This is a genomic window from Roseivirga sp. AWQ4_251 (assembly GCF_056158225.1).
This window is the reverse complement of the sequence record NZ_JBSWSW010000001.1, coordinates 1,610,837-1,726,179: the sequence shown is the minus strand read 5'-3', so window position 1 is coordinate 1,726,179 and position 115,343 is coordinate 1,610,837. Positions and strand designations below refer to the sequence as shown.

Below are 115,343 nucleotides of genomic sequence, written 5' to 3'. Positions count from 1 at the left end.
GTGTATGAATCAGAGCTGTCACACTTGTCTTATAAAACGAAGTAATCATCCATATGAGCTAGAAGGTAGTTGAAAAATAATAGGATAAAAGATAGCCTGAAATCTATTTTGGTTATACTACTTCTGGTACTCTATTTTAAGAATTTTCCATACAAAATCACCCATTTTGGTTTTAACTATAGCTTCATCTCCAACAGTTTTATCAAGAAGCGCTTTAGCCATTGGGGAGTCCATGGAGATATAATTTTTGTTACCAATTAACTCTTCGTAGCCCACAATACGAAAACGATTTTGAAGACCTTTTGCTTCGTTTTTAATTTCTACCCAAGCACCAAAACTGACTTTTCCTTCTTGGTTGGGGTGGTACTCGATAATTTTAAAATCATCAATACACTTACGCAAATAACGAAGGCGATTATCAATTTCCCGAAGACGCTTTTTGTTGTAATGGTAATCGGCATTTTCTGAACGATCTCCCAAACTTGCAGCCCATGAAACCTTAGCAGTAACATCTGGACGTTCAATCCGCCATAAATGATCATGTTCTTCCCTTAATTTTTGAAAGCCTTCGGAAGTAATCATTTGCGAACGATTGAGTTTTGGTAGTGTTGATTCTGGAATTTTCCGCCTCATGCTAAATGACCTGTTTTGAAAACTTTCGCAAGATAATATAATGATGGATAGTTAGTTCATGCAGAAAAATTAATGGATGTTATACTGTATTTTGATTTGCCTTGCACTTACAATCGCAAGGACTTTGACCAGATGTGACCCGCAATAACAAAGCACAAGATATATTGGTGAGGTCAATCAAATTCTGATAATATTTTAATACCACTCCTTTTCATTAACTCACTCGCATTAAAATCTTTACAGATTCCATTGGTCAGCGCATAGTCAAAGGTCATTTCCCCATTCACAATACGGCTGTTGAAACTGTAATTGGACATATGGATATGGTCTCCTGAGAGCTTCGCTAGTTCCAGATCATGTGTGGAGATCAAGCCGAATGCATTAAGTTCATTAAGTTGTTTAACCAATGAAACACCCCCCTTATATCTGTCCTTCGAGTTTGTACCCTTGAACATTTCGTCTAGTAGAAAGAATATGGGTTCTCCACTCTGGATAAGTTTTAGTAATTGCTCAATGCGCTGCAGTTCTGCGTAGAATGATGAGACACCCTCTTCAAGGTTGTCTTCTGTACGCATACTGGTGAAAATCTTCATGTGTGATATGCTTCCAGACCTCGCACAGCAAGGTGCTCCGGTGAGAGCGAGCACAAGGTTAATACCCACAGCTCTGAGAAAAGTGCTCTTTCCTGCCATATTGGAACCAGTAATCATACCTATTTCACCTTGACCACAGAGTTGGAAATCGCTCGAAACGCGTTTTTCGCTGTTAATTAATGGGTGTCCCAGACTTTTAAAACTGATTTGATAGGGCTCGTCTTTAATTTCTGGAAAAACATAATCCGGATTTGCATAGGTATATCCTGCCAAGCTATTAAGCGCTTCAAACTCACTAGTAACATTAATCCAGTCACTTAAATAAGGCCGGTTTTTTTCTTTCCATTTTTCGGTTTGAAGTATCCAGTAAATGTCTATTAACCACATGAGGTTTATCGGAGGGTAGAATTTATTACCGCCCATCAGATCAAGTTTGGTACCTCTTAGCTGAAAAACCCCAAGAATCTGACTCAGCTTTCTGATTTCATATGCTGCATCCTGATTGTCTTTTTTTAGTTCCGATTGAAGTCTTTTAAGTAGCCCCGATTCGAAGATGCCTGATTGTATGCTTGTAATAAGTGAAGAGTATCCTTTCAGCGTTTTGACATTCCTATGCGTGCTGTCGATTATTTCTTCAGCAATGGGTTTAACGCTTTTGATAATGCGATAGTTGATCGCCAGAAATAGTCCGAAGGGAAGAAAATACACATACCAATCCGATGAAAAGGCATGAATGAAGTAATAGAACCCGGAGGAGGTTGTGAGCACCGCCATAACTATACTTAAGATTAAGTAATATCTTGTTTTTGGAAGTAATCTGACTGGTGTTTCAGCCCATGTCAACAATCGGTTATAGTCACTTTTGGCATTAGTATAATGCATACCCGAGGCTTGAAATTCTTGTCGCCAAGCAATTTTTGGAGAAAGTTCTTTAGCAGCTTGCTGCCTTTCTAATACAATGGGTTTCGAGGCAGGTTCTGAAAGCCATTCAGCAAGCAATTGGCAACCAGATTCAGTGGTTGTTCTATTGAGCAGACCATAGAGCGAATGAGCACCAAAGATGTCAAGGTCAGCCGCATAGAAATGTGTGCGATTCAATGGCAGAGATACCTGACCCGTGTCAGCAAGTTTATTGAATAGCCGCTCAATTTCCGATTCGTTGACCTCTATTAGATAGAGTAGATGTTTCTTTTGATACACGACCTGATTATACCGCTTGGTGAGCATACCAAAGACTAATACCAAAAGGGGTATGGCTAGAAAAAGAGAAGTCACTAAGCCTCTGTCAGCCAATACTATAATTATGATTATCGAGGAAATGAATGAGACTACTCTGGCAATTGAGATTGTATTAAGTTGTTTTTCTGTTGCCTGTATGCTACTCTTATAATCTTTGATATTCCTTTCGAATACTTCTCTCATATCATTTACAAATTGCAACTCGCTTATGAACAGCACTTTTTGCGTGTTGTCCAATAAGTCTCGGATTTAGATCATTACAAGCGCACGGGTTATAACGAATGTCATTTCAAACTAAAGATTTCTGCTCTCTTAAAATAGTTTAATCATTGATGATACCCCAAAAAATGGGACAGTAGTTTAAGTTACTTTTAAACGACTTAATTTGACTATAATGACTAGAAGAAATTGGGCGGGTAGAATAAAATAGCAGCTTTGGAACAGGGCGGCTATTTAAAATAAAACTAACCCCGAAGTCTCGGGGCAACAATGGCTCGATCGGATTGATCTCTCTTAAGGAGGTCCAAGAACTTCAATAAAAGACGAGAGCATTCGGTTACCGAGACATCGGGATTAATATAATGTTCACAGTTTTATAGCCTGCCCCGATGAAGATCGGGGTTACATAGCTTGGCCCCGAAGTCTCGGGGCAGCAGGGGTATTTTATTCTAAGCAGCGTCTGGCCAATTAGCCATAAAGGAGGGGAGGAATGACACACTTTTGTGAAGTGCTTGCACGAGAATGGGTGTGGAATTAGTTAAGATAAAGGTAGATTTCACATGGGTGAAGAAATATTCTATTGTTGTCTAGCGTCTAGTCAAAATCAAGATTCATCTTTTAACAATCCTTCTTAACACATTACTACTTTTTTGCAACCTGACAATATCACGTTTTGTCATGCCATTAAATGACAACCAAGAAGTTTTTGGATTAAAACGTGACATAATGACTGATATTGTATATCAAAAGCATATTATTTAGTGTGAAATGTTTTATGGCATTACCATTGTTGAACAAAAAGAGACTAGCTGCAACTAGTCTCTAAATTATTTTGGTATATCCTGAATGGATAAGTTTAAGAGCTGCAAATGTAGTACTATCTAGGTATTATACAAACACACATTTTACAACTCCCTCAGTTTACCTTCACTTTAAAAAGCTAAAATATGGCTACTAACAAACCTTATGGCGATAATGCCAGAAAAGGGGCTGTTAAAGGACGGTCTCAAATTCTTAATCCTAAAACAGATCAATGGGTTAAACGTGATTCTTCGACAGGAAAATTTATGGATGTTAAACAAGATGGTAAACCATTTAAAGGAGTGAGGAAAGAAAAATGAGCAGGAACCATGTAGACCATAAAGACATTCTAAAGTTTGCTGAGGAAAAAGTAAACCTACCAAAAGATAAAGCTTCAATATTTCGTGATCAAGCGCGAAGAGTGCGGGAAAAAGTTGATGGGTACTTATCAGAACATGATGATTTTGAATTGAGAAAAATACTTCTTTCAGGGAGTTTGGCGAAAGGAACCGCCTTAAAGACACTAAATGATATTGATATGGCTTGTTATATATCAGGGGCCAATGCACCAGATGATATTATCAAGCTACTTGATTATTTGGCTGCACGACTCAGAAAAATATATCCTAACATTAGTCCAGATCAGGTTAAACCGCAGACATATTCAGTTACTATTTCTTTTCGTGGAACCGGTTTGGATATTGATGTGGTACCTATTCTTTATGATGGCGATCCAGAATGGTACGGAAATTTAGTGAGTCAGGATGATGGTTCATTTCTTAAAACCTGCATTCCTAGACACCTAGAGTTCATAAGAAGGAGAAAATCAGAGAATCAAACTCATTTTGCACAAGTTGTGAGGCTCGCAAAATATTGGGCAAGGAACCTTAAGCAGGAAAGGAGTGATTTTAAATTCAAGTCTTTTATGATAGAATTAATACTATCGAAGTTGGCAGATGATGGGGTCAACTTTTCAGACTATCCTGAAGCTCTTCAAACGTTCTTTACATATATAGCCAAATCAGATATTAGAGAGCAAATTGCTTTCGCTGATTATTATCCACTCAATAAGATTGGAGCTTTCTCGGATCCGGTCAGAATGATAGACCCTGTCAATGAAAAAAATAATGCCTCAAAGCTTTATACATCATTACAAGCTGATGCAATTGTCGATGCAGCTCTTGATGCAGGAGATGCCATTGATGCAGCACTAGCAGCCCCTACAAAAGAGAAAACAATTTATTACTGGCAAAAAGTCTTTGGTCCAACATTTCAAGTTTAAAAACAAGCATTATGAGTAGTTATACATATAGTCATTCATTTACAGAAACCCATGCAAAGCAGCTTGCAGCGAAAGTGGCTACTGATTTGAAAAGAATGCAAAGGTTTTATGGAAGCCCTAGTGATCTTAAAATTGACCAATTCGAAAAAGAGATTATCAGTTTTTTGAAAAGCGGTTATTTGGAACACGTTACTTACGGTTTCAAAAGAAATAACAAATGGATTGAACCAACCTTGAAGTACACAGCGAAAGAGCTTGCTAATTCTGGTGTGGATGATGACCCGGGAAAAATTCGTCCAGGTGCTGATATATCAGGAGCTTCCTTTTACAGTTACTTAAGTCAGTCACAGGCCTACTTTAACGCTTCATCTGACGAGCAAGATAAGTTTAATTCAAACTTGCCATTTCAGCGGACTGGAGCTGATTACCCAAATACTGACGGATATTTTTCAAATGATAGATCATATTATTCTGGAGGAAAAGGTTTGGATAGGTCTAGCTTAAAGTCTTTTTAATATGGAAAATGTATTTGAACAAGCAATTAGTTATCCTGATCTTGACTATCGTGAAAGATTTAATGATTTAGTTGGGCTTGATGATTATAAGCAGAGATTAAGTAAGATCCTTACACTTCTAATAAATCCTGCGTCCCTTGAAAGTTGGAAAAATAAATATCACCCAGAGGCTTCTATGGTTTTGAGCTCGGTTCTCAAAAGACCACCTTTGATAGTTCTTGAGGGGGATGTTGGTTCGGGTAAAAGTGAATTAGCTTCAACGATTGGAGATTATGTTGCGAGAGAAGAGAAAATTGGTATAACACTTTTGCCTTTAAGTTTATCAAGTAGAGGAGAGGGAAGGGTCGGTCAAATGACACAGTTGATTTCTTCTGCTTTTGAAGAAACATATCAGAGAGCAAGTAAATTAAAATCGTCCGACTCCAAGGCAAGAGGTGCTGTAATATTGTTAGTTGATGAAGCGGATGCATTGGCTCAAAGTAGAGAAAACTCACAAATGCACCATGAAGATAAAGCAGGTGTTAATGCTTTCATAAGAGGAGTTGATCGATTAGGTAATGGCAAAGTACCCGCAGCTGTTATAATGTGTACAAATCGGCTGAACTCGCTTGATCCTGCAATAAAAAGACGTGCGGCCGAAATACTAAAGTTTCAAAGACCGAATGAAGATCAAAGAAGAGCAGTGTTGAATGCACCTCTTTCAGAGCTTGGTTTCAACAAAAGTCAAATTGAGAAGATAGTTGAATTGACTGGTAATTGTGATTCTAGGGATTATGGATTCACTTTTTCTGATTTGATACAGAGGCTTGTACCTTCAATCGTATTACAAGCCTTCCCTGATTCGAAAGTGAATCCGGAAGACTCAATTGAATTGATTAAAGAAATGAAACCTACCAAACCTTTCAATGAAGCATGAAATGAGTAACAAAAAAATCATTTTACCGGATCTATTTGAAGGATTGCAGAAGCAAATGCTGGCTCAATTGAATACCAACCGTGAGTTTATTGATCATCCTGGTTCAAAAGGTGACTCATTAGAAAATGTTTGGATTGAGTGGCTTAAAAAGTATTTACCCAATAGATATTGTGTTGATAAGGCAATTATAATTGATAGTAAAGGGCAACTCAGCGATCAAATTGATCTAGTAATATATGATCAGCAGTACACTCCTTTCGTTTTTACTCAAAATGGAATTCATTATGTGCCGGCTGAAGGCGTCTATGCCATATTTGAGGTTAAGCCTGACTTTAAAGGTTCAGTGAAGGTTAAGGATAAGTCGATTAATTATATAGAGTACGCTGGCAGAAAAATTGAAAGTGTTAGAAAGCTACACCGTACTTCAACCAATATTATTGATAGGGGTAGACCTTTTCCTCCAAGAGCTTTAACTAAAATAATAGGGGGTATACTGGCCAGTGAAAATACAATTGCAAAAAGTGAGACCTTAGAAAAACAATTTGAATCTCTAAGTGGAATTCAATCCATTGATATGGGTTGTGCTATTGGATTTGGTGCATTTTATATTGAATACGAGGGGGATGAGGATTTGAATATTAATAACCTGCAAGAGAGGATTACTAACTACTACGATACAAGGACGTATGATAAAATGACTTTTAGCAAAGCGGAAAACTCACTTGTGTCATTTTTCTTTCAGTTAATGAGATATCTTCAACAGACTATTGGGACAGTTGCTGCCATTGACTTAGGTGCCTATGCTGATGCAATAAATTTTGAACTAGATGAAGGAAAATAGACTATGAAAAAAACCTCGTATGCTAAAACTGGTGCAATAATCTGTGGATTAGGAAATGCTTTTTTGAATTTAATGAAACAATTGAATGAGATGGATCAAGATCCCGATCAAAAATTCAAGTGGGGTGAATTCTTAGCTTCAGCAGGAAAAGGTGCAGCATTAGGGGGGCTTGCTGGATTCGGAATTGGAGCAGTAAGGGACTATCAAAATTCCTTAGAACAACCAATTGATCTTAATGCTCACTTATTCGCCTTCTCAGGTTTGCTAATGTTAGACAAATCAGATCCCCAGTTTAAAAGCTTGGAAAAAGCTGCCAATAAAATATGTAGTGAATTTACTAAACAGTTTAAAGATAAAATCAGTGGTGAGCTAATTCCACATGGATCTACTGAAAAGGGGACAGCACTACATGATTCATATGACTTTGATATTGCTGTTCCGTTTCATCCTAAGAGCTTTCCGAATAATGAAGAAATGTATGATGAGGTGTACAGATTCTTCAAAAAAAGAATCGGAGTACTGAGTATCATTGATGTCAGGAAGCAAAAAAGATCAATCGGAGTTTGTGTTGAAGTTGGAGATTTAGAATCCTGGATAGACTTTGCACCCTACAAACTTTCAAAGGAGAATAGTAGTTCCGGCTATTTATTTGTCAATAAAAAGGGATTTCTAATTGACAATTCAACGATTCAGAAAACTGATTTGACCAAGCTCATGCAAAACAAGTTTTCAAATGTACAAAAGCAAATCATTGTGTTATTGAAAGATTGGAAGCTTAAAAATGATTTGCCATTACCATCTCATTTCTTAGAATATCTTGTAAAGGATGCTTATCGAGTCAATCGAGGAAGAATACCGAAATCTCTTGAAAACAAGGTGATAATGATCTTGAAACACATGGCTGATCGATTACACATTATATATATCAAAGGGAATGAAAATTCGAATAACGTCATTTCAAATAGTATAAATGAGTATGATAAGCAAATCGTAATTGATGCTTGCAATAAGGCCATTAAGGAATACGAATACCAACCGAATTCATTGGTGAAGAATTTTGGATAAATATTATATTAAGTAGAAATCAAGTTTAAAAAGTGCTTGGCCTGACAGAATCGCGGAGCAGCGTCCGCATCGTGCGGCTGGCCGATTATTCCTTCTTGAACTCTTTGTTTACTTTTTGTTTCAAGACAGAAAGTGAAAGCCCAGTGGCTTGAGCGTTCACTGAAAGCTACTGAACAGCAACAAATCGACCCACAGGCTATTGGCTGGAACAGACACAGCGGGTGGGTAGAATAAAATAGCCGAGTTCGGGACAGGGCTGGGTAGCGTTGGTTAGAGCGCTGGCCGAAGCGGCTATTTAATATAAAACTAACCCCGAAGTTTCGGGGTAACAATGGCTCGCATTGATCTCGCTTAACGAGAATCAAGAGCTTCAATGGAAAACGAGAGCGTTCGGTTCCCGAGACATCGGGATTAATATAATATAGAATTATATAACAAGTGGTTGGCGGTGCTGGCCGTGTTTTGCTTTTACATAAGATCATTACCGTTATCGCACTGGAGTGACGATAACTGATCTTATGTAAACCTCTGCGTGGCCGCAAAACACTATGATTGTTATATAATGTCCTCAGTTTTATGTTAACATAGCTTGGGGTTCAGCAGAGGTATTTTATTCTAAGCAGCGTCTGGCCAATTAGTCACGTAGGAGGGAAGGCAATGGCACACTTATGTGACACGCTTTGCTGGCGCATGTGTGTGGCATTTAGGGTTGCCTTAATTCTTTATAAAGAGCTCTTGACCAGTTAATCCCTTAAACCAAAACTGTAGTTCATGGACATATGAAAGAGAAAGTACTGGGTTTTCACCACCTGACTTCAACTCTCCAGTAATGTAGTATGTATAAGACGTTTTTCTTAAGTACCAATCCTTAAGACGGTCAGTCATTAATTTTGAATCCTTTTTAAGTCCTAGTTTCTTAACCCAGTCATCATTTAGAATTATTGGTTTCACACCCCCAAACGGAACCTCCAATAAATTACCTTCTAGGTCAACGACTTTAACCAAATCTGAGAAGGATATATCTAAATGAACAATCCGAAACTCTTTCTTTCCGTCAGTTGCATAATGTCCATCTTTAAACGAAGAAGCTTGGTACTTGACATCATTCAGCTTTTCTTGAAATCCCATACAAAGATGCTCCAAGCTCTCTAACTCTTCTTTTGTGAACTGTACTTGCTTGCTAAGTTTCGTTTGCAATCGCTTCCTCGCTGATTCTCTGGTCAATTTTTGAGCTGCTATTTCGCTTTCATAAATCGATGCAGCAATTTCGGCCTTATTAATAAAAGGCTCTGAAATGAGTGATATCAGTTTGTTTTCATTTAAAATCATAATCCCGTAGTCAAATATATTGGATATATTTAAAATAGCGAAATCGGAATTATATATATTCCGAAAAGAGAATTACAGCATTAATTGATTGATCTCTATATCAACTCCTTAATGATTCGATCTGGATATTCACAAGCCTCTGAAACACCATTATACCATATGGCGAGAGGGTACTGTGGGTTACTGGATTTCTCGAGTGTACGTTCATTCTTATAGTGAACGACAGGTTTGGGAATACGACTTATTCCATCACCCATCTCAAAACTATTGTATGGTATTGCTTGGAAAACACCATGTGTCCAACTGTCATGCCTGTGATTTAAGCCATCCTCTTTATCTGAAGCCCAATCGATTATTGCAACTTTCCTTTTTTTATGTGAATCATATCTAACAAATGGAAATGTTTTATTTAAATGAGCATCCGCAAAACCATAACCCATGAAAAGTAATGCATCGGATTCGTAAATAACTTGATCCAATCTCATAAAATAAGAACCAAATGGCTCCCTCATGAGCTGGTTTGCTTTGTCAAGTCCAGTTATAATACTCGAATTCAAATGACCAAGCCCCTCTGATGTATAGTTTGAGTTTCGACCAGATGAATTACCTCTGAAATTTGAAGTTAAGTCACTATTCCACAGAATCTTATGCATTTCAACTCCATCCCCTCCAACCATGTCAAAATGAACAGAACCATGGACATGATAGCAGAAATTCCAATCTGAGTTAAACAACCTTTGTCTTTCGAATAGACCTGATTCTGTATTGAAACCAGTCTCTAAGTCGGGTAATGTAGAGAGGATAACATTGTCATAATTTAAGTTTATGAATGATATCTTAAACTCTCCTCTTAAAGCTTCAAAAAACGACCGAAGCTTATTAAGCTCAACAAATCTATTTTTATTTAGCGCACTACATTTTTTTCTGAATAACGACAGTAAGTCATCTGTTAGACGTGATTGTAGATGATGTAAATCAAATCCATCTGCTGTTTTCGTACCTCTATGCCCATCAATAACAGGCAAGTTGTCAAGCTCTATGAAAGGCCTTAATCTATGGTTTGAGCCATTCCAATGATCTCCATCATAAATGGACGCTAAGTTCTGAAGAGTAAAAAGGACGCTTTCAAAGTTTATTAAAGAATCCATTCTGATTTTAGAGTTTCTTGAAGAATAGTTTACAAGTTTCTCCTTTACCCAATCATAAAAACTCTTATTATTATCTTCTACTAACGGAGCCACCTTTTTGGCCCAAGTTTGAAAACACTTATCAACTTCCTTCACAGAGGGCATTCCGAAATCCAAGGAAGCACCAGCACCAACAACGACCAAAAGTTTTTTCATAGACTAGCTGCTACAATTAAATATCATAAGTTCTAAGTGTAAAACCTTATCATTATCATCTGCATTTTTAAAACGAAAACTAAATGAGGATTCATTTCTTTTACCCAAATATGACTCACATAATGGATGAGCTTTTAGTGATTCGACTGAGGTTTGAAGAAGTTTGTCAAAGTCTTTCATGTCTTTATTAAACACGATGAGAGCCACTTTTTCATCTCGCCAAGTGACATATCTAGTAAGCAATTGGTCAACTGCTGCTTGAAGTTCTTTTGATCCCTTCCATATTTTGCATTCGGCTATAAAGACGTTAACTCCATTACTATTCTGTATCAGAATATCAGTTTTACCTTTTTTATTAAAAGTCTCCCCTGTAGCAGAATGATTTCTTGAAAGGGTATTTAGATAAGGAAGAAAGAAATCCCTAAAACCCTCTTCATCGAACTTGTCGTGTAGAGACTCGAGTTTCTCTAAGTTTAAACCAAATACATGGATATGATTGAGGATGTCTGCATATGCATCTTGGCTGATATCACTGATTTTATCATCAAAAACAGGGTCTAATTTACCTCCTGTAAAAAAAGCGTTCAATGCCTTTCTGACCTCTGTTTCTAGCTCATCCAAGGAATAAACCCTTGACGGGTAGACTGTTAAATTGGTTTTGTCATCATTGACATTGGCCTTCTTTACGGAATCCAGATTAGTTAAAAAATCAGCTACATCACCAAGTTTTGATTTGTCTTTCAAGAAGACTTTTAAATACTCCGTTTCGAATACTTTTCTCTGTTCTAGATCAAAATTTTTAGGCATAACTTTTACTTTAGAAACTATCTTATCAAGTTGGCTGAAGTAGTCTTTTTCATTTTTCAACCAGTTCTTTATTACTGTAACGTACTTTTGTTCTTTTCTTGAATAGCATAAAACCAACTGACTTTGTCTTGTTCTATTATACTCATTTAGAAGTTTTAATTGATGACCTTCTATATCCTGTATACTACCTGTTTCAATCAATTTTGGTGAATCAACTTGACTGAGTAGACCTTGGGTAAGGTCGAATAAGTAGTCAACCAATTGTCCTTTCGTGCGAATCTTGAATCGAGTCAAGCCTGAAAACCTGTTATAACTTGGTTCGAATAATAAGATACCAAAGGGGAGAGTGTCTTTTAATCTTGTCTTCAAATCAGAATAGAAGGGAAGGTCTGGAACCGCCTTTAACCATTTTTGAAATGTTGAAAACAGAATATTGAGATCCGTTTTTGACGTGCTATTCTGAGCAGAGTAATCATCCAAGAATTCAACTAGCCTCTTCCTTTTGTTTTTAGAAAAGTCAGCACTCTCGTTTTGAGTGTTTTGAATCCAATAACGTAGATAAGCTATATATCTATCTCCACCAATATTCGGAGTACCAAAGCTCTCAACAGTGTAAATTATATAATCGGTTATTTCATCGTACCAATTATCTGTTTTCACAAACTCAGATATGAAATTCTCTGAATACGAAAGTTGCCTAACAATCTTATCTGGCAAATGATCATAAAACTCTTTTTTAAACCAGGGCTGATTCACTAGGGTTCTATGGTGATTGCAACAATTTGGGAATTTGCGATACCAGGATAAGGTATAGTCTTTTATTCTCCTGTGAAAATCGCAACAATCCGGAAACTGTTCTGGTAACTCTAATTCAGCCCAAGGCTCTGTATTGTAACCAATATCCCAGACATATTTACCGTCAACCTCTGTGAAAGATTTCTCTTTCAAATCCTTTAAGAATTGTTCAGGGTCAGGAATTTGGACATGTATGTTTCTATCCATTTTCGTTGATTGAATCTTCCGATAAAAGTCTCTTTTCTGCTTTTTGGAGACGATATATTAACCAACTTTTCCACTCTCCTGAATTAGGAAAAATAGAGTTTACAGCCTTCTCTACAGTTTTGTATAAAACCTTGTTAGATAGGTGTTCATAATCCCTGATTAAGTCTTTTAAGTTAACCTTATAGGGCTTTGCTTTATTGGAAACAATTAGCAAACGCTCACCCCATCCTGACACAGAAGTTTGTGCCAAATGGGAGAAGTCTTGATTCTCCTTATTGGCCTTTTTAGAATTATCAACTAAGTAATTGACACCGTGTGCTGCTAATCGGTTCCTGAGCTTAAATACTTCAAGGTTCTTGAATTGTGATATGAGATTCTTTTTACCTGGGTAGCCAAACAATTCCACTAACTCAATGATGACTGATATTTGTTGATATACCGAATTCAGCGTACCGTAAAGCCTCAAGTACTTTTCACTAATTCTACCCGAATCCCCCAATCCATATTTCTTGTACTCTTGTATAGCAGAATCGGTGTCTTCCAATAAATCGGTACATGCTTTTAGTAATCTATAATCATCAATATGCTTGAACTTTAACCTCTCCTTTAGGATAGATTCATATTCGTTATGATCCTTGAAGTTTCTTACTGGTACATACCTGAGAATGCCCAATATAATAGAAGCGAGAAGCTCCTTATTTGATTGCATAGCTATGTACTCATCATCCGTGAGCGTCCTGGCAGGTTTTTGCTGATTTGAGGCATGTAAGGACTCGAAAAGCTTGTTTATCTCTGTACTCTCCATAATAAATAGCTCGGATTCTCCTTTACTTTTTCTTGATATTCGAGATAACTCTTATAGCCTTTACCAGCTGCCAATGCGGTTGCACAAAGACTCAAACCCGAAGTAGCGATTGTACTAACCAAACCGCCAATACCTAAAGCCAAGTTCACTGAAGACTGTTGTTTGATATTCTGAATCTTAGATTTGATCTTTGTTAGCTGTACCTGATTCAGCTCATGCCAAATGTTTTGAGTTTTCATTTCCAGAGTTTTAGGATCTGTTTCATTTCTAAGTTCTCTGAAATTACGCTCCAATTCTACTCTAAAATTTGTGAATACATCTTGTTCATGAAGTCTTATATCCATGAGTTTTTGGGTGTCAATTTTATCCAAAAATGGTAACTCTAGATTTAAAACTTGATTGGCCGTGAAGCTCGAAATACTTTCGTCTTCATGTTTTAAACTTTGGTCTAGTAATTTACTTGCAAACGGATTCTGACACAGGTAGTTAGAATCCAAACTTGCAGATATAGCTGTTTCAGCAAATATCCGATCATGATAGTTTTTAGCAGCTTTATTAACCGATTGAATCACCCAAGCTTCGAACTCTTCTTTTTCTGGTGGAGTATCTGGCATAAACTGTCGTACGGTGTATTTGCCCGGCTCATCTGGGTTGGGTAAGTATTCCGTTTGAAAGAGGTGGTATCCCATGCTGCCGTCAAATTCAGCTCCTTTAAAGTCAATAAATATTCCACGACATGGCTCAAGAGGCTTGTTAACTACCATATACCCTTTTTCTTCATTCTTTATGAGCGTGTTGATTACGGTGTTTTTCCAAAAAAAATCTCTCAAAGGCTTTGGTAGTAAATCTTCATTATTGTTTATTGGGTAATATAAAGGGATTTCGGGCCCTCTCTCGAAATAATAACTGAGTGGAAATGGTTTGACATAATCAGCTACTATCATGGGTGTTAATGACCGCATGAAGCTAGCTGCTTTAAATATTGACTCTTTATCTAGTCTACTTGGTTCATAACCCAAATACTTACTAAAAGCATGACTAGATTTATTCGGAGGGTCTGACAATTTAAAAAGCGGATCATCTATGATAAATTGATCTAGATAAAGTGCGGTTTGTTTGAGCAATTGAATGGATGTATAGGCCTTAGAAGAAGTAACTCTCAAAGGGTTATTGCTACCTTTTATTTGAGCTACCAGTTCACCATAATTAGATAAACAATATTCTCTATAGTCATCCAATTCTTTTGCCAACCTATCAATAGTCTCATTTTTGAACTTATTGTTGAGACTTTTTTCATCAAAGAATATACTGTCAATCAGAAACCCATACGACTTTGACCCCATTGCTTTTTCGGTTTATCAAACAAAATCATAATAGCCTTTAGAAAGGTCTATGATAAATTGTCCTATATCTGTGTTAAATTAAATTTTAAGACTTAAGATAAGAGTATACTTTATGATTAAGAAGGTTTTCATCAGTCATTCCAGTAAGGACTCAAGACTAGTACGAGAGTTTGTCGAAAAGCTCTTGATTCTTGGTCTCAACTTTAAAAGAGAACAGGTGTTTTGCACATCTTTAGAAGGCACAAACATTACAAGTGGTTCGGATTTTAAAGAATCTATCAAAGTGGCAATAGAAGAAGCTGATATTGGGTTTTTAATTATCACAGCCAATTATAAAGAGAGTGAGGTTTGCTTGAACGAAATGGGGGCATTGTGGATGGTTTGTCAAAATGTGATACCCCTGATTATGGAGCCAGTGAACTATTCAAATGTTGGGTTTATTCACAGCACTTCACAAATACTAAAAATAAATTCTAAGAAAGACCTTCTCAGGTTAGTAGATGATCACAGCCGTCTGTTAAAGGCAGGTGTTAATCTCGCGAACTACAATGCGCAAATCGACTCATTTATTGCAGAACTTAATGTGTCAAAAAAGAAACAAAAAGCACCATTAAAGAAAAGTTTACCGAAAGAAGAAGACTTTGAAGCTTATTTTAGTAGGTTCTTTGAACCAGATATTAATACGACCAACCTAATTTTGCGTGCGCAGCCAACTCTAGATGACTGCATCAAAGTCTTCACCGAAAAGTATGCTAGAACGTTATTTGGGTACTACAGTCAGGTTTTCACTCAAGCTTTGGACCACACAAGTCAGGACGAAATGGCAAGTTTGGTTAGTTATTCTTACAAACGAACAGACTATAATCAAGTAAAATCTGGTGACCATGATTTCCCGGGAGGAATGACCAGCTTATACGAGAAAGGTGCATTGAAACCAGGTAATAATTACTACATAATTAGCTTCAATAACCAAGATAATACCCATGGGTTTTCAATGAAGTTTTGGTGCTTCTTAAACGGTAGGTGGGTATGGTTTCCGGAAATACTAAGCATCACCGATCAAGTGGACGAGGTAATAGAAGACCAGGGTGTACAATCGATTATAAAGTATGCTTCAAAATTTGGTATTGGGAAAGAGTTCAGTGATAGTGGCTTTGCAGTTATGGCCACATCATATATCATAACAGAAGTGATCAGGAAGAATAAGACTATTTAATCGGAAATCCGCCCATGATAATAATTAAGGGAATTTTGAATTCCCTTAATTATTACACAATCATTCCTCAACGCTCCTTAATCCCCTTCAGGCTTTTCGACAATGAAATCACATCGTAAAGTGCATTCTTTTCAATATCATCAATCGGAAAATCCGAATGATACAGCGCAATATGATGAACCAGCTTTAATGACTTGGCCATCTCTTTTGCACCGTGAAAATAGATGAGTTTTAACAGCTCAATTTGTGGCTGTGTCCAGTCTCCGGTATCAATAGTTTCCTCAGAGATTTTAGACTGGTTTGCATTTGCCTTGCACTTACAATCGCAAGGACTTTGACCATTTGAAGTTCGCATAACAATGGGTTTTTAGAAATGAATAAAATAGGGGAGTCACTGCGAACTTCATCAAAGCGGTGCCTTGAATAGGTCTCGGGACTTTCACCCGTATGCTCCCCAATAACTTAGGTTTAAACCAATTGTGACTAATTGACACCATGTGAGTAATAATTGATAAAGTTCGCGCTGTAAAGATAGAACTTTTCCAGCAGAATAATCCAGTAGGGGAGTTTGCAGCTATAAATAGCGCACTATTAAGTGTATTACTTGTAGAATTGAATTCTAGCTAATAGTCATTTGATCGTGCCACTTGACAAAATCTTGATAATTATCGAAAGAGACTTCTCTTGGATTACCAGAACGGCCCTTGGGATAAATTACACTTAAGCGACCATCCTTGAGGTATAATCTGAATTTTCCATAAAAATCCGGGTGAATAAAGTCAGTGCCTCCAATTTTTGGAATTTGGTTCACTCTAACTTCATATCCTAACATTAGTAATTGCTCTTTTTTAATCATAATGGAAAATAAGTATTTGTATGAGACTAACCTTGATATTATGTTAAATAGAAAGCCTCAGTTGTAAAGGTGGGCGGGCAGAAGGAATCGCGGGGATGAGTCCGCCATGTGCGGTTGGCCGATTATTCCTTCTTGATTTCTTTGCATACTTTCGGCATCAAGGCAGAAAGTATGAGCCCAGCGGCTTGAGCGTTCACCAGAGCTACTGAACAACAGCAGATCGCCCCACAGGCTGCCAAAAGCAAATACACGAGCAATAGCAAAAAGAAAAGACTTAGACTAGCACACAGCTCAACTAAAGAGCTACGGTCCAGTACAGCACCAAATAGAGCTTTGGCTCACATGTGTTTTGACAGGCAAATTCCTAACGCCTGAGAATTGAATACTTGAAGACAATCTGTACTACAGGACGTACACGAGAAAATAGAGCATCAGCTTTGCCTGGCAAATCTTATGTGAAGGGCTGGCCAATGGCTGGAACAGCCACAGCGCGGTGGTTAGAATAAAATAGTCGAGTTCGGAACAGGGCTGGGTAGCGTTGGCTAGAGAGCTGGCCGAAGCGGCTTAATATAAAACTAACCCCGAATTTTCGGGGTAACAATGGATCGGATTGATCTAGCTTAACGAGAACCAAAAGCTTCAATCAAAGACGGGAGTATTCGGTTCCCGAGACATCGGGATTAATATAATATAGAATTATATAACAAGTGGTTGGCGGTGCTGGCCGTGTTTTGCTTTTACATAAGATCATTACCGTTATCGCACTGGAGTGACGATAACTGATCTTATGTAAACCTCTGCGTGGCCGCAAAACACTATGATTGTTATATAATTTATATTATGTTAAGTAAATAATCAAGTTATAAGGGAGACTTTCATCTCCCTATATTTTTGAGGATTACTCTCCTCCTTCTAATTTCTCAATTTTATCAAGGACTGCATCTCTCTTAGCATCCATTCCCAACTGATCGTAAATGGTACTCAATGGATTCAACATGAACACGTCCTCTGGCTTCAATTCTGAACCTTTCTCGAAGTATGGCATTGCAGTCTTGAACTTTTCAAAAGCTTCCTGTTTTTTAGCTTCGTATGCTGCGTTATCGTCTAGCTCGTTAGCAGCCTTCAAAATTTCAACACCTTGGTTGAAGTGAACACTACCAATAACATACATCGCATCTGCGTAGTCTGGCTTTAATTCAAGTGCTTTTTCAGCATCTTTTACAGCTTCGTCATATTTCTTATCATTCCACAACAAATACGCTTTAGTGTAATAAGTGGTCTCATTGGCATCACCTTTATCTATTGTAGCCTGAAGACCAGAAATAGCTTCTTCCAACTTATTTGTTCTAATCAAAATATCAATCTCGAAGTCTCTATACAGTTTCTCGTTTGGAAAATCTTCTTTAGCCAATCTTGTATATTTCAAAGCATTGTCATAATCTTCTTTCTGACTCATGTACATGTCAATAAGACCATTGTATGCGAACTGAAGATTTTCGAATTCCTTATCATCTGAGGTTACTACTTCACTGTAAAACTTAATTGCTTCATCATACAGTTCCGCATTGTATGCAGCATATCCAGCATAAAAATCTAAAACCACATTTTCAGGATCAATAGCTGATGACAATTTGAAATACTTAAAGGCCCCTTCATAATCATCACTATTGAAGAATTCGTTACCTTTGTCATTTAAAAGGTTCTGTAGATAAACATAGCCATCTGTTCCTCCCAACATTTGACCGTTGTTGTTCATAATTGGAGGAGTTCTTAAATCGTCTTCCACTTTTTCTCCACCTTTCTCTGAAGCCTTATCGAAATATTCAATTGCTTCTTCAGCCAAGGCAGTGTTTTCCATATCCGCTTTGAACTGGTACATCTTACTTTTACCTAACAGAATATATACATCTGGATCATCCTGAGTTTCAGGATCATTCGCTGCTTGCTGTGCTAAGGTAATTGCCTCATCGTATGATTCCTTTTTGAATGCTTTTTCTGCACTCTTAAGAACCTTCTTTTGTCCGTATACTCCCACTACTGCAAACAGTAATAGGGCGCTGAAAAATAGTTTTTTCATGTTCTAGTCTTAGTTTAATTCTGGTTATTCTTCGTTTTCAATTTCAATGTTTCCGCTTTCTCCTTCAGGTGAAATGGTTTCTTCATTTTCAGAAGTTTCATCATCCATCTTTTCGATTTTCTCTACAGATGAAATTTCATCACCTTCATTTAAGCGAATTAATTTTACACCTTGGGTTGCTCGTCCCATTACCCTTAGAGCCTCTACAGAGATTCTAATCGTAATGCCAGACTTATTAATTATCATGAGATCATCTGAATCAATAACCTCTTTGATGGCAACCAAGTTACCTGTTTTTTCAGTAATGTTAATGGTTTTTACCCCCTTACCACCTCTTTTGGTAATTCGGTAATCTTCTATTGGTGAGCGCTTTCCGTAACCCTTTTCGGAAACTACTAGTAGGTTTGCTTCTTCCCTACTTACACATACCATGCCAACCACTTTATCTTCATCGCTGGCTAGAGTTACAGCACGTACACCGGCAGCAGTTCTTCCCATTGGGCGAACATCACTTTCATGGAAGTGAATGGCTCTACCAGATTTTGCTCCAATAATAATATGGTTGTTGCCATTTGTGAATTTAACCTCTAAAAGTCGGTCACCTTCGTGAATGGTAATGGCATTAATTCCGTTGGTTCTTGGACGAGAATACGCTTCAAGTGTGGTTTTCTTGATGGTTCCTCTTTCAGTACACATCACCACGAAATTATTGTTGATATAATCTTCGTCTTTAAGGTCGTGTACATTGATAACGGCTCTTACTTTATCACCCGGTTCAATGTTGATAAGATTTTGAACTGGACGGCCCTTTGAAGTTTTACTTCCTTCAGGAAGTTCCCATACTTTCTTCCAGAATACTTTACCAAACTCAGTGAAAATCAACAAGTAATCATAAGTCATTCCAGTAAATAAGTACTCAGTAAAGTCATCTTGTTTTGTGGAAGCGCCTCGTGAGCCAACCCCACCTCTACCTTGAGTTTTATACTCAGAAAGTAATGTTCTTTTTACATATCCTAAATGAGAAACGGTGATTAACATCTCTTCATTAGGAATCATATCTTCAGCACTGAAATCTTCAGCAGAGTGAACTATATCGGTCCTTCTTTCATCGCCATATCGATCTCTAAGCTCTGTAAGCTCATCCTTGATGATGCCCATTCTCAGCTCTTCCTTCTCCAGAATTTCTTTCAACTTAGAAATCAACTCCATGATTTCTTTGTATTCCTTCTGAATTTTATCGCGTTCAAGACCTGTCAATCGCTGCAAACGCATTTCAAGAATAGCTTTAGCTTGAATTTCAGAAAGCTCAAATTTTTCCATCAAGCCATTCTTAGCTATTTCTGGATCTCTTGAGTTTCTGATCAAAGCAATTACCTCATCCAAATGATCGAGCGCAATCAAATAACCCTCTAAAATGTGGGCTCTTTTTTCGGCTTCGTTCAACTCATATTGAGTTCTTCTGATCACCACCTCATGCCTATGATCAACATAATATTTGATCAAATCTTTGAGGTTTAAGGTATAAGGTCTTCCTTTCACCAACGCAACGTTATTCACTCCAAATGAGGACTGTAGCTGCGTATATTTATAGAGATTGTTTAAGACAACATTCCCAATGGCATCCTTCTTCAATTCATAAACGATACGCATACCATTACGATCGGACTCATCTCGAATATCAGAAATGCCTTCGATTCTTTTTTCGTTAACTAAGCCAGCAGTTTTTTCAATCATGCTCGCTTTGTTCACCATATATGGAATCTCTGTTACGATAATCCTTTCTCGGCCATTAGGCATGGTTTCGATATTGGCTTTTGCCCGAAGAACTACTCTTCCTCTACCCGTTTCGAAAGCTGATTTTACGCCTGTATAGCCATAAATTGTTCCTCCTGTAGGGAAGTCAGGTGCGGTAACATATTGCATTAATTCCTCAATGCTGATGTCGTTATTGTCGATATAAGCAATGGTTCCATCCACAACCTCAGTCAGGTTATGAGGCGCCATATTTGTAGCCATACCAACCGCAATTCCTGAACTACCATTCAATAGCAAATTGGGAAGTTTGCCTGGTAAAACAGAAGGCTCTTTCAGCGAGTCGTCAAAGTTCAGTTGAAAATCGACAGTGTCCTTATTGATATCTACCAATAACTCTTCTGCAATTCTTCTTAACCTAGCCTCGGTATAACGCATGGCCGCTGGCGAATCTCCATCAATAGACCCGAAGTTTCCCTGACCATCTACCAAAGGATAGCGTAAGGACCATTCCTGAGCCATACGAACCATGGTATCGTATACAGAAAAGTCACCGTGAGGGTGATATTTACCCAGCACCTCTCCTACAATTCTAGCGGATTTTTTATATGGTTTGTTCCAATTTACCCCGAGGTCCAACATGCCGTATAGAACCCTTCTATGCACCGGCTTGAGGCCATCTCTTACATCTGGTAACGCCCTTGAAATGATCACCGACATGGAATAGTCGATGTAGGCTCCCCTCATCTCATCTTCGATATTAATGGGGATGATTGTCTCGTTTGTTCCTTCTGCCATCTACTCTAAAAATGCATCAAATGTTAAGTCGGCAAGATACTAATTTTTGTTGGAGATACAGTGCCATTAGGCCTACTAAAAAAGCGTTTTCAATCGTTTCCGTTGCCATATTGCACCCTTTTCTTACGGGATTGCCCGAACTGGCCTGTTCTTGGATTCTGAGGCCTGAAAATGGACCTTCCCCGATAGATTCTTCCTTTGAAAACATGCTCCATTTGAACACGGTTAGCACCGTGCCTATTTCGTGGATATGTAGGGTATTTGATCAATATGCCCAGGTCCACACTGAAAACATTGAAATTGTGAGAGGTTGAAATTACTTCATCGGCCAAAGTGTACTTTCTCATTTCAAAGGCTGGCCTCATATACACTTTGAAATATTTCGAAATCTTCTTTTCAAAAATCACCCCAATGTTGAAAAAAGGATCATAGGTAACGATATCTTGATTTACTGATGACTTGCTTGTTTTCCAAACGCCAATGGTTACATCGGGCATAATTGAAAAATCGAAATAAGAGTAAGCATTATAAGTAAGTGATCCGAAAATTTTGGTGGTGGATATCTTGGTTTCCTTCAAATTGTAGCCGCCTAAAAATTCGTCAACATCTTGAGAATGACTTGAATTCTTAAATTTCAAGGCTCCAGCGCTAATCCCAACGCCAAAACGAAGAAACTCATCTTCAGTAATCACTCTTTCTCCAGTGGTTTTCAGGTGCTCTTTATCTACTTTTTTGAGTGAGAAAGTAACTCTTAAAGTCCATGGATTGATTCGCCCTGAATTCTTATAAACAAAATCTGTGGTGTCTGTTCGTACAATACGTGCATCCGTTGGGAATTCCTGAAGGTTCCTTGGGCTTAAATCAGTAAACCAATTGGAGTAGGCATTATATTCTGTCAGGTTGCCCTGTTCTTGCCCTAATGGAACAATGAATAAATCTCCATTCTGCTGGTTTTTTACTACCGAAACATCAGTTAATGGATTTTCATAGGTAAAATACCCTAGCCCTTTTTCAAGTTGAAAATTGAACTGGTTGAAAAGTTTGCGGATAGGGCTCACCATTTGAGCCTTTTGTTGTTCAGGAGTTAAGGCTTGTCCGGGAGCAAATCCCTGAACTTTCTCCTTTTTATTTTTTTTAAAAATTTGAGCTTGGGCCTGTTGCTCATTGGCAACAAAACATAAAAGCAATATGAAAATGGCAAAGCAGTGCTTCAATGGACTTTAAACTTTAATCTAATAAAGGTAAACTATTCGAAATATTATCTTTAGGCAACAAAAAAGGCCGCAAAACTGCAACCTTTCTGATTTAGTATGTTAAGGTTGATTAAGGTTTCTCCGTTGCTAATTCAGCCATCATGGCATCAATTTTAGCTTTTGTATCGCCACCACGAGAATAAGCAGACTTTACTTGCTTATACTTAGAAGCACCTAAAGTGTATTTGGCTAAGTTGCTAACCACATCTCCAGCAGCATCAGTTCTAGCTTTAACTCTCTTCTGAATGGTAGCATAAAATTGCTTCTCAAAGTCGGTAGCATCAGCAGGCAATTTACTTACATCACCCTTTCCAGCTGCATCCAATTCCGCATAACGATTACCATCAATGCCTTCTTGCTTTTCAATGAGGTCATTTACATAAGGGCTAATTTTGTCTGTAATAGCTTTCTGAGCCAAAAGGATAATCGCATAATCTTTCATATCCTGATCTGTCAAATCCTGAGCTTTTACAGCAGTTGACCCCAACGTAATCATCAAGCAAACCAATAGAGCTTTTGTTAATCTTTTCATCTCGTTTTCTCGTCTTTGTAGTTTAGCGTTAAATTCAAGCATACAAATAATATGTTTCAGGCTAATTAAACAAGAGAAAAAATGTCAAAAACTGTTAATCGGGTATAAATTCTTGCCCAACCGCTTACATTTTTTGAATTTTGCCCCACGCTGACCCTTACAACAATCAGGTTTATCATAAAACACATACCTAAAGTTTTAGTGTATTTCAATTAGGTTGAAACAATTACTTCTAAAAATGCATTAAGCTTGAAATCAAATAATAAACAAAGCCAAAACCTAAATATGAAAAAAATTTACTACCTATCCACCTGCTCTACTTGTACCCGAATAATGAATGACCTGGATTTAGAAGGATTCGACAAACAAGACATTAAAACTTCACCCATGACCGAAGAACAAGTAGATCAAATGAAAACTTTGGCAGGTGATTATGAATCACTTTTTAGCAGAAAGGCAATGAAATACCGTTCTATGGGCTTGAATGAAATGGATTTATCGGAACAAGATTACCGCAAATACATTCTAGAAGAGTATACTTTTTTGAAACGCCCTGTTTTTATTATTGATGACCAGATTTTTATTGGGAATAGTAAAAAGAATGTAGAAGCCGTTAGAGAAGCGATTGGCTAGCCGCTAGTTTCAGTTCTTCAATGGTAGCCACTGGATCAAGAGATTTAAACACAAAGCTACCTGCCACCAATACATCAGCGCCCGCTTCAACCAATAAGGGGGCGTTGTTTGCATTTACTCCCCCATCAATTTCAATCAGGGTTTTAGCTTCATTTTCCACTATGATTTCCTTGAGCTGCCTTACTTTCTTATAGGTGTTCTCTATAAATTTCTGCCCGCCAAATCCAGGGTTCACCGACATCACAATAACAATATCGATATCCTTAATAGTATCTTCCAGAAGTTGGACACTGGTATGCGGATTAATAGCCACTCCAGTTTTACAATCCAGTGATTTGATCACCTGTAAAGTTCTGTGCAAATGATGACAAGCTTCGTAATGAACCGTAATATTAGCAGCTCCAGCATTACGAAAAGCCTCAAGGTAGCGATCAGGCTGTTCAATCATTAAATGAACGTCTAGAGGCTTTTTAGCATATTTGTTGATGGCCTCGCAAACGGGTAAACCAAATGAAATATTCGGAACAAACATGCCGTCCATGATATCCACGTGAATCCAATCAGCTTGGCTTTCATTCAACATTTCAACATCGCGTTGCAAATTGGCAAAATCCGCGGCCAAAACTGAAGGGGCTATCATAGGTGCATTCATGCTCAAATATATAATAATGTGAAAACTATAGCAGATTTCAGCTGATAAATCAGGAGAGCCTATTGACGGATGAGCTTTTTAACCCAACGTTTTCCTTCGCTATTAAAATTTAAGATATAAAGCCCTTTGGGGTAGCCACTCACATCAATTCTCCAACGGCTTTCAATAAAATTGGGGCTGTACTGATTCTCATAAATCTTTTCGCCTTTTGAACTTACTATCGACAAGCTAACCGACTTATCGAAATAAACATCTGCAAAACCTATAGTAAGGTTTTCTCCTAAATTTGGATTCGGATAAATTACAATCTCCTGATTTAAAGGATTTTCAATATCTTCTATTAAAGTTTCAATTCGCTCAAAAGATGGAATTCCATAACCTAATTCATCGTCAGGATTATGGAATTGGCTACCGCTGTGCCTGATAATGGTGAGCAATTCCAAATTGGTCAATGTTGGGTGAGCTTGCCAAACTCCCGCCACCAAACCCGCTACAACTGGAGTAGAAAACGAAGTTCCGTTTTGAAAAGCAATATTTCCGTTGGAAGTCACAACGGCCGTTCCTTGCCCCAAAGCACTCACATCTGGCTTTACTCTTCCGTCCGAAGCTGGCCCAAAACTGCTGAAAGAAGCACGTTCCAATTGAGAGTTTACAGCGCCCACGGCTAAAACATCTTTGCTATCGGCTGGGGCTGAAATGTAAAACCAGGCTGAATTCCCTTCATTTCCTGCGCTGTTCAATAGAAACATGCCTTTGCTGACAGCAATGTTAGCCGCTTTCGATATTGCAGTGGTTTCCCCATCCATATCGGCATAGGTATAATTCATGGAAGGGTCATCGAACTGGAAATAGCCTAAAGAAGTAGTGATGATATCAACGCCAGCACTATCGGCCATTTCCGCAGCAAAAATCCAGTTATATTCTTCAACTCGATATTCACCTTCAGCCTCACTCACAAAAAGCATGTAGTCAGCTTCAGGAGCAGATCCCATAATTTGATCAGGTAAGTCAGAAGCTAAAATTGATAGAACGCGTGTGCCATGAGTAGAATTGACTTCTACATTGGAAGAATGATCTACAAAATTCCGAGTGAGCTTTATTCGATTCTCTTGAAAGAGCCCAGAAAGCGCGTTTAAATGGCTAATATTTGTAAATCCACCATCAATGACACCGATTAACATGCCTTCTCCCTTATAACCTTTACGATGCATTACATCAATGCCTATCATTTGGTTTTGAAGATCACTGGCTATAGGTTCTTGAACTGAAGTTTCATAATAATCTCCACCATTAGTTTCGCCTGAGCTAGAAGATAAGCCTGGAGCTACATATTCTATTTTGGAAACAAAAGGTAGATCTGCGATTTGCTCCTTTTCAAATTCAGTCATTTCCACCAACACCGCATTCATCCATTTGGTAGAGTAGAAAGTTGGAATGCCTAGTTCCGAAATGGCTTGAACATAGTTTTCATTCACTGGTAAGTCATTTTCCACTACGGAAATCGCTTGACGTTGTCTACGTTCAATAGCTTTTGAAGAAAGGAAAGCCTCAGGTTGGTTCGTTGAATATTGAGAGTTGTTTTTATCGGTGAAGAAAACCATATATCTATCTTGAGCTTGTAGCCCAAAACAGCATAGCAAAAAAAATATAATGCTAGTTTTCTTCCTCATTGATAAAGCCATGGGCATAAATCGTTTCTCTGTAAAAACGACCCAACTCAATGATGCCTTGACCTAAACATTCAGGTCGGGAGCATATTTTGATAACGTTATATTGTTTGGAGATAAGTCCCACACTATCCGCGTAAATTTCTCTTCTGAAGTCTTTAAAGGTAATGCCGTCTTCATCATCTTCCATAATCACCGTCATGGTTTGGGTATTTTCCAAATCTTCATTCACGGTAAGGTTAGTTTGAACACCAATATTCAAAATTTCGAATTGATCGGCCGCTTTGGTATTGTACATATTTCCGTCCCAAAGCCTACCTGCCTTTGAAGGAAACACCATTTTAACAATGGGAATGTTGTTTTCAATCGATACAATTCTATCTCTTTCCAACCTAGCAGCCCAAACTGAATCAAGCTCCCAATTCTTAGTGCTGTTCTCCCTTGTGTAGCGATGGATCAAATGCGATTCTTGCCCCTGATCATTATAAAAGGCACCTCTCACTTCTTCCCTAAGCTGATATTCGAATGTATCGCTAATATCTACTGCTGAATATCGAATTTCGCGCACATTGTACTCCCTATATTTATTCTCTACAAGAAAGTAATAAGACTTTCCGGTATCAGGATCTAAAGCTGGCGTTGGGTCTTCATTAGGACCACAAGCCGCTAAAGCCATGATAGCAAGAAATGCAAAAACTGAAATTTTTCTCCACATAGGATAAGTAAACAGATTGGTTAACGAAACATTCTGTGTTTCATTTTAAACAAAAAATGGTAATGTGAAACTACACACTACCATTTTTATATCATCACTACAAAGATAAGCGATTAAGCCTCCTTCTTTCAAATTTTAAGGGATAATAGTAGTCTAATATTCTCCAGTTAAAATAGTTATATCCATTTTAAGAGGTATATTTATACATGAGAATTCATTTAAAAATTTTGATTTTACCATTATTATTAATGATTCCTTGTACAGGGTTCTCTCAAGAAATCCTCCCAGATTCCATTTTTGAAATAAATGAAAATAGGTTTTTGAGTCGTTTCGATTCAGAAAGTCAATTGATTTTGATCAGGAATGCTAATAACAAAGTACTTCAAAATCAGACCGGTTCTTTGAATGAGCAGCAAATGCTTTCAATAATTAAAGAATTAGAATCTCCTACCATTATCGAGCAAAAAATTAAAGAGATACTTCCTCCTAATAGACTTCAAGATTTAAAAAATGAAGTTATGTACATGCACTTTGAGATAAACCTCAGAGGGGAAATTATTCAAATGAGCTTTGCACTTCAGACGAAGACAGAAATATCGATAAAGGAAATATCTGAATTAGAAAAGGGTCTTCTTCCAATTAAATTCAAACCTCAGATTGAAAAAAACTCAGGCCTAAGCCATATTTTAGTTTCAAAACGAATCGCTTTTAAGAATTTGATTGCTAATTAGGTAAATGGGTTTATCGAGTTATTTCTAACAGGATAAACCCATTCCAATTTCATTATTGATAAGCGATTAATTTATAGATGTTCTCACTTTCTGAGTGTATTCTCTAAGAGCGGTTTTAAAGTCAACACCGTCTTTTTCGATTTTATCTAGAATGAAAATGGCGGCAAAAACATGGGTGAGTTGCTCTCCTTCATCATCACCAGGAATTTCAATTTCAGGCGTTTGCTCTTCTAACAAAGCATCCTCTGCCCTTCTTAAATCGTCAATGTTCTGGCTTTCCACCAGTTTTTTGATTGCAGGAATCTTCATCTCTTAGTTCAAACGGCCGATTAATTCTACAACTTGATCCTCTTTATTTGAAGCTAATGTTTCTACCAACTCACCATTTTTGAAAATAGCGAAGGTTGGCAAATTAGACACTTCACCTAATTTTCTCGCATTTGGGCTCTCTTCGGCATCCACATCTAAGAATCGAATGCCATCAAATTGTTCATCATTAGAAAGTCTTCTGAATTTAGGCGCAAACAATCTACAACTGCCACACCAGCCTGCATAGTATTTTACAACTACTTTCTCATTTTGGCTGATTTCAGTTTCAAAATTGGTGTCGTTTACTAATTCTACTGCCATTTATTTAGGTTTTATAAAGTTTGATTTCGATTTGACATTTATTGAATTCGCTTGCAAAATTAAAAGCATAGGCCAATTCTCATTCATTTCTTTTTGATTATTGACCAACACACTTTACTCTCAAAAGTTTGCTCGGCTAACCTCCCATTTATCCATATGGTTTTGAGAGATTCAATAAAATTTCTGCAAATCAGATTCAATTCCCTTAGTTTTGCCAGCAATCCAAATTCAATTATTCAATACATCATAGAGAATTTCAATTATGGCGCTTAAAACCTTTGTGAAAGTAAGTGGAATCAACAATCTGTCAGATGCCAGATATTGTGCGGGAATGGAAGTTAATCAACTTGGTTTTGAAGTTGAAGAAGGAAGCGATAATTATATTGATCCACAGACATTTAAAGAGATAAAAGGCTGGGTTTCTGGTGTTGAGTTTGTAGGAGAAATCAGTAATCCAAACGCATCATTTTCTGATATTCTTGAACAATATGAATTAGACGCTATTCAGGTAGAAAACTTAGCTCAAATTGAAGATGCTTTGGGCAACGACACTGAGGTGATTTTTAAATGTTCTGATTTAGAAACTGCTCAGAAGGCTGCTCAAACCTATGGAGCGCGATTAGCCTATATTTTGATTGAAGGGTTTGATGCAAGCGATGAATTGTTCGCACTAGCTGAAACAACTGCCATTGTACTGGCCTCAGATTTTAACGAAGAATCTGTTTTGGAATTGACAGAAACAAGCCTGAAAGGAATTGCCATCAAAGGCGGAAATGAGATTAGACCAGGCTTTAAAGATTTTGATGAAATGGCCGAAATCCTTGAAGCTTTAGAAATTGACGACTTAGCCTAAGTGTAAAATTTATTTTACACTTTAAAATAGCTTTCCACATTCATTTACCACCGTCTGGCAATTGAATTAGCATTTAGAACAGCTTCTTTATTATATTTCTACCCATCAAATGCGCTAGATTATGAAGAAGCTGTTTTTTATTGCCTTTCTATTTTTGGGTTTGTTGAGTATTCAGGCTCAGGGAACAAATGAAATTACCACGTTTATTTTAGTTCGCCATGCCGAAAAGGGAACTGATGACCCAAGAAACCCTTCATTGAACGAAACTGGTAAGCAGCGTTCTGAAAAACTCAACGAGATGTTAAAGGATAATGCAATCAGTGCATTGTTTTCTACACCGTACAAAAGAACAGAACAAACTCTAGCGCCTCTTGCTCAGGCCAAAAACCTGAAAATTGAATCTTACGATCCTCGATCTAATGAGTTCGTGAATGACCTTTTGAAAAAGTACACGGGAGGAACCATCGTAATCTCTGGGCATTCAAATACCACTCCTTTCCTAGTAAATTACCTTTTAGGAGAAGATACTTTTCAGCAGTTAGATGAATCGGAATACGGCAAAATATTCATGATTTCTCTAACGGAAATCGGTAAAGGCAAAGTAACAGTTGTTAATTACTGAGTTCAGATTCATTTACTTCTCCTACTTGATGCCTTTCTAATTTCAAAAAAGCTATTCCTGATAAGGAGCTAGTTAGGGTGATTAGAAAGAATAAGGTGGCAAGTGCTACCGCTGAGGTTTGTTCAATAAGAAAATAGCTGTATCCATAAGCGAAAATGGCCTCTCTAATTCCGATTCCCCCGGGGAGGGAAATTGGCAATGATGCTGCTACTGAAGTGACTAAAAACAACGTTAGATAATCGACATAACCCACTTGAACACCAAGTGATTTCAAAATCAAGAATGCACAAATTACTTGTAAGACCTGCACACCTAAAGCTTGTATGTTGGTGATGTTGGTAACCTTTTTAAAACTTTTAAAGAGTAAATTAACGAGAATATAATAAGCGGGATAAGCAGCCACAAGCCCAATCCACAACAGAAACGAATAATCTTCAAGAGCTTCCTGAGCCGAACTAAAAAGAGCCAGCAGAAAGGCTAAAAAACCCAGTGCCACTACCCCACTCACGCGATCGATAAGAGTTGCTGCAACCAGCATTTTCAAAGGAGTTTTATACCATTTATTCAACAAGTAAACTTTATAACCATCACCGCCAATTCCTCCTGGCAAAAACTGATTATAAAGCATTCCTAAATAATAAAGCTTAAGATTGAAGAGCTCCGAAAGCTCGAGTTCAATGGCTTTAAAGAAATAGTTTAAACGAAATGCGCTAAGAATTTTGGATGCATTGAATACAATTAAAGCGAGTATCAGCCAGCCAATATTTGCGGTTAAAAGCGTTTGCTTCAGTTCATCTAAATCAATTTTGCCGATCACAAACTTGATGGCAAAAACAGCGATTACCAACTGAAGCAGTAATTTGACTCGCTTCTTAAGCTTTGACTTGTCCAACAAACACCTCTTTTAAGCGATAAACCTTCTTGTTTTGCGATTCATAATAAGTTCGCATTACGAGTTCGGCAATAATCCCCACAGTGATAAATTGAATTCCTCCTAAAAGTAGAATCGCTCCTAAAAGCAAAAGTGGTCGACCCCAAATATCTTCTCCGAATCCAAATTTCACCACAAGCAGATAGATGTTAATTAAAAAGCCGATACCGAAAGTAATAATTCCCAGGCCACCAAAAAGATGCATTGGTTTTCTGAAGTACTTCTGGAAAAAGATCATCAGAATAAGATCAGCCATTACCTTGAAGGTTCGGTTGATGCCATATTTAGATTCTCCATGAATTCTTGCGTGGTGATTTACATCCACTTCCGTCATATTGGCACCTTGAAGTTTGGCCAATACAGGGATAAAACGGTGTAATTCACCATATAAGCCAAGGTTTTTGGCAATGTCCTTTTTGTAAATTCTTAGGGAACAACCATAATCTGAAAGGCGAACATCGGTTGTGTTTCTGATAATCCAGTTGGCGATTTTACTCGGAAACTTACGCAAAACAAAACCGTCTTGTCTGTTTGCTCTTACACCGGCAACTACATCAAACTCACCTTCTTCCAACTTGGCCATCATCACAGGAATATCTGCAGGATCGTTCTGCAAATCTCCATCCATGGTTACGATATACTCACCTTCTGCCATGTCAATTCCTGCAGACATTGCAGTACTCTGACCGTGGTTTTTGTTGAAAATCAGAAGTTTGGTGCGCTCATTCGCAACGGACTTGATGTTCTTAACCGTGTTGTCAGAAGATCCATCATCAACCAAGATTAACTCATAGTCAATTCCTTCCAACGCTTCATATTCTTTCTGACAAAGAGGAATTACATTATCTTCTTCGTTGTAAACTGTAACAACTACCGATAGCTTCATGGTGTCAATTTGAGCCTGCAAAATAAACGTTTTACTTTTTGAATACCTAACTAAGGAATATCAGAATGGCTAAACAAAAACGTTATACAAATAATTCATTTGAATAAATCTTCGGGGAAAAAGCGGTACAATTCCGTAAACGGTTAATTGTTTCAATAAAAATCGTGGAATTCAAGCTTTGCTTTATGTAGCTTGCGCCCCGAAATCTTTTACCTCCTAAAATTTGTAGATGAGAACTGTTGAACCGGAAAAAATAGTTTTAGGCAAAGAGAAAGTTCAAGCCCTAGTAAAGTACACCCAAGAACACAAGGCAAAGGCTACTATTCAAATTGTAAACTCATTTGTGCCTTTTATTGGCATTTGGGTTTTGATGTACCTTTCGCTAGACATTAGCTACTGGATTACCTTGGCCTTGGGTATAGTGAATGCTTTCTTTTTGGTTAGAATATTCATTATTCAACACGACTGTGGCCACCAGTCTTTTGTAAAGAATAGAAAAGCGCAGAAAATTATCGGCTATGCCTGCAGCTACTTCTCCACCATTCCATTTAATTACTGGGCTAAGTCCCACAATGTGCACCACAAGCACAATGGCCAGTTGGAAATCCGTGATATTGGAGACGTAACTACTTATACTGTTGCAGAATACTATTCATTTAGCAAATGGAAAAGATTTGTTTATCGCTTATACAGATCTCCTTTTGTGATGTTTATTTTGGGTCCAGTTTATTACGTTTTTATTCACAATAGATTAGCCAAAATTAAATTGCCAACTTTCGGAAAAGCAAAAAGCGGCTTACGTTGGAACAATGTTTTTCTGGCGGCCATTTTCACTGTTTTGGGCTTTACCCTAGGTTGGAAACAGTTTCTTCTTGTGCACCTAACTATTCTTGTATTCTTCTCAATTATAGCGATTTGGTTCTTCTATGTTCAACATCAACATGAACATGGTTACAAGCAATGGAGAAAGAATTGGGATTATGTTACTTCGGCTTTAAAAGGAAGTACTTATTATAAAATTCCTCGCATGTTCAACTGGTTAACCGGTAATATTGGAATTCACCATGTACACCATTTGAACCCTGCGATTCCGAATTATAATTTGAAAAAGTGTATCAAAGAAAATCCTTGGTTGAATCAATTCCCAACCATTATTGGTTTCAGAGATAGCTTGAAGTTGGCTTCCAATAAACTTTGGGACGAAACTCAACAGAGGATGATTACTTTCCGTGAATTTTATATGTTAGAAAAGAAGGGATTGATCACCGTTCCAGTTCAAAAGTCTTAAGCAATACGTTGTCTCAAAATCGAATAGGAAGAACTAATTGATTTTGAGACAATCTTATTTTTATATCCATTCCTGATTGTTGTGAGTTCTTTCATGAACTACACTTCCCGTATGCTGAGTTGCAGCAGGTTCAAATAACATCACCCAAACTTCTTCTCCGTTTTCTGTTCTTGGAAAATGCTCCACTCCTTTCGGAACCACAATCATATCTCCCTCTTTCAGAACTTCCGTTCTGTCCCTAAATTCCATGATCAAAGTACCTTTCCAAATCATGAAAAGCTCATCTTCATTTTCATGACTGTGCCAAACGAAGTCATCTTTCAACTTCGCCAATTTCACCAGCTGACCATTTAATTCGCCAATGATTCTAGGTTTCCAGTGATCCGAAAATGACTCGAACTTTTCTCTAATATCTACTTTTGAGTTTTTCATGTTTCAATTTACCCTCTAATTAATTCGGGTTAGAATTTTTAGACATAAAAAAAGCTCAGATAAACTGAGCCATTTTTCAGCATAATGATGCTGGTAAAAGTTTTTATGATAAGTGTAAAATTAGATTACTCTAACTCTTACAGCATTCATTCCTTTTTTACCTCTTTCTACTTCAAATTCTACTTTATCGTTCTCACGAATATCGTCAATAAGACCTGTAGTGTGAACGAATACATCTTCGCTTGAATCTGATGGAGTAATGAAACCGAAACCTTTGGTTTCATTGAAAAATTTTACTGTTCCTTGCATTGTAAATAATAATTATTCTTGATTGGTATTAAGCTGACAGCTGTCATAGTGGTTGCTAAACACCTAATTTTGTATAGGCCACTCGCCTATTTGTTCATTAGCAACACTGAAAGATTAAGGCATTCGTTTTAAGCATTTTTCTTCAGCATAAACTTTAATATCTCAATTGATGACTGAATTACAGAAGATTCAATTGAAGGAAGATAAAATCAAAACGGATTTGCCTTTGAAAGAAGGGCCTTATACGGAATGAAGATTACAATTTCCGAGTTAAAGGTAGGCTAAATATTCAGCATTTCTTCTAAAATGAAATAAATACTTCTGAAAGCGTAATCTGATGAGCCGCACACATGTGTAAAAACTAAAGTTTCAATCATTAGAGTTGAACATTTTTCGCTTTGGTTGGTCTAAACTTTGAAACAAAGGTCACAACCTTAAGTCGCTCCATACATGAAAAAAATCAATGACTTTATTTACAAGTCATATCGGCTGATTACAGGCAGCATTGCTTTTTACCCCACTCTGATTGCTCTTGGTTTTCTGTTCTTCTCCATTGTAGTGATACTGATTGAATACGATTCATTTATGATGGATCTGAAAGAAAGCATTTCACTCGTTTTGGTCAAGAGTAAGGAAGATGCTCGTTTGGTTTTAGGAACGCTTGTTGGCAGCATTATCTCCCTCATGGTATTTAGCTTTTCTATGGTAATGATTGTGCTCAATAGAGCCTCCGCAACCCTTTCGCCCCGCGTAATTCCTGGATTGATTACCGATAAATCCAATCAGATTGTATTGGGTTTTTATATGGGGACCATCATTTACTGCCTTATCTTGATCGTTAATATTCAAGCAGAAAAAACCAATCAAACGCCTGATTTTGGGATTTTCATGGCCATGCTATTCGGTATCAATTGCTTGGCTTTTTTCATGTATTTCATTCATACCATAAGTCAATCCATTCAAGTAGATAATATTCTAAAGCGGATTCAATTCAGTACTGAACGTGAAATGGATCGGCTTTCTATTTCTGGAAAAGACGAAGACATTGAGCTGCCAAACACCAGCGATTGGCATACTTTGCATACACCCAAATCTGGCTATTTGAAGGAAGTGAAAGTGAAAGAACTGGTGAAGTTTTGTCAAAAACATGACTTGAAAATTAAGATCAGGGAACGCATCGGTTTCTTTTTAGTGAAGGACTATCCCTATCTCAATGTCAGTCCAAAACCAAGTGATGAGCTGCTCAACGAAATCCACAGCAGTTTCATTTTTTATCCTGAAGAACGATTAGATGATCATTATTCATTTGGCTTCAAGCAAATTTCTGAAATCGCAGTAAAAGCACTTAGCCCTGGCATTAACGATCCAGGAACAGCCATAAAGGCTATCAATCTACTTTCTGTCTTGTATATCAAAAAGATGAAGATGAAAGACAAATATTATGTAGCTGACAAGGAGAATGAGCCTCGACTTTTCTTCGACAAATTGAGTCTACATGAAATGCTATATAACAACCTAACTTCCATTCGAGAATATGGAAAAAGTGATGCATTAGTAATGAATACTTTACTGAAAAGCTTAAAAAACATGCTTTATGCCGATCAAACTTGTGAATATCACGAGGATATTGTTCGACACATTCAGAGCATTATAGATTCTTGTAATGCTTTTATCAGCAATAAAATTGATCAAGAAAGCCTAAACGAAACACTTGTTTCCATCAACGATATTCTATCCCCGAATTATCAAATCCAACAATTGAAAATTGGTTAGCAGTATATTAATCCTCTTCAAATAGAGGCGGAAAAATAGAGATTTCACTTAATCGTATTTTTTACGCTTGATTGTAGTCCGTATTTTAAGGCAAATTATTACCTTAAAATCTTGAACAAATCAACAATCACCTATGAAATACAAATTCCTCATAATCTTATTTTTTTGTGTCGCACAAGCGGCATTCAGTCAATGGCAGCCTGCCGGAGACAAAATGAAGACGGAATGGGCTTCTAAAATCAATCCTGAAGATGTCCTTTCAGAATATCCACGCCCCATTATGGAGCGCAAAGAATGGATGAACCTCAATGGACTTTGGAACTACGCTATTTCTCCTGTTGAAGCTCCAAAACCAAGTTTGCAAGGAGAAATATTAGTGCCATTTGCAGTTGAATCAAGCTTAAGTGGCGTGCAAAAAACTGTCGGAGATCAAAATATAGTTTGGTATGAAAGGACTTTCAAAGTTCCTTCTAAATGGAAAGACCAGCAAATTCTATTACACTTCGATGCCGTAGACTGGAAAACTGAAGTTTGGTTGAACGACATTAAAATTGGAGAACATACAGGCGGATACGCCCCTTTTTCCTTCGATATAACGCCATATTTAAACACCGGAAATGAAAAACTAACCGTAAAAGTTTGGGATCCCACCGACAATGGCCCGCAACCTAGAGGCAAGCAAGTGAATAAGCCTGGAGGTATTTGGTATACACCTGTAACGGGCATTTGGCAAACAGTTTGGCTTGAACCAGTTCCCAAAGCCCATATTAATCACTTGAAGAACATTCCGGATATCGACCATAAAAAACTGAGTGTAAGTACTCAAGTTGAAGGTGCTCAAGCTGGAGATTGGGTGGAAGTTAAGGTGTTAGAAAATGGTAAAGCAATTACCCAAGGAAAAGCCATTGTCGGCCAAACCATAGATATGAATTGGGAGAACATTAAGCTTTGGTCGCCTGAAAATCCCCATTTATATGACCTTGAAGTATCATTATTCAGAAATGGAAAAATAATAGACCAAGTAAAAAGTTATACCGCAATGCGTAAAATCTCGACTTATAGAGATGATAATGGTATTGTAAGATTTCAATTGAACAACAAAGATTATTTCCCTTTCGGCTTGCTAGATCAAGGTTGGTGGCCTGACGGGCTCTACACTGCTCCTACTGATGAAGCTTTAAAATTCGACATAGAGAAAACGAAGGAAATGGGCTATAACTTAATCAGAAAGCATGTTAAAGTGGAACCTGCACGCTGGTATACTTGGTGTGATAAATTGGGCGTATTGGTTTGGCAAGATATGCCGAACGGTGATGATTGCCACAACTGGCAGATGTACAATTATTACGATGGTGCGGATCCAAAACGAACAGAGGCTTCAGAAAACATCTATAAACAAGAATGGAAAGACATTATGGATGCTTTAATTTCATACCCTTCAATTGTGACTTGGGTACCCTTTAACGAGTGTTGGGGCCAATTTAAAACGAAAGAGGTGGTTGAATGGACACAGAAGTATGATCCTTCACGCTTAGTGAACCCAGCAAGTGGTGGAAACCATTTCTATACTGTGGGCGACATGCTGGATATTCACAGTTATCCAAACCCAAGAATGGAAATGTACGATGCCAATAGACCAACCGTTTTAGGAGAATATGGAGGAATTGGCTTAGCACTTGAAGATCATCTTTGGTTTACTGACAGAAACTGGGGCTATGTACAATTCAAAAATTCGGAAGAAACTACTGACGAATATATCAAGTATGCCAACCAGCTTTTGGAATTGATCAAAAAAGGGTTTTCTGCCGCTATTTATACCCAAACCACCGATTTAGAAGGTGAAATCAACGGCCTTATTACTTACGATAGAAAAGTAATGAAAATGGATTTAGAAAGAATAAGAGCTATAAATCAGAAGATTTGTAACAGCTTGAATTGATAAAAAGAAACGGTTCTTTAGGTCATCTAAAGAACCGTTCTTCTATTTAATATTTTGAAGTAATCTCTCGTATTCCATCCAACCCGAACCACCTTTTGCTTTATCTAAGGAAATGGCTTCTTGAAGGAAGATTCGGGCCTTTTTAGCATTTCCTAAACCAATGTAGCCCTTTCCTAATCCTGCATTCATTTTTGCTAGATATTCCTCATCAGGATATTGATTAACGCCTTGGCGAAAGAACTTAATTGCGTTTTCATAATCCTTATGTTCAAGGTAAAACTGACCCAATCTGTTTTGCCAATATGCCGAAGCATACCTTTCTGTACCTAAAACATTGGAGAACTCATTCATGAAATAGTTGAACGATTCAAAATCATTCTTTTTCCATGCTAGCCAAATCAAGGTGTTTTTAACTGAATTGCTGATATCGGTACTTAAACCAAATCGATTTCCACGCTCCTGATAATAAGTCTTAAGATAACCCAGACCTCCTTTTTCAAAGAATTCAGCGGAAGAACTATAGGCTACATCTCCAAAATTATGGTAGAAGAATTTGGCCCCCTTGTATAGCGATATATAAGGAAGTGATTCATGAATTTCATCATTAAATTGTACGTATTGCCAGGTCAAATTGGGAAGCTTGGCTCGTTCAAGCTTATTTACAAAGTCTTCAGAATAATCGATAGTATAAATATCCTTTTCACCATTGGCTATATATAAGTATCTCTCCGGCCCTGAATAAGTACTGAAATCACTCAACATCTTATCGGTGAGATGCCCTCCATTGGTGGCAATGGCAAAAGAAAACATATTTGGATCTTCCAGCAGTAATTCAATAACTACAAAAGAATTATCCTCCCATCCGAATAACCCTCTCTCCTTTTTGGTTCGAAAGTTCTTGTCTACGAAAGCAGTTACTTCTTTCCGTATATAGTTTTTGAATGCTTCATTTTGATTAAGAATTTGAGTTCTGTAGGGCCGATCTTTCAAGTTGATTCCTACAATAATCATTTCAGGAAGAAGCTGTTCCCCTCTTAAAGTCTGCTGAACGGCCACACCATTGAGGAAAAACCACTGTGCATCCAGAATGAATAATACAGGATAGCTCTTTTCGCTTTCTTCATAGTTAGGAGGAAAATAAACATTCAACTCCTCTTTACTTCCCAATTCCTCAGAATTGATAGTGAAGGTTTTACTTACGTTAATTTGAGCATTGACAATTGAAGGCTAAAAAATAATCGCCAATAGACAGTACTTGGTCATGAACTAAAGTCGTGTTTCGAAAGCACTTACGCGATTAACCGTTAAATGTTCCGCACATTCGCTTGAGTTTGGTTTATAAAAATCAAACGGATTTTAGATTTAACAATTAAAATTTGTTAAAAAGCCATTTAGACCTTAGAGGGAAATTTTTCACACCAAAACAGAAGATATCTGAATTGGTTGTGTCTCCCATCCGGTTCCATGCCATTATAACTCCTGAAAGCTGACCAATTCATAAAGCAGATAGTCAGTTTGAAATGAAAGGAGTTGTCCTTACCGAGTGCTATTTCTATATTGACCAAAGTTACTAGCTTGTAATTTTTTAAAACTGCCCAATTCAAAGATGCCAAGTTTACCAATCGGTTTCCTTAAAACATTTCTGAAAACCCACTTAATTATGACCTTAAATAAGTTCACATTACTGCTTTCCTTTTTATTGATTACTAATCTGATTGAGGCGCAGGAATTATTCCAAATGCAAGATTCAAAACATGCGCGTTGGGTGAGTTTTGAGAATATTTCTGGTGCAAAAGCCAACGGAGGTCGGGAAAACGCAGGTGCAAAGGGGCATGCTTTCAATTCTTTATTAGCAGGGGAATCTGTCGATTTAGTGAATTTAAAAGGAAGTGGAACTGTGAGGAGAATCTGGATGACCATGAACGACAGAACTCCGGAAATGATGCGATCCCTAAAACTCGAAATCTTTTGGGATGGAAGCGATAAACCGGCCGTTTCGGCTCCTTTAGGCGACTTTTTCGGTGTTGGACTAGGAAGACGTTTGGCTTTTGAAAGTGCATTGTTTTCAGACCCAGAAGGCAGATCTTATAACTGCTTTATTCCTATGCCATTCAAAACAAGCGCTAGAATTACACTCACAAATGAATCGGAAAAAGAGCTGATTGCCTTATTCTACGATGTAGACATTTTGATGGAAGAACATACCGAAGACATGCTGTACTTCCACACTTATTGGAGTAGGGCATTGGAAACTGAATTGGAAAAAGACTTCCAAATTCTTCCTAAAATTGAAGGAAAAGGGAGATTCCTCGGCACTAACATTGGGGTTTTCACCAACAAGCTTTATGAAGACACCTGGTTTGGAGAAGGCGAAGTGAAAATATATCTGGACGGAGACAAAGAGCTCCCCACACTGATAGGCACAGGTACAGAAGATTATATCGGAACTGCCTACGGTCAAGGCACTTTCAGTAACCAATATCAAGGCTCATTGATCGCTGACCCAAAAAAAGGTGAATACGCATTTTACAGATACCATATTCCTGACCCAATCTTTTTCTATGACAATATTCAGGTAGATATTCAACAAATTGGCGGTGCACCAAAAGAGAAAGTAATAGAAATGCAAGAGAATGGTGCGGTACTCAAGCCCATTAGTATCCACAATGAACTCACTTTCATCAAGCTGCTGGAACAACCTCAACCCATTGACTTGAAAGACCCTGATTTACTGAATGGCTGGACCAATTTTTACCGACAAGACGATGTTTCTGCCACGGCATACTTCTACCTAAATTCACCTACCAGTTCACTTCCGCCATTGGCAGGTTTAGAAAATAGAATCAGCCAACTTTCAAATAAGTAAGTTATGAAAATTAATTTCTCACTTTACCTGACTCTGGTGAGTATACTCATGCTTGCCTCTTGCCATCAACAAGACCACTCAAATAGAAAAGAAGCGCGCCAAGGCAAACCCAATATTATCTATATCAATGCCGATGATTTAGGTTATGGCGATTTGGGAATTTATGGCGCCACTAAAGTGAGAACTCCAAACATAGACAAATTGGCTTCCCAGGGTATTCGTTTTACTGATGCACATTCTGCGTCTGCGGTCTGTACCCCTTCACGCTATGCACTCATTACCGGTGAATACCCCATAAGAAGGAATATTGCTCATGCGGTTTTCTCTCGCAACTCATTGATTATTGACACGCAAAAGACCACAATAGCCAGTGTTTTAAAACAGCAAGACTATGCAACGGCATTGATCGGAAAATGGCATCTGGGTTTTGGAAATCAAGTTCCGGTTGACTGGAACAAGGAGCTTAAACCTGGGCCGCTGGAACTGGGATTCGATTATTACTTTGGCGTACCGGTAGTGAATAGCCACCCTCCTTTCGTTTATGTTCGAAACCATAAAGTACTTGGTTTGGTAGAAGATGATCCGCTCGTTTATGGTAAAGATGCTGCAACCAATCCCTATCCTGAAAAATGGAATCGAGGCAATCAGAAACTGGGAGGAGCGAAAGCAGCTCACGAACAGTACGTAGACAATTTAGTAGGAACAACCTTGAAAGATGAAGCCATAGACTGGATTAAATCACATAAAGAGGAGCCATTTTTCCTCTATCTTGCTACAACCAACATCCACCATCCCTTTACTCCTGCCAAACGCTTTTTAGGCACTAGTGATGCCGGGCGTTATGGAGACTTTATTCATGAGCTGGACTGGATAGTAGGAGAAATCATGAATACACTTGAAAGTGAAGGTCTAACTGAAAATACCCTCTTGATCCTGACCAGTGACAATGGTGGAATGCTTAATCAAGGTGGGCAGGACGCTTATGCTATGGGCCATCACATGAACGGTGACCTACTTGGCTTTAAATTCGATGCTTGGGAAGGTGGTCATCGCATTCCGTTTATTGCCCGCTGGCCAGGTAAAATTAAGGCTGGAACTATTTCTGACGAATTAATCAGTAATGTGGATATGGTCTCCACTTTTGCCGCTATAAATAACACATCTGTGGATGACAATCAAGCGATTGACAGCTATAATGTTTTGCCGGCCATTCTTGGAGGAAAATCACCTCGGGAAGAACTCCTTATAGCACCGGATAACCCCAATAACCTGGCTTTAAGAAAAGGCAAATGGATGTATATTTCCAATCAGGGTGGCGGTGGCTTTACTGGAGAATATGTTGGCTTGCACCATTTTGGTGGGCCATCGGCCTTTCCATTTACCGGTAAGCAAAACAGCGATATTAAAGGCGGTAAAATTAAAAAAGATGCCCCTCCGGCACAATTATACAACCTGGAAGATGACCCTAGAGAAGCACAAAATCTCTATAATGAACACCCTGATATCGCAAAAGAAATGGAGCAAAGAATCCAAGTGATTTTGAATTCAAAACAGACCAAAAACTCATTATTGACCAAACATTAACAATTGAAGGCAAAAAAATAATCGCCAATAGAAAGTATTTGGTCATGAACTAAAAATCGTGTTTTGAAAGTACTTACGATACTACCCATCAAATATTCCAACAAATTCACTTTAGCTACAATTATCTCTTGACAACAGATAATTGATTCAGAATTGAACAAACAAGTTTCATTTGAAAGTCATTTCTACTTTAGATAGAAGTCTTATACATCAAAGCATAAGATTTCTCAGTCTTACCTAATCGAAATGACTTCCGTAATTAAATTCAAATTATTCCGCCTTCAAAGTATCCACTGGGTTTCTGCTGGCTACATAAAGCGATTGATAGCCCGTGGTAAGAACGGCAACAAGTAAACTGATAAATGAAGCTAGAATGAATACTCCAATATGGATTGGCGTGCGGTACGCAAAACCTTCAAGCCAAGTGCTCACCAACCAGTAAGCCAATGGTGCTGAAATTAAAATAGATAAGCCCACCAGTTTTACAAAGCTGGTACTGAACAGCAGAGTCAACTCGGCCGTTCTAGCCCCAAGCACTTTACGGATACTCAGTTCTTTAGTGCGCTGCTCTGCTGAGAAGGCCGCTAAACCAAACAAGCCGAGGCAAGCAATAATCATGGCCATTAGGGTAAAGAAATTCAGTATTTTCCCCATGCGCTGTTCATTGCGGAATGAATCCTCAAATTGCTGGTCCATAAAGCTGAATTGGAAAGGAATAGAGGTATCAACTTCGTTCATTAATTTTTCAGTTTCCTCCAGAAGATTTCTCAAATCTGTTGAACTACGAACCGATTTAGGGTTCAATCGAAGCGAATAAAACGACAAACCAGCTCCATAATCCCAAACCTTGTCATTTTTTTGGTGAATCATGATTAATGGCCCAACTTCACTTTTCACACTATGAAAATTGAAATCCTTCACCACACCAATCACCTCGAATTCATCTTCATTTCCCGAAGCAACAGCCACATGCTTACCTACCGCATTTTCGGTATTCCATTCTAAAAGCTTCACCGCTGCTTCGTTCAAAACTACTTTGTATTTATCTGTTTCCCTTTCCGCTTCAAAGTTTCGCCCGGCTTTAAATTCCACTCCAATCACTTTCAAGTAATCTTCATCCAAACGCAAATTATTCAGCTGAACCACTTGTGCATTGGGTTCGGTAGATCTATATCGATCTCCTGACATCACATTCGGAGGCACCCCAAATGATTTACCTACTTCAGAAACTGCTGCCAAGCCCTTGAGCTTAGATTTAACCACATCAGTATCGAAACCAAACTGCTCTATATTATGAATTTGAAGAATGTTCTCGTCTGCCAAACCCAGATCGAGATTTGAAGTATAACGCAATTGCTTTTGCACAAACAAAGAACAAATGATCAGACAAATTGAAATGGAAAACTGAAAAACGACCAATGCGTTTCTTAAACGTTTTCCATTTTGACCCTTGCTGATTTGACCTTTGATAACAGCAATAGGCTGAAATGAAGACAGATAAAAGGCAGGGTAACTTCCCGAGAGAATACCCAATCCTAAAACAAAGGAAATCAATACAACAATGAATATTGGTTGACTTAGCAGGGGCATTAAAGCCAATTGTTTTTCAGCAATTACATTGAACCAATTTAAGGCTCCATTCACAATCAGAATAGCAAACAAAGTGCTGATTGCTACAAAAAGAACCGATTCAAAAATGAATTGTCGAACCAAAGTTTTTCTGAGCGAACCCAAGACTTTCCTTACTCCTACCTCTTTTGCTCTGGACGAAGAACGTGCCGTAGAAAGGTTCATGAAATTAATACAAGAGAGCAGGAGAATCACAGTGCCAATTGCCATGAAAATCTGTACAAACTGCGAATTCCCAACTGGCCCAAAAGAATTGTATTGAGGTTCATTAGATAGATAAATATCCGATATGGCTTGTAAATCCAGTTTCCATGGGTTTCCTGCGGTGAATTCTTGAAAGCTTTGATTGAAGATTCTTTCCGTAGTAGGCGGAGCATATTTCGGAGGAATTGCCTGAAGTTTATCGTTTACGGCTGCTATATCGGTTCCCTCTTCTACCTTCACATATGTTGCAAAAGCTGTCCAAATCCACTTCCAGCCATGCATTTCCATCATCTCCTTAGCGCTGCTTAAAGGTGTCAAGATATCGAACTGCAAGTGACTCTGATCTGGCAAATCTTTCAATACGCCTGTGACCAAATAGCTCTTCCAGCTTCCATCCCATTCTCGAATTTCAACCGACTGGCCAAGGGCCTCTTCGGAACCAAAATATCGCTCTGCAGTACTTTCTGTGAGTACTAAACTCATCGGCTCTTTCAAAGCTGTTTCAGGGTTTCCTTCCAGCATTTCATAGTTGAACACCTTAAAGAAATTCTCCTCGGCCCAGTATAGTTTATCTTCTTTAAAAGAAAGAGTTTGACCTCGTTCGTCTTTGTAACTGGTAAACTGAGAACCTTGATTAAGAATTCTAGTAACCTCCTTGAATTCTGGCACTTCGGTTCTCAAGGCTACAGCTACATTGGGCCCTGTAGATGAACTTCTTTCCGTCCAATCGCCCCAAATATTAGGCTGATTTACCCGGTAAATATTATCGCTGTTGGTTAAGAATGTGTCAAAGTTCTTTTCGTGATAAACGTAGAGACCAATGGTCAGCGAAATGCTAATTCCAATGGTAAGTCCCAGAATATTGAGAAGTGTGAATTGCTTTTGCCTGATGGCATTGCGCCAGGCGATAATGAACATTGATTTGAGCATCATAGTGTTGTGATTTTGAGTTTTGAAAAGTTTGAAAGATGAAAAACCAAAAAGCAAGTGCAGTGCATCGACCCAATACATGCAATTGGCATAAAGCCTACTTTTTGCCTCTAGTCTGTCATCATAGATTTCTTGTAAATCCCCAAAGAACTCTTCGAGGTATTGATCTCCAATGAATCTGGCGGCTAACCAATTCGCCAATTTCGGAGGTTTCGATTTTTCGTGCTGAGTCATTTACTGACCAGAATTAAGCTGAGGAATCAGTGACCAGAATTAAGCTGAGGAATCAGTGACCACATCTTCTGACGAACATCCTGAGCTGCCTCCAATTGATTCATGCCTTGTGTGGTAATTTCGAAAAGACGCTTTCGTCTGTCTCCTCTTTTTTCGGTATTGCCTCCCATTTCAGACTTGAGAAGACCTTTATCCTGAAGTCTGTACAAAGTGATATGCACGGCTCCGAGCAAAACAGAACGGCCAGAATGTTTCTCTACCTCCTGTTTCACATTAATACCATAAGCCTCTCCTTTTAGAATGCATACGGCCAGCAAAACCAGTTCTTCAAATTCCCCGAGACCTTTGTTTTTCATTAGTTACAATGTTGTATGTTATACAAAATTATAACTAATAATTTTAAAAACAATAGCCCACCTTAATATGAGATTACTTAGGAAATTCTTTTCTACTGTATAGAGAAGAAAAATGACATGTGTTTAAGGCAAGATTTCTCGTTCGCTCCTCTCTCGAAATGACTGAATAGAATCCGTTTCTTTGAAAGAGACATTTATATCTGGAACACTATCTCTAAACGGCTGATTTATAAAAAAACCTGTTTTACCGTCATTTCGACCATCGGGAGAAATCTTCCACGTTGAAATTTTGCTTGCGATTGAGTACAAGATTTCTCGTTCGTACCTCTTTCGAAATGACAGAGTAGAATCCGTTTCTTTGAAAGAGACATTAATTGTTGGAACACTATCTTAAATGACTGATTTACCAAACAAAACCTGTTTCAGTCATTTCGACCATCGGGAGAAATCCCAACTAACCCCTATCAATTCCTTCACTCCTGCTTTAAGATATCTACTGGATTTGTTCTGCTGAATTGGAGCATTTTAAAACCAATTACCACGAATAGCAGCAATACCATAAAAGCACTGGCTACTATACCTTGTAGAGGGCTTAGCGTTATTCTTACTTTGTAATCTTGTAAGTATTGCTCCATAAAATAATAAGCCAGAGGCAGCGCAATGGTTAGTGCAATAAGCAGACTGTAGAGGAAAGGGAAAGACAGTCGTCCCAAGATTTCGGGGATTCTGGCTCCTAGAATTTTACGAATACTTACTGCTTTCATTCTTGTATTGGCAAACATTATGGCCATCCCAAAAAGGTTCATGAAGGAAAGTAGTAATACCACAATGGCCAAAACACTAAACAAAGTTGACATTTTATTCATTTTTTGAACACTGCCGTTCACCTTTTGATCAAGTTGCGTGATTACAGGAGAAATGACTTTTTCCTGCGCTTTCCAAATTCCTTCCAACTGGGTTATAATGCTAGAGCGTTTGTCATCGGTTACTTTGATTAAGTAACTGTGGAAATTTGTGTTATTGGCTGGCAAAAATAAATGCGCCATAGGATCAGGACTGCTCACTCCCCAAGTGGAGTAATTCTCGACTACTCCTACAACTGTTCGGGGCTTACCATCAACATTCAAGGTCATTCCTAAAGGAGCTGTAATGCCATGTTGATCTGCGAATTGTTGGTTGATTAAGCATGCCGTTTCATTTGTAGTATCATCAAAACTTGAACCTTCTAAAAGCCCAACCTCCATGGTTTCGAAGAAATTTGAGGACACGAAAATCCTTGAAGGCTGATCTTGAATTAAGCTATCTCCCAACTGCATTTCTACCCTTGAAAAACCATTAAAGTTAAATGGAAAAGGCCCTTTGGCTACTTCAACAACACCCGCTAAAGACTGGATTTGATCGGCTATAACATCTGATTTAGCTTTAATACTTTGCTCTGAGTTACTAAAAGTAATTATGTTTTCAGTAGTATAGCCATTATCGAAATGTGCCATTTTTGAAACTTGAAGTTTGAGTATATAAACCCCAAACACAAGGCAAATGGTGATGACAAATTGGGAGGTTAAAAGCACTCTTTTCAATAGAAACCCTTTGCCTCCTGGGTTTGAAAATCCTGATAAAACCTTTACCGGATTCAGCTTTGAAACCACAAATGATGGATATAAACCCGAAACCACTCCCGTAAAGAGCGTAAAGGCAATCATCAACCCCAGTACTTCGGGTTGATCTAATCTAAGGCCAACAGGCACTTGCAAAAGCTCCGAAACGGACTTTTCCGTCAGCTCTAACGCAATGACTGTTAGCACCAGAGAAATCATTGCATAAACAATCGATTCGACCAAAAACTGACTTCTGATTGTTTTAACATTGGCTCCATTCACTTTTCTAATACCAACTTCCTTAGCTCTTTTTAAAGAAAGGCTTAATGCAATGGCCACATACCCCAAAAAAGCACAAAGCAAAACACCAATGGTGATGTACATCATGGTTTTGATCATGCTTTTTGAAGCACCAAACAAGGAATAATATTGTGCGCCATAATCGTAAATGGAATTCCCCCAATAAGCATCAGCAAGGTTTTCAGTATAAATCCCCTTGAAATCTTCAGAAACTTTAGCCGATTGAGCGGTTCTTAAAATACCTTCTTCCAACTGCTTTTGTGTCGCTCCTTCTTTAAGTTTCGCGTGAGTTAGGGTAAATGGAATTTCAAAATCATGTGCTCCAACTTCTTTAAAGAGTTCATCCATAGAAAAGAAAAGGCCAGGATTGAAGACTGAAAGCTCCGAAACCTCTTCCATTACACCAGAAATCAAGAAGTTTCCTTTCTTATGAATCTGTATTTCTTCTCCTACAGGATTTGTATTTGGGAAAAGTACTTCTGCTAAATGATTTGAGATGACAACTTTACCCGTACCTTCCAATGCGTTTTTGGCGTTGCCATATTTCAATGGAAAACTGAAAACATCGAATACGTTTGGGTCAGTATAAAACCCGTTGGATTCTTTGAAAAACGATTCACCGTTCTTGCTCAGATAAAGGTCTCCCCTGACATTGTTGATAGTGTTTAAGGCTTCTATTTCAGGATTTGAACTTCTGATTTGCTCAGCCAGAGATTCCGTGATATAATCCTGATACTTACCATAATCCAACATTACCCTAAACACCCGATCCACATTTTCATGGTTGAGATTTCGAGAAAACTCATACTTGATATATAAGCCGGACATCACAAAACAGTACATCCCCAGGGCAAGCGAAAAAATCATCAACAAAGTATAACCAGTGTTGCGCTTCAAGTTTTTAAAAGCAGTTTTTATATAATGATTGGCTTTGTACATGGCCTTTGAGTTTATGATTGAATTAGAAAATTGAGCAAACTTTATATTCCTACTTATTCATCTTTTAAAATCTCTACCGGGTTGATTCTGTAAGCTTTAATGCTGTGAATTGAAATGGTAAGGAAGATTACTATGGATGCCAAAACTATGGCTCCAATAATCAAGAAAATGGGCATATCGATGCGGTAAGCGAACGAACTTAGCCAACCATCCATCCAGTAAATTACTATCGGAACCGCTATGACGATGGCCAACAGAAGTTTGTATAAGCTGCTGCGGTTCAGAGTATTTTGAATGGTATAAAAACCTGCCCCAAGTACTTTGCGAATACCCATTTCTTTCATTCTTCGCTTTACAGAATAGCCTGAAATGCCGAATAGGCCAATAAAAGCCACCAATGCAGCAATGACAACAGCAGTATTTAGCATAGTAATGATGATATGCTCTTGTTTGTATTGCGAATTGATCTGGTTTTCGAGGAAGAAATAGCTAGGATATACACCATCAGAAAGCTTTCTGAATGTACTTTTAATCTGATCTACACCCGTAATAATGTTTTGACCATCCATTTTCACCACCATTACGCCATAGCCATTTACATCGGTTGGTTTAAAAAGTGTGGCTTCCACGGGTTCCTTTTTCGATACAAAATGAAAATCGTTAACAACCCCGATTATCCTTAATCCTTTGCTGCCATTATTGATGATTTTACCCACCGCAGTGTCTTCAAAACCGAGCTTTTTAGCTGCTGTTTCATTGATAATTACAAGGTTAGAAGTATCCGAATCTTCAGGCAGAAAAGCTCTTCCTTCCACTATTCCCATACCCATGGCATCAAAATAATCGGGATCAACATCGAAATCATGGAAACGAAAATCATAGTCTCTCATTTTCATAGAACCCATTGTTCTGCCTGGAATTGAAGAGGCAAAGGTCACTTTTGAAACCGTGGGAAGGCTTAAAAGGTCATTTTTCAACACCTCCATTTTTCCTTTTAGTGTAGGCGGAAAACTGCTGATTACAAATTGTTGGTCTTTGTCAAAACCTAGATTTTCGTTCTGCATAAACCTCAACTGGCGATTCGCTGTAAAGGCAACGCAAATCAAAACCACAAATACGGAAATCTGAAAAACGCTTACTGCACCAATCAATCGCTTAGGAGAAAAACTGCCATACGACTTTCGGAAAATACTTACCACATTCAAGCGAGCACTTACATATGCCGGATATAGAGAAGCAAGCACAGCAATACCCATTGAGAATGCCAATGCTTGAACCAACAGAAGCGGTTCGCTAAAAAGATTATTGCTCAACTCTCTGTCAATCAAGGATTCTAATGAAGGCATTAAAAGTTCGACCAGAATAACGGCAAACACAAACCCTACTAAAACCTGAATAAATGATTCTGAAATGAATTGCTTATACAATTCTTTCTGACGCGCTCCTATCACTTTTCTAACTCCAATTTCCTTAGTCCGCTCAATAGACTGAGCCAAAGCCAAGCTGATGTAATTAAAAATGGCGCAAGCCAATATAAAAATGGCCACGATCGTAAAAATGAAGATGTACTGGCGATCGGTTTTTTCTCGAATTGAATCGCTAATTTCCAATGAAAAATGAACATTCGACAAAGGTTCTAGAGATAAAGACCTCGTGCCCTCAGGTGCATTTTTAGCATATAAGGCATTTAGTTTTGTTTCTGTTTCTTGAATGGAAGCATTCGAATTGAGTAAGAATAAAGTCTGGTCGTAATAACTAATGCCCCAGCTGGTAAATGAGTCAGACCTCCAATCATTGAGAGTAGTAATCGGCACTACGATGTCCGCCTTATAAGAAGAGGTAACCGGAAAATCCCTGAAAACCCCATCTACCACAAAGGCATTTTTACGTACTTTAATCACTTTACCCATCGCATTGACCGTTCCAAAATAGCGCAGTGCTTTCGATTCGCTCAATAAAAGAGAATTTGGGGTTTGGAAGGAAGTTTCATTTGATCCATGAATGAATTCGAAACTGAAAATATCCACAATACCCGCATCTACCGCCAAACTGTTCACATAGTCGGTAGAATCTTGAATTCCATCAACCACAATACTTTTAGGATAATTTTCGATTCGGGTGAAACTCTGAATTTCAGGGATTTCATCTTTCGCCACAGGTGCTAATGCCGAAGTAAGCCCTCCATTGCGCTCTACCTCTGTATCCATTTCGATATTCTCTACCACTCGATAAATCCTGTCCTTTTTAGCATGAAATTGGTCGTAAGACAATTCATTTTGAAGGAAGAGATAGATGATGAAAAAAGCTCCCAAGCCAATACTCAAACCAAGAATGTTCAATCCAGCGTATAGCTTGTTTCTCTTGATATTTCGAATTGCAGTTTTAAGATAGTTTCTAATCATATTTTCTCAGTTTTTTGATCAAGATCCATTATTCATAATGGTGTGGTAATTCCATTCTGAACTTTGAACCAAGAACTACATTATTCATTTCTTAATACATCCACGGGATTGGTTCTTAAAGCGCTAAAAGCTCTACTGATTATCACCAAGGCTGAAAACAACAGGATGGTAAGTACCGTGATTACGGCAAAGGATGCGTCTAATTCTATTCTATTATTGTATTGATTTAAAGCTTTGCCCATTAACGAGTAGGCCAAAGGAATGGCCACAGCCGATGAAATCACGATGAGAAGAGCGTAAGGCTTGCCCAGAATCAGAAGAATGTTGGCACCTGAAGCACCCAAAACCTTGCGGATGCCGATTTCTTTAACTCTTCGCGAAGCTTGAAAAGCTACTAAAGAAAAAAGGCCGAACAATGAAATCACGACAATGGCTGTGGTAATTCCATTGATGATTGTGGTGACTCCTCGTATTTGACTCAATTTATCGGCATAAGCATCATCTAAAAACTGGTATTGAATGGCATTTTTATAATCGTATTGATCCCATATTTCATCAATTTGAGACAAGGTAGAAGCCATATTCTTAGGATTCACTTTAATTAATACGTTGTTGACACGGCCGCTTATTAAAGGCGTAAGCATTAAAGAACGCTTTTTAAATCTCGGTCCTGTGATATAGAAATCCTTCATAAGTCCAATGATTGTCTTCTGTTTCCCTTCAAAAGAAATCACTGTCCCTACTGGATCATCCAGACCTAATTCTTGAGCCAGTGTTTCATTGATAATCATGGCATTCTCTTGGTCTGAAACTAATGCGGGATCAAAATTTCGCCCAGCCAACAAAGGGATTTTCAGCATGGTCAGAAAATCCTCATTCGTTTCTACCCTGGGCATATATTTCAGCTTTTTATCTTGGTAAGTCAGACTATTAAAGCCGAAAGCTCCATCGGGTAATGGCCCCATGGTAACACCTTCTACCCCGCTGAGTTTTTTAATTTGCTGAAGAATCACATCCGGATTCTTGCCCATTTCTTCGGTCAACCTGAAGCTAACCACATGTTCTTTATCAAAGCCTAAATCGAAATTGAGGTAATGCCTTATTTGAGAATTGGCCACCAGAAGCACCACAATCATAAAAGCTGAAATGGTAAATTGAAGGAAGAGTAGAATGCTACGATGAGAAAATCTGGAATTGCTCATCTGAGCTTGCCCTTTCAAAGCTTTCACGGGATTGAACTTTGAAAGTAGTAGAGCAGGGTAAAATCCTCCAAGAAGTCCGCATAAAAGCGCATATCCCACAAGAATGAGCAAAATTGTAGGCTCATAATAATTGAGCTGCAATTGAATACCCACAATACTTGAAACTGAAGGAAGGAAAATTTCGACCAGAATCACCGAAACAATCAAACATAGAAATGAAAAGAACAGCGTTTCTCCAAGAAACTGACCTATTAATTGTTTTCTACTGGCGCCATTTACTTTTCTTACTCCAACTTCCTTAGCCCTTTGAATGGCTTTTGCAGTAGCCATGTTTACATAATTGGCCAAAGCAATGAACAACAGTAAAACCGCTAATCCAGAGCAGATGTAAATCACATCCTTATCAGCCCCTAAACCTCTATCTCTATTATTAAGTGATGCCCCACTCCCACTGAGGTGCCAATATGAGTTGGCAAATGAGGCCAGTTCAGCACCTGAACCATCGTACATTGCATCTTGAGGTGCATTAGCTGCATAGAGAGAAGCAATTCGCTTTTTTACTTCTTCTAAATTGGCATTCGGAAGCGCCTTCACATAAACAAAAAAGGTATTATAGCCCCAAGAGTCTAAGTCGGACATATTGTCAAGCGAGAATGAAAAATTAGGCTGGAACTGAGAGTTTTTTGGGAAAGACTTTAACACACCAGTCACTTTAAAATCGCCCTTTCCATCCACTTTCAGTATTTCTCCAACAGCATTTTCTTTGCTGAAATACTTCAAAGCCATTTCCTTAGAAATGACTACAGCTGTAGGTTCTGAAAGTGCCGATTCTTTATTTCCATAGAGAAAGGGAAATGTAAAAACATCAAAAAACGAATTTTGAAGGGTATAATATTTCTCAGGAATGTACTCTTCTCCATGCTTTATATACATGCTTCCAGCGCCTGATAGTGTAGTGGTTACTTCTTCAAGACCAGGTGTGCCTTCCTTAATAATGTCCGCAAAAACGGCTGGTAAGAACTGGTTATAAGAGCCCCCGAATCTTTCATCAGACTTAAGCTTGACTAAAAAGATATCTTCAACATCCTCATGAAATTGATCATAAGTAAGCTCATAACGGACATATAAAGTCACGAGAATAAAGCAACTCATGGCTACTGACAACCCGACAAGATTGATGGAAGTAAAGACCTTGTTCTTTCTAATGCTTCTTATTATTGTTTTGAGATAGTTTTTGATCATCAGTTTTGTGTTTAAAGTTTTATGTTCAATGTTCCATGTTGGTTCGACTTTGAACTTGAAACACTGAATTTTGAACCGGTTTATTCATTTCTTAACACCTCGGTAGGATTTCTTTGCGAACTGACATAACTGTGGACTCCTAAGATGACAGCCGCAATGGCAGTAATAATGATGACCGAAGCAAACCCAAAACTTTCCAAGCCTTCCACCCGATAAGGGAAAGCCTGCAACCATTTATTTACCAAATAGAAAGTTGCCGGAACGGATATGGTAAAAGCCACAACCATAAGCCATATGAAATGCTTGTTTAGGGTTTTTAAAATGTGTAGGTAATTGGCACCCAGCACTTTTCTAATTCCAAGCTCTTTTTCTCTTGCATTGCTCTCGAAAGAAGCTAATGCAAATAGACCGAGAAATGCCACGAGGATTACTAAACCTGTAAGGATATCGAAGATGGTTTTTAAAGTGGCCTCTGCTTCGTAAAAATTAAAATTTTCCGAAATGGATTTCAGTTCAGTCATGTCTAGTGAAGATTTTAAACCGAAATCTTTCTGCATAACCAATTCAACCTGAGCAATTACATCAGCCTTATTTCCTGCTCTATAAGTAAACTGAACAGTGTTGAATCCTCTCGGATAATAGGCTATAGAAGCTGGTTGAATCTCTGATTTAGCTGAATCAAAGAAAAAGTCTTTCACAACCCCCACCACTGTACTTCCATTTGGCAATTCTGCCCCCAAAGCTGGATTGAGCGCCAGCTTCTTCTTAGCTGTTTCATTGATAATGGCAGCATTTTTAAGCGCGGATTCCGGCACTTGAGTAAAATCTACCCCTTCAGTAAACTCTAGTTGAAACACCTCATTGAAATTCTTGTCGGCAAAACCTGTCACGAAGTTTATCGGATACGTGCGGCCATCAATATTTATTACAAGTGGTGGAGCTGGCGGAAATATTGGAAGCGTAGCAGAGGTTACTACCTCTATTTGTGGTATTGACTGAAGTTTGTTTTTAAGTACCTCATATTCTAATCGCTGACCTTCTTGCCTCAAATTCATGGACATAACATTCTCCTCATTATAGCCCTTGTCCATATTGATGAGGAAGTCTGCTTGACTTCTAACGGCCAAAGCAGCAATCAATAGACCAGAACAAATTGTAAACTGGAAAACAATCAACGCCTTTTTGAATAGTCCTACTTTGGTTTTTGCTTGAGCCCCCCTTAGTATAGCCGACAAGTTTACTGAACTCAGGACAATTGCCGGGTAAATTCCAGATATAGCCATAACCACAATTAGCAATAGTGCAGGAAGAATAAGCTGATCTGGAGATTGTAATAAATTGAATGAAAGAGACTTTCCTATTAAAGAGTTGATGTAAGGCAATGTTACTTCAACTGCAACTACTGCTATAACTAAACTAAAGAAAGACACAAAAAGCGTCTCTATCATTTTGTTAGACACCAAGCTTGCCCTGGATGCCCCTATGACTTTACGAATCCCCATTTCCTTGCTTCTATTTATTGAAGCACTCGTAGTGAGGTTAACGTAATTAAAACAAGCAACTAAGAGAATTAGAGTACCAATGAGGCTGAAGATATAGATGTACTTCACTTGACCTCCAAACATATGATTGTTATATCTCTGGGTCTGCTGACTTAAGTATAAATCTGAGAATTTCAGGTAATCATATCCTGCGGCCACATCTTCTGCACCATTTCTTGCTAAAAGGCTTCTTGTATTCTCAAACAGGTTGTCAAGATTGAAGCCTTCTTTGAGTAAAAAGTAGTTATAGCCTGTTCCATACCCCCAGTCTCCTTCTGAGAGTTCATATCTCGAGTCAGGGTGATTAAGTGAGGCAATGATGTCGAACTGCAGGTGAGAATTAGTAGGTATCGGATTGAGAACACCCACTACCTGTAATCCCTCTTGTCCTTGAATGCTGATGATTTGATTTAATGGATTTTCTCCCGGAAAAAGCTTTTGGGCTAACTCTGATGAAATGACAACACCAGTTGGTTCTTGGAGTGCTGTCTTTTCGTTACCATACTTAAGGCTGAAGTCAAATACTTCGAATAGTTCTGGCGATGAATAATAAAATTGGTTGGTTTGAATCCACTCTTCTCCCAACTGATAATACTTCCAGTAATTGCGGCTGATGTTAACCGCATTTACCACTTCCGGACTCTCTTCTTTAAGAGCTTTCATTAAGGAATATGAAGGCCTTACATTGAACTTCTCTCCATCTTCTCTGCTCATTTCTAAGCTCGACATATAAATGCGATCAGCATTCTCATGCCATCTATCAAAAGTCAGTTCATCCCTTATATATAATGCTGTGATCAGAAAGCAAAACATGCCAATTGCCAAGCCTAAAAGATTTACCAAAGAATGAAGCTTTTGTCTTTTGAAGCTTCTAAAACCCGTTTTAAAAAAGTATTTAATCATTGTGCGTTTAGTTTATTGTTCAAGGCTGATAGTTGTACAGTTGAGTATTATAAACTGTGAACTATGAGCTAGCTTCTACTCCTTCCTAAGAATATCCACCGGGTTTGTTTTTGTTAATTTAAAGGTGCTGAAATACAAGGTTAGTAAGCCAATAAAGGCCATTCCTATCACAACCAACGGAATGGAATTGGCTACATCAATTCGTTCCGAAAATTCATTGAGCCACTGATTTCCAAAAAACCAAGCCAAAGGAATTCCTATCAACATGGCCATTAAAATACTGGATCTGAACTGATTGGAGACAACAATAAAAATATGCTTATAGTCCGCTCCAAGAATTTTCCTGATACCGAGCTCCTTGATTTTAGATTGTATATTTAAAGAGGTAATTCCGAACAGCCCCAAGAATGAAATCACAATAGACACCAGTGTAAAGAACAGCAAAGTGCTGCTTGAAGCTTTGTCTTTCTTTAGCATAGCCTCATAACCTTCGTCTAACAACTTATATTGAAATGGTCTTTCTGGTATTAGTTTTTCCCAAAGGGCTTCAAGATGTAAAATTGCTTCTTGTGGTTAAGTCGAAGAAATTCTGATATTAGCCATGTAACCTCTCTCAGGATTTCTGTACATCAACATTGGCTTAGATTTTTCACGCTGATCTCCAATTTGAAAGTCGTCAACTATGCCCACAACATGAAGTGTTTCCAACCACTCTCCTTTCCCCTTAGTTATAATCGGAAAACCCTCAACCGAGGAGATTTGCATTATGTTAGCTGCAGCCTTATTGAGAATAACTACTTGATTATCTGTTTCTAATTGAGGATCAAAATTCCTTCCTTCAAGCAATTTAATGCCCATTGAAGGAATGAAGTTGTTGTCAACACTCAATCTAAAGATCCTTATGTCTTCATCGGGACTTTTCCCCTGCCAGCTGTAATCCGATGAAGAATTAAAAATTTGAAGAATATTGTCATCTATAAAAGTGATACTTTCCAATAGCGGGTCTTTACTCACTTCTTCTGTGAAAATATCATTAAGCTTGTTTTGAGAAATGCTCAAGGCAACCATAGAATCCCGTTGGTAGCCAGGATCTTTGTTTTCCAGAAATCTAACTTGATTGTAAACCACCAAAGCGGTAATGCTAATTACCAAGGTTATGGTGAATTGAAGAACCAAAAGAAGCTTACCCAACCCTTGGTTTAACTTGCCTTTTCGAACTTTTCCGCTGAGAGCTTCTACTGCATTATATTTGGAAATAACAATGGCTGGATAAAGTCCTGAACCTAGAATCAACAAACTCCATAGTGCAACAATGAAACCTATGAAATTGAAGTAACCAAAGGCTTCAATCATAGAAGAAATGCTGAATGAAAGACCTGTAATATTGGAGAAATAGCTGTTCGATACTTCAAATAGAATGAGACAAAACAGTATACCTAAGGTCACCTGAAGTGCCGCCTCTGTCATAAATTGGAACATTAAATTTGATCTTATGGCTCCAATTGACTTTCTAATACCAATCTCTTTAGCCCTCTCCAATGCCATAGCGGTCGACATATTGAAGAAATTGATGCAGACCAAAACCAAAATGAGAATACCAATACCAATCAGAATGAACATATTGGACTTTTTAACCCGACCCGGTAGATCTCCAAAGGCAACAAAATCTTGCATGTGAATATCCGCTACTGGCTGAATTAATAGTTTGCGCCCGCTCCAATCATAATCCGATTCTCTATTATGTTCGATGACGGCATCTTCGATTAAAGAAGCGAATTGGTCAGGATCAACATTTTTAGCTAGTTTCAAATAAGTAAAGCAATTGGAATTACTCCATTCTTGGTCTATCGGTCTTCTTTGCTTTTTCCTTAGGAGTTCGATGGAAAATAAGAAATCAGCTTGAAAATGGGAGTTCTGTGGAAAGTCTTCGAAGACACCATCAATCAAGAGTTCATTCGATCCATTGGTATAGTATGAATTAATTTTTATTGATTTCCCTAAAGCAGGCTCAGTCCCAAAATACTTTTCACTCATACTTTGGGAAATAAAAATAGAGTTCGCATTTGAGAGTGCTCTATGCCCGTCTCCATGAAGCACTTGAATCTCTAGAATATCTATTAATTCAGGGTCGGCAAAGAAAACCTTGGACTCGGTAAACATAGTGCCATCTACCTTTGAGAATACGGTTTGACCAGCTCGTTGAACCCTAGATGAAAGTTCAACTTGATCATAGTTTTCATCGAAGTAAGCTTTTATTCCTGTTGGGACGATCACTCCTCTTTCGATATCACCATTACCAATGGGTGAGGTATTATTAACCCGATACAGTCGTGATTTATCGGCATAATGACTATCAAAACTAAACTCATAAATCAGATAAGTTCCTATGTACAATGCACACAATAACCCGAAAGTCAGACTTACAATATTGACTGTTGCGGAAAGTCTTCTCTTAAACAGATTTCTAAAAGCACTTACAAGATATCTATTCATTTCTCAGAGAGTTTACAGGGTTGGCCGATGCTGCTCTGATGGCGATAATTGACACAGTGAGCCAACTGATAAAAAGTGCTCCTGCTATTACACCGCCCAAAAGCCAAATATTGAGGCTCACTTTGTAGGTGAAGTTATTAAGCCATTGGTTCATCAAGAGATAGGCAACTGGTGCCATGATGATCAAGGCCAATAATGGTAGGCCAAGTGATTGTTTGCTGAAGAGTGTGAGTATTTGCTTCAGCGAAGCTCCAAGTACTTTTCTTACTCCAATCGCTTTGACCGATCTTTGGGCGTTGATGGACGTTATGCCGTACAATCCCAAACAAGAAATTAGGATGGCAATAAAACCGAATACTTCGGCCAAATCTTTAATCAGCAATTCGTTGCGATACATGTTTTTATGCGAATCGGCCATAAACTGATAATCGAAAATGTAGCCTGGCATAAATTCAGCATACTTTTCTTCGAGCACTTTCAAAGCCCGCGCTTCTTGACCTTTAGTGGCCCTTACCGTTACATATTCTGTATTGTCAACCCAATTCATGATAATGAGCGGATCAATTTCTTCATAAACTGAATTGAGATAGAAATCTTTAACCACGCCAATAATCTTGGCATCATAGCCCCAGAATTTTACGATTTTGCCAATCGGATCTTTCAGGTGCATTCCACGAATAGCCGCCTCGTTTAGAATGATTGAAGTGGAATCACTTTTTAAATCTCTGGAGAAATTTCTGCCTTCAATAATTTCCAAATTCATAGCAGGAATAAAGTCTTGTTCGGTAAAGAATAGCTTGAAATTGGTTTTGTCAGTTTCAGGATTTCTCCCTTCCCAAGTTGGATCGCCCGTATTTGCCTGAATATTAATAGGCAGCGTACCAATGCTTGTTACTGAAGAAATGCTCGGGTCTTGCAACAGTTCGGCCCTGAAATTCTGATAATCATTGATAAGATCGTAATCATTCTGAAGTACAATGATGCCTTCGTTGTCTACATTCCGATCGTTGTTAAAAATGAAGCTAATTTGCTTACTAATAATGAGTGTAGCGAAAATCAAGAAACCTGCTACAGCAAATTGGAAAACCACAAGCCCTTTTCTGATCATTCCACCAATGCCTCCAGCGCCTTTCATATCCAACTTGCCTTTAAGCGCCTGTGTGGTTTTAAAACTGGAAAGCACAAGTGCGGGATAAAGGCCAGCCACCATTGTAGTCAGTAAAGCCAAACCCAAAATGGAACCGATTAATTGAGGTTCTAACCAATTCAGTTCAATGGTTTTTCCCGTCAGGTTATTGAAGTAAGGCATAAGAATTTCAACCAGAATTCCACCGATTACAATAGCCAAAACCACTATCAATCCCGATTCAAGTAAAAATGCCTTGATCAATGCTCGTTTTCCAGCTCCGACCACTTTTCTTACACCAACTTCTTTCGATCTTTTGAAAGATTCGGCAATAGATAGATTGATAAAATTGATGCAAGCAATACAAATGATGAAAATGGCTACAATCGAAAACAGCCTAACATATTCAATTCTTCCGCCAGCGAGTTCTCCGTTCTCATATTTGCCTTGTAAATAAATTTCAGTGAAAGGTTTCAAGAATTGGGAACGATTGTTCCCCTCTTGATTTCTACGATTAATGTTTTCTATTTTATCGCTGAGCTGTTCAGCAGAGGCATTTTTGGCTACGGTAAGGAAAACTTCCAAAGCCCCATTTCCCCAAGCCATGGCCCAATCGTTTCTATCAAGCCATGATTGTATGGAGAGCGCATAATTAAATTTAAAACGTGAATTCTTGGGCGGATCCTTAACCACGCCCCTCACAATGGCATCCATTCGATTATCCATTTTCACCTGTTCGCCCGTTACATTGGTTCTGCCAAAGAGTTTTTTGGCAAGGCTTTCCGTGAGAATAATATCCTTGTCCGTAGCTAAACTTTCTTCAGTCAGCTTCCCATCGACCAAAGGGAAGGTGAAAATCTGAAAGAACTCTTCGTCTACATAAAGACCTTCATCTTTGAAATGCTTGTCTCCTACACTCAATTGTAAGGCTGGACTGTACTTGACTCTGGTAACCTTTTCCACTTCGGGATAATCCGATTCCAAAGCACTTTTGAGAATTCCACTTTGGTCGCTCCCTGTTCTGATCTCATTATTCGAGAATTTAGAGTGGCTCCAAACCGCATAAATGTTTTCCTTATTTTCATGAAAAGCATCGAATTCCAGTTCATCATTCACCCAAAGAAAAATGAAAAGGCTAGTTGTGATTCCGATCACTAAGCCCAAGAGATTAATCAGTGTAAACTCTTTCCTTTTAGTGAGTTTTCTGAGTGCGATTTTGATATTGTTTTTGAGCATTTCTTTGAGTTTTTTAGTCGATAATTCAAATAGAAATGAAGTTTATCATTCGCTTCTTAGTACATCAGCTGGGTTCTTTTTAATACTGCTAACTCCCTGGACACTAAGCATTATAACCGCAACCATAAGCACAAAACTTGTAGATATTATAAAGTAGGTTGTGGTAGAATCAATTCGATATGGGAAAGCATCCAACCAGGCGCTAATTAGGTACTGGGTAATTGGAATACTAATGACCAAGGCAAGTGCAATAAGAAGCACAAACTTGCTGTTCAAATTCTTCAATAAAACCAATTGACTTGCTCCAAGCACCTTACGGATACATAATTCCTTCTCTCTCAACTGACTCTCGAACATAGCCAAAGCAAACAATCCCAGACCTGCTACAACTATTAGCATTATGGTCAACCCATCAAAGATGGAAACAAGTGCTTTTTCACTCTTGAAAGCGTTATCATAAACATTTTCAATTACCTGATATCGAAGGGGAACCGTGATTCCTAAATCGTCCCAAATTGATTGAGCATATGCCACTACTTGTTGTTCATCCCCTGCTTTATACCTGATCAGTACATTGGCCAATTGATCATTGTTATAGTAAATGATTTGAGGTGTAATTTGGGCCTTCGCTGAACTCGTATGGTAGTTTTTGATCACGCCCACAATGCGCATTTCGGTTTCTTGAATCTTCTGGTTGATAGATTCTTCTGGTGTTAATCCTAGCAGCTTTAAAGCCGCTTCATTCACTATTATGCCATTTCTTAATTCCGATTCAGGCAAATTTTCGAAAGATGAGCCAGCAAGAATTTCGAGACCTGCAATTTTCACAAAGCCTTTATCGGCTGCTGCATATGCAAAGAATTCCTGGGCTTTATCTTCTCCATTTCCGATATCAATAATCATGGCTCCCCCTGCTCCCGGTAACGGCCCCGAAGAAAGTTGCTCAATTAATGTAGACCTTTGAAGTTCATTCCTAAACGATTGCTTCTTATCAAACACCCCAGGATCTCTCATTTCAACACTGATAATGTTTTGGGCATTGTAACCCAAATCCATGTTAATCATATGTTTAGCTTGAAAACGGATGATCAGAGCACTTGCCAAAACTCCTGTACAAATGGTAAACTGCACCACAATAAGCACCTTGCGAATGACCGTTCCCTTTGAGTTAGGCAGCTTTCCTTTTAAGGTAGATGACAAATTGAATCGACTACCAATAAATGCGGGATAAAGACCCGAGAGAAGCATTACCAACAACAAAACTCCTATGGGTAAAAACAGCACAGAGGGGTCTCTTTGAATCTGCAACGACAAATTCTTGCCAATCAAATTGTTGATATACGGCAAAGACATTTCAAGTGCAATAATGGCTAGGATTAACCCCAGTAAAGCAATGAAGAAAGTCTCTCCCAACTGAATGGCCACAAGTCTTCCTTTCGAAGCGCCAACCACCTTTCTTATCGCAAAGTCTTTAGCACGGGCAAAAGACCTGGAAGTTGTTAAGTTGATGTAGTTAAATGAAGCCACCAACAACATGAGAATTCCTACAATACTGAAAATAATAACATACTTCGCCTGACCTCCGAACATGCCATTTGAAGACCTCATGGCTTGTCCGCTCATGTATAATTCAGAAAATTTGCTAAACTGAAATGGCATGGCTTCTTCCCTTCCAGTGTGTTTTTTCACCATTTCAGAAGTCTCCGTTGCGAGTTTCTCTAAATCATAGTTTTCTTCAAGTAGCAGGTAGTGCATTCCATAGCCAAGCTGCCAGTCATTTTCCAACTCTTTGTAGGGTTCTTTATTGAAATCTATAGGAACCACAAATTCGAACTGCATATGAGAATTACTTGGGATTGGTTTTAGAACACCAGAAACCTGATAAGAGCCAAAACCATTTATTTCTATCAATTCTCCCATGGGGTTCTGACCTTTAAAATGCTTTTTAGCCATTTCAGAAGAAATGACAATTCCATTGGGTTGGGCCAGCGCTTTGGTTGGGTCCCCTTGAGCTAATTCAAAGTCGAAGATTCTGAAAAGTGCACTGGTAGAATGAACCAAATGTTTGGTTTCAAAGTCCTCTCCTTTCACTCTATATTTCTTGGTTTCATCGGAGCTGATATTCACAACATCTTTTACTCCAGGAATTTCATCTACCCAAGCTTTACCAATAGCGAATGATGGCATCAGCCTGATGGAACCGCTTCCCGTTTGTAAAGACTGTTGAGGCAGGTAAATATTTTCAGCATTCTTATGCCATTTGTCATGTGTAAGTTCATCCTTCACATAAAGCGAAGTGAGAAGGAAGCAAAAGATGCCAAGCCCAAGCCCCAAAATGTTGATCAAAGCATAATACTTTTCCCTTCTTAGCGACTTTATGCCACTTCTTAGAAATTGCGCCAGTTTATTCATAACGTAAAGCTTTTATGGGGTTGGAGATTGCGGCACGAATAGATTGGTAAGACACTGTAATCAAAGCGACCAAGACGGTGGCCAAACCTGATATCACAAAGAAATACCAGCTGATATTGATTCTATAGGCAAAACCTTCAAGCCATTTATTCATGAAAAAATAAGCCAAAGGCCAGCCAATAACATTAGAAATTAACACAATGCGCACGTATTCCTTGGAAAGCAACATCACGATTTTGCTTACATCAGCACCCAATACTTTACGAATGCCTATTTCCTTGGTGCGCTTTTCTGCCAAATAAGAAGCTAAACCAAACAAGCCCAAACAGCCAATGGCAATGGCCAAAGCAGTAAAGGAAAGAATGATTTGCCCCAGCTGTTTATCCTTTTCATAAAGGGCCTTAACGGATTCATCGACAAACTTCAGTTCAAGAGGTCTATGAGGCACAAATTCTGACCAAACTTTGTCCATATCGGCTTTTACTTGTTCGATTCTATTCATATTCACCCGTGCGTACATCAGGCTCTTAAAGTTTTGTGGACCGGTATAGATAGCCAAAGGTTCAATTTCTTTGTGAAGACTGGCTAAATGGAAATCTTCGATTACGCCCACGATCGTGCCCATCATGGATTCATCTAAGCCGAAATGCTTTCCAATGGCGTTTTCAGGCGTTAAGCCAAAGGATTTAATACCGGTTTCATTTACCAAATAGTAAATGGTTGAATCCCAATCGGTTTTGTTTTTGAAAGATTCTCCCGCAAGTAAATTGAACCCAAAAGTTTCTAGCAGATCTTCATCGCCATTCATTCCTCTAAAGGAAACCTGAAAATCATCGGGTTTACCTTCCAAAACAGCTCCCCAACCCGATAGTACATTTGTGATTACATTATTTGAACCGGTAACTTGTTCAACGCCTGTTATGGATTGAAAACCATTTTTCAGTGAATTATAGGCGTCTCTTGTAGGCGAATCGGACAATTGCATATAAACCAATTGGCTCTGATCATAACCGATTTCTTTATCCTGAACATATTGAAGCTGGTAATAAATAATGAGCGTACCAGTAATTAGAAAAACGCTCACACAAAACTGAATAGTCACCAAAACTCTTCGGAATGTATTTCCACCTCGAGTGGCAAATGAACTTTTAAGCACTTTGGAAGGCTGAAAGGAAGAAAGAAAACTCGCTGGGTAACTTCCTGAAATTAGACTGACTACCAACACAATGGCTATGAGGCTTGGAATCAAAAAGTCATCTCCTAGAAGATCGATATTCAAACTTGTATCGGCCATTTGGTTGAAGAAGGGCAAAACCAATTCCGCCATAACTACCCCAATCACAACGGCCAAAAGAGTGAACATAAACGTTTCGCCATAAAACTGCCAAATCAACTGTCCTCTGTAAGCACCCAATACTTTTCTCACGCCAACTTCTTTGGCTCTTTTTTCAGATTTTGCCGTACTCAGGTTAATGTAATTGATACAGGCAATCAACAGAATGAAGCCAGCTATGGCCACCAAAGAATAGAGCAGATTTCTGGAAACTTTTTCTGGGTAATCACTGCCTTTGGAGGTATCGAAATGCATTTCGCTAAGCGGCTGAATGTCGAAAGACATGGCTATTCCCTGAGACGTGAAATACTCTCCTACTTCATTCTCTATAAAATCATTCAACTTGGCCAAATAAGCATTGGCAGCATTTTCATCGGCCACCTTTACATAAGTGAAAAAGTTCATAGGAAACCATCTGTCACTTGGCGGAGCACCAATACTTTCCATAGACATTACAAAGTCGAAGGCCAATGACGTACTGCCTTCAAAATCTTTGATTACGCCCGTTAACATAGAGTTCTTACCATTGATTTCAAGCGTTTCGCCCACAATGCCTTGAGTTTTTCCAAAGTACTTTAGTGCTGTCGTCTCGGTCATTACCAACGCATTCGGGTCATTTAAAGCAGTCGCTCCATTGCCATCTACAAACTCGTGCTGAAATACCTTGAAATAGCTAGAATCGGCAAAGTAAATGTCCGTTTCTATAAAGCTTTTGTCTCCTGTTTTCACCAAAAGCTCTCGCCCAACTGTCCAATCATAGATAAATGTGATTTCTTCTATTTCAGGAAAATTGTCTTTTGAAATGGCTGTGACACGAGCTGGAGTAATCGCTATTCTTTCATTCAAGCCTCCTGTTGTAAAGCTGCTGGTGACCCTATAAATCTGATCCGATTGAGGATAAAAGCTTTCATACGAGGCCTCAGCGCGTACATACAGCATGATAATAATGCAGGCCATAATTCCGACCGAGAGACCTGCAATATTGATCAGTGAATAACCTTTTTGCCGCTTTAATGACCTTAGGGCAATATTTAGATAGTTCTTGAGCATTTAGTTGTTGTTTGAGTTTCGACTTTTAATTTATTCTGACCTTAAAGATTCTGTTGGATTTTTGTGTGCCGAACTGATGGATTGATAAATGGTAGTGAGCCAAGCAAAAGCGACCACCAAAAGAACCGGCAATGCGAAAAGCCACCAGCTTAAATCTATTCTGAAAGCGAAACCGCTAATCCATTTATCCATCAGGTAGTACACCAAAGGAATCGCCATTACTGTACTGATAAGAATCATTCGGCTGATTCCGCTGTTCATAAGCCAAACCAAATGCGTGGTGGAGGCTCCTAATACTTTTCTGATGCTGAATTCTTTTAGACGCTGCTCTGCCAAGAAAAGCGTTAGACCAAACAAACCGAGCAAGGCAATGAAAATGGCAATACTACTGAAACTCGTAAAAATGCTTGCCAAACGCTGTTCCTGAGTATATTCTTTAGCGAAATCTTGATCTAGGAAAGTGTATTCAAAAGGATAAAGCGTTGCGAATTTTTCGTAGGTGCTTTGAATAAAAGCGATTGTTTCATCCAAATCAGCGGCTTTAACTTTAATATAAGCTTGTTCGCTCTTTTCAGGTTTATAGAGAAAAGCAGCAGGAAGCACTTCGTTTTTAGCAGAGAAGAAAACAAAATCTTCCACTACGCCTCCCAAGTTGGCTAAACCAATATTTTCCTTAGATACTTGCTTGCCGAGTTTATCTTCAATTTTCCAACCTCCTACATCAACCAAAGCTTGGTTTACAATCAAAAAGTTGTTTTCATCCTTACCTAATTCTGGATCAAATAATCTTCCTGCGACCTTCTTAATATTGAATTTCTGGAAGAAGTCATCGTCAACTGGGAAAATTGAAACTGGAGTACTTTCATCACTTCCATCAATTTCGATATAGAACTGGGCCGTGCCTCCGAAAGCCTGAGGTCCCGCGCCTGTTGCCCATTCTATGGAAGGATTGGCGCTCAATTCATTTTTAAACAGATTGTATGATTTTTTAACACCTTCATCATCCAAAGGCACTCTGATTACCTGATCTCTATCCAAACCTAAATCCAGCTTTTTAAGGTGCTGAAATTGATTGAAAATCACATTGGTAGAAATGAACAAGCCAATACAAATAAAGAACTGAACCACTACAAGCACATTCCTGAAAACAAGTCCGGATTTTCCTTTAGTGGCTTTTCCTGAAAGAATTTGGCTAGCTGAAAAACGACTTAAGAAAATAGCAGGATATAAACCTGAAAATAAGCCCAATACAACCACAGCAGCCAAGGCCATTACATAAGTAAATGGGTTCTGATAATTGATGAAAATGGAAAACTCAGCAAAACTGTTGAAAGAAGGAAGTAGAAGCTCAGTAACACAAATAGAAAGCACTACCGCGATAAAGGAAATGACAATCGATTCTATGAAAAACTGTGTGATAATCTGGCTTCTATATCCACCCACAGTCTTTCTGATACCTACTTCTTTTGCTCTTTTTAAATACCTAGCTGTTGAAAGGTTGGTATAATTGATACAAGCAATGAGTAGAATCAGAATGCCTACCAATAAGTAAAGTTGAATGAACTGCCTGTCGCCATGCTTTTTGAAAAACGGGAAAAGCTTACTGAAGTATACTTCGCTAACTGGTTCCAATTTAAGCTCATAATGCGTGTCATAAGGAAGAAGCGCTTTGTTTGATTTTTCTGTAATTTCTGATGGATCTGTACCGTCTTCCAGCAAAACATAGGTAGGAAAACCAGACATACGATTCCAATTTTTATACTGTCCATCCTCTCCATAGGCTACATCAGCCGCATCTATGGGTAAAATGAATTTGAAATCCATATGAGTTTCTTGCCCCAAATCATCTAATACTCCGATGATTTTATAATCTCCATAGCCACTGAGTTTTACAGTTTGATTTAAAGCATCTTCTGCCGACCCGAACAATCTCACCGCTTCTGATTTAACCAGCACGAGTTCATTAACGGTTTGCTTATCTAAAGGCTTGGCTTGAGCCAAAACTCTGAAATTGAAAACATCAAACAGACTTGGGTCAGCCAGATGAATTTTAGGCAATTTGAATTTTCTGTTGTTAGCTTCAATCACGATGTCTCCATCCTGCCCAAAGCGAACTGTATTTTTGATTTCAGGCACTTCATTTTCAAGCATTTCACCTAAAGGAAATTGATTGAATGGCGAAAAATTCGCAGGCTTTCCTTCTTCCGTTCTACCCGCCAGCACCCGATAAATATTCTGAGAATCATTGTGTAAGGAATCACGATCGAACTGCTCCTTCACATAAAGCCCGAGAATGATAAAACAGGTTAAACCAACCGTTAAGCCAAAAACATTTAGAGCTGTATAAAGCCTGTTTTTAGAAAAATATCGCAGAGCAACTCTTATAAAGGATGATAGCATATTGTTGTTTCAAATTGTAGTCAGTAGTTGGATATATGATGAATTGAAGTCTCTGTTTGTTGATGTTAAAAGTCAATTACAGCGAACAATTCTTGGATTGCTATTCAAACTCAATACCATAATTAATTCATTGAATATCAGGTAATTAATATGTAATTAAGCCAAATCTCAGTCCGTAAGCGAACTTTACCGTCCGACAGCGGACGGCTCTCATTCTCGTTTAAGAATCCCTTAAAATATCCGATGGATTCACTTTGGCTACTTTCAAGGAATACCAAGCGGAAGATAATATGGTGGATGTGATCATAATAACTCCAGCAATAAGGAATAGCCACCATGGCTGATTGGTTCGAGCAGCAAACTGAGAAAACCACGAGTTTACGACCAGCATTACCACAGGTATGGCTACCAGAAATGAAATCAGCATTAAAATCACGAAAATCCTATTTTGAAGCCCAAAGAGCTGATAAACTCCTGCACCCAAAATCTTACGAATACTTATTTCCTTGAGCCTTTCCCTTCCATAGAAAATGGACATTGCAAATACTCCGGCAAAAGCGATAACACAAACTCCAATTCCTAAAATGCTGGTCATTGCCATCATTTTTAATTCTGAAGAATACAGCCTTTCATGCTCATCTTCCAGATTTCTCAATACAAATGGCTCCATCGGTTCTTCTCCCCACCACATATCTTGAAGCTTCAGAATCAAGGCACTGACATTGGTATTCTCACCGTACCTGATGGAAAAATGAGCCCTTCCATTACTAAAGGCTAAAGGTCTGAAGAGCATCGCAGGGATTTCTTCACGCACGGAGCTAAAGTTCACATCGGCCACGGCTCCTTCCTGAACAATGTAACCTGGTTTTCCAGGCCCATAAAATTCCGAAATGCGCTTGCCACTGGCTTCATTTTCAAGCTTATTCAATGCTACTGAATTCAATAAACCTACCTTACTATCTGTACAGAAGAGAGATAAAATTTCGCTATCAAATGAATTTGAGATATTATAAAAGTCAAGAAAATGACAATCTATCCCCACTTTCAAAAGCTTGATGCGTTCACTTCTCTCATCGAGCTCTGCACTTTCTAAATCACGCAAACCAATAACCTTCATAGGATGATTATCAGACAGAGCGATATCTTCAATCTCAGGCATGGCCATTAGCCGATCCTTAAAGGTTTGAATTTTCGTTTCATCGCCTCCTTGAAACCAGTTGGAACGTAATACTAAGGTGTTTTGAAAATCATATCCTGGGTCTTTATCCAGCATAAATTTCAATTGGCGATTCATAAAAAGCATGGTCGAAATCAAACCAAAAGCGATAAGGAACTGAAAAGACAACAATGCCTTTCTAATGAAGGAATGTGATTTATTACCACCTTTAAAAGCACTGAAAAGGTTAGAAATCTTGAAGTTTGAAATGATGAAAGAAGGATAAATTCCTGCTACAATTCCGATGAGGCACGTAAACGCAAAGAGTGATAAAAACAGCTCAAGACCAAATGTTGAAGTGCCCAGTTCGCGCTGAACAAATTGGCTATAAACTGGCATTAAAGATTCTATAAGAACCAAAGCCAATACAAAAGAAAAAAGACTCAACACAAGCGACTGACCAAGCGAATTTCTTATCAGTTGAGATCTATTGGCGCCAATCACTTTTTGAATAGCAATCTCCTTGCTTCTACCCAAAGCAATAGCCAATGAAATATTTCCAAAATTGGCCATAGCCACAGCTAAAAGACAGATTGAAATAACCGCCAACCAAACAACCAATTGCTTATCCATCTTTGAGCGGTAACTCAAATTTGTAACTCCTTCACTGAAATGATACTCTTCAAGCGGATATAAAGCCAGTTGATTAGCTCCATTGAACATTTCGTTTTGGTTAAGCGATTTGGTCAATTCTGCATTGACTTTTTCAACATCCGTCCCTGGAACTAAAGCAGTGAACACTTCGAACATGATGTAACCAGAACTCTCAAAAATCTCCTTGTAATCTTCATAAGACTTCAAGGTTTCCATCGAAACAATAAACCGAGGCTTAAGCGAAGCATTGGAAGCAAAATTTTTAAATACACCGATGACCTCTAATTCCTTGTCTTCAATCAATATTTTCTGGCCAATTGGGTCATCATTTTTAAAGAACTTTTCTTGAACCGATTCATTAATAATGACTGTTCCAGGCACATCGAACATACCCAAGTTCCCTTGAATAGCTTCAACATCAAACATATCAAGAAACCCATTTTCTACATACCAAAAATCTGTTTCTGCATAGGCCTGTTGCCAATTGTTCTTCACTCGAACTAGGCTGCTCAGGTAAGGATTGTTGTAAGTTCTTACCACAGATTGCATAGCAGGGAATTTTGCCTGATAATTCGCGGCTTGTTTGAAAGAGTGATTATCTCTATCCTGACTAGGATCAGCCCCCTTCAATACTAATCGATGAATGTTTTCACTGTTAGAAAATGATTGGTCGAAGGTATATTCATGAATAAGGTAAACCGATGTGAGAAATAAAAAGCACAGCGCTATCGATAGGCCCAGGACGTTCGTCCACGTGTAGATAAAATTCTTCTTAAGGCTTCTAAAAATAATCCGGAAGTAGAGCATAGTTAGCAGATTTTAATCAAGAGCTTGACAAACACAATACCATATTTAAAACACTGAATACCAATAATATAATCTAAAAACTCTTAATACTTCAGTCCGTGTCCGCACTTTACCGTCCGCTGGCGGACGGCTACATTTGTGTATATTGAGGACTGTAGATTGATTTGTGAGGAATTTGAAAAGTTTATACCAAAACCCCAAAATGGAATTTTATTCGAGAAAGCAATTGGGGAAGCGCATGAGGTAAAGCCAGAATAAGCAAGTATGAAAACAGGAAGAATACTTATTATAGACGACAACGAAGACCTGCTTAAAGCAGCCAGAATATTTCTGAAACGACATTTTGCCCAAATTGACTTAGAAAAGGATCCAACGTTGATTCCTGATTTGCTTAAAAATGAATCGTATGATGTCATTTTACTGGATATGAACTTTACGCAAGATGTAAATTCCGGACAGGAAGGTTTCCATTGGTTAGATAAAATTCTGGAAATTGACTTATCAGCTGTAGTTGTGCTTATTACCGCCTTTGGTTCGGTGGATATGGCAGTTCAGGCCATAAAAGCAGGGGCTTCTGATTTCGTTATGAAGCCTTGGGAAAACGAAAAGTTGTTAGCTACACTCCTTTCTGCTATCAAGCTTAAATCTTCTAACGAAGAACTTAAGTTAATGCGCGATCGACAGGCTACTTTAACTCAAGACCTTGACCATAAATTCAAAGACATCATTGGGCAGAGTCCTTCCATGATTCAAGTTTTTGACACCATTGATCGCGTAGCAGGCACCGATGCCAATGTTTTAGTTTTGGGTGAAAATGGAACAGGTAAAGAACTGATAGCCAGAGCTATTCACCGAAACTCAAAACGAGCAGACAAACCCTTTATCAGTGTAGATTTAGGAGCTATTTCTGAAAATCTCTTCGAAAGCGAACTCTTCGGGCATGTGCGCGGCTCATTCACGGATGCGAAAACGGACAGAGCCGGACGCTTTGAAATCGCGAATGGAGGTACGCTTTTTTTAGACGAAATCGGAAATCTTTCTCTTCCCCTTCAAGCCAAGCTCTTAACGGCCATCCAAAATCGCAGAATTAGCCGAGTGGGCTCTAATAAAACTATTGACGTTGATATCAGGCTGATTTGCGCCACGAATATGCCCTTGTACGAAATGGTTCAAAAAGCTGAATTTAGGCAAGATTTACTCTATCGAATTAACACCATTGAACTGCACTTGCCAGCTCTCAGAGAGCGCCTGGATGATATTCCTCTTCTCGCTGATCACTATTTGAAAGACTACGCTAAAAAATACAACAAGGACATTTACAAGTTCAGTGACGCCACACTAAAACGACTTGAAAAATATACCTGGCCGGGCAATGTTCGTGAACTTCAGCATGCGGTAGAACGAGCCGTAATTATAAGTCGGGATAATATTCTTCAACCGGAAGACTTCTTCTTTAATAATTCTCAACAGGCTAAGGATAAGGACGATATAAATTTGGAACAGTTTAATCTAGAAGATGTTGAACGTATTCTGATTCGTAAAGTGCTTTCAAAACACAACGGGAATATTACACATGCCGCGCAAGAATTGGGTTTAACGCGTTCCTCCTTATACCGAAGACTAGAAAAATATGGGCTTTAATCGCTTTAGGCTTTATGTATTACTGCGTGTGGTGCTGTTGTTCATCACAGTGGCCACTTTTGTGTACCTTATTTTCTTTGATGAAAAATATGTAACAACCGTAGTTACAGGTTTTTTGATCGTCTTTGAGGTTTTCGAACTTTTCAATTACATCGAAAGCACGAACAAGAAACTCAGACGCTTTTTCGATGCTATAAAATACAACGACTTCAATATGAGTTTTACCCACGACAATAAGCTGGGCAAAACCTTCAAGGAGTTGAATATGGCGTTTAAAGATGTAATAGACGCCATTTTAGACGAGCGAAAAAAGAGCGAACAATCGTTTCAGCAATTGCGCGTGGTGATCGATAATATCGGAACTGGGATTATTGCCATTGACGAACTGGGCGATATTAAAATGGTGAATCGAGCCGCACTTCAGCTTTTGCATGTTGAAAGTTTAAGGTCTATCAATGATCTGAGAGTCAAACTTCCCGCCCTTTTCCCGATTATCAATGACTTGAACAATACCAACCGAGCCATTTATAAGAATGAGAAAAATCAGGAACTGGCCATTGTAGAAACTAAGTACAAATTGGGAGGCGATCGATATCGACTGATTGCTATGCAAGACATTCGAGCTGAATTACAGGCCAAAGAATTAGAAGCTTGGCAAAACCTGACCAAAGTACTTCGCCACGAAATCATGAATTCAATTGCACCAATTTCGTCTCTCACTTCTACCCTCAAGGAAGTTATCGCAGAGGATGTGCAGCGCAAACCAAACGCCAATGTAATTGCCGATGATAGTCTGGAAGATTTGGAAGAAGGCCTTCGTACCATTTCCGGCCGATCCGAAGGACTTATCAATTTTATCAATGCCTATCGGGATTATACCAATTTACCGGAGCCCAATTTGCAAAACCGTGATGTAAATCGTGTGGTAGAAAATGCTGTGTCTTTAATGAAAAATGAATTTACCCAAGATCAGCTTCAGTTGAGCATTGAAAAACGTGAAATCATTTTACCGTTGGACGAACAATTGATTGAACAGGTTTTGATCAATCTGATTAAAAACGCCAAAGAAGCTATTGAAAACCAAGAAAACGCCAAAGTAGAAATTAAGATAGAACACAGAATAGGGCAAACCAAAGTATCAGTAATAGACAATGGGCAAGGCATAACTGAAGAAGCCAAAGAGAAGATTTTTATGCCTTTCTATTCTACAAAAAAACGAGGTTCAGGCATTGGTCTTAGTCTTTCCAAACAGATCATGCAGCTCCATGGCGGAGATTTAAGCGTAGAAAGTGAAATTGGCAAAGGTGCCTGTTTTGTTTTGAGTTTTAATTAACACTGATTATCGTAAACTTGAAATTCATTAAATGCCATTTTTGAAATCGTGGAAGAGAAAATCAAACTGATTTGTAACACGTTACGATCAAATAATTGATTCGAATTAGGCATTATTTCAGACATTCCGACCATCGGGAGAAATCTTCTACATAAAGAAGGACCAAGCCAAACTCCAAAAGCTTTAAAATTTCTGTTTCAAATTATTAATAATCTGAATCAACTTAACCAACTGATAGTCAACACCTTTTATAACTTGAACTTCATCAACATGGATAGTGACATCTGGTAAGGTTCCATAGGCATCTAGGGTTTGACCGTTTCTTTGGTAGGACAACATAGTGGAAGTCTTCACACGAATTTTAGAGTTCTTTAAGTAACGTATTACAGAATTTCCACTGGAGCCATCAGTTGTTTCTCCCACTATTTTCACATTGGACAAGCCTTTAAAAGCACTAACAAATACAGTAGCCGCACTAAAACTTTGTTCATTGGCCAGTATATAAACAGGCTGTTCGTAGGAGTTTTTCCCCTTGTGGAGAACCATATAAAAAGGACTGCTGAATTTAGAAGTATCAAAGGAATTTTTGGGTTCAAAATTCGAATTGAAAGCATCAATCGCTTGCCTATCTGCATCCGTGAATTTCTCAGAAGAGTAAGTGTACAAATACCTCCCACTCATTGATTCTTCATCTGCATTCAAAGGTTTCTCAGTTCTTAGGTAAGCTATATTAGCCACCCAAGGCGATTGTTCAGGTTGAACAATAAACTCGGCAAAAGTCTGAAGAAGCTCCCTCCCTCCTCCGGGGTTATTTCTTACGTCAACTATCAATGCCTTTGTGTCGGAAAACTCACGAAATGTATCCTTTACAAAAGCCTCTAGCCCTTCTATCTCATCATAATGATACATTGCGGGAAGACTGATATAGCCAATATTATCATCCAAAATCTTGCGTAAAGCTTTCAAATCACCTTCGTCAACTTCCTTTTGATTCTGCTGATTTACCTTTTCCAATAGTGACTGATAAACCTGATTTTCAGAAGTCAATTTGAAAGTTACTGTCTTCTGTTCTGTATCATTTTTAAAAATGGCAGTAATGCTATCCGGACAATCCAAATTATTGCTGAACATCAACTTTCCGTAGTGCTGAATTGCGTCTAAACCACGAGACATCTTAGCGGCCCGAGGAGCCTTTTTATCTCTATAATTGAGGTGAATCAAGGTATCGACAGACATTCCATTGATGCTTTTTAAATAAGGAAAATCAGGAAACAAATAGCTGTATTGACCTTCCTCTGAACCCTTTTGAAGTGCCACAACCTTTCCGTTTATTGGTGCCAAGCCAAATGGAAGTTTCAATTGATAGGCTCTTTGTTGGGGCATGTTAAGCGCTTCATTTTTGACAGAAGAATGCCTATCTCCTATTTCTACCATAATTTTTGCCATCTCGTGAGCAAGTCTATCGATTTCAACATTTTCGTTTCTTTCCAAAATGGATGCGGATAAGGTTTGAATCGCTGTTGAATAATCGAAATTTGAAAGCTGACTGTAAGAGGAAACTGACTTTAGTATTTCTTCAAATTGCCTTAAATCTTCGACAGCTTTTACGGGGCTTATACTTTGAGGAAACTTATTGAAAGCTTGATCTTGATTGTATTTAAGCACTTTTTGTCTGTTTTCGAAGCTAAATGTGCCCACATGACTTTTTGATATTCCATTCTGAGATAATAGTAAATCAACCTTAATCTCGGGTTGATATCCCATGCCTAAAAGAACTTCAACCAAATCTTCTGAGAAGCGCTTTTTCCACTTTTCGCCAAACTCATTTTTACAATAAGAAAGAATTTCTTGTTTGCTCAAATGACTCAACTTCTCTAGATGATACCAGTCGTTTTCAAACTGAACAATAGGTTCTTCGTCTTCCCATTTCACCGCAGTAAAAGGTGACGCTTTCTCTAGCGTTAAGGATTGTGAAAGTGAAATGATTGGAATTAGGGTCAGAAACAGAAATGTAAAATAGAGCCTCATTTTCAATATTTATGATGAACAATGCTCGAACGTATTCCTAATTGAGCTTCGAAAAAAATGAGATAGATCAACCCAAGTTAGAAATCGACAAACCACCATTTTCTATCGATTTGGCCAAATACCATTTTCATATCTTTGCTCAAAATCAATCCATTGCAATTATCTGAAAGAACTTTACAAACGATAAAAACCAGCTTCAACCTGATCCAAATCTCATTTGTTTTGTTTCAATTGATCCAAAGAGCACAGGTTTCCATCCCAAACGACTGGCTTTTCTTTTGGACAAGTGAGGCTATGGAGAACTTCGTATTTGCCATATCGGCTTATGCGGTTTACTACAACTTCCTTAGGTTTGAGGGTATTTGGAAGAAGATTGGGCTCGTAATTTTACTTGCAATTCCGCTTGCCTTGCTAGCAGCTTTAAAGGATTTCAGAATTCACAATGAGGTTATCTTCAATCAGTCCTTCGAATATTTTTCAAGTTTTTTGGGGCAGGCACTTCTTTTCTATGCACTAATATATTTCTTCAATCAATTGGAGTTTTTCCTCAATTACAGAAACCTTGAAAAGGAGCTAAAACAAGCGAAAGCACAATTGCTGCAAAACCAGCTTCACCCCCATTTCTTGTACAATGCATTTAATTCGCTTTATGGTTTATCGCTGAAAAATCATCCCGAGACATCGGAATATATTCTGAAGCTTTCAAGCATGATGCGTTATTTGACAGATGAATCGCACCTAAATAAAGTCACGCTTTCCAAAGAGTTAGACTTTATTCAAAAGTACATCGATGTGGAGAAAATGAGGTTTGGAAAGCAAACGTCAATCGAATTGAACATTTCAAATCAAGTAGATCAGAGGAAATTAATTGCTCCGTTTCTATTGATTACCTTGGTAGAAAATGCTTTCAAACATGGTTTTTACACCAATTCTGGTGATGCTTTTGTGAAAATAGCCTTAACCATGAAAGGGAATGAATTGCTGTTTGTTGTAGAAAATAGAATTTTGACTAAACAGCACTTTCAATCAACCCGAGAAGGAAAAGGGTTGGAGAATCTCAAACAACGGCTGAAGTTATCCCACCCAAAAACTTCGAATTTATCGATTTCAAAAGCAAATAATATCTATTCCGCACAGCTCAAAATCACATTAAACTAAACCCCGAAAAGTTGTTTAAAACCATAATAATTGATGATGAACCGATAGCCATTGATGTGATCCAACATCATTTGGGAAGGTTTTCAAATTTTGAAATCGTTAAAACTTTTACTTCTTCCGTAGAGGCTTTCAATTACTTAAAGCAATCCACAGAAATAGACCTTGTTTTTACAGACATTGCGATGCCAGAAATCTCGGGAATAGAGCTTGTAAAGCTTCTTAAAGGCAGAGCACTGTTTATTATGACAACATCGTACAGCGAATACGCAGTGGAAAGTTTTGATTTGGAAGTAATGGATTATCTGTTGAAACCCATCTCTTTTGAGCGCTTTACAAAAGCCATATATAGGTTTGAAACTACAGCCCAAAACGGTGTCCAAACTCAGCAAGAACCTTCTTTCTTCATTAAAGAAGGAGATGAGTACATCAAAATTTTAGTCAAGGATATTGATTATATCGAGGGGCTAAAAGATTACGCCAAAATTGTAACGGGCAACCAATATGTGCTGGCCCTGAAAACATTAAAGTCGATTGAAGAGATTTTGGAACCTTATCAATTTATAAGAATTCACAAATCCTTTATCGTACCACTGACCAAAATAAGTCAGTATAACGGACGAAGTGTTCTGATCAACAACACCGAAATCCCTGTTGGCAGCAGCTACCGTGAAGCTCTAAAGGCGTATTTGAACAGTCAGAAGCTTTAATCTCTAACACTTCAACCTGCTTTACTGATCCTTTGTATTTTTATCTTTTATTGAAAGAATGTTTACGCGCCATGTTTTTCCATGAACGAATTATGGTACATAAAGAAACCTTTCACCCTTCCTAAAAGAAGTTAAAAGTGCTCATGATTTCGCATTGATATTCATTCATCGCGAAAATCGTCTCGTTTATCGCATATCTTGATTCGCTGGGGGTGTAAAGTTGTCTGTAGAGTATATAGGCTCAAAAACAGCGAAAAAATGGAAAGAAAAGAGTTTTTAAAGCGATTAGGAATGGGCAGCATGGTTTTACCATTGCTCATGAGTTGTTCTTCAAGTGATGATTCACCTGCTTCTACTGACGGAACCAGCGAAGACACTGCAGCTTCTTGTACTTCAACAGCTTCTGAAACGGCTGGCCCCTTCCCTACTAAGAATCCATCATCATTAGAGCGTATTGATATTACGGCTGATCGAACTGGTATTCCTTTGGCCATTGAGATTACCATTTTAGATCAAAGCAGTGGTTGTTTACCTCTGGAAGATGCAATAGTTGACATTTGGCATTGCGACAAAGATGGATATTATTCTGAATATGGCGGCACGGGAATGCAGCAGCAGGATTTCACGACAGTTCACTTCTTGCGTGGCCGCCAAACCACTAATGCCAATGGCAAGGTAGCCTTCCAAAGTATTTTCCCAGGTTGGTATATGGGACGCGCCACACACATTCATGTGCACGTTTACAGCAAAAGTGGACAGTCTTTATTGGTCACACAAATTGCTTTTCCTGAAGGCAGCGCTAGTGCGGTGAATCAAGTTAACGCAGCGTCAAATTATGGCTACACCAAGGGAATGAGCGGATACACCTACAACAGCAGAGACAACGTATTTTCCGATGGTGTTTCTACTGAAATGTCTAACATTTCGGGAAGTATTGAAGAAGGATTTTCACTAACTCATTCAATCGTTGTATGATGGAATTAGCCACAAAAATCCACTTGTCGTCTCAGCGCAAACGGATTGAAAACACAGAGTTTAGACAACAATTCACCTTACAGCCAGAAACTTTTAAACTGCCTCCAACAAATCTCAATTTGCTGAATGAGACTACCCTAAAAGCCAATACTGAATTACATGAAGTTGCTCCATTCGACATGCTTTTGGTAATTATTCCTTTAGTGGGCAATTTAAAGTTTAAGAATGCTAAGAGACAAGAAATTGCCGTAGGAGAAGTGTTCATAGAATTCATTCAAAGTGGGGACAACTACTCTATTTTGAACCCATACCAGCATGAATTAATCAGTTTTCTTCAGATTGGTGTGAGGCATGATTTCCCTGTGCCAACCAGAAAGCAAGAGCCTAACTTAAATTTTGAGCGAAATAAATTGATTTCGCTCATTGAAACCCAATATTTCGCTCAACTTCAAATCGGGAAATTTACAGGAAGAAAGCATGGAAAATACATTCCCAAAAAACATAAATCAGACGTATTTGTGTATGTCATAGATGGAGCTTTTGAAGTTCAGGAATGTCTGCTACAGCCTCACGATGGTTTATCTATCTCTAAAGTGGAATCTGTTGAATTTGAGGCGCTTTCACAAGAAGGCATAATTTTGATTCTAGAATCGGGAAAGCAAAGTTTCCGTTCGTAATTTGGTGAGAATGAATTTGAAAGCGAAGGGAAATAATGTCATTTGGCATATCGTAGGTTGCTTATGCTTCCTGAGTTTGCCCGTTTTTATTTCCCCCCATCCACCCAATCAACAAAACTTTTTACTGACAGGGCCAGCAATTAGGGATTTCATTGCTAATCTGTTTATGATTGGCTTTTTCTACCTCAACTTCTATTATCTGATCCCCAAATTCTATCTCACAAAAAAGTATCTCCCCTATGCTTTCTGTGTCGTTGTTTCTTTGGCAGTAATTCTATTGCTGCCTTCATTTCTTTCAGGATATGTGCCATGGAGAGAAGATATTCGCCCTCCTGCGTTTTTCCGGCCACGAAGATTTGAGCGAGAACCTACCATTACAAACTATTTAACCATGGTAAGCCATGTGTTGCTGTTGTTCGTCAGTGTGGTTCTTTTTTCAATATTACTGAAGGTACAAGAACAGCTTTTAAAGGCCGAAAAAGAGAAATATGTTTCGGAATTGAATTCACTCAAAAACCAGATCAATCCCCATTTTCTATTCAATACTCTGAATAGTATTTACGCCTTCGCCATACGGGAAAAATCTACCTTGGCGGCTTCTAGCTTAATGAAACTTTCGGGATTAATGCGCTATGTGGTTACAGAAACTACCAGTCAATTTGTGCTTTTGGAGAAAGAAATTAGTTACGTGAAGGATTATGTCTCGCTTCAGCAAATGAGACTTGACAACAAAGTTGAACTGCATTTTCAAGTTGAAGAAACACCAACTGGGCTTAAAATCGCACCTTTGCTTCTCATTCCTTTTATCGAAAATGCCTTCAAGCATGGGGTAAATCCGGATGAAAATTCTTCAATACAAATTCAGATCAAAACCATAGATAATGAACTTCTGCTTTTTGTGAAAAACAACAAAGTAAATGTGAATTTAGAAGATCACGAAAAGAGCGGAAAGGGAATTTCCAATGCTAAGTCAAGGCTTGAATTAATGTATCCTGAAGCGCATTCTCTTTCAATTTCAGAAACCGAAATGAACTTCACTGTTACTCTAAAAATCAATTTGAAATGATAAGAGCCATTGCCATAGATGACGAGCCTTTGGCTTTGGAAATCATAGAAGCCTTCTGCGAACCTATTGAAGGTTTACAATTGGTCCGAAAGTTTACCAAAACCTCCGAAGCCAGAACTTATCTGGAAATGCATTCTGTTGATTTACTGCTTCTCGACATTCATATGCCTGCAATTTCCGGCATTGAGTTTTACAAGCATTTGAAAGCTGAAACTCCTGTAATTTTCACTACTGCCCATAGCGAATATGCTATTGAAGGCTTTAACTTAAGCGCAATCGACTATTTGTTAAAGCCTTATGATTTTGAAAGGTTCAGTTTGGCCATGTCTAAAGCCAAGGATTATCTAGAATACTTAAAACGAAAGCAATCAAAAGCTGAAAAGGACATCTACATTAAAGCAGATTACAGCGTTATCAAGGTTTCTGCTGAAAATATTTTAATGATTGAAGGGCTGGCAGACTATCTCAAAATTCATTTAAAAGAAGGAAAACCTATTGTAGCTAGAATGACATTGAAGTCCATATTAGAAATTCTACCAACAGATTTTATCCGGGTTCATAGATCGTTCATCGTTTCAATAAAGCAGATTGACGCAGTTCGGAACAAGACTATTCAGGTCAAAAATCACCAAATCCCAATCGGGGCTACATACAAAAACGACTTCGATAAGGCATTTCAGGCCAAATAAAAAGCCCTTCAAAAATCAGCCATGTGATATTTGAAGGGCTTCTGTTAAGCTTGATTCAAGATTAGAAAAGGTTTTCAGCAATTCTTCTTATGACTTGAGAGCGGCTCATGGTATAATAGTGCAAACAAGGCACATTGGCGGCCATCAATTCTTTTGATTGCTGAATACACCATTCAATACCAACTTCTTTTACTTGCTGATTGGTTGTGCATTTGTCAAGTTCATCTACCAAATCTTCAGGTAAATCCACATGAAATACGCTCGGAAGAATATTGACATGGTTCAATGTAGTTATAGGTTTAAGGCCTGGAATAATCGGCACATTGATTCCGTTTTCTCTACAACTTTCCACAAACTCGAAATACTTTTGATTGTCAAAAAACATTTAAGTCACTACGTATTCTGCGCCCATGTCAATCTTTTGCTTCAGATATTTCATGTCGCTTTTCATGTTAGGAGCTTCAAAGTGCTTTTCAGGATAGCCCGCTACTCCAATAGAAAAGTTAGTTTTGGCCATTTCAACTTCTTCGTGTTGGTATTTACCCTTGTTCAAATCCAACACCTGTTGCATCAAGTCAGTAGCATAAGCGTGCCCGTTCGGATCTGGAACAAATCTACCTTCAGACTTAATTGCATCGCCTCTTAGCACCAATACATTATCTATTCCTAAAAAGTCCAGATCGATCAGTGCGTTTTCGGTTTCTTCCTTGCTAAAGCCACCGCAAATAATATGAGGCACCGCATCGACACCATATTTGTTCATTATAGCCGCACAAATCCCAACCGTACCAGGGCGCTTTCTGGTGGTTACTTTTTCTAAAAGGCCATTTTCACGCTTTTTATAAATGTATTCTTCCCTATGATAGGTAACATCGATAAAAGGAGGATTGAACTCCATCAACGGATCAATGGCTTCAAAAATGCCATTTACGTTTTCTCCTTTTCTTGGTGGAAGAATTTCAAAACTAAACAAGGTTTTACCCTTAGCGCGCTTTATATGTTGGCTTACTTTCATTGTTTCGCAATCAGTAATTATTTAAAAATTATGGGTTAAACTCCGTAAGAAAGGTTTGGAGCCAACCATTTTTCTGCTTCTTCAACTGACATGCCCTTTCGTTTGGCATAGTCTTCTACCTGATCTTTTTCTATTTTACCCAAGCCAAAATATTTAGCTTCTTCATGCATAAAATAGAAACCAGAAACAGAAGAAGCTGGGTACATGGCATAGGATTCTGTTAAGCTGATACCTGTATGCTTTTCGGCTTCCAGCAAATCAAAAAGAAGTTTCTTTTCGGTATGATCAGGACAAGCAGGATAACCAGGTGCAGGACGAATTCCCTGATAATCCTCTTTAATCAAAGCTTCATTATCGAGGTTTTCATCTTTAGCGTACCCCCAAAGTTCCCTTCTTACCTTAGCATGCATAGCTTCGGCAAAAGCTTCGGCTAGCCTATCGGCTACAGCTTTAATCATGATCGAATTATAGTCGTCATGATCCTTCTCATACTTTTCGATCAAAGGTTCGATACCAATACCCGCAGTTACAGCAAAACCACCAATATAGTCCGCCTTGCCCGATTCTTTAGGAGCTACAAAGTCTGCCAAAGAAAGATTTGGTAACCCGGAGCCCTTTTTCCCTTGTTGCCTTAAACTGTGGAAAACCGTTTTGATTTCAGTACGGTTGTCATCGGTATAAACCTCAATATCATCTCCTACACTGTTCGCAGGATATAAACCAACAACCGCATTCGCATAAAGCAAATCATTGGCTATTACCTCATCGAGCATCTGCTGTGCATCATCAAAAAGCTTTTTGGCCTCCGTTCCGATTACTTCGTTTTCGAAGATTTTAGGATATTTCCCTTTCAGCATCCATGTCTGGAAGAAAGGTGTCCAATCGATGTATTTTCGGATTTCATTTAGATCGAAATCTTTGAAAACTTGATTTCCGATGAGAGTTGGCCTTACAAATTCTTTATTTGCCCAGTCAACTTTGAGCTTATTCTGCAAGGCATTTTGATAAGAGATGTAATTCTTGATCTGCTTGCGATTCGCATGGTCTTCGCGCAGCTTTGCGTATTCAGTTTTAACTGATGCATGGTATTCTGATTTGCGTTCTAGGCTAATAAGCTCACCAGCCACAGGAACACTTTTGGAAGCATCCAAAACATGAACTACAGAGCCAGAATACACTGGATCGACTTTTACGGCAGTATGAATTCGAGAAGTTGTAGCGCCACCAATCATCAATGGAGTTTTCATGCCTCTTCTTTCCATTTCTTTGGCTACATGCACCATTTCATCGAGTGATGGAGTAATAAGTCCACTTAGGCCGATTACATCTACCCTTTCTTCAATGGCTTTTTCCAGTATTTTTTCAGCTGGCACCATAACTCCCATATCAATGATTTCGAAGTTATTACAAGCCAAAACCACTCCCACGATGTTCTTTCCAATATCGTGAACATCACCTTTTACAGTAGCCAGAAGTACCTTTCGGGTTTGATCGAGCCCCCTCTCGGTCTCCCCCAAAGTGGGAGATGTTTCTGAAGCAACTTTATCTAGCTTAGTTCTAATTTTCACCAAAGACTGCTCTAAATCAGAAACAATGTCTCTGTTTGAAAGCCTCATTAGCAGATATCCTTGAGACGTCAGCCATTCTTCCCTAAAAGAGTCATTTTCTTTTACTTCAGGTAGTTGATGAATCGACCCGTCAATTTCAATGATTAACTTATGTTCTAAGCAAATAAAATCGGCAATATATTGACCAACAATATGTTGTCTTCTGAACTTATAACCTCCGAGTTGCTTATTTCTTAAATTTGCCCATAGAATCCTTTCGGCTTCAGTCTCATTAGTTCTGAGTTCCTTTACAAATTCTTTAAGCTTTGCATACGTTACTGGGTCGGCAGTTTGAAAGGCAGGCGTATCACCTTCCCCTTTGGGGAAGGCCGGGTTGGGGCTATTTTTTGCTCTTCTTTTCTCTTCCTCTAAATAAGGCAGCAAGTAAGCAACCGCCTTTTTCATTACCCTTGCACTTTTCACTACTTGTGGTAAGAACATTTTGCCAGAGCCAAACAAATCTCCAACTACGTTCATACCGTCCATTAAAGGGCCTTCAATAACCTTTAATGGACGAATATATTTCTGCCTTGCTTCTTCTGTATCTTCATCAATAAATTCAACAATACCTTTAACTAGGGCGTGTTCTAAGCGTTTCTCAACAGATTCTTGACGCCAAGCATCATCTTTTACAATTTTCTTTCCATCGCCTTTTACGGTTTCGGCAAAATCGAGTAAACGTTCAGTAGCGTCTGATCTTCTGTTCAAAAGCACATCCTCTACTCTTTCCAATAAATCCTTAGGAATGTCGTCATAAACCTCCAGCATAGTTGGGTTTACAATTCCCATATCCATCCCATTTTGTATGGCATGAAAAAGAAAAGCAGAATGCATAGCTTCTCTTACCGGGTTATTTCCTCTGAAGGAAAATGAAACGTTACTCACACCTCCGCTGACATGAGCACCTGGAAGGTTTTCTCTAATCCATTTTGTAGCCCTAAAGAAATCCAGAGCATTGTTGTTATGTTCTTCAATTCCCGTGGCCACGGGAAAAATATTGGGATCGAAAATGATATCGTTTTTTGGGAATTTCACCACATCGATCAGAATACGATACGAGCGTTCACAAATCTCGAGTCTTCTTTCATATGAATCGGCCTGACCGGCTTCATCAAAAGCCATAACGATTACCGCTGCGCCATAACGCTTAACTTTTTTAGCGTGGTCTATAAATGCCTTCTCTCCTTCTTTTAAAGAAATTGAGTTTACAACGCTTTTACCCTGAACGCACTTCAAACCTGCTTCAATAATTTCCCATTTTGAAAAGTCAATCATGATGGGAATTCTGGCAATGTCTGGTTCCGCGGCAATAAGATTCAGGAACTTCACCATGGCTTCTTTGCCATCGAGCATTCCTTCATCCATATTGACATCTAGAATCTGCGCACCTCCTTCAACCTGATCACGAGCAACTTCCAAGGCTTCATCGTATTTTTCTTCCTTGATCAACCGTGCAAAACGTTTAGAACCAGTAACATTGGTTCTTTCTCCCACATTCACAAAATTGGATTCAGGGGTTACGATCAGCGGTTCAAGACCTGAAAGTTGAAGGGTTGTTTTATTCTTTATACTCATTAATTGTTTCAAATTTTGGCTTCAAAGCTTTAATCAAAAATCAGCTTTGAATTAATCTTCGTCTGCTATCAACTCGGTTTGTGGTAATTTACGCGGAGTATGTTTAGCGGCCACTTCAGCAATAGCCCTGATGTGGTCTGGAGAAGTTCCGCAACAACCTCCCACAATGTTCAAAAAGTTGTTAGAAAGAAAATCTTCGATTTGAACAGCCATTTCTTCTGGGCTTTGATCATACTCACCAAATTCATTAGGCAAACCTGCATTTGGGTGGGCACTGGTGTAGAAATCAGCCTTATCGGACAAAGTTTCTAAATATGGTCTGAGTTGAGAAGCTCCTAAAGCACAATTTAAACCTATAGAAAGCAAAGGCATATGCGAAACAGAAATCAAAAAGGCTTGAGTGGTTTGGCCTGAAAGTGTTCTTCCACTCGCATCGGTTATGGTTCCCGACACCATGATAGGCCATTCTTTGCCCTTTTCTTCTGCAACTTCTTCAATAGCAAAAAGAGCGGCTTTGGCATTGAGTGTATCAAAAACAGTTTCAACCAACAGAACATCGGCACCACCATCCGTTAAGGCAATCACTTGCTCCTTATAGGCTTGCACAAGATCATCGAAAGTAACCGCTCTGAAACCAGGATCATTCACATCGGGCGATAAAGAAGCCGTTCTGTTGGTTGGCCCAATAGAACCCGCTACAAATCGAGGTTTATGAGGTTCTTTAGCCGTGATTTCATCCGCAACTTCACGCGCAATTTTTGCCGATTCATAATTGATATCATAAACAGCATCTTCCAGATGATAATCAGCTTGAGCAATCGTAGTGCCGCTGAAAGTATTGGTTTCAATAATATCAGCGCCAGCTTCCAAGTAAAGCCTGTGAATTTCCTTGATAATATCTGGACGTGTGATGGAAAGAAGATCGTTATTTCCTTTTAAAGGATGCGGATGATCCTTAAATCTCTCTCCACGAAAATCATCTTCAGTAAGTGTATGTCTTTGAATCATGGTACCCATAGCACCATCCAAAACCAAAATTCTTTCTTTGAGTATCTCCCTAATATCAGCCATATTGCAAAACGTTTAGACTTATCAGGAAATGTGGGAGGAGTTTCGAACTCATCTGCCCCCAAAACGGTTTTGGGGCTAGGAATTAGCACCAGCTTTTACAGGTTGCTAAGATTTCATCGGGCCTAGTCCCTCCATCTTTCTTGATAAGTATGCAAAGAAAGTGATATTTCAGCTAAATACACGCTTGATTCTTCAATATTTCGCATGCTTCAAAGGGCCAGGAAAAATTTACTTAATGAAATAAGCAAGTCGAAAAGCTAAATCAGCATTGGTTCTCCATTCAAAGGCTTGATCTCTGTAACTGAATCCATCTTGACTTGTGATTACTCCTTTAGGCATTCCAGTTGGAGTTATGGTCCATCTTTCGTAAGCCATAGCTACATCCACTTCTAAAGAAAGTTTGGTTGTCAAATAACCCATATAGCCGACCCTTAACCTTCCTCCTTTTCTGCTTTCTTTCAAAGAAAATTTGGATTCTTGGTAATAAGAACAACCTGCAAAACCGCAACTGACTTCAAAAACTCGAGTTCTATCATAGTTAACAGCGGTTAAGTAAGGTTCTACCGCCAAAAACCAACGGTTATAAGGATCCCAGGTCTTTTTATAAAACCTGATCTGAGAAGCCAGTTTTACACCTCTTTTGTTTTCGAAGAAGTTATCTTGATTATAGGTTTGATCATTCAAAATGATTCCAACACTATGTTGAAGTGTAGTTAACGAATCAACTTGATGTTCAAAAGCTCCCATAAAGGAAGAAAACCTTGAAAAAAACTGACTGGGCACAACCTTAATCGCCATTTTATGAATAGGCTCATTCTTCTCCGGTTTTTCCCCCTTGATTCTATAAAATTGCGCTGATGCCTGATAAAAGCTGATCAAGCAAAAAATGAGAATGACAAAAAAATTCCTCATGCTTATTCGGTTATCTCTCCAATTACAGAAAGCTGACCTTGAATATCGTAAGTGGCGTTATAAATTCCGTCAGAAGTAACCACAATCATATAATCCGACTTCAAGATGATATCATAAGGAAGCCCGTTTCCGATTTGGCTATGGCTCATCATTACAGGTCGAGTTGGGTTTGAAATGTTGTAAGAAGTAATTCCACGACTTTCGCACACAAATAGAAAATCATTGTTGATGGCCAAACCGTAAGGTTCTTCAACACCAGCAGAATTCAACAATTTAGGATTTGTTAAATCGCTAATATCAATGGCTTCCAGTAAGTTTTGCCCTGAAACAATGCCTCTACAATTTGTGCTTCTAATCGTTGTATACGCTATATTATTTCTAGCGACAACGGGATCGCATGCGGTTACATGAGCATAAGAAGAAACATATTTTGGCGTATCGCCATTGCTCAAATCCAAGAAATAAACACTGTTGTTGCTTCCTAAAAAGAGATAATTTTCATACAAATACACGGTTTCCAATAAGCTTGGCAATTGTATGGACGATGTATATTTCATGTTCGTCTTATCTGAAATATTGTAGGTCACAATCTTATCGTTCGCTAAAACATAAAGATTGTCTCCTGCAATCAAAAATGAAGCAAGCGAACCACCTTGGCTTGTTCCACCACCAACACCAATCGGATTTACATCTCCGTCTGAAGCGCATGCTACTAACGCGAGAATTAAAAATAAACTCAATAGCTTTCTCATCAATAATAACATTTAGGGCTTTCTAAAACTGTATAATCCCAACCTACTACCTTGCCTTTGGTATCATCTACACATTCAAAATATACCCCTCTTTCAGGAGGAAGCGCGTTGTAACCATTTTGAGCAAATAGGCCTTCTTCCCTATCAATCACATGAATGTTATCGATGTTGGAAATATCTATAGAAACCAGATCCGAATACTGATTGATGTAAAGCACCTTATTTCTAATGGCCATATCAATGGCTCCTTCTACTTTTAAAAAGCCCAATTTTGTAGGACTAGTAGGATCAGAATTATCTATTACATGAATGCCCAAAAACCGATCGTTTAGAAAAATCAAATCGCCCAAGGTGTAAATTTTTCCAGAAGTGGTTATGGCTTTGGGTGATTGCCATTCAATAGTGAGATCCGTTGTTGTAGAATAAATGGGTTTGTAACCCTCTACATTTCCTTCAGGAAAATCTACATTATCGCCAAAAGTCCAGCAAGAACTTAAGCTCAGTAGCATTCCTAAGCACAAGAATGATAGGATAGATTGATGTTTCATTGGTTTTATAAAAAATGAAAGATAACTAGGAGAATATAACAGCGCAACAACGTTGCATTAATTTAAAGTTACAATTCTACCAATACCTTATCAGACACCTGATTTGTAAAATTCGTTGCAAAGAATTATTGGGCTTTAGAAAACTTAAAAGCACTATTCTTTGTAATTTATCAGGGATTTATGAGCAGTATTAAATTAGCCGCTATTGACATTGGCTCAAATGCCATTCGCTTTCAGGTAACTCACGTTTTAACTTATCAGGGAGAACATACTTTCAAAAAAATAGAGTATCTGCGTTTCCCCTTACGTTTGGGGCAAGACGTATTCAAATTCAAGAAAATAGGTCCTGAGAAAGAAGAAAAGTTCATGCGGCTCATGCATGCTTATAAAATTCTTATCGATTTATACGAAGTAGACGCATATTACGCTTGCGCCACTTCGGCCATGCGCGAAGCAGAAAACGGCCATAAACTTGCGGAGAAAGTCAAGCAACTTCACGATCTAAAAATCAGAATCATTAGTGGAGAGCAAGAGGCGGAATTGATCAACCGCGTGGTGTTAAATAAGCTTGATGAACACAATTTTATTCACATAGATGTGGGCGGAGGAAGTACGGAGTTGAATTTGATTTCTAAAGGAGAAAAAATAGCTTCTAAATCCTTCAAAATTGGTTCGGTTCGAAGTATAGAACAAATGGAATCGGCAAGCATACTTTCCGAAATTGATGAATGGATTCAGAAAAATGTGCATAAAAAATTTACGGGCTTAACCGCGATTGGCACTGGCGGAAACATCAACAAAATCTATGAACTGGCCCATAAAAGAAAGAATGATAGGCTTTTGAACCTTAAAGAAGTTCTTGATATACAAGCTTATTTATCGGGGCTTTCACTTGAAGAGAAAATCCATAAACTTCAGTTGAATGAAGATCGAGCGGATGTAATTGTTCCGGCTTCACACATTTATGTTCATGTAATGCAAGCCGCAAAATGCAGAAGAATAAAAGTGCCTGATGTTGGCCTTAAAGACGGCATTATGCACATGCTTTATGAAAAACATGTGGCTGGTCAGAGCTCTGCCTTTTAATTAGTCGAAAAGCTTAGCCTGTTCAACTTCTTCGCGAGTTACTTTGAAGAACTTACTATGTACATCAAAGTGCTCATTTCCAAACGTTTCACGAATGCTATATGAGCCATCTTCGTTCATGTTGTAAGCGTTCACATTATCCTTTAAATCGTAATCCAACAAGTTGATACATTGCTTTTTACAGAAGTCATCTTGAAATAAGAAAAGCGATTCTATTCTTCTATCGAAGCTGCGAACCATAACATCCGCACTACCTCCGTATACTTTTGGCTCACCATTATTGTGGAAATAATAAAGGCGACTATGCTCCAAATATTCACCCACAATGGATATAACTTCAATATTCTTGCTTAAACCTTTTCTTCCTGGCCTTAGGCAACAGATACCGCGTACAATCAATTTGATCTTCACGCCAGCTTGCGAGGCTTTATAAAGTTCTTCAATAATCTCTTTGTCTTGAAGAGAGTTGATTTTGATTACAATACCGCTTTTCAAGCCATTTTCAGCATTTTGCTTTTCTTCATTGATCAGATCGATCAACTGCTGACGCATGTCACCAGGAGCCGTAATCAAGTATTGGTATTCATTGGGAAGTGAATGGCCTGTAATTACATTAAAGAACTCAGAAATATCTTCTGCATAAACCTTATTGGTGCTCAGTAAACCCAAATCGGTATACAATCGTGCAGTGCTCTCATTATAGTTTCCGCTAGACATATGTACGTAGCGCGTTACACCACTTTTTTCTCTACGCACGATAAGCAGTAACTTTGTGTGCGTCTTCACACTACTAATGCCATAAACCACATAGCAACCTGCTTTTCTCAGCTTATCAGCTTCGCGAAGGTTATTTTCTTCATCGAATCTCGCCTTTACTTCAAAAAGAACGGAAACATGCTTTCCATTTTCAGCAGCTTTTAACAATGCAGCAGTAATTCTACTGTTTTTGGCCAATCTGTAAATCGTCAGTTTGATAGCCAAAACTTTTGGGTCTTCTGCCGATTTTTCGATCAATTCCAACAGCGGCTCAATACTGTTATAAGGATGATGCAGTAAAACATCTCTTTCTTTCAGAATATCGAAGATGCTCATGTCTTCAGTGTCTTCAGGATAAGAAAGCGGTTTAACTGGGGCTTTAGAAATAGGAAGCAGATGGTTCAGCTCTTCGTGGTTGATGATTTGCCACAACCCAGTATAATCGATCAGAGATTCTTTTGGCACATAAAAGATATTCTCTTCTCCTATCTCCCAACGATCCTTCAGCATTTTAAAAGTGGAACGGTTGGCACCTTGTTGAGCTTCTATTCTTACTACCCTACCTGTTTTTCTGGTTTTGAGCTTTTTCTTTATTTCTTCAATAAAACCAGTTTCAATATCCTCGCTTTCTTCTAGAGTGAAATCACCATTTCGGGTAACCCGAAATAAATCGCAGGACATGATTTCAATGTTCCTGAACAGTTTTTGAATATACTCTCTGATGATTTCCTCAATCGGAATAAACACCAATTGATCGCCACGATCGATTTCGTAAAAGCGAGGTAAATTTTGAGGAATTTGAACAAAACTGTATTTGCGATTGGCTCGTTTGGTGTCACCTGGAAATCGCGTAACTACAGCGAAAATCAGGTTTTTATTCATCAGAATTGGAAAAGTATGCAGACTATCGAAAACCATGGGTGTGAGCATGGGATAGATAATGCGCTTAAAGTATTTCTTAATTTCTTCACGCTCGCTTTGTCTTAGATTGATCAAATCCTTTTCAATGGTAAAACCATCGGCAGAAAACTGAGGAGCGAGCTTCTGAATGAAAAGCTCATTCTGCATGCTTACAAAATTCTGAGAATCATCAAAAAGCAGGTTTTTGAAGGCAACTTCGCGAAGTCCAGAGTAGTCGAAACGTTCTTTGCCATAGTCGATATAGTTGTATAAGCTACCGACTCTGATCATAAAGAATTCATCGAGATTAGAAGCCGTAATTGCCAGAAATTTAAGGCGTTCCAAAATGGTTCTATCTAAATGTCTAGCCTGATCTAAAACGCGATCGTTAAACTTTAGCCAGCTTAGGTCGCGGCTAATCAGTTCACTTTTTTCAATTCTTGATGCTGTTCTTGACGATAGTCCTGACATTTCTAATTTCTCTCCTTAAATTTTTTGGCCAATAAAAAAGGGTTCAGCTAAAATAGGAACCCTTTTTTACTATGATGTTAAGCTGGTTTTAAATATCAACCTTAGCGTATTTTGCATTCCTTTCAATAAAGTCTCTTCGCGGAGCAACTTCATCTCCCATAAGCATTGAGAACAGGTGATCGGCCTCAGCGGCAGATTCAACAGTTACGCGCTTCATGCTTCTTGTTTCAGGATCCATTGTAGTTTCCCACAACTGCTCAGGGTTCATTTCACCCAAACCTTTGTATCGCTGAACGTTTACGGCATCTTCTTTTCCAGAATCACCAACCATTTCCTTGGTTAGAATCGCTCTTTGCTGTTCATCCCAGCAATAACGCTGATCCTTTCCTTTCTTCAACAAATACAAAGGAGGAAGAGCGATATATAAATATCCGTTATCGATAAGCGGACGCATGTAGCGGAAGAAGAAAGTCAGAATCAAAGTTCTGATGTGGCTTCCGTCAATATCGGCATCCGTCATGATTACAATTTTGTGATAACGAAGCTTAGTCATATTAAGCGCTTTGTCGTCATCTTCCGTACCGAAAGAAACACCTAAAGCGGTAATGATGTTTTTGATTTCATCGTTATCGTAGATTTTATGCTCTTGTGCTTTCTCTACGTTAAGAATTTTACCTCTTAAGGGAAGAATCGCTTGGAAGTTTCTATCACGACCTTGCTTTGCAGAACCACCTGCAGAATCCCCTTCCACAAGATACAGTTCACAAACCGCAGGGTCTTTCTCTGAACAGTCTGCCAATTTACCAGGAAGTCCCGTTCCAGAAAGCACGTTTTTACGCTGCACCATTTCACGCGCTTTTCTTGCCGCATGACGCGCCTGCGCTGCCAAAACCACCTTTTGAACAATAGATTTAGCAGCTTTTGGATGCTCTTCTAGGTAATACTGAAGTGTTTCGCTCACCGCAGATTCTACAGCTCCCATTACATCTCCATTACCTAATTTGGTTTTGGTTTGTCCCTCAAATTGAGGCTCGGCCACTTTAACCGAAATAACAGCTGTTAGACCTTCTCTAAAGTCATCTCCGTTGATATCAACCTTAACCTTATCCAACAAACCTGATTTGTCGGCATAAGACTTTAAAGTTCTTGTTAAAGCTCTTCTGAATCCAGAAACGTGAGTTCCACCTTCAATCGTGTTAATGTTGTTTACATAAGAAACCACATTTTCAGAGTAAGAAGAATTGTAGCTCATGGCCACTTGAACTGGCACTTCAGACTTTTCACTTTCTATGTAAATAGGCTCCTCGATCAAACTTTCTCGAGTTTCATCCAAGAAGCTTACAAATTCCTTTAAACCACCATCAGAATGGAATACTTCTCCTAAGAATTCTCCGTCTTCACCTTGCTCTCTTTTATCAACCAAAGTGATGGTGATACCGGCATTTAGGTAAGACAATTCTCTCAATCGAGAAGCAACAGTTTCGTATTTGTAAACCAAAGAGGTAAAAATCTGATCATCTGGCTTAAAATGCACGGTGGTTCCGTGTCTATCAGATTTACCAGTTTCTTTTACAGGGTATTTTGGAACCCCGCGAGAATATTCTTGCTGATATTCAGAACCGTTTCGTTCTACCGTTACATGCAAAAGAGATGAAAGTGCATTCACACAGGAAACCCCTACTCCGTGAAGACCACCAGACACTTTGTATGTGTCTTTATCGAACTTACCTCCTGCGTGAAGTACGGTCATTACAACCTCCAATGCAGAACGTTTTTCCTTTTCGTGATAATCAGTAGGAATACCTCGACCATTATCGGTAACTGTAATGGAATTATCCTCTTCGATAGTAACAGAAATGGTATCGCAATAACCAGCTAAAGCTTCATCAATAGAGTTATCAACAACCTCCCAAATCATATGGTGAAGGCCTTTGATACCAATATCACCAATGTACATGGCCGGACGTTTTCTTACGGCTTCTAAACCTTCTAAAACCTGAATATTACCAGCTGAATACTCTTTATTCTTCTTCTCTTTGTCTTCGCTCATGTGAATCTAAACTATTAAAAAAGAGGTGACGGTCGGGTTTGAATGTTCAAGCCAAGATGGGTACAAGACCGCCCTCAAATAAAGCACGAATATAGGCAAAATAACTTAAAAATTGCCCACGGAAAGCATAACTAAAGTACAAGCCTGAACGCACTCAATACCTTCTTTTTCCGCTAATTCTATAAACTCCTGATTTTCAGTCCCAGGATTGAATATAATGCGCTTTGGCATTAAAGAAAGGAGGTAATCGTACCACTCTTTTTGTCGGCTTGGGTTGATATAAAGTGTTACCGTATCTACCCCTTCAATCTTGGGTTTGTCATATATATTCAGAATGGTTTCGCCCAGCACTTCTCCTTCACTAATTCCTATAGGAATAAACTCATGATTACGTTCTTGTAGCATAGAAGCTGCCTTAAAAGCGTAGTTATTTGATTTGGGATTGCTCCCTATGATTACCGTTTTTTTCACTTAACTAATATTAACAATGGGGTTGGAACTAAAACCTCTAACTTTACCTTCGAAATGCGAATATGGGATTTATTGCGTTATAGATTCCGAACATGCAAAATGTCTATGAGAGTTCCACTATTATTACTAGCCAGTTTCTATTCTTGTTTAGTTTTCGGGCAAAAAAATCTGGCTTTTCAAGAAGTTAAAACTGAAGCAGATTGGGATGCAATAGTGGAAACAGCCCGCGTAGAAGACAAACTAATTTTTGCTGAAGCTTATGCTACTTGGTGCGGCTATTGTAAACAAATGGATCGCGAGGTTTTCACCAATCCTGAAGTGATTGACCTTTTCAACCAGCAGTTTATTAACGTTAAGTTCGATGGAGAAAAAGGTTATGGCATCGTTCTCAATGAAAGGCTGAAAGTTGAAGGTTTTCCTGCCATGTTCTTTTTGAATAAAGAAATGGAGAGTATTCAAACCATTAGCGGCTATGTGCCCTCTCCTACACTTTTGGCATACGCAAATCAAGCAATCAATGTAAATTCAAAGCTTCCTCTTTTGAAGGATAAGTACGAAAATGGCACAATCACCGATGATGAAAAACTGGAGTTGATCGGAGTATTGGAATCTGTTGACCATGAAAAAGCAGCGCCTTTGGCCAAAGAATATCTATCGACTCTCACCCTTCAAAATTATATTGATCAAGTTGAAAACCTATGGTTGGCCAGCCGTTTCGAAAATCAATTAACCACGCCTAATTACCTGTTGATATCTGCGAATAAAGATGCTCTGGTAGAAGCTCACGGACTAGAAGAATATCAGGATTATTTTAAAGCGATTTTCAATGATAATCTGCAATTGGCGGTTCGTTACGGAAACCAAAAACTCTTGTATCAACTGATTACTGATGTTTTACCTCAGTTTTTACCTGAAATTGAACTACCTGAAGCGGCTTTCATTACTAAGAAAATTTACTTTCAAGAAAGACAAGAATTCGACAAGTATCAGTTTGAAGTAAAGAGCTATTTGAATAACACTGTTGTTGGTGATGACACTCGATTAGAGTTCTTGTTTAATAATGCCTTAGAAATCATTGAAGGTCAAGAAGATGAAGCTATGATCCAATTTGCTGCAGACCTATTAACTCAAGCTGTCGCCCTTGATCCAACACATTTCGAGTCCACCAGTTTGCTAGGCTATAACAAAGCGCTTTTGGGTGACTTTGATGAAGCTCTAAATCTGTTGGAAAAAGCAAAGGGTCTAACAGAAAGCCAAGAAGAAAAAGATATGGCTGACGGAATGATTCAAGCCGTAAAAGCCATGAAGGAGATGTAATTTCCCTTCTTATTTCGTCCTAAACTTTAAGCTCTCAACAAGTTTTTCAGCGCATTTTTCTCCATCCATAGCGGCCGAAATGATACCTCCCGCATAACCTGCTCCTTCTCCACAAGGGAAAAGTCCTTTTATTTGAGGATGCTCCAAACTATCCTTATCTCTAGGGATTCTTACGGGTGAAGATGTTCTACTTTCAACTCCTACAATTTGAGCTTCGTTAGTGTAATAGCCCTTCATCTTCTTACCAAAAGCCTTAAAGGCGGTTCTTAAGCGATAACTCACCGACTCTGGCAATACTTCTCTCATATCCACCGAAAGCAAACCAGGCTGATAAGAAGTGCTATTCAACTGATTAGAAACTTTGTTGTTGGTGAAATCCACCATGCGCTGGGCTGGTGCAGTTTGATTTCCACCAGCTATTTCACAAGCCAACCTTTCAATTTCTGCCTGAAACTCCATGCCTGCCAAAGCTCCATGTTGCTGATAATCCGCTAAATCTTCTAGTTCAATGGCAGTAACAATTCCCGAGTTGGCGTAAACAGAATCTCTTCTAGACGGGCTCATGCCATTCACAACCACTTCTCCAGGCGCTGTAGCCGCGGGAACAATAAATCCTCCTGGGCACATACAGAAACTAAAAACGCCACGCTGCTTACCATCAAAAAAGGTTTGATGAACAAGAGCATAAGACGAAGCTGGCAGATATGGCCCGCGATCTGTTTCACAATGGTATTGGATTTGATCAATCAGCGCTTGTGGATGCTCAATTCGAACGCCCAATGCAAACGGTTTGGCTTCAATAAATACGTTCTTATTGTTGAGCAAATAAAAAATATCTCTTGCTGAATGACCAGTGGCCAGAATCACTCCTAAACCATCCACCTTAGAACCATCGGCTAAGATTACGCCCTTCATTGCATCGTTTTGAATAATGAAATCCGAAACCTTTGTATCGAAATGGATTTCACCACCGGCTTGCAAAATGCTTTCTCTGATTTCTTGAACTACTTTGGGGAGTTTATTGGTACCAATATGTGGATGTGAATCAACAAGAATCTGATCGGTAGCCCCATGCGCCACCAAAATTTCCAAAGAACGCAAAATATCACCCCTCTTCTTCGACCTTGTATAAAGCTTACCATCAGAGTAAGTGCCTGCTCCACCTTCACCAAAACAATAATTTGATTCAGGGTTGACCTTGTGATCTTTATTGATTGCAGCTAAATCTCTTCTCCTTTTTTGAACATCGCTACCTCTTTCCAGAACAATAGGTTTGTAGCCCAATTCAATCAATCGCAAAGCCGCAAACATTCCCGCAGGCCCAAACCCCACAATAATCACGGGTTCAGCATTATGAACATTAGGGTAATCCCTTTGGTAATTTATGGTTGCAGGTACCTTTTCATTGATATAAACCTCTGCCTCAATGTTGACTTTTATATTTCGAGAACGGGCATCGATGGAGCGTTTAAGCAGCCTAACTTCAGCATCGCGAACACCAGCTTTTTTAAGAATGGTTTCTTTACAAAGCGTTTCTTGAAAAGCCTCTTCGGGCTTTAAGATAGTTTTTATCAGCTTGCTCATAAGGTAGAGTTTTTATCTCTAAAAGAATTGAAGGGTAATCTTTCGCAAAGATAGAAGCCAAAACCTCACATTCTCTACCCTTTCGCTACTTATAAGGCACTTTTTCCAAAATATGGCAAATCACTTGAATTCTGGCATCCGTCTTTTTATTCGCTTTGAGAATAATCCATGGGTTGGCTTCCGTGTTGGTAACCTCAAACATCTTCTGTTTGTAAGTGGTGTAAGAATCCCAAAGTCCTTGCGCTTGTTCATCTACAGGAGACATTTTCCATCTCTTCAGTGGATTCTCCATGATGTCTTCAAAACGACTGGCTTGTTCCTTCTTAGTAATCGAAAAATAGAACTTAAGTAAAATGATTCCATCATTGGTAATCATGCTTTCAAAAGGGTTTACCTCTTGCATAAAGCGATTGTATTCATCTTCAGTACAAAAACCATTTACGGGTTCTACAACTGCCCTGTTGTACCAGCTTCTATCGAAGAAAACAATTTCACCAGGATTGGGTAAACGTGTAATATATCGCTGAAAATACCACTGACCTTGTTCTTGTTCCGAAGGTTTAGGAAGCGCTATAACCCTATAATTTCTAGGGTTTAAATGGTGAGTTACCCTTCGAATAGCACCACCTTTACCAGCAGAATCGCGACCTTCGAAAATGAAGCACAAACGTTTATTTTCGTTGATTACCCAATTCTGAAGTTTAATCAATTCAACCTGAAACTGCTCTAAGCGCTTTTCATATTTCACATACCTCAAAACCTTTTCAGGATTGAAGTTATCGCCCTGCTGAAGCATAAGCTTTAAAGCCTTTTTGCTATTGAGTAATTTCAGATCCTTATCCGAGAAATTGTATTTTAAATCAGCCATTAAATTAAGCTATAAATAGAACGGTGGAACCTCATAACTACATTGGGATCTGGTAAAACAACCGTGTCAGCTTCCTCCTTCCCTGGGTATTCAAACTTTGAAAGTACATGCCTAATACTTTCTAACCTTGCCTGCTTTTTGGTATTGGTTTTCACAATTACCCAAGGGCTAAAACTGGTATGGGTTCGGGCAAACATCTGTTCTTTATAATAGGTATACCTTTCCCACATTTCTTGTCCTTTTTCATCTACCGGGCTTAATTTCCATTGCTTCAAAGGGTTGGCTCTGCGATCATTAAACCTTCGGTCTTGCTCTTCCTTTCCTATGGAAAACCAAAACTTGATGATATGAACACCATCTTCAAAAAGCATATGCTCAAATTCTGGAACTTGGCGCATAAAACGCTGATATTGATCATCGCTACAGAAGCCCATAACCGGTTCTACCACTGCACGATTGTACCAACTTCTATCGAAAAACACCATTTCGCCAGCATAAGGCAATTCTTTGATGTAGCGCCTAAAGTACCATTGTCCCATTTCTAGGTCAGTGGGTTTGTTCAAGGCCACCACTCGCATGCTTCTTGGGTTTAAGTGCTCTATAAAACGCTTGATGGTACCGCCTTTTCCTGCGGCATCTCTTCCTTCAAAAAGTATGGCAACACGTTGTTTGGTTTCAGCAATCCAGTGTTGAAGCTTAACCAATTCAACCTGCAGCTTTTCCAACTGCTCTTCATATTCCACATTATACAAGGCCTGAGAGTAATCTCTTCCTTTTTCGTTCAGTATTCTTTCTAAGTCGGCACGGTTCTTAATCTTGGTAAAATCTCTATTATCCAGCATTTCCTCTTTGGAAAGCTTATTTTGAACCGAGTCGTCTGTAATTAAAAATTCACCCATATTTAAATCAGGATTTCACCGTTAAAATACACAAATTGAATTGACTGCTTCCATCAGAAGCCATGAATTGTATAGATTAAATAATTTATTAGGATTACATTCGTGATTTATAACCTGTTAGAATTAGAGATTTCAAAAACGAATCAAACATTTATGAAACAACTCCTTTTCATTTTCTTCTTCTCCTTTATTTCAGTCAACACGTTTGCACAGGACTATCTAATAAAAGTTCATGGCGATACACTTTCGGGAGAAATTTCCTTACTCCCAAACGGCAAGTTGCCGCCTTATGTGCAAATCAAAAACGGTGAAGGTAAAGAACGTATCGACATGTTCGATATCAGAAGTATTTACCTAGCAGATGAAGGAGTTGTGAAACCATTAAAAGTGGGTACCACATATCAGTTTGGGTTATTGGTGAAAAGTGGATATTTGAGCCTGTATAAATACTCAAACAACGATAGACTTCATGATTTTGCTTACCCTGTTTTGCAAAAAATGGACGGTACATCGATGGAAGTTCCAGGAATTTTTGGTTTTAAAAAATATATGATCGGCTTTTTGGAGGATTGTGAGAATGTTACTCAAAAGATAGAAGATAAAGTTTACACAAAAAACGACTTAGAGACTATTGTTGATGAATACAACACTTGCATTCAAATGAGAGATAGCGTTGTGGCTACTTCTCAAGTTGTGCCTAAAAAGTCTTCTCTTGACAAAGACCTTGAAAGCCTAATTAACGACTTCAAAGCACTTCTAAAATATTCGGATAAAGTTGATAATCGTAGTGATGTTCAGCAGATGTTCACCGACTATGTGAATAAGATTGAAAGTGGCGAAACTCCTCCTAATTACTTGATCAATGGAATTAAAGAAGGTGTTTCAAAAGATGACAAGCTAAAAGATATTTTTAATAAAATTACCGAAAAGCGCTAGTCTATTTCACATGCGCTTTAAAGGTTATTACTGCTGTTGGTCGCCTAGGATCGTTCGAGAAAATCGCTAAAGTTTTTCGCTCATACCCTAGTCGGCCAGTAGCATCGAAAACCACTTTAAGTGTAGCAGATTCGCCACTTTTTAGCTCGGCTTTATCGATAGTGTAATTCAAACAGCTGCAGTTGCTCTGAATTCTTTCCATTTTTAAAGGAGCCGATCCCGCATTAGAAAGTTTAATTTCCACACTATCTTTCTCTCCTACTTCCATCACCTTAAAATCATGATCCCAATCGCTAGTCACAAAAAATGGCGAGTTGCCTTGCGTATGGTCTGCAGGTGGATATTCTAGAGAAAATTGTACAGGAATTGAGAAAATGGTAGAATCCTGCTCATCCTTAATGCTAACCACCTCTCTAACAAAACCCGGAGCAAGAGTGGTATCGCTCAACAAAGTCAATCGCATTCTGGTGAATTCGCCATGCGGAACGATATTAGGTTCAAAGAAAACTTGATAATAAGGTGAGATTGAAACAGTGTCTAAATCAATAGTCTTTCCGCCAAAATTATAAAGCGTGAATTCATCACTGAGCCGATCTCCCATAAATCCAGCCTTCAAATTGAACACTTGATTTCTCGCTCTAAAAGGCCAAAACTCATTTCTGTAAGCCACAAAAACATCTTCAACAGGACTGAGAACCCTACCTATAAACAAATACTCTTGAAGTACTACATCATTGCTATTGAGTATTTTAGCCGCGATTCTAAACTTACCAGAGAGTTCTCCGGGTATTACAGAATAAGGAATTCTTATGCGCTGATCGGGCAAAGCCGTTATCGCTTCTTCTCCAAAACTCAAAGCTTTATTAGCCGTCCAAAAGCTTAACAATAAAGTATCGCTCGAGGAATTTTGCCATTCCAATTCACCCTTTAGCGTTTTAATCTCTCCTTCAAAAACACCAAGGTCTACAGGCTCAACTTCTTGGGCCGAAATTTTGTAAAAGGAAAGTAGTAGAAGAACAATGTATTTCAATCTCTGCATATCGTACTCACGAAACAATGTGTGAAAATTGTATAACCAAAGCCAAAAATAACAAGGCAGTTCTTGAATGGACCAACCATTAGTGATTTATTTGTGACAAAATCATTATTCATGGCAAGAATTTTAACAGGAATTCAAAGTTCGGGAAAACCTCATTTGGGCAACTTGCTCGGGGCTATTATTCCTGCAATTGAACTTTCGAAGGACCCTAAAAACGAATCCTTCTTTTTTATCGCTGATTTACACTCACTTACCACTATAAAAGATCCTCAAACCCGCATTGACAACACCAATGCAGTAGCTGCTGCTTGGATGGCATTTGGGTTTGATACAGACAAAAACACCTTCTACCGTCAATCGAGAGTACCTGAGGTTTGCGAACTGACCTGGTACTTGAATTGCCTCACTCCTTTTCCGATGTTGGCCAATGCGCATTCTTTCAAGGATAAATCCGACAGACTTTCTGATGTAAATGCTGGCTTGTTCACTTATCCTGTGCTTATGGCCTGCGATATTCTACTTTACGATGCCAATATTGTTCCTGTAGGTAAAGACCAAAAACAACATCTGGAAATGACCCGGGACATGGCCAGTGCTTTCAACAATCAATTTGGAGAAACTTTCGTGATTCCAGAATCGAAGATTGATGAGAAAATCATGACGATTCCCGGAACAGATGGCCAAAAAATGAGCAAATCGTATGGCAATACCATTGATATTTTTCAACCTGACAAAAAGTTGAGAAAGAACATCATGCAAATTGTAACCGATAGTACTCCTTTAGAAGAACCTAAAAATCCTGAAGGAGATAATGTCTTTGCCTTGTATTCTCTACTTGCTTCGGAAGAACAAACTCAAGAAATGAGAAAGAAATACGAAGGAGGAAACTATGGTTATGGCCACGCAAAGCAGGAGCTTTACGAGGTTATCGTAGAGAAATACGCCAAAGAGCGGGAGATTTTTAATTACTATATGGAAAACCTCGATGAGCTAAACAAGAAACTCGAAGTTGGTGAAGAAAAGGCCAGAGTAATTGCCAGAGATGTATTGCAAAGGGCACGAAAAGCCATAGGATTTTCCGAGTCATAAAATAATCGATACATTTTGGCACCAAAAAGAAACATAGGTCGTTGAACACATAATGTAATCCACATTCCCATGACAAAGCTTAAAATCACCTTTTCACTTCTGCTTGCTTGTCTTCTAATTTATAGCTGCGAAGATTCTAAAAACGAAGTTTCTGAGTTTACAGGAAACGAAGTGAAGTTAGAAATGATACCGGGAACAGTTGAAGGCAACACCACAACTGGAGAATTGCTGATTAGAGAAAGAACGGATGGGAAAGCTCAAATCGAGATTACATTAAACAATGTTTTGAAAGGAGCTCAACACCCAGTTCACCTTCATTTTGGGAGTTTAGATGACGATGGCGAAGTAGCTACGTTCCTTAATACTTTAAAAGAAGAAAATGGTGTAGGAAAAAGTGTTACCGTTCTGGAATCGCTTGATAACAGCACGGCCGTTACTTACAATTCTTTGGTGAATTTTGATGGCAGTGTTAAAATTCACTTTAAGTATTCTGGCCCAATGGAAAATGAAATTTTAGGCTCTACGAATATAGGCCTGAATACCGATCAAAACGAAGCATATTTAAGTGGTTTAAAAAGCATAACCACCTGTAATTCGAATTTCTAGTCTTTGTTATTCATATTAAAAAGCCCCAGATTCTTAGAATTTGGGGCTTTTTTCATGCTTTAACTTTAATCTTCTGGAGGTGATACCACAATCTCATCCCTTTCGAGCGCACTGACTTGAAAATAGCCCATTGCCCCGTTGGAAAGGTTGGTTCTTGGATTGGCCGGTGGCGGACTAAACATTCCACCATCGTTGTTCAGAAGGTTCGATAAATCACTATAGTAAAGAAAACCCTGACGAGAAATGCTATACATTTCAACCTTCACCACATCGTCAATCGCATAATAGCCAGCGATAGGTAAGTCATCGATTTTTTCTCCCAAAATTTCATCATCAGCAAAGTAGATATCGGTGTCGGTGTCCTTCATCAATTCGCCATTTCGATAAAATTTGAACAAATAATAGTCTTCTCTATCTTGAGGTTCAGAAGCATAGAAAAGTACTTCATAAAACCTTCCTTCATCTTCTGGATCTTCCATTTCATCTTCATTCAACTCTACTTTCAATGAATCAATTTTGGTGACAGGAAAAAGCGTTTCCTGAGCAGAGTAGGTAGTTCCATCAGATTCAACACTCAAAGTATATGTTCTGCCAACCACGCCTGCATAAGCAGTTTCGGGTAAATAGTAGCCTTCCAAATCTGGATTATCATAAGGATTATGAACGTATTTTACTTCCCTGCCTTGATCGTCCTTTACAGTTACATAAGCATTGGTAACTGCATTGGCTGGCCCTGACTCATAAAAGCCTCGGGATTTAGACAAACGAACATAATTTAGGTTTGCATCTGTGGTCACAAGACCTTCAACAACAAGCCTGGGTTCGCTGGTTTCAGGATCTATGATTACGGTTTCTTGGCAGGCTACAAACCCGAAGCCCAACAATAGAATAAGATATTTATATATAGATTTCATCGATGATTTCTTCTGAATTAAAACTTGATATTATAGGTAACTGAAGGTAAAACTGGGAACAGATAGATCATGCGAGCCTCTTTCTGAGTGCCATCGCCAATAATGTTTCCGTCATCATCTTGAGTCACGCGAGTTGATAAAGAGAATGGATTTTTTCTACTGTAGGCATTATAAAGCGCAAACACCCACGAAGTTTGCCATTTTTTATATTTGTTGCTTTTTGGGGTTAAAGTCGCACTTAAATCCAAGCGGTGGAAAGCAGGCAATCTATAACCGTTTCTTTCGGAAATTACATCTACCACATAGCCATCGCCATATTGATACGATCCTGAAGGTAGCGTTGTGGGTTTACCTGTTCCGTAAGTAAAGCTTCCACCGAAAGTCCATTTATCGCTGTAATCGTAAGTTGCCAACATGTTGAAGCTGTGTCTACGATCGTAATTGGCTAAGAACGTTTTGCTTAGGTTTACTCCTTCAATGGTTCTTTCAGCCTTCGAAAGCGTATAGCCGGCAAATCCCGTCAGTTTTCCCTTCTTCTTTTGCAAATAGAATTCAACACCATATCCTTTGGCTTCGCCTTGTCTGTATTCTGTGGTCAAATCGTCATTAAAGAAAATTTGAGCGTTATCGGCAAAGTCCGTTACATCTTGCATCTTCTTGTAATAAGCTTCCACAGAAAACTCATAAGTATTATCGTTGAAGTTTCTGAAATAACCCATCGCCACCTGATCGGCCAATTGAGGCTTTAAATAATAGCCACTTGGTGCCCAAGTATTGAAAGGTAACGGCACTGTTCCGCTCGAAATCAAATGCGTGTTTTGCACCATTCTGTTGTAACTGAACTTCAACGAGCTCAAATCACTCAACATATAGCGCATAGACAAACGAGGCTCTATATTGATGTAAGTTTTGATGTTTTCGAAACTGCCAAAGCTCAGCGTATCTGTTCTTTTTGGGTTCGAATTGTCCTTTGGGTCTTCATATAAATAAACATTTCCTTTACCAATGTTCTGGAATACGCTCAAACGCGCACCGTAATTAAAGGTGAAACGCTCCGAAATCTTATGCTGTGCATCGATATACAAAGAGTGGTCTAAAGCGTAGGCCTTATCCAATTCGGATTCAGAGAAAATAGATTCGGCACCTGGTGTGATTTTACCTGGATTGAACCTTCTGTAAGTGATATGATAACCAAAATCCAGTTCGAACTGAGGATTGAAGAAGTAGTTCAAATCGTTTTTCACTGAATATTCCTGCAAGCTCGAATCCCATTCAAAACCTTGCGCTGGATCGGGAGAACCCAAACCATAATCGAAACTAGAGGCAATTAATGAAGTATTGGAGAAGAGCTTATCGCTGAACAGGTGATTCCAACGGAAAGTGGCAGTTTTATTTCCCCAATCGAAACCAAAATCGTCTCCAAAACTGAAATCGTCTCTACCCGCATATAATGAAAGGAAGAAACGGTTGTTATTGTTGGCCCTCCAGTTCAGTTTGGCATTTACATCATAGAAATAGACTAAATTATCTTGATCAGCAGCTTTCAGAAATAAATCGACATAAGATCTTCTGGCCGAAACGATAAACGAACTTTCATCTTTCTTGATTGGCCCTTCTACAGAAATGCTACTTGCCAAAAGTCCAATTCCGGCTTCTCCTTCAAACTCCTTGTTATTTCCATCTCGGGTTCTTACATCTAAAATCGAAGAAAGTCTTCCTCCAAATCTGGCTGGAATACCACCTTTATAAAGCTCACTATCCTTTAATATATCTGCATTGAATACAGAGAAAAGACCGAACAAGTGAGAAGGATCATAAACAGGAGCTTCATCGATCAGAATCAAATTCTGATCGGCACTTCCTCCCCTTACGTAAAAGCTAGAAGTTCCTTCGCCCGCAGAAATTACGCCAGGCAATAACTGAATGGTTTTGATAATGTCGGGCTCTCCAAACAGCGCAGGAAGCTTCTTAACTTGTTCAATATTCAAATCATTTCTACTCATTTGAATACTGGTAACATTTGCTTTGGGGCTCTCTCCTGTCACCACAACTTCCTCCAACTCCAAAGATTCTTCCGTTAGAGAAACATTAAGAGCCACATCTTTATCCAGTTTGATTTCCTTTACAATGGTTTCAAATCCAATAAAGCTATAGTGAATGGTGTAATTGCCCGGAGGCAGAGTAACAGAATAGAACCCATAACTATTGGAAACCACTCCATTGCTGAGTTCTTCCACGAGAACATTCACCCCAATAAGCTCTTCGCCATTGGCGGCATCTCGAATGTACCCGTTCAGTGTGAATTTTTCTTGGCTAAAAACTGCTATTGAACATAGCAAGGCCATGAAACTAAGCGTAATCTTTCGCATGTTTTTGACTTGTTGTTTTGTTGTTTAATTAGACACCTTAATCAATGTCGGTTCGTGTATGTGACGACCAAAAAAGTAAATACACGTAGGCCATTGAAAAAGAAACTTATCATGTAGTCGTAATTGAAGCCAAAAGGTTCGGCAAAGGGCCATGTTTTTTTCAAAAAACCTAAAACTTAACTCAGGAATAATACAGTTTTTACTCTGGGAATATTTCAAAATAGCTTAATCTAACATTCCTTAACACCTAAATACCTATTCAAAATATTCTATTTTAAATAGCAGTAAATTATTAATATTCACATCTGTTGTCACATCTATTAATATTTAATCAATGAATGAAATAACAAATTGCCCCAACTGTAAAGCTGAATTGAAATTGGTCTTATGTCCAGCACTAAACTTTTAGACTCTTCCAAAACAAAAATCATAAATGAGTACCACCAGCATAAATCAGATGGATATTGCACTAAATGCAGCAAAGATTTACTAGTTACTTATCAATCAAAGTTATTTGATGAAAAGAATGAAATCACAAAAAGAGTTAAGAAGTTAATTCACACTATACCCGTTATTTCAACGCATTCGCCATTGAATTGGGATTACAATATTCTGGATATGGTCACAGGGCAATCGACAACTGGTACTGGTGTAATTTCAGAATTCACCTCATCTTTTACAGACTTGTTTGGAGCCCAATCTGGTCGTCATAATAAATAATAAAAAGTTAAAGCACGGAGAAGATATGTGCTTTGCCCAGTTAAGAAAAAAAGCCCTAGATGCTGGAGGAAACGCTGTTATTGCAACAGATATTGACTATTCGGAATTGGGAGCAGAAAAAGGGATGATAATGGTTGTATGGCTGGAACTGCCATAAAGTTGAATAATCCAGATGTCCTTGGTCAAGAAAAATCAAATCGAATTGATGAATTAATCACTCTTAATCAACGTCTACAACATCTCATTCAACTTGAAATATTAGAAGAAGAATTTTAGTACGGTTTAATAATGATTAAATCCTCTGTTTTAAAGACTATCCACACTTCAACATTTCCCTAAAAAAAGTCCCCTCAGCTAGTAAATAACCGAAGGGACAACCTCAATTTAGAATAAAATGTCTTGGGAAGAGTATTAGTTGGAAGCAATTACACCACAGCCAATTCTGGAACCTGCGGCACCCGAAGGTTGTGATGTAAAATCATCAGCTCCAGCATGAACAATTACAGCTTTGTTTAACACATTTGTGCTATCTGGGCCTCCGATTGTCCAGCCTCCAACCTCAAGGGTCATTGTACCTGTACTATCATTACCTACTAAAAGGTTTCCTATATCTCCTTTATGGAAAGTATCGTCAGTTTTGCGATTTCCGTGTTCAACGCCAAACGGATTCCAGTGTCCACCTGCTGAAGAACCATCTGCTGCAGAACAATCACCTTTTTCATGCAAATGAACGGCATGTTCTCCTGGTTTAATGTTCTCTAGTTTCACTTCTAATTTCACAGTTGAATCATTAACTGAGGTAAAAGTAGCTTCACCCGCTAAATCGCTATCGCTTTTGCTCATTAAATCTACAGTCACCATCTCTGCATCGTTCATGGCTGGTCTATCTTTTGGAGTAGATTCGTAAGCGTTATCTAATTCTGATTCTGTTTTTTCTTTTGCTTGAGAACACGCAACAATAGCCATTGCTACGCCAAGCATAAGTATAAATGAGTTGAATGTATTTTTCATGGTCTTAAGGTTTTTCTCTCTTTTATGAAAAACCTATGCCATAAACCCAAAAGCCATTTTAGCTGAAAATAGGCTCATTTTACCTTTAAAATCCTTAGAAACTATGGAACGTTTGCCTCATCGCTGTGGAATTAAATGCCGATAAACTTTTGAGCATAAAAAAAGCTGGTTAAAACCAGCTCTCTACAATTTTTTAAACGTTTGAAGTTAGATTTTCTTAACCCTTACGGCATTCAATCCTTTAAGGCCTTGTTCTACTTCAAAAGTTACTTTATCGCCTTCGCCAACTTTGTCTACTAAACCACTAATATGGACAAAGAACTTCTCTTGCGTATCTGTTTCAATGATAAAACCGTAGCCTTTAGATTCATCGAAGTAAGAAACTTTTCCCTTCTTAACCTTCTCATCTTCTTCTTCCAATCTTTTTGGAACGCCAATTTCAATGCTACTGGCTTTTACTTCTTTCTTCTTTCGATTTGGGTCTGGTGGAGTGTCCGTAATATTACCAAATTCATCTACGTAGGCCATCATATTTTCCAAACCTCCGCCTTCAGAATTGGCCTTTCTTTCTTCCTTCTTCTGCTGTTTGTCTTGCCTTTTTTTAAGGCGTTTCTTCTCTTTCTCTTTCTTGTTGAACGTCTCCTGTGATTTTCCCATTCGATAATTTAAAATGATAGATAAAATAAATACACCACATGCATTGGCGTAACTGCAGTTATTGCTTCTAAACAAATAATTGGGTAATACTTAAAGGAATTGCCTAAAGATTGATTCAGTTGTAACAACAACAGGTTTTAAATCGTAAGCCGAAAAGCTTTCAGCCAATACTTTTGCAAATATAAGCTTTAAATGCTGGTTTCAGAATCAAAATTTTGTAAATCCTTAAATTTCAGCCAAATGTTGATCTACCATCTTTGCGGCCTTCCTTCCTTCGGCTATGGCCCAAACCACTAGCGACTGTCCTCTGCGGTTGTCTCCGGCAGCAAATACCTTTGGCGAACTGGTCTGGAAATCTTTGGTTTTGATATTTCCTCTGGCATCCAAATCCAATTTTAACTGCTCAACTAAGCCAGTTGGGTCGGTATATTGAAAACCAATGGCCAATAAAGCCATATCGCAAGGCAAAATACGTTCGGTGCCTTCTATCTTTTTAAACTTGAATTGTGCTTTATTTTCCCATTCAATTTCTACTACCTCTACTCCTTTTAATCGGCCTCGCTCGCCAATAAATCTTTCCGTAAGTAAAGCCCATTTACGATCTACACCTTCTTCATGCGAAGTTGAAGTTTGCAAAATCATTGGCCATTCCGGCCATGGATTATGGTCAGCCCTTGCCAATGGCGGCTTATCCATCAACTCAATTTGAATTACACTTTTCGCGCCTTGTCTATTTGACGTTCCAACACAGTCTGCTCCTGTATCTCCCCCGCCAATAACCAGTACATGTTTTCCATTGGCATTGTATTCATTGGGCAGCTCCCCTATTTCTCCGCTCACCAATTTGTTCTGTTGTGTCAGAAAATTCATCGCATAATCAACGCCCTTCAAATCTCTTCCTTCGATTGGTAAATCTCTTGGTACGGTTGAACCGGTACAAAGTACTACAGCATCGAATATCTCGTTCAGATCGTCTGCCGTTACATCTGAGCCCACATTAACTCCCGTTTCAAAAATCACCCCTGAAGCCTTCATTAAGTTTATCCTTCTTTCTACTACTTTTTTGGAAAGCTTAAAATCAGGGATTCCATAGCGAAGCAAACCACCAGGCTTTTGATCCTTTTCGAAAACAACCACTTCGTGTCCTTTTTTAACCAACTCGTCAGCTGCGGCCAAACCAGCAGGCCCCGAACCAATAACCGCTACGCGTTTGTTTGTTTTGGGCACTATTGGGTGTGGAGCTTCCCACCCTTCCTGAAAAGCGGTTTCAATAATTTCGCGTTCTATATGCTCAATATTTACGGCTTCATTGTTCAAACCTAAAACACAAGAAGCTTCGCAAGGTGCAGGGCAAATACGGCCCGTAAACTCAGGAAAGTTATTGGTAGACTTTAGAATATGGAATGCTTGTTTCCAGTTGTTTTGATATACAGCATCGTTAAAATCTGGTATTTTATTACCTAATGGGCAACCTTGATGGCAAAACGGAATGCCACAATCCATACACCTAGAAGCTTGCTCCTCATAGGTCGACTTGTTCCATGGCTCTACAAACTCATTGAAATCTGCTACTCTTTCCGTTGGTTTTTTATAGGTTTTAGATGCTCGATTATGTTTTAAAAATCCTTTAATATCGCCCATTACACTGTTACCCTTTCTAAATTTCTAGATTCCAAAACTCTTTTATATTCTGTTGGAATCACTTTTACAAAATTGTGTTTTTCGATCTGCCAGTTGCTGATCAAGTTGATACCCTTTACGCTGGAAGTTTGAGCAATATGCTGCTCTAAAGTGCTATAGAGGTAATTGAAGTCCTGATCAGACATATCGTCAAACTCAATCAATTCCAGATTACACTTATCTTTCAAGTCGAATCCTTTCGCATAAATGTAGGCCACTCCTCCGCTCATTCCTGCAGCAAAGTTTTTCCCTACTTCTCCCAACACTACTACTTTTCCACCTGTCATATACTCGCAACCGTGGTCTCCTAAGCCTTCCACCACAGCATGAGCACCAGAATTTCTTACTGCGAAGCGTTCCCCTGCAATTCCATTCACGAAGAGTTTTCCTGAAGTAGCTCCATAAAGTGCCACATTACCAATGATTACACTTTCGGCAGCAATTGTATTGCTATTGACAGGTTGGCAAACCGCGATTTTTCCGCCTGACAAGCCTTTTCCAACATAGTCGTTTGCCTCGCCATGTAATTCAAAAGAAACGCCATGTGCTAAGAATGCACCGAAGCTTTGGCCTGCAGCACCATTGAATTCGAATTGAAGAGAATCTTCTGGTAATCCCTGAGGACCATATTTTTTGGCAATTACTCCAGAAAGCATTGCTCCTGTTGTTCTATTTTGATTATTGATTTCCATTGAGAATTGGCTCTTTTGACCATGCTCAATAGTCACCTGACTCATATCGATTAGCTGACGATCCAATACATTTTCTAAATGATGATCTTGATCTTCAGTTTTACATAGTGGCTTTTTACGACCTTCAAATTCATTATAAAGAATCGGGCTCAAATCAATGCTACCAGCTCTTTCAGTAGCTTTTGATCGGTCGAAGGCAAGTAAATCTGTTCTGCCAACCAATTCATTTACAGTTCGAACACCCAATTCAGCCATGATTTCACGCAGTTCCATAGCCATGAAATTGAAGAAGTTGACAATGTCTTCAACTCTTCCTGTAAACATTCTTCTCAAGTCAGGATTCTGGGTTGCAATTCCTACTGGGCAAGTATTCAAATGGCATTTGCGCATCATTAAACAGCCTTCTACCACTAAAACTGCCGTGGCTACTCCCCATTCTTCTGCTCCCAAAATGGCTGCAATGGCCAAGTCTCTGGCCGTTCTGATTTGTCCATCCGTTTGCAAGCGAACCCTATTTCTCAGGTTGTTTTTAAGCAAAGTCTGATGAGCTTCAGCCAAACCAATTTCCCAAGGAATACCAGCGTGGTGAATAGAACTTAAAGGAGAAGCTCCTGTTCCTCCATCGTGACCCGAAATCAGAATAGCATCGGCATTGGCCTTTGCTACTCCAGCCGCGATGGTTCCTACGCCAGATTCCGCTACCAATTTCACATTGATATCGGCATCGGGATTGGTGTTTTTTAAATCGTAGATCAATTGAGCTAAATCCTCAATGGAGTAAATATCGTGGTGAGGCGGTGGAGAAATTAAAGTTACACCTGGCGTACTGTGGCGAATTCTTGCGATGTTTTCATCCACTTTTAAACCAGGCAACTGCCCTCCTTCTCCGGGTTTTGCACCTTGCGCCACTTTGATCTGAATTTCATCCGCATTCATCAAATAATGCGTAGTAACTCCAAATCGGCCAGATGCCACTTGCTTAATTGCCGAACGCGCTAAAAGACCATCAGGTCCAGCTGTATATCGCTCTGCATCTTCTCCTCCTTCTCCACTATTCGATTTTCCACCAATCAAATTCATGGCTTTGGCAATGGTTGTGTGAGCTTCTTCGGAAATTGAACCAAAGGACATCGCTCCCGTGCTAAAGCGTTTGGTGATGTTTTCAATCGGTTCTACTTCTTCCAAAGGAATGGCATTGCCGGGTTTGAAGTTGAACAAGCTGCGAAGGGTTATATTTTCGTTGGCTTGATTGTTAATTACTTCGGTGTATTTTTTGAAAAGCTCGAAATCACCACTTCTGGTAGATTTCTGTAAAAGATGAATCGTTTGGGGGTTGAAAAGGTGCTTTTCTCCTTCTACTCTCCATTGATAAATACCACCATCGGGCAATTGCTTGAACTCATCCTGCTCTAAAGCCAATTTGTGGTTGGCTAGCATTTCCTGTTCTAAAATATCAAAGCCCTTTCCAGAAATTCGGGTTGGTGTACCTGTAAAACAAGTATTGGTTACTTCTTCATCTAACCCAACAATTTCGAAAATCTGAGCACTTTCATAACTCTGCAAAGTGGAAATCCCCATTTTGGAAAGGATCTTTCTCAAGCCATAACCGATTCCATTTATGTAGCCATCAATCAATTCATGCTGCAACTCAGAATTATTAGCCTCTGGATTGGACTGAATGATAGATTGGAAGGCCAAATAAGGGCAAACCGCACTTGCGCCATAACCAATCAGTGTTGCAAAATGATGCGTTTCAACCACATCGCCAGCTTCTACAATAAGGCTCGCCTTTGCTCTTAATTTTGCCGCCAAAAGATGATTATGAACCGCACCGGTCACCAATAGTGATGGAATGGGCACAAAATCATCATAAGTAGTTTTATTGGTTAGAATAAGCAGGTTTACGCCCGATCTTACCAAAGCTTCAGCCTCGTTACAAATTCTTGCTAAGGCAGTTTTTAAATCTTCGAAATCAGACATATAAACCGTACGAATTACATCCGATTTGAAACCATAAGACTTAATGGTTTTGAGTTGAGAAAGTTCGCTTGGTTTTAAAACAGGCTGATCTAAATATATCTTTCGGGCGTGTCCTTCTTTCTTTGCTAGAGGATTTTGCTGAGCTCCTAAATACAAGCCGAGCGACATCACCGCTTTCTCACGAATAGGATCAATGGCAGGGTTACTCACTTGAGCAAAAGCCTGTTTAAAATAGTTTGAAATGTGTGGATTTCGCTTCGCGAAAATGGCCAAAGCACTGTCATTTCCCATGGAACCCACAGGTTCAGAAGCTTTTTTCGCCAAAGGATTCAGTATAAATTTCAAATCCTCTTTAGAATAACCAAAAGTTAGTTGAGACTGAAGCAATTCTTCCTGATTTACCTTTCCCCAACGATCTAAATTCGGTTCAAAAAAGTCTTTTCCTTTGATTAAATGTCTTTCGATCCATTCGCCATAAGGTCTTCTTTTGGCCAAACGAGGTTTAATTTCAGAGTCACGGTATAATTTCTTTCGATTCAAATCGATCAACAGCATTTTACCCGGCTCTAATTTTCCGCGGTAAATCACAGTTTCTGGCTCAAGAGGAAGAACGCCAGCTTCCGATGCGAATACCACGTAATTATCTTTGGTTACGCTATATCGCGTTGGGCGCAAACCGTTTCTATCGATACAAGCGCCAATTTTTCTACCATCGGTAAAACACAAGGCCGCTGGGCCATCCCAAGGTTCCATAAACGTAGCGTGGAACTGATAAAACGCTTTAATTTCTTCACTCAAAGAAGCGCTCATCCAAGCTGGCGGCACCAACATAGACATAACTTCTTCGATTCTGCGTCCGCCACGAACCAATAGTTCCACTGCGAAATCAAGATTGGCTGAATCAGAATATTTATGATTACAAACCGGCAGAAGTGCTTCAATTTCGGCTTTAGAATAGCCCGTGATTTCCAACAGTGCTTCTCTGGAAAGCATTTTATTGATATTGCCTTTAATCGTATTGATTTCGCCATTATGGGCAATAAAACGGAAGGGCTGAGCCAATTTCCATTCGGGAAAAGTATTGGTAGAATATCGTGAATGAGAAATAGCAAAAGATGATTTGAAAGCAGGATTGGTCAAATCGGGGTAATATTCCTCCAGCTGCCAGGTTCGCAATTCGCCTTTATATACAATGGTGTATGTTGAAAAAGAAGTGAAATAGAAATCTGGTGTTTCCACTTTTTGAGCCACTCTATTTTCAATCACTTTTCTGGCGACAAAAAGCTTTCTTTCTAGTTCGCTACGTAGCATTTGACTCCCCGTAACAAAAATCTGGAAAGCTTCTGGCTCATTGGCAAAAGCCACCAAACCCAAGCAGTCACTATTTACGGGCACTTTCCTAATCCACTTCAGGTGAAGACTAAGTTCTTCTAATGCTCCTTTAACAATTTCTAAGCAGGCTACTGAAGCTTTAGGCTCTTTGGGTAGAAACATCATTCCTACGCCATACCCACCTTTTTCACTCAAAAAAACACGCTCTTCTTTACCTTCTTGTCTAAAAAAATCCCAAGGAATTTGAGTCATTATGCCCGCGCCATCACCCGTTTCACCGTCAGCAGCTACGCCTCCCCTATGCTCCATATTCTTGAGCATTAACAATCCATCGGTTACGGTTTTGTGTGTTGCTCTGTCTTTGATATTGGCGATAAAACCAATTCCGCAGGCATCTTTCTCATACTCTTGTAGATATAGTCCTTTTTTCGTCATTCTTAATTCGTGATTTTTAAAACTTGTCCCCCTCATCGCGTGTACTTACCCTGAAAAAATAGCATCTTGGGACCACGACCAATGTTGAAAGTACTAACTCTCACTTCGGTTTCCATATGCTTTTTGGCCATTCATATGATGTTCAACGTGAATCAATAAAAGCACAATCAACTGATTTTCAATTATTTAAAAGGAATTTTTATAAGATGTCCAAAGGTTCTGGAGAACGCCTACTCTTTGATTTGATCCATTCATTGACAAAATCCGAAAAACGGAGTTTTAAGCTTTTTGCCAATCGTTCGGGAGACGCAAGTACAGCCAAGTACATTAAGCTTTTCGATATTATGGAGAAGCTCAAAGATTATGATGAAGAAGTGATTTTGAAGAAAATGAAGGGAATGAGCAAAACTCAGTTCTCCAACTTAAAATCGCATCTGTATGGACAAGTATTGGCCAGCCTTCGCGTGAATAGCTTGAAGCAGGATATTGATATTCATTTGCGTGAACAGCTCGATTATATTCGGGTTTTGTATAAAAAAGGACTTTATGAGCAGAGTCTCCGATTGTTGAACCGCGCCAAAAACATTACTGGAAATTATAGGAAAGACCTTTTTCAACTGGCTATTCTGGATTACGAGAAACAGATACGTTCTCAACAGGTTTTCGATCTGGAAGAGGATTATGTAGATCAGCTCGACAAGGAGTATCGCTTATCGATGAAAAGGTTCGATAATGTTCAGCAATTCTTCACCCTAGCCATTAAAATGAAAGCTCGATTTATTGAGCGAGGCATGGTGAAAAATGATAAGGAGATGAACAATCTGAAGGCGCTTTTCTATACCAGCCTGCCAGAATACGAAGAAGATAAATTGGCCTTCAACGAAAAATTCTATCTCTATAGAGCTTTTTACTGGTTCTCTTATCTTTCCTACGACTTTGAAGCTTGTGTTCTTTATGCCGAAAAATGGGTCTCCATTTTCCAAGAAACGGGATTGGATCAGAAACGAAGAGCTGGTTATTTAAAAGGCTTAAACCGATTACTTCAATCGACTTTCAGAATTAACAACCGCGAAAAGTTCAGAAAATACTATAACAGCTTTTTAGATTTTGAGCAGAAGCAATTGGCAAGTATGGCCAGTAACACCCAAATGTTGTTATTGAAATACAAGGCCATTCAAACCTTCAATCTCATATTTCTCACTGCTGAATTTGAAGAACATTTAGATACCGTAGATCAAATGCTCACCGAAATTGAGGCTAATGCTGACATTTTTGACAAGCACAACCGAACGGTAATTTATTATAAGGCCAGCGTGTATTTTTTCGCGCTTGAAGATTACGAGAAAGCTGAACATTACTGCAACATTCTGATACATGATGGCGACAAAATCAGAAGTGATTTAAAAGGTTTTGCACGCATCATCAGCTTGATTATGGAATATGAACAAGCCAATGAAAATCAATTGGAACGTAAACTTCAATCGGCTTATGGCTATTTAAAACAGCAAGAAAACTTAGGAGCTTTTCAGAAAACCATATTGGACTTTCTACAAAATTTAGGAGGCATTTATCCTCAGGAATTGAAGAAAGGTTTTAAAGGTTTAAAGGAAAAGCTGGAGCGCTTGGAAGAAGATCCATATGCACGCAAAACCCTTTTATACTTTGATATCATTAGCTGGTTAGACGCTAAAATTGAAGGTAAAACCTTTGCAGAAATTATTAGAAACAAAGTGAAACCATGAAATCTCTAAGCATTTTCATTCTTGGTTTCTTCATGATTTCGGCCTATGAAAAACCACCGCAAAACCATTCCTTGGAGCAATTTGAGTGGCTTTTAGGAACTTGGGAACGC

88 protein-coding genes, 1 pseudogene and 1 riboswitch (1 of these 90 cut by a window edge) are annotated in these 115,343 nt (G+C 38.7%); of the genes and pseudogenes, 33 read left to right on the top strand and 56 right to left on the bottom strand.

What is annotated here, in order from left to right:
- Positions 1–117: 117 nt before the first annotated feature.
- Positions 118–582 (bottom strand): transcription elongation factor GreB, encoded by a 465-nt coding sequence (greB, locus tag ACXACJ_RS07615; protein ID WP_475133752.1) that lies wholly within the window; start codon positions 580–582, stop codon positions 118–120.
- 224 nt (positions 583–806) lie between these two features.
- Entirely contained in the window at positions 807–2,702 is a 1,896-nt protein-coding gene (locus tag ACXACJ_RS07610; protein WP_475133751.1) for a MutS-related protein, read from the bottom strand.
- Positions 2,703–3,631: 929 nt separating this feature from the next.
- Here ACXACJ_RS07610 and ACXACJ_RS07605 point away from each other — a divergent pair.
- Genes ACXACJ_RS07605 through ACXACJ_RS07580 form a run of 6 tightly spaced genes read left to right on the top strand, consistent with a single transcriptional unit; the run spans position 3,632 to position 8,104 of the window.
- On the top strand, positions 3,632–3,805 hold the full coding sequence (locus ACXACJ_RS07605; RefSeq protein ID WP_475133750.1) for a hypothetical protein: 174 nt from the start codon (positions 3,632–3,634) through the stop codon (positions 3,803–3,805).
- Entirely contained in the window at positions 3,802–4,767 is a 966-nt protein-coding gene (locus ACXACJ_RS07600) for a CBASS oligonucleotide cyclase (RefSeq protein WP_475133749.1), read from the top strand. The genes ACXACJ_RS07605 and ACXACJ_RS07600 overlap by 4 nt, the downstream gene beginning before the upstream one ends.
- 11 nt (positions 4,768–4,778) lie before the next feature.
- The gene (locus ACXACJ_RS07595) at positions 4,779–5,282 is read left to right on the top strand and encodes an HORMA-1 domain-containing protein (RefSeq protein WP_475133748.1); all 504 of its coding nucleotides are present in this window, start codon (positions 4,779–4,781) and stop codon (positions 5,280–5,282) included.
- A 1-nt stretch (position 5,283) separates the two neighbouring features.
- Positions 5,284–6,198, top strand: coding sequence for an AAA family ATPase (locus tag ACXACJ_RS07590; RefSeq protein WP_475133747.1), 915 nt, complete (start codon positions 5,284–5,286; stop codon positions 6,196–6,198).
- Position 6,199: 1 nt separating this feature from the next.
- Positions 6,200–7,039 (top strand): DUF6602 domain-containing protein, encoded by an 840-nt coding sequence (locus ACXACJ_RS07585; protein ID WP_475133746.1) that lies wholly within the window; start codon positions 6,200–6,202, stop codon positions 7,037–7,039.
- Positions 7,040–7,042: 3 nt separating this feature from the next.
- Positions 7,043–8,104 carry a nucleotidyltransferase family protein gene (locus tag ACXACJ_RS07580; protein WP_475133745.1) on the top strand — a complete coding sequence of 354 codons (1,062 nt, stop codon included), beginning with the start codon at positions 7,043–7,045 and terminating at the stop codon, positions 8,102–8,104.
- A 714-nt stretch (positions 8,105–8,818) separates the two neighbouring features.
- On the opposite strand, the gene ACXACJ_RS07575 is transcribed toward ACXACJ_RS07580, so the two are convergent.
- The 5 genes from ACXACJ_RS07575 to ACXACJ_RS07555 all read right to left on the bottom strand — a co-directional run bounded on the left by ACXACJ_RS07575 (position 8,819) and on the right by ACXACJ_RS07555 (position 14,733).
- Positions 8,819–9,433, bottom strand: coding sequence for a hypothetical protein (locus tag ACXACJ_RS07575; protein ID WP_475133744.1), 615 nt, complete (start codon positions 9,431–9,433; stop codon positions 8,819–8,821).
- Between the two features lie 95 nt (positions 9,434–9,528).
- A complete protein-coding gene (locus tag ACXACJ_RS07570) occupies positions 9,529–10,776 on the bottom strand; it encodes an SIR2 family protein (protein WP_475133743.1) in 1,248 nt (415 codons plus the stop codon).
- A gap of 3 nt (positions 10,777–10,779) precedes the next feature.
- The gene (locus ACXACJ_RS07565; protein WP_475133742.1) at positions 10,780–12,585 is read right to left on the bottom strand and encodes a hypothetical protein; all 1,806 of its coding nucleotides are present in this window, start codon (positions 12,583–12,585) and stop codon (positions 10,780–10,782) included.
- Positions 12,578–13,390, bottom strand: a complete 813-nt coding sequence (locus tag ACXACJ_RS07560; RefSeq protein ID WP_475133741.1) for a helix-turn-helix domain-containing protein — start codon at positions 13,388–13,390, stop codon at positions 12,578–12,580. Before ACXACJ_RS07560 ends, ACXACJ_RS07565 begins: the two co-directional genes overlap by 8 nt.
- On the bottom strand, positions 13,372–14,733 hold the full coding sequence (locus ACXACJ_RS07555; protein WP_475133740.1) for a hypothetical protein: 1,362 nt from the start codon (positions 14,731–14,733) through the stop codon (positions 13,372–13,374). Before ACXACJ_RS07555 ends, ACXACJ_RS07560 begins: the two co-directional genes overlap by 19 nt.
- Before the next feature lie 112 nt (positions 14,734–14,845).
- Between ACXACJ_RS07555 and ACXACJ_RS07550 the strand changes: the two genes are divergently transcribed.
- A complete protein-coding gene (locus ACXACJ_RS07550; RefSeq protein ID WP_475133739.1) occupies positions 14,846–15,949 on the top strand; it encodes a toll/interleukin-1 receptor domain-containing protein in 1,104 nt (367 codons plus the stop codon).
- A 67-nt stretch (positions 15,950–16,016) separates the two neighbouring features.
- Here ACXACJ_RS07550 and ACXACJ_RS07545 read toward each other — a convergent pair whose 3' ends face one another.
- The 6 genes from ACXACJ_RS07545 to ACXACJ_RS07520 form a co-directional block, all read right to left on the bottom strand.
- On the bottom strand, positions 16,017–16,304 hold the full coding sequence (locus ACXACJ_RS07545) for a hypothetical protein (RefSeq protein WP_475133738.1): 288 nt from the start codon (positions 16,302–16,304) through the stop codon (positions 16,017–16,019).
- 264 nt (positions 16,305–16,568) lie between these two features.
- Positions 16,569–16,781, bottom strand: a complete 213-nt coding sequence (locus ACXACJ_RS07540) for a hypothetical protein (protein WP_475133737.1) — start codon at positions 16,779–16,781, stop codon at positions 16,569–16,571.
- A gap of 922 nt (positions 16,782–17,703) precedes the next feature.
- Positions 17,704–18,882 (bottom strand): tetratricopeptide repeat protein, encoded by a 1,179-nt coding sequence (locus ACXACJ_RS07535; protein ID WP_475133736.1) that lies wholly within the window; start codon positions 18,880–18,882, stop codon positions 17,704–17,706.
- A 24-nt stretch (positions 18,883–18,906) separates the two neighbouring features.
- Positions 18,907–21,432: a DNA gyrase subunit A gene (gyrA, locus tag ACXACJ_RS07530; protein WP_475133735.1), complete on the bottom strand. Its 2,526-nt coding sequence runs from the start codon at positions 21,430–21,432 to the stop codon at positions 18,907–18,909.
- A gap of 89 nt (positions 21,433–21,521) precedes the next feature.
- Positions 21,522–22,646 carry a hypothetical protein gene (locus tag ACXACJ_RS07525; protein WP_475133734.1) on the bottom strand — a complete coding sequence of 375 codons (1,125 nt, stop codon included), beginning with the start codon at positions 22,644–22,646 and terminating at the stop codon, positions 21,522–21,524.
- Between the two features lie 109 nt (positions 22,647–22,755).
- The gene (locus ACXACJ_RS07520) at positions 22,756–23,217 is read right to left on the bottom strand and encodes a hypothetical protein (protein ID WP_475133733.1); all 462 of its coding nucleotides are present in this window, start codon (positions 23,215–23,217) and stop codon (positions 22,756–22,758) included.
- A 285-nt stretch (positions 23,218–23,502) separates the two neighbouring features.
- On the opposite strand from ACXACJ_RS07520, the gene ACXACJ_RS07515 reads away from it, so the two are divergent.
- Positions 23,503–23,850, top strand: coding sequence for an arsenate reductase family protein (locus ACXACJ_RS07515; protein ID WP_475133732.1), 348 nt, complete (start codon positions 23,503–23,505; stop codon positions 23,848–23,850).
- Here ACXACJ_RS07515 and rpe read toward each other — a convergent pair.
- The 3 genes from rpe to ACXACJ_RS07500 all read right to left on the bottom strand — a co-directional run bounded on the left by rpe (position 23,831) and on the right by ACXACJ_RS07500 (position 26,884).
- On the bottom strand, positions 23,831–24,490 hold the full coding sequence (rpe, locus tag ACXACJ_RS07510; protein WP_475133731.1) for a ribulose-phosphate 3-epimerase: 660 nt from the start codon (positions 24,488–24,490) through the stop codon (positions 23,831–23,833). The genes ACXACJ_RS07515 and rpe overlap by 20 nt on opposite strands.
- Before the next feature lie 71 nt (positions 24,491–24,561).
- On the bottom strand, positions 24,562–26,103 hold the full coding sequence (locus ACXACJ_RS07505) for a S8 family serine peptidase (protein WP_475133730.1): 1,542 nt from the start codon (positions 26,101–26,103) through the stop codon (positions 24,562–24,564).
- A 52-nt stretch (positions 26,104–26,155) separates the two neighbouring features.
- Complete coding sequence (locus ACXACJ_RS07500) at positions 26,156–26,884, bottom strand: hypothetical protein (RefSeq protein ID WP_475133729.1); 729 nt, start codon at positions 26,882–26,884, stop codon at positions 26,156–26,158.
- 206 nt (positions 26,885–27,090) lie between these two features.
- On the opposite strand from ACXACJ_RS07500, the gene ACXACJ_RS07495 reads away from it, so the two are divergent.
- On the top strand, positions 27,091–27,615 hold the full coding sequence (locus ACXACJ_RS07495; RefSeq protein WP_475133728.1) for a hypothetical protein: 525 nt from the start codon (positions 27,091–27,093) through the stop codon (positions 27,613–27,615).
- Positions 27,616–27,681: 66 nt separating this feature from the next.
- Here ACXACJ_RS07495 and ACXACJ_RS07490 read toward each other — a convergent pair whose 3' ends face one another.
- The gene (locus tag ACXACJ_RS07490; protein WP_475133727.1) at positions 27,682–27,924 is read right to left on the bottom strand and encodes a DUF6952 family protein; all 243 of its coding nucleotides are present in this window, start codon (positions 27,922–27,924) and stop codon (positions 27,682–27,684) included.
- Positions 27,925–27,927: 3 nt separating this feature from the next.
- Positions 27,928–28,245 (bottom strand): thioredoxin family protein, encoded by a 318-nt coding sequence (locus ACXACJ_RS07485; protein WP_475133726.1) that lies wholly within the window; start codon positions 28,243–28,245, stop codon positions 27,928–27,930.
- Positions 28,246–28,507: 262 nt separating this feature from the next.
- Between ACXACJ_RS07485 and ACXACJ_RS07480 the strand changes: the two genes are divergently transcribed.
- Together ACXACJ_RS07480 and ACXACJ_RS07475 are read left to right on the top strand one after the other, a co-directional pair.
- Complete coding sequence (locus tag ACXACJ_RS07480; protein WP_475133725.1) at positions 28,508–29,098, top strand: beta/alpha barrel domain-containing protein; 591 nt, start codon at positions 28,508–28,510, stop codon at positions 29,096–29,098.
- Between the two features lie 121 nt (positions 29,099–29,219).
- Positions 29,220–29,720, top strand: a complete 501-nt coding sequence (locus ACXACJ_RS07475) for a phosphoglycerate mutase family protein (protein WP_475133724.1) — start codon at positions 29,220–29,222, stop codon at positions 29,718–29,720.
- Here the strand turns inward: ACXACJ_RS07475 and ACXACJ_RS07470 are convergent.
- Entirely contained in the window at positions 29,710–30,612 is a 903-nt protein-coding gene (locus ACXACJ_RS07470) for a lysylphosphatidylglycerol synthase transmembrane domain-containing protein (RefSeq protein WP_475133723.1), read from the bottom strand. The two genes, ACXACJ_RS07475 and ACXACJ_RS07470, sit on opposite strands and share 11 nt — an antisense overlap.
- Positions 30,593–31,537: a glycosyltransferase family 2 protein gene (locus tag ACXACJ_RS07465; RefSeq protein ID WP_475133722.1), complete on the bottom strand. Its 945-nt coding sequence runs from the start codon at positions 31,535–31,537 to the stop codon at positions 30,593–30,595. The genes ACXACJ_RS07470 and ACXACJ_RS07465 overlap by 20 nt, the downstream gene beginning before the upstream one ends.
- A 229-nt stretch (positions 31,538–31,766) precedes the next feature.
- Here ACXACJ_RS07465 and ACXACJ_RS07460 point away from each other — a divergent pair, with 229 nt between their 5' ends.
- Positions 31,767–32,825: a fatty acid desaturase gene (locus ACXACJ_RS07460; protein WP_475133721.1), complete on the top strand. Its 1,059-nt coding sequence runs from the start codon at positions 31,767–31,769 to the stop codon at positions 32,823–32,825.
- 60 nt (positions 32,826–32,885) lie between these two features.
- Here ACXACJ_RS07460 and ACXACJ_RS07455 read toward each other — a convergent pair whose 3' ends face one another.
- Together ACXACJ_RS07455 and ACXACJ_RS07450 are read right to left on the bottom strand one after the other, a co-directional pair.
- Positions 32,886–33,257, bottom strand: a complete 372-nt coding sequence (locus tag ACXACJ_RS07455) for a cupin domain-containing protein (protein ID WP_475133720.1) — start codon at positions 33,255–33,257, stop codon at positions 32,886–32,888.
- 120 nt (positions 33,258–33,377) lie between these two features.
- Positions 33,378–33,566 carry a cold-shock protein gene (locus ACXACJ_RS07450; protein ID WP_475133719.1) on the bottom strand — a complete coding sequence of 63 codons (189 nt, stop codon included), beginning with the start codon at positions 33,564–33,566 and terminating at the stop codon, positions 33,378–33,380.
- Between the two features lie 450 nt (positions 33,567–34,016).
- Between ACXACJ_RS07450 and ACXACJ_RS07445 the strand changes: the two genes are divergently transcribed.
- On the top strand, positions 34,017–35,339 hold the full coding sequence (locus ACXACJ_RS07445) for a DUF2254 domain-containing protein (protein WP_475133718.1): 1,323 nt from the start codon (positions 34,017–34,019) through the stop codon (positions 35,337–35,339).
- Positions 35,340–35,472: 133 nt separating this feature from the next.
- Positions 35,473–37,278 (top strand): glycoside hydrolase family 2 protein, encoded by a 1,806-nt coding sequence (locus tag ACXACJ_RS07440; protein ID WP_475133717.1) that lies wholly within the window; start codon positions 35,473–35,475, stop codon positions 37,276–37,278.
- A gap of 42 nt (positions 37,279–37,320) precedes the next feature.
- Here the strand turns inward: ACXACJ_RS07440 and ACXACJ_RS07435 are convergent, their stop codons facing one another.
- Positions 37,321–38,445, bottom strand: coding sequence for an alpha/beta hydrolase-fold protein (locus tag ACXACJ_RS07435; protein WP_475133716.1), 1,125 nt, complete (start codon positions 38,443–38,445; stop codon positions 37,321–37,323).
- 493 nt (positions 38,446–38,938) lie between these two features.
- On the opposite strand from ACXACJ_RS07435, the gene ACXACJ_RS07430 reads away from it, so the two are divergent.
- Both ACXACJ_RS07430 and ACXACJ_RS07425 read left to right on the top strand, forming a co-directional pair.
- On the top strand, positions 38,939–40,144 hold the full coding sequence (locus tag ACXACJ_RS07430; RefSeq protein ID WP_475133715.1) for a glycoside hydrolase family 172 protein: 1,206 nt from the start codon (positions 38,939–38,941) through the stop codon (positions 40,142–40,144).
- Between the two features lie 3 nt (positions 40,145–40,147).
- Complete coding sequence (locus ACXACJ_RS07425; RefSeq protein ID WP_475133714.1) at positions 40,148–41,728, top strand: sulfatase family protein; 1,581 nt, start codon at positions 40,148–40,150, stop codon at positions 41,726–41,728.
- Between the two features lie 270 nt (positions 41,729–41,998).
- Here the strand turns inward: ACXACJ_RS07425 and ACXACJ_RS07420 are convergent, their stop codons facing one another.
- The 13 genes from ACXACJ_RS07420 to ACXACJ_RS07360 all read right to left on the bottom strand — a co-directional run bounded on the left by ACXACJ_RS07420 (position 41,999) and on the right by ACXACJ_RS07360 (position 69,875).
- Positions 41,999–44,725, bottom strand: a complete 2,727-nt coding sequence (locus ACXACJ_RS07420; RefSeq protein WP_475133713.1) for an ABC transporter permease — start codon at positions 44,723–44,725, stop codon at positions 41,999–42,001.
- Positions 44,726–44,751: 26 nt separating this feature from the next.
- Positions 44,752–45,081, bottom strand: coding sequence for a PadR family transcriptional regulator (locus ACXACJ_RS07415; RefSeq protein ID WP_475133712.1), 330 nt, complete (start codon positions 45,079–45,081; stop codon positions 44,752–44,754).
- 473 nt (positions 45,082–45,554) lie between these two features.
- Positions 45,555–47,918 (bottom strand): ABC transporter permease, encoded by a 2,364-nt coding sequence (locus ACXACJ_RS07410; RefSeq protein ID WP_475133711.1) that lies wholly within the window; start codon positions 47,916–47,918, stop codon positions 45,555–45,557.
- Between the two features lie 53 nt (positions 47,919–47,971).
- Positions 47,972–50,320: an ABC transporter permease gene (locus ACXACJ_RS07405; protein ID WP_475133710.1), complete on the bottom strand. Its 2,349-nt coding sequence runs from the start codon at positions 50,318–50,320 to the stop codon at positions 47,972–47,974.
- Positions 50,321–50,400: 80 nt separating this feature from the next.
- A complete protein-coding gene (locus ACXACJ_RS07400) occupies positions 50,401–52,764 on the bottom strand; it encodes an ABC transporter permease (RefSeq protein ID WP_475133709.1) in 2,364 nt (787 codons plus the stop codon).
- A gap of 80 nt (positions 52,765–52,844) precedes the next feature.
- Positions 52,845–55,208 (bottom strand): ABC transporter permease, encoded by a 2,364-nt coding sequence (locus ACXACJ_RS07395; RefSeq protein WP_475133708.1) that lies wholly within the window; start codon positions 55,206–55,208, stop codon positions 52,845–52,847.
- Between the two features lie 75 nt (positions 55,209–55,283).
- Positions 55,284–55,685 carry an ABC transporter permease gene (locus ACXACJ_RS07390; RefSeq protein WP_475133707.1) on the bottom strand — a complete coding sequence of 134 codons (402 nt, stop codon included), beginning with the start codon at positions 55,683–55,685 and terminating at the stop codon, positions 55,284–55,286.
- A 96-nt stretch (positions 55,686–55,781) separates the two neighbouring features.
- Complete coding sequence (locus tag ACXACJ_RS07385) at positions 55,782–57,701, bottom strand: ABC transporter permease (RefSeq protein ID WP_475133706.1); 1,920 nt, start codon at positions 57,699–57,701, stop codon at positions 55,782–55,784.
- Positions 57,694–60,063, bottom strand: coding sequence for an ABC transporter permease (locus ACXACJ_RS07380; protein ID WP_475133705.1), 2,370 nt, complete (start codon positions 60,061–60,063; stop codon positions 57,694–57,696). The genes ACXACJ_RS07385 and ACXACJ_RS07380 overlap by 8 nt, the downstream gene beginning before the upstream one ends.
- 45 nt (positions 60,064–60,108) lie before the next feature.
- A complete protein-coding gene (locus ACXACJ_RS07375; RefSeq protein WP_475133704.1) occupies positions 60,109–62,475 on the bottom strand; it encodes an ABC transporter permease in 2,367 nt (788 codons plus the stop codon).
- Complete coding sequence (locus tag ACXACJ_RS07370) at positions 62,468–64,858, bottom strand: FtsX-like permease family protein (RefSeq protein WP_475133703.1); 2,391 nt, start codon at positions 64,856–64,858, stop codon at positions 62,468–62,470. Before ACXACJ_RS07370 ends, ACXACJ_RS07375 begins: the two co-directional genes overlap by 8 nt.
- 30 nt (positions 64,859–64,888) lie before the next feature.
- Positions 64,889–67,258, bottom strand: a complete 2,370-nt coding sequence (locus ACXACJ_RS07365) for an ABC transporter permease (protein WP_475133702.1) — start codon at positions 67,256–67,258, stop codon at positions 64,889–64,891.
- A 220-nt stretch (positions 67,259–67,478) separates the two neighbouring features.
- Complete coding sequence (locus ACXACJ_RS07360; protein ID WP_475133701.1) at positions 67,479–69,875, bottom strand: ABC transporter permease; 2,397 nt, start codon at positions 69,873–69,875, stop codon at positions 67,479–67,481.
- A gap of 264 nt (positions 69,876–70,139) precedes the next feature.
- On the opposite strand from ACXACJ_RS07360, the gene ACXACJ_RS07355 reads away from it, so the two are divergent.
- Positions 70,140–71,516, top strand: a complete 1,377-nt coding sequence (locus ACXACJ_RS07355) for a sigma-54-dependent transcriptional regulator (RefSeq protein ID WP_475133700.1) — start codon at positions 70,140–70,142, stop codon at positions 71,514–71,516.
- On the top strand, positions 71,506–72,849 hold the full coding sequence (locus ACXACJ_RS07350; protein ID WP_475133699.1) for a sensor histidine kinase: 1,344 nt from the start codon (positions 71,506–71,508) through the stop codon (positions 72,847–72,849). The genes ACXACJ_RS07355 and ACXACJ_RS07350 overlap by 11 nt, the downstream gene beginning before the upstream one ends.
- Positions 72,850–73,032: 183 nt before the next feature.
- Here ACXACJ_RS07350 and ACXACJ_RS07345 read toward each other — a convergent pair whose 3' ends face one another.
- On the bottom strand, positions 73,033–74,877 hold the full coding sequence (locus tag ACXACJ_RS07345) for a S41 family peptidase (protein WP_475133698.1): 1,845 nt from the start codon (positions 74,875–74,877) through the stop codon (positions 73,033–73,035).
- A 153-nt stretch (positions 74,878–75,030) separates the two neighbouring features.
- Between ACXACJ_RS07345 and ACXACJ_RS07340 the strand changes: the two genes are divergently transcribed.
- The 6 genes from ACXACJ_RS07340 to ACXACJ_RS07315 all read left to right on the top strand — a co-directional run bounded on the left by ACXACJ_RS07340 (position 75,031) and on the right by ACXACJ_RS07315 (position 80,149).
- Positions 75,031–76,035, top strand: a complete 1,005-nt coding sequence (locus tag ACXACJ_RS07340) for a sensor histidine kinase (protein ID WP_475133697.1) — start codon at positions 75,031–75,033, stop codon at positions 76,033–76,035.
- An 11-nt stretch (positions 76,036–76,046) separates the two neighbouring features.
- Positions 76,047–76,742, top strand: coding sequence for a LytR/AlgR family response regulator transcription factor (locus tag ACXACJ_RS07335; protein WP_475133696.1), 696 nt, complete (start codon positions 76,047–76,049; stop codon positions 76,740–76,742).
- A 258-nt stretch (positions 76,743–77,000) separates the two neighbouring features.
- On the top strand, positions 77,001–77,717 hold the full coding sequence (locus ACXACJ_RS07330; RefSeq protein ID WP_475133695.1) for a dioxygenase family protein: 717 nt from the start codon (positions 77,001–77,003) through the stop codon (positions 77,715–77,717).
- Positions 77,714–78,394: a pirin family protein gene (locus ACXACJ_RS07325; protein WP_475133694.1), complete on the top strand. Its 681-nt coding sequence runs from the start codon at positions 77,714–77,716 to the stop codon at positions 78,392–78,394. Before ACXACJ_RS07330 ends, ACXACJ_RS07325 begins: the two co-directional genes overlap by 4 nt.
- A gap of 10 nt (positions 78,395–78,404) precedes the next feature.
- Entirely contained in the window at positions 78,405–79,460 is a 1,056-nt protein-coding gene (locus ACXACJ_RS07320) for a sensor histidine kinase (RefSeq protein ID WP_475133693.1), read from the top strand.
- The gene (locus ACXACJ_RS07315; protein ID WP_475133692.1) at positions 79,457–80,149 is read left to right on the top strand and encodes a LytR/AlgR family response regulator transcription factor; all 693 of its coding nucleotides are present in this window, start codon (positions 79,457–79,459) and stop codon (positions 80,147–80,149) included. Before ACXACJ_RS07320 ends, ACXACJ_RS07315 begins: the two co-directional genes overlap by 4 nt.
- A 61-nt stretch (positions 80,150–80,210) precedes the next feature.
- Here the strand turns inward: ACXACJ_RS07315 and metF are convergent.
- From metF to ACXACJ_RS07285, 6 genes and pseudogenes are all read right to left on the bottom strand, one after another.
- Positions 80,211–81,164, bottom strand: a pseudogene (metF, locus tag ACXACJ_RS07310) (methylenetetrahydrofolate reductase [NAD(P)H]).
- 35 nt (positions 81,165–81,199) lie between these two features.
- Positions 81,200–84,346, bottom strand: coding sequence for a vitamin B12 dependent-methionine synthase activation domain-containing protein (locus ACXACJ_RS07305; RefSeq protein WP_475133691.1), 3,147 nt, complete (start codon positions 84,344–84,346; stop codon positions 81,200–81,202).
- Between the two features lie 51 nt (positions 84,347–84,397).
- Complete coding sequence (locus ACXACJ_RS07300) at positions 84,398–85,417, bottom strand: homocysteine S-methyltransferase family protein (RefSeq protein ID WP_475133690.1); 1,020 nt, start codon at positions 85,415–85,417, stop codon at positions 84,398–84,400.
- Positions 85,418–85,462: 45 nt separating this feature from the next.
- Positions 85,463–85,567: riboswitch (SAM riboswitch) on the bottom strand.
- A 78-nt stretch (positions 85,568–85,645) separates the two neighbouring features.
- Positions 85,646–86,329 carry a hypothetical protein gene (locus tag ACXACJ_RS07295; RefSeq protein ID WP_475133689.1) on the bottom strand — a complete coding sequence of 228 codons (684 nt, stop codon included), beginning with the start codon at positions 86,327–86,329 and terminating at the stop codon, positions 85,646–85,648.
- A gap of 2 nt (positions 86,330–86,331) precedes the next feature.
- On the bottom strand, positions 86,332–87,081 hold the full coding sequence (locus ACXACJ_RS07290) for an LVIVD repeat-containing protein (protein ID WP_475133688.1): 750 nt from the start codon (positions 87,079–87,081) through the stop codon (positions 86,332–86,334).
- A complete protein-coding gene (locus ACXACJ_RS07285) occupies positions 87,081–87,629 on the bottom strand; it encodes an LVIVD repeat-containing protein (RefSeq protein ID WP_475133687.1) in 549 nt (182 codons plus the stop codon). The genes ACXACJ_RS07290 and ACXACJ_RS07285 overlap by 1 nt, the downstream gene beginning before the upstream one ends.
- Before the next feature lie 180 nt (positions 87,630–87,809).
- Here ACXACJ_RS07285 and ACXACJ_RS07280 point away from each other — a divergent pair, with 180 nt between their 5' ends.
- Complete coding sequence (locus ACXACJ_RS07280) at positions 87,810–88,715, top strand: Ppx/GppA phosphatase family protein (RefSeq protein ID WP_475133686.1); 906 nt, start codon at positions 87,810–87,812, stop codon at positions 88,713–88,715.
- Here the strand turns inward: ACXACJ_RS07280 and ppk1 are convergent, their stop codons facing one another.
- The 3 genes from ppk1 to ACXACJ_RS07265 form a co-directional block, all read right to left on the bottom strand.
- A complete protein-coding gene (gene ppk1, locus ACXACJ_RS07275) occupies positions 88,716–90,842 on the bottom strand; it encodes a polyphosphate kinase 1 (protein ID WP_475133685.1) in 2,127 nt (708 codons plus the stop codon).
- 88 nt (positions 90,843–90,930) lie between these two features.
- Positions 90,931–92,892 carry a DNA topoisomerase (ATP-hydrolyzing) subunit B gene (gyrB, locus tag ACXACJ_RS07270; RefSeq protein ID WP_475133684.1) on the bottom strand — a complete coding sequence of 654 codons (1,962 nt, stop codon included), beginning with the start codon at positions 92,890–92,892 and terminating at the stop codon, positions 90,931–90,933.
- 105 nt (positions 92,893–92,997) lie between these two features.
- The gene (locus ACXACJ_RS07265; RefSeq protein WP_475133683.1) at positions 92,998–93,363 is read right to left on the bottom strand and encodes a CoA-binding protein; all 366 of its coding nucleotides are present in this window, start codon (positions 93,361–93,363) and stop codon (positions 92,998–93,000) included.
- A gap of 105 nt (positions 93,364–93,468) precedes the next feature.
- Between ACXACJ_RS07265 and ACXACJ_RS07260 the strand changes: the two genes are divergently transcribed.
- On the top strand, positions 93,469–94,680 hold the full coding sequence (locus tag ACXACJ_RS07260) for a thioredoxin fold domain-containing protein (protein WP_475133682.1): 1,212 nt from the start codon (positions 93,469–93,471) through the stop codon (positions 94,678–94,680).
- A 9-nt stretch (positions 94,681–94,689) separates the two neighbouring features.
- Here the strand turns inward: ACXACJ_RS07260 and ACXACJ_RS07255 are convergent, their stop codons facing one another.
- The 3 genes from ACXACJ_RS07255 to ppk2 (ACXACJ_RS07245) all read right to left on the bottom strand — a co-directional run bounded on the left by ACXACJ_RS07255 (position 94,690) and on the right by ppk2 (ACXACJ_RS07245) (position 98,031).
- A complete protein-coding gene (locus ACXACJ_RS07255) occupies positions 94,690–96,264 on the bottom strand; it encodes an NAD(P)/FAD-dependent oxidoreductase (protein WP_475133681.1) in 1,575 nt (524 codons plus the stop codon).
- A gap of 85 nt (positions 96,265–96,349) precedes the next feature.
- The gene (gene ppk2, locus ACXACJ_RS07250; RefSeq protein WP_475133680.1) at positions 96,350–97,132 is read right to left on the bottom strand and encodes a polyphosphate kinase 2; all 783 of its coding nucleotides are present in this window, start codon (positions 97,130–97,132) and stop codon (positions 96,350–96,352) included.
- On the bottom strand, positions 97,132–98,031 hold the full coding sequence (gene ppk2, locus ACXACJ_RS07245; protein ID WP_475133679.1) for a polyphosphate kinase 2: 900 nt from the start codon (positions 98,029–98,031) through the stop codon (positions 97,132–97,134). The genes ppk2 (ACXACJ_RS07250) and ppk2 (ACXACJ_RS07245) overlap by 1 nt, the downstream gene beginning before the upstream one ends.
- A gap of 153 nt (positions 98,032–98,184) precedes the next feature.
- Here ppk2 (ACXACJ_RS07245) and ACXACJ_RS07240 point away from each other — a divergent pair, with 153 nt between their 5' ends.
- Positions 98,185–98,967, top strand: a complete 783-nt coding sequence (locus ACXACJ_RS07240) for a hypothetical protein (RefSeq protein ID WP_475133678.1) — start codon at positions 98,185–98,187, stop codon at positions 98,965–98,967.
- Between the two features lies 1 nt (position 98,968).
- Here the strand turns inward: ACXACJ_RS07240 and ACXACJ_RS07235 are convergent, their stop codons facing one another.
- A complete protein-coding gene (locus ACXACJ_RS07235) occupies positions 98,969–100,006 on the bottom strand; it encodes a DUF1573 domain-containing protein (protein ID WP_475133677.1) in 1,038 nt (345 codons plus the stop codon).
- Positions 100,007–100,117: 111 nt separating this feature from the next.
- On the opposite strand from ACXACJ_RS07235, the gene trpS reads away from it, so the two are divergent.
- Positions 100,118–101,095: a tryptophan--tRNA ligase gene (gene trpS, locus ACXACJ_RS07230; RefSeq protein WP_475133676.1), complete on the top strand. Its 978-nt coding sequence runs from the start codon at positions 100,118–100,120 to the stop codon at positions 101,093–101,095.
- A 69-nt stretch (positions 101,096–101,164) separates the two neighbouring features.
- Positions 101,165–101,701 carry a hypothetical protein gene (locus ACXACJ_RS07225; protein ID WP_475133675.1) on the top strand — a complete coding sequence of 179 codons (537 nt, stop codon included), beginning with the start codon at positions 101,165–101,167 and terminating at the stop codon, positions 101,699–101,701.
- A 65-nt stretch (positions 101,702–101,766) separates the two neighbouring features.
- Here the strand turns inward: ACXACJ_RS07225 and ACXACJ_RS07220 are convergent, their stop codons facing one another.
- Entirely contained in the window at positions 101,767–102,615 is an 849-nt protein-coding gene (locus tag ACXACJ_RS07220) for a DUF4249 domain-containing protein (protein ID WP_475133674.1), read from the bottom strand.
- Positions 102,616–102,632: 17 nt separating this feature from the next.
- The gene (locus ACXACJ_RS07215) at positions 102,633–104,984 is read right to left on the bottom strand and encodes a TonB-dependent receptor (protein WP_475133673.1); all 2,352 of its coding nucleotides are present in this window, start codon (positions 104,982–104,984) and stop codon (positions 102,633–102,635) included.
- Between the two features lie 387 nt (positions 104,985–105,371).
- On the opposite strand from ACXACJ_RS07215, the gene ACXACJ_RS07210 reads away from it, so the two are divergent.
- Positions 105,372–105,704: a hypothetical protein gene (locus ACXACJ_RS07210; RefSeq protein WP_475135094.1), complete on the top strand. Its 333-nt coding sequence runs from the start codon at positions 105,372–105,374 to the stop codon at positions 105,702–105,704.
- A complete protein-coding gene (locus ACXACJ_RS07205) occupies positions 105,673–105,861 on the top strand; it encodes a heavy metal-binding domain-containing protein (protein WP_475133672.1) in 189 nt (62 codons plus the stop codon). The genes ACXACJ_RS07210 and ACXACJ_RS07205 overlap by 32 nt, the downstream gene beginning before the upstream one ends.
- 254 nt (positions 105,862–106,115) lie before the next feature.
- Here ACXACJ_RS07205 and ACXACJ_RS07200 read toward each other — a convergent pair whose 3' ends face one another.
- The 4 genes from ACXACJ_RS07200 to gltB all read right to left on the bottom strand — a co-directional run bounded on the left by ACXACJ_RS07200 (position 106,116) and on the right by gltB (position 113,491).
- Positions 106,116–106,715 (bottom strand): superoxide dismutase family protein, encoded by a 600-nt coding sequence (locus ACXACJ_RS07200; protein ID WP_475133671.1) that lies wholly within the window; start codon positions 106,713–106,715, stop codon positions 106,116–106,118.
- A gap of 207 nt (positions 106,716–106,922) precedes the next feature.
- Positions 106,923–107,372 (bottom strand): cold-shock protein, encoded by a 450-nt coding sequence (locus ACXACJ_RS07195; RefSeq protein ID WP_475133670.1) that lies wholly within the window; start codon positions 107,370–107,372, stop codon positions 106,923–106,925.
- 225 nt (positions 107,373–107,597) lie between these two features.
- Complete coding sequence (locus ACXACJ_RS07190) at positions 107,598–109,013, bottom strand: glutamate synthase subunit beta (protein WP_475133669.1); 1,416 nt, start codon at positions 109,011–109,013, stop codon at positions 107,598–107,600.
- Positions 109,013–113,491: a glutamate synthase large subunit gene (gene gltB / locus ACXACJ_RS07185; RefSeq protein WP_475133668.1), complete on the bottom strand. Its 4,479-nt coding sequence runs from the start codon at positions 113,489–113,491 to the stop codon at positions 109,013–109,015. The genes ACXACJ_RS07190 and gltB overlap by 1 nt, the downstream gene beginning before the upstream one ends.
- Positions 113,492–113,697: 206 nt before the next feature.
- Between gltB and ACXACJ_RS07180 the strand changes: the two genes are divergently transcribed.
- On the top strand, positions 113,698–115,233 hold the full coding sequence (locus ACXACJ_RS07180; protein WP_475133666.1) for a hypothetical protein: 1,536 nt from the start codon (positions 113,698–113,700) through the stop codon (positions 115,231–115,233).
- Positions 115,230–115,343 carry the 5' end (the start) of a DUF6265 family protein gene (locus ACXACJ_RS07175; RefSeq protein ID WP_475133665.1) on the top strand. The gene runs 345 nt beyond the window's last position, so the window shows 114 of its 459 coding nt (coding positions 1–114); the start codon lies at positions 115,230–115,232; the stop codon falls past the right edge of the window. Before ACXACJ_RS07180 ends, ACXACJ_RS07175 begins: the two co-directional genes overlap by 4 nt.

Coding starts and splice junctions, on each gene's coding strand:
- greB (WP_475133752.1), bottom strand. CDS start 582: ATGATTACTTCCGAAGGCTTTCAAAAATTAAGGGAAGAACATGATCAT.
- ACXACJ_RS07605 (WP_475133750.1), top strand. CDS start 3,632: ATGGCTACTAACAAACCTTATGGCGATAATGCCAGAAAAGGGGCTGTT.
- ACXACJ_RS07600 (WP_475133749.1), top strand. CDS start 3,802: ATGAGCAGGAACCATGTAGACCATAAAGACATTCTAAAGTTTGCTGAG.
- ACXACJ_RS07595 (WP_475133748.1), top strand. CDS start 4,779: ATGAGTAGTTATACATATAGTCATTCATTTACAGAAACCCATGCAAAG.
- ACXACJ_RS07590 (WP_475133747.1), top strand. CDS start 5,284: ATGGAAAATGTATTTGAACAAGCAATTAGTTATCCTGATCTTGACTAT.
- ACXACJ_RS07585 (WP_475133746.1), top strand. CDS start 6,200: ATGAGTAACAAAAAAATCATTTTACCGGATCTATTTGAAGGATTGCAG.
- ACXACJ_RS07580 (WP_475133745.1), top strand. CDS start 7,043: ATGAAAAAAACCTCGTATGCTAAAACTGGTGCAATAATCTGTGGATTA.
- ACXACJ_RS07575 (WP_475133744.1), bottom strand. CDS start 9,433: ATGATTTTAAATGAAAACAAACTGATATCACTCATTTCAGAGCCTTTT.
- ACXACJ_RS07570 (WP_475133743.1), bottom strand. CDS start 10,776: ATGAAAAAACTTTTGGTCGTTGTTGGTGCTGGTGCTTCCTTGGATTTC.
- ACXACJ_RS07565 (WP_475133742.1), bottom strand. CDS start 12,585: ATGGATAGAAACATACATGTCCAAATTCCTGACCCTGAACAATTCTTA.
- ACXACJ_RS07560 (WP_475133741.1), bottom strand. CDS start 13,390: ATGGAGAGTACAGAGATAAACAAGCTTTTCGAGTCCTTACATGCCTCA.
- ACXACJ_RS07555 (WP_475133740.1), bottom strand. CDS start 14,733: ATGGGGTCAAAGTCGTATGGGTTTCTGATTGACAGTATATTCTTTGAT.
- ACXACJ_RS07550 (WP_475133739.1), top strand. CDS start 14,846: ATGATTAAGAAGGTTTTCATCAGTCATTCCAGTAAGGACTCAAGACTA.
- ACXACJ_RS07545 (WP_475133738.1), bottom strand. CDS start 16,304: ATGCGAACTTCAAATGGTCAAAGTCCTTGCGATTGTAAGTGCAAGGCA.
- ACXACJ_RS07540 (WP_475133737.1), bottom strand. CDS start 16,781: ATGTTAGGATATGAAGTTAGAGTGAACCAAATTCCAAAAATTGGAGGC.
- ACXACJ_RS07535 (WP_475133736.1), bottom strand. CDS start 18,882: ATGAAAAAACTATTTTTCAGCGCCCTATTACTGTTTGCAGTAGTGGGA.
- gyrA (WP_475133735.1), bottom strand. CDS start 21,432: ATGGCAGAAGGAACAAACGAGACAATCATCCCCATTAATATCGAAGAT.
- ACXACJ_RS07520 (WP_475133733.1), bottom strand. CDS start 23,217: ATGAAAAGATTAACAAAAGCTCTATTGGTTTGCTTGATGATTACGTTG.
- ACXACJ_RS07515 (WP_475133732.1), top strand. CDS start 23,503: ATGAAAAAAATTTACTACCTATCCACCTGCTCTACTTGTACCCGAATA.
- rpe (WP_475133731.1), bottom strand. CDS start 24,490: ATGATAGCCCCTTCAGTTTTGGCCGCGGATTTTGCCAATTTGCAACGC.
- ACXACJ_RS07505 (WP_475133730.1), bottom strand. CDS start 26,103: ATGGTTTTCTTCACCGATAAAAACAACTCTCAATATTCAACGAACCAA.
- ACXACJ_RS07500 (WP_475133729.1), bottom strand. CDS start 26,884: ATGTGGAGAAAAATTTCAGTTTTTGCATTTCTTGCTATCATGGCTTTA.
- ACXACJ_RS07495 (WP_475133728.1), top strand. CDS start 27,091: ATGAGAATTCATTTAAAAATTTTGATTTTACCATTATTATTAATGATT.
- ACXACJ_RS07490 (WP_475133727.1), bottom strand. CDS start 27,924: ATGAAGATTCCTGCAATCAAAAAACTGGTGGAAAGCCAGAACATTGAC.
- ACXACJ_RS07485 (WP_475133726.1), bottom strand. CDS start 28,245: ATGGCAGTAGAATTAGTAAACGACACCAATTTTGAAACTGAAATCAGC.
- ACXACJ_RS07480 (WP_475133725.1), top strand. CDS start 28,508: ATGGCGCTTAAAACCTTTGTGAAAGTAAGTGGAATCAACAATCTGTCA.
- ACXACJ_RS07475 (WP_475133724.1), top strand. CDS start 29,220: ATGAAGAAGCTGTTTTTTATTGCCTTTCTATTTTTGGGTTTGTTGAGT.
- ACXACJ_RS07465 (WP_475133722.1), bottom strand. CDS start 31,537: ATGAAGCTATCGGTAGTTGTTACAGTTTACAACGAAGAAGATAATGTA.
- ACXACJ_RS07460 (WP_475133721.1), top strand. CDS start 31,767: ATGAGAACTGTTGAACCGGAAAAAATAGTTTTAGGCAAAGAGAAAGTT.
- ACXACJ_RS07455 (WP_475133720.1), bottom strand. CDS start 33,257: ATGAAAAACTCAAAAGTAGATATTAGAGAAAAGTTCGAGTCATTTTCG.
- ACXACJ_RS07450 (WP_475133719.1), bottom strand. CDS start 33,566: ATGCAAGGAACAGTAAAATTTTTCAATGAAACCAAAGGTTTCGGTTTC.
- ACXACJ_RS07445 (WP_475133718.1), top strand. CDS start 34,017: ATGAAAAAAATCAATGACTTTATTTACAAGTCATATCGGCTGATTACA.
- ACXACJ_RS07440 (WP_475133717.1), top strand. CDS start 35,473: ATGAAATACAAATTCCTCATAATCTTATTTTTTTGTGTCGCACAAGCG.
- ACXACJ_RS07430 (WP_475133715.1), top strand. CDS start 38,939: ATGACCTTAAATAAGTTCACATTACTGCTTTCCTTTTTATTGATTACT.
- ACXACJ_RS07425 (WP_475133714.1), top strand. CDS start 40,148: ATGAAAATTAATTTCTCACTTTACCTGACTCTGGTGAGTATACTCATG.
- ACXACJ_RS07420 (WP_475133713.1), bottom strand. CDS start 44,725: ATGACTCAGCACGAAAAATCGAAACCTCCGAAATTGGCGAATTGGTTA.
- ACXACJ_RS07415 (WP_475133712.1), bottom strand. CDS start 45,081: ATGAAAAACAAAGGTCTCGGGGAATTTGAAGAACTGGTTTTGCTGGCC.
- ACXACJ_RS07410 (WP_475133711.1), bottom strand. CDS start 47,918: ATGTACAAAGCCAATCATTATATAAAAACTGCTTTTAAAAACTTGAAG.
- ACXACJ_RS07405 (WP_475133710.1), bottom strand. CDS start 50,320: ATGATTAGAAACTATCTTAAAACTGCAATTCGAAATATCAAGAGAAAC.
- ACXACJ_RS07400 (WP_475133709.1), bottom strand. CDS start 52,764: ATGATCAAAAACTATCTCAAAACAATAATAAGAAGCATTAGAAAGAAC.
- ACXACJ_RS07395 (WP_475133708.1), bottom strand. CDS start 55,208: ATGATTAAATACTTTTTTAAAACGGGTTTTAGAAGCTTCAAAAGACAA.
- ACXACJ_RS07390 (WP_475133707.1), bottom strand. CDS start 55,685: ATGCTAAAGAAAGACAAAGCTTCAAGCAGCACTTTGCTGTTCTTTACA.
- ACXACJ_RS07385 (WP_475133706.1), bottom strand. CDS start 57,701: ATGAATAGATATCTTGTAAGTGCTTTTAGAAATCTGTTTAAGAGAAGA.
- ACXACJ_RS07380 (WP_475133705.1), bottom strand. CDS start 60,063: ATGCTCAAAAACAATATCAAAATCGCACTCAGAAAACTCACTAAAAGG.
- ACXACJ_RS07375 (WP_475133704.1), bottom strand. CDS start 62,475: ATGAATAAACTGGCGCAATTTCTAAGAAGTGGCATAAAGTCGCTAAGA.
- ACXACJ_RS07370 (WP_475133703.1), bottom strand. CDS start 64,858: ATGCTCAAGAACTATCTAAATATTGCCCTAAGGTCATTAAAGCGGCAA.
- ACXACJ_RS07365 (WP_475133702.1), bottom strand. CDS start 67,258: ATGCTATCATCCTTTATAAGAGTTGCTCTGCGATATTTTTCTAAAAAC.
- ACXACJ_RS07360 (WP_475133701.1), bottom strand. CDS start 69,875: ATGCTCTACTTCCGGATTATTTTTAGAAGCCTTAAGAAGAATTTTATC.
- ACXACJ_RS07355 (WP_475133700.1), top strand. CDS start 70,140: ATGAAAACAGGAAGAATACTTATTATAGACGACAACGAAGACCTGCTT.
- ACXACJ_RS07350 (WP_475133699.1), top strand. CDS start 71,506: ATGGGCTTTAATCGCTTTAGGCTTTATGTATTACTGCGTGTGGTGCTG.
- ACXACJ_RS07345 (WP_475133698.1), bottom strand. CDS start 74,877: ATGAGGCTCTATTTTACATTTCTGTTTCTGACCCTAATTCCAATCATT.
- ACXACJ_RS07330 (WP_475133695.1), top strand. CDS start 77,001: ATGGAAAGAAAAGAGTTTTTAAAGCGATTAGGAATGGGCAGCATGGTT.
- ACXACJ_RS07325 (WP_475133694.1), top strand. CDS start 77,714: ATGATGGAATTAGCCACAAAAATCCACTTGTCGTCTCAGCGCAAACGG.
- ACXACJ_RS07320 (WP_475133693.1), top strand. CDS start 78,405: ATGAATTTGAAAGCGAAGGGAAATAATGTCATTTGGCATATCGTAGGT.
- ACXACJ_RS07315 (WP_475133692.1), top strand. CDS start 79,457: ATGATAAGAGCCATTGCCATAGATGACGAGCCTTTGGCTTTGGAAATC.
- ACXACJ_RS07305 (WP_475133691.1), bottom strand. CDS start 84,346: ATGAGTATAAAGAATAAAACAACCCTTCAACTTTCAGGTCTTGAACCG.
- ACXACJ_RS07300 (WP_475133690.1), bottom strand. CDS start 85,417: ATGGCTGATATTAGGGAGATACTCAAAGAAAGAATTTTGGTTTTGGAT.
- ACXACJ_RS07295 (WP_475133689.1), bottom strand. CDS start 86,329: ATGAGGAATTTTTTTGTCATTCTCATTTTTTGCTTGATCAGCTTTTAT.
- ACXACJ_RS07290 (WP_475133688.1), bottom strand. CDS start 87,081: ATGAGAAAGCTATTGAGTTTATTTTTAATTCTCGCGTTAGTAGCATGC.
- ACXACJ_RS07285 (WP_475133687.1), bottom strand. CDS start 87,629: ATGAAACATCAATCTATCCTATCATTCTTGTGCTTAGGAATGCTACTG.
- ACXACJ_RS07280 (WP_475133686.1), top strand. CDS start 87,810: ATGAGCAGTATTAAATTAGCCGCTATTGACATTGGCTCAAATGCCATT.
- ppk1 (WP_475133685.1), bottom strand. CDS start 90,842: ATGTCAGGACTATCGTCAAGAACAGCATCAAGAATTGAAAAAAGTGAA.
- gyrB (WP_475133684.1), bottom strand. CDS start 92,892: ATGAGCGAAGACAAAGAGAAGAAGAATAAAGAGTATTCAGCTGGTAAT.
- ACXACJ_RS07260 (WP_475133682.1), top strand. CDS start 93,469: ATGAGAGTTCCACTATTATTACTAGCCAGTTTCTATTCTTGTTTAGTT.
- ACXACJ_RS07255 (WP_475133681.1), bottom strand. CDS start 96,264: ATGAGCAAGCTGATAAAAACTATCTTAAAGCCCGAAGAGGCTTTTCAA.
- ppk2 (WP_475133680.1), bottom strand. CDS start 97,132: ATGGCTGATTTAAAATACAATTTCTCGGATAAGGATCTGAAATTACTC.
- ppk2 (WP_475133679.1), bottom strand. CDS start 98,031: ATGGGTGAATTTTTAATTACAGACGACTCGGTTCAAAATAAGCTTTCC.
- ACXACJ_RS07240 (WP_475133678.1), top strand. CDS start 98,185: ATGAAACAACTCCTTTTCATTTTCTTCTTCTCCTTTATTTCAGTCAAC.
- ACXACJ_RS07235 (WP_475133677.1), bottom strand. CDS start 100,006: ATGCAGAGATTGAAATACATTGTTCTTCTACTACTTTCCTTTTACAAA.
- trpS (WP_475133676.1), top strand. CDS start 100,118: ATGGCAAGAATTTTAACAGGAATTCAAAGTTCGGGAAAACCTCATTTG.
- ACXACJ_RS07225 (WP_475133675.1), top strand. CDS start 101,165: ATGACAAAGCTTAAAATCACCTTTTCACTTCTGCTTGCTTGTCTTCTA.
- ACXACJ_RS07220 (WP_475133674.1), bottom strand. CDS start 102,615: ATGAAATCTATATATAAATATCTTATTCTATTGTTGGGCTTCGGGTTT.
- ACXACJ_RS07215 (WP_475133673.1), bottom strand. CDS start 104,984: ATGCGAAAGATTACGCTTAGTTTCATGGCCTTGCTATGTTCAATAGCA.
- ACXACJ_RS07210 (WP_475135094.1), top strand. CDS start 105,372: ATGTCCAGCACTAAACTTTTAGACTCTTCCAAAACAAAAATCATAAAT.
- ACXACJ_RS07200 (WP_475133671.1), bottom strand. CDS start 106,715: ATGAAAAATACATTCAACTCATTTATACTTATGCTTGGCGTAGCAATG.
- ACXACJ_RS07195 (WP_475133670.1), bottom strand. CDS start 107,372: ATGGGAAAATCACAGGAGACGTTCAACAAGAAAGAGAAAGAGAAGAAA.
- ACXACJ_RS07190 (WP_475133669.1), bottom strand. CDS start 109,013: ATGGGCGATATTAAAGGATTTTTAAAACATAATCGAGCATCTAAAACC.
- gltB (WP_475133668.1), bottom strand. CDS start 113,491: ATGACGAAAAAAGGACTATATCTACAAGAGTATGAGAAAGATGCCTGC.
- ACXACJ_RS07180 (WP_475133666.1), top strand. CDS start 113,698: ATGTCCAAAGGTTCTGGAGAACGCCTACTCTTTGATTTGATCCATTCA.